The organism is Enterococcus sp. DIV0712, assembly GCF_050554855.1.
In the GTDB taxonomy this organism is placed as follows: domain Bacteria; phylum Bacillota; class Bacilli; order Lactobacillales; family Enterococcaceae; genus Enterococcus; species Enterococcus faecalis.
The window spans coordinates 1,634,901-1,749,809 of the sequence record NZ_CP187333.1; the positions used below are offsets into that span (position 1 = coordinate 1,634,901).

The window sequence follows — 114,909 nt, forward strand, 5'->3', positions numbered from 1 at the left end:
TAACCATAGCCAGGAACATCCACAAAGTGTAAGGCATCCTCAATTAAATAAAAGTTTAGCGTTTGCGTTTTACCAGGTTTACCTGAAGTTCTTGCTAAATTTTTACGATTAATCAAGGTATTAATAAAAGATGATTTCCCAACGTTCGAGCGTCCAGCTAAAGCAATCTCCGGTAACTGAGATTCAGGATATTGTTTAGGGGATACCGCACTAATCACGATTTCTGCATTATGTACGTTCATTGTTTTCCTCCGTTCTTCTGTTCAGTCTTTCATTCAAAAGCTTAACAAAAACAGCTCTTTCGGAGATCCGCCGAAAGAGCTGTTTTCAGCTTCAATCTTATACAGCTTCTTTATCTTTTTTGTTATAAATAATTGTTGGTTTACCGGTACCTTCAGCGGCCATTTTAGTAATGATAACTTTTTCAATGCTTTCATCTGAAGGAACATCAAACATTACGTCCATCATAATTTCTTCAATGATTGAACGAAGTCCCCGTGCGCCAGTATTACGTTCAATGGCTTTGGCTGCGATGGCTTTTAATGCTTCTGGTTCAAATTCTAATTTAGTGTCATCAAGAGACAATAATTTTTGATATTGTTTCACCAAGGCATTCTTCGGTTCTGTTAAAATTCGAACCAAATCATCATTCGTTAATTTATCAAGCGCAGCCATTACAGGTAAGCGTCCAATAAATTCTGGAATTAAACCAAATTTCAATAAATCTTCTGGAATAATATGTTGCATGATGCTTTCTTCTTCATTTAAAGCAGAATTAGTTTTACCAAAACCAATAGTTTTTTCGCCTAAGCGGTTTTTAACAATGGTTTCAATTCCATCAAATGCTCCACCAACGATGAAGAGAACATTCGTTGTGTCAATTTGGATAAATTCTTGATGTGGATGTTTACGGCCCCCTTGTGGTGGTACACTTGCAACTGTTCCTTCAAGAATTTTTAGTAAAGCTTGTTGAACACCCTCACCTGAAACATCTCGAGTAATCGAAACATTTTCACTCTTACGGGCAATTTTATCAATCTCATCAATATAGATAATGCCCTTTTCCGCGCGTTCAACATTATAGTCAGCAGATTGTAGTAATTTTAAAAGGATGTTTTCAACATCTTCCCCTACATAACCTGCTTCTGTTAAACTGGTCGCATCAGCGATTGCAAAAGGTACATTTAATGTTTTTGCTAACGTTTGAGCCAAGAAAGTTTTACCTGAACCTGTTGGTCCAATTAAACAAATGTTACTTTTTTGCAATTCAACGTCATCTTGAGTTGCAGCTGTTTCTGATTGATTTACACGCTTATAGTGATTGTAAACAGCAACAGAAAGTGTGCGTTTTGCACGTTCTTGTCCAATAACATATTCATTTAAAACATTTAAAATTTCTTGGGGTTTTGGCACATCCGTTAATTCTCGGACTGCTTCATCATAAAATTCTTCATCAATAATCTCTTTACATAGATCAATACATTCATTACAAATATAGACACCCGGACCAGCAACAATTTTTTTTACTTCTTCTTGTGTTTTCCCACAAAATGAACAACGAACGGTCCCGTTATTATCCGTATTGTCGTACATGTTCGTCACCCCTCTAAAAATCAAAAAATGACTGTCATCACAGTCTCTCATCATAATAGCACAAACCACTTTAAAATGCGAACATCTCAGATAGAAAGTTTTATTGTTCTTAGACTTCTTATGGTATACTACATTATATAAAAGCACTTTCATAAAAAGTGATTGTGTTGAAACAAATTGGAGGAATTGTGATGTTAGAACAAATTTTACTAGGTACCTATACTCGAAGAGCCAGCCAAGGCATTTATAAAATTGCATTAGATACGACACAAGGTCGTTTAACAGAAGCGACACTTTTGTTAGAAGAAACGAGTCCTACCTATCTTGCTCTGAGTCAAAAGGGCGAACTTTTTAGCGTCACTAGTGTTGACGGTGAAGGTGGCACTGCCGCTTATCAACCAGAAATGGACCATTTTAACTTATTGAATAAAGTAACTGAGGAAGGTGCGCCGCCATGTTATGTAGCTGTTGACGAAAACCGACAACTTGTCTATGCAGCAAATTATCACCAAGGTATCGTTCACGTGTATCGTATCTTAGAAGATGGTTCTTTGGAAGATGCTGACAAAGTGATTCATACAGAGCCAACTGGTCCTCATGAAAACCAAAACAATGCCCATGTTCATTACACAGATTTAACGCCTGATCAACGCTTAGTCGTCTGTGATCTAGGAACCGATCGTGTGTATACGTATAATGTTAGCTTAGATGGAAAGCTTTCTGAGATTGCTCAATTCGTGACTGAGCCAGGGACTGGTCCACGTCATTTAGTGTTCCACCCAACAAAATCATTGGCTTATTTATTTGGTGAATTAGATAGCACTGTTTCAGTTCTTTCATATGATGAAACAGATGGTTCTTTCACTGAATTACAAAAAGTTTCTACTTTACCTGCTGATTATGATGCGTTTAATGGTGGTGCTGCGATTCGTATTTCTTCTGATGGCCGTTTCCTTTATGCTTCAAACCGTGGCCATAACTCAATTGCTGTCTATGCTGTTTCAGAAAATGGCGAAGCGATTGAACGAATTCAATTAATTTCAACAGAAGGCGATATTCCGAGAGATTTTGATTTAGATCCTTCTGAAGATTTCATCGTTGTCGCTAATCAAGACTCTGATAACTTAACACTTTATCGTCGGAACCAAGAAACAGGCTTATTAGAAATGATTCAAAAAGATGTTGCTGTTCCCGAATGTGTTTGTGTTTTATTTGTATAATTAAGTTGACTATTTCCTTGAAAAATAACAGGAGTCAGATGCTAATTAATGTTTGCATCTGACTCCTGTTTTCTTATTTTAAACGATGGATTAGTTCTCCAATTCTTTAACGTATAAATAAAAAGAGCCAAAGTCTAAGCGATTCATTTGTAAAGATTCATGAATTTTTGTGAACCCTTTACTTTCGAAAAATCGAATCATTCTATGGTTTGTATGATTAGTTTGAGCATACATTTTACGTCTTCCTTCCCAGACTGCTCGTTTCTCCAATTCATGGAACAACAAACTGCCATAACCCTTGGCAATATAATTAGGCGAAGTTGCAAAGCGCTTTAACCAAACAAAGTCTTGTTCCTGCTCCATACATAACGTTGCCATTGAAAAAATCATTTCTTCGTGCACTAGCAAATATAATCGTTTTTTTGTAATGTCTTCTTGGATATCTCCTTGAGAAGGATAGTCCTTTGTCCACTGTGTAATGCCCACAACATCCATATATGCCTTTACTTCTGTTAAAAATTGAAGAATCATCGGTAACTCTTTCTCATCAGCCACTCTAATTTTCATTGTTTATTCTCTTAATAAGGTAACAATAGAATCGATAAGACAATCACACTAATAATGCCAATGATGGTCGGTACACTCGTCCGTTTTAAAATTCTGATGGGACTAACTCCTACTGTTGATGCGACAATCATGACAACTGCTGCTACAGGAGAAATCGTTCTAGTTAAATTCGCAATCATCTGCATTGGCAAGGAAATTAAAATACCATCAATCCCAGCTTTTTCAGCAATCCCAGGAATTAGTTCGATAACCGCATAAAACATTGCCAGTCCACCACCGCTTAAAATTCCAAAAAGGGTCGTTGCACCGCTGAAAATTAAGGTCGTGACAATTCCTGCTGAACTTGATGCTTCGACAGATGCCATAATACTATCAATAATTCCTAACGTTTGAATCGCAGACGTGAACAATGAACCGCCTACGACAAGCATCACAACTTGACTAAACCCTTGCCCCATTCCTTTAAACATCTCGACAGCCGTATCTTGAACCTTTTTAAAAGATTTCAAGCGAAGCGTCTCAACCAATACAGCAATGAAGAAAGAAATAAATGTAAGAACAAAAATATCCATCGTTATTCCTTTAATAAACATTCCTGCGATTCCCACTCCAACAATTAATAATAGCGGTAATATTGGCAATATTGCATAAAATTTAGGAACATCAAATTCTTTTTGTTTGCTTAAGCCCTCTTCATTTAATGAAACATAGGCAGCCTCACCTTCTTTTTTATCGCAGTATTTTTGCCAGAAGTACTGTGCAACCGCAATGATTAATAACGATGGCAGCGAAATTTTGGCATTCCATACAACATAATTTAACACATCATAACCAAGGGTATTTGCGGCGATTACGTTATCCGCGCCTAAAGGTGTTGGCATGATAGTTGCCGTCATTGCAATCACACCTGCAGCAGTTAATGATGAAATCCCCATGCTGGCTAGCATCGGATATAATATAGACATTAAAATAATCGCTAAACTTGATGCACTAGGAACTACTAGTGACATTAAATTTCCAATTAAAAAGACCACAGGGACAAATAACGATTTACGTTTAATCTTCATTAATGGTTTCACCAAAAAGTTGACAGCCATCTGATTGGCCCCGATTGCATTCATATAGCCTGAATAACCAAAAAGAATCATAATTACAATTCCTGCTGAACTCACTTGTGCAATAATTGTATCTTTAAACTTCAAGAAAATATCAAATAATCCAAAACCGGTTCCTTCTCCTGCAGGATAAATGGGATGTCCTAACATCCATGCACATGCAAGTAGAACAAGCGCACCAATAATTAAGCTGAGTGCGGGATGATAATTTTTTACAATCAAATAGGCTACAACAATTAAAACGACCAACACCAATAAACTTTCAATCATACTTATCCTCCTTCAGTTAATTAACCGCTTTCATTTTTTCGACAACCCATTTTTGAAAAGCTTCAACATTTACATCTATACAGGCAACGGCATTCGTGTTTTTATGATACTTCATTTTTAAATCCGCAACAGTAGCTCCCGCAGCTGGACCTTCCAAAGCAACTTCAATGAACGTTTCAGTTGTCTCAAATAATTCTGGTGAAGTTAAATAGGCAATCGCACAGACATCATGCATTTTCAAACCTGTAGTTAGACTGCCGCCTCTATAATGACGGAAAAGACCATAAAACATTTCCCCAACTCTACCAAGCGCTCTGATGGCTGTTACTTCATGATTCGTTAACACAGCTTGACTTGTAACATCTAATCCTACCATTGTTAGCGGGACACCTGATTGGAAAACAATTTGTGCAGCGTGTGGATCGACATACGTATTAAATTCGGCACTTGTATTTGTATTTCCCCTTGCTAATGAGCCACCCATCATGACGATTTCTGCAATATTTTCTTTGACTTCTGGATAGAGGGTCAGTAACAAAGCAATATTCGTTAATGCAGCAATTGGAACAATGGTCAAAGGAACATCACTAGACAGAATTTCTTTTCGCATAGCTTCCACTGCATGAATATCTAAACACGTAGAGATAGGTTGCGGAAACTCAAAGCCATCCATGCCAGTCTCCCCATGAATCTCAGCAGAATCTTCCAATTGAATAAGTAACGGACAATTACACCCCTTGGCTACAGGAACCTTTTTCCCAAAAAAATCGACAAGTTTCAAGGCATTATTTGTTGTTTTTTCTACATCTACATTCCCTGCAACCGTCGTTATTAAGCGAACTTCTAGGTTAGGATGATTCAGTGCAATCGCTAAAGCTACAGCATCATCAATTCCTGGGTCCGTATCAATAATGATCGGTCTTTTCTTTGTATCCATTTTTCTTCCTCCATTCACATTTAGGAAAAACATTTCCGGAAACGTTTTCTTAACTCGAGATTAACAGCGCTTTCATTAAAAGTCAAGCAGAATTTCTAAATAATAAATAATTAGGCTTTTTCTTGACTTTCTGCTTTTAGAATGCTTACTATAAAAAAGAGTTCAGTGAAAGGACGAAAATGATGAATATTAAAGATATTGCAAAATTAGCTGGCGTTTCCGCTTCAACTGTATCCAAAATTATAAATAATAAAGATCAAACTATTAGTAAAGAAACCCGTGAGCGTGTCTTAAAAATCGTTCGAGATTACAACTACACACCTTACTCAGCAAATCTCGTCACAAATAGTACTACAAAAACCTTCGTGTTATTATTAAATAGCCATGAAACTTTTGAGGCTTGGGTAACGAGCTTTATTGATAAAGCTCAAGAAAATGGCTATAGCTGCTTGATTTTAAATAGTCACGGTAGTTTAGAACAAGAACTGAAAAATATTACCTCGCCAACTTTAAAACAAGCCAGCGGCATTATTTGGGACCCAATCAATGAAAACAGTAAACAATACGCGAAATTTATAGAAGAATTAACGATTCCTTATTATTTTGTCAATCACTCAACTAACGAATTGCCTTCTCTAGCGAGGCTTTATGAAGAAGCTAGTTATGTTTTAACCCGAGAATTATTACAGAATAACCATAAAAAAATTAGTTATTTCGTCACTAACCAAAAATATAAAGAAGCAATTATTGCAGGCTATAAAAAAGCCTTATTTGATGTCAATTTACCCTTTAGTAAAGAAAATATTTTAACTACTATCCCTGCTGATTTCAGTAATCAGCTTATCACAGATGGGATTACGGGTATCCTTACCGATGACTATACCCAAGCTGTTTTTTTGGAACAGCTTTTAAAGCAGAGCGGTTTGCGAACCCCCGATAATTACTCTTTACTCGCAATTAAGCGAAAAATTGATCGTTCATTTTTACCTGATCATATTTCTTCCGTCTTATTAGATACAGAGACGTTTGGCAGCCAGTTAGCCTTATCATTGCTTAACAAACGCAAAGAAAAAACAGCCTTGATTAATGAGGCTGAAAAATTGGTGCTAGATCACAAAAATACATTAGGCATGTCTAGTGTTAATCCACATAGCAAAATGATTGTAGTGGGTAGTTTAAACGTTGATAATTATCTGTATTCAACAAATTTACCACATAACGGCAAAACAAATTTTTTGTCTAGCTATGCTAAATTCCCCGGCGGAAAAGGATTAAATCAAGCTGTTGGCTTAACCAAACTGGGCCATCAGGCCACCTTAATTGGTTGTTTAGGCTCAGACACAGATGCGAATTACTTATATAAAGAATTAGAAAAATACCACGTTACGACAGATGGTATCACACGTATTCAAGATACTGAGACTGGTCAAGCTTATATTTATGTTGAGACAAGCGGCGACTCCATGATTTCAATCTTACCTGGTGCAAACACAGCGCTTACGCCTAAAAAAATCGCACAGCAAAAACACCTATTTATGGATGCCAGTTTTTGTCTCATTCAAACAGAAATTCCTTTGTCTGCTGTAGAGAAAGCTTGTGAAATTGCCCAACATTCAGGCGTACCGATTATTTTAAAACCAGCTGCTATTCATCATATTCCAGTGAATATACTAGAAAAGGTTGATTTTTTCATTCCCAATGAAGATGAATTATTGGAACTTCAACCAGATACTGGTACATTAGAAGAGAAAGCGGCGTACTTCTTAGAAATGGGCGTAAAAAATGTCATTGTTACTTTAGGAAAAAAAGGCGTGTTATTAAAAACACCCCAAGTGTGCCGCTATTTCCCTGCAACAGAAAATATAGCTGTGGATAGTACTGGTGCCAGTGACAGCTTTATCAGCGCGCTCGCCTCCTATCTTTCGAAAGGTTATCCGACTGAAGCAGCCATTCAAATAGCAATTCAGGCTGCAGGATTTTCAGTTTCTAAAGAAGGGGTGATTGATTCTTTAGTTGATCACGTCACTTTGGAAAATTATTTGATAAAAAAAGAACCCGCTCTTTTTGCTCATCGTAACACCTGTGTCGACTGACACAGGTGTTTTCCTGCTGAATATCTTGTTATTTTCTCATAAACCAATGAGAATTGTTCTTTTTTATTACAATTTATTAGGCGAACTATTATAATAAAAGAGAAGTTATTACTAAGGAGTGAGTCTCATCAAAACACAAGATGCCATAAAAACATTTTTACTTTCAAAGAAAACACAAAAAAAATTGGCTGTCTTTTTATACTTAGCAAAACAAACAAACCTTGATTTATCTAGTGTTGCCCGAAAATTCGATCTTTCTACTAAAAATTTATCAATTTATCTTCGTGAAATTCAAGAAGACTTAGCAACCCTTCCTGAAAATACCTTAGAGATTCAGATCCATCACGGAAAAATTTCATTACATACGACTTCCAATGATTTTCTTTCCCACTATTTTTTATTATTTAATTATTACTGTGTCCATTCTACTGACTTCATTCTTTTTCAAGCAATTATCAAAAAAGAAAACAATTCTGTCTGGAAAGTGAGTCAAGAAACTAATTTTAGCTCATCTTACATTTACAAACGGTTAAATAACATTAATAAACTATTTGGTTTGTATGGAATTTCCGCCCATTTTTCCCCCTCGGCGAGTAAAGTGATTACAGGTTCTGAATTTCAAGTTCTATATGCTTTTCTTGATGTCTACTGGACCATCTTTTTAAATACCTTAGCCTTACCACGTTATACCTCTACTTATTTTGAAGATATACTGACGCAACATATTAAACCAGAAATTCTTGAACGCTTGGAACACGCTTCTCTACTAAAATTAAATTTACTTTTACACATCGCAAAATATCGCTTTCCATATACTTGTGAAGATGATCTCCAAAAAGAATTTGAAGAACATCCTTATTTAAGGCTTTTCTCAGACTCAAAACAAACTATTTTTTGTTCCCAATCAAATTTTTCAGAAGATCAACAGCGGGTTGTAGATATCATTGCACCCATTGCCATTGATAATTTTGATTCAGCAAAACGAGCCAAAGATTTACTGGCTGCTCTAAATGAAATTTCTTGCCCAGAATATTTCTACGTTGATTCTTTATTAACCAATTTTTGCGAAGTTTTTCAAATTCCAAAAATGCGTGAATTTGATCGTCATTACTTCTTACTTATTTTATTTAAAAATATTATCTATAACCAATTATTTATTTCACAGCAACCAAATACCGCAATTCTAGATTTTTTAGTCAATAAAAATAGTACTTATCAAAAAGATTTACAGAAAGAAATTTATGCTTTTTATCAAAATTTTTCAGCGCATTCCTCTTATCAGTTAAGATTTAAGGATCAGGAGAACCCAATTTGGACATGTGAATTGTTGTTACGAATTTATAAGCACTATAGTCCCCGCAAAAAAATTAAAATTGGTGTTGCCTATTCTCGCGATTTTTACATTGCTAGCTTTATTATGATGAAAATCAAGCAAGCATTTAGTGAGGATATTATTTTTGAACGAACCGATTTTTCTAGTTGTGATATTGTGATTACTGACTATCCCTTATTTGATTTACCAAAAGAAATAGACCGAATTTACATTTTAGAAGAAGAATTAACCCGAGAAGATTGGGAACTAATTTTCAGTAAAATAAGTATCGCCATTTTTGATTTGCAATATTAAAACAAACATCAAGCGCCAACCTGTCTCACCAGCCATAATGAAAACAAGCAACCTACAAACCACTTCTGCCAGTTTTAGTCTGACAGAAAATAGTTTGTAGGTCGCTTGTATATTGCTGTTCTTTTCTACGTTACCTTCAAAGACAATCTAGTAAGTGGGTACACGTCGTACTTCAGTCCTTAAAGTGCTACGCTTCCACCGCTGATCAGTTTTTAAGCCTGAGACGAAGATCCAAAGTGTTTTTTGTCTCAGGCTCTTACATTTTTTCAACAAAGGTATTGCTAGGCGCTACTTGAAGCTGAAAACTATTTTCTCTATCGAGATTCCTCATCAGTAGACTCAAATTTAAAACTTTTTTCTATAAAAGCGACTTCTTTTGCGTATGTTTTTACAAAAGAAGAATAGTCTTTGGGATCTTTGACCTTTTCCAATTGGTCAACAGAGACTTCTGATTCAAATCCTGTTCCATCTTTAAAGAGATAATATTTTGAGATGTCTGTATATCCTTGATTCCGTTTTAAAATATAGCCGGTTTGTACATCAGCAATTTTATCAATTGGGTATGCTTTGATAAACTCTTTACTTGTATCCAAATAATCAGAAAGACTGTTGACAAGATTGCCAGAAAGGTACATACCTGCCGATGTATAATAGTCTCTTTTTTCATAAAAACTGATATTGCCTAGATATTTTGTATCTGGATACTCCTCTGTAGAAGGTAAAATTAAAAAGTTCTTTCCGCCACTGGTTTCAATATCGGCATCGCCGATAATTTCTATTTGATAGCCTTGATTAAATAAAAGTTTATTTTCTTCTATTGTGACTTTTAGTGGTTTTTCTAAATCAACAGGTCCAGTTGTGGTAAGTCCAGCTTCTTTTAAAGGATAAACATCTTCTGATGAAGCGGAGTAATCCCAATAATCATCTTTCTCCGCAAGATCAATATATACTATAAAGCCAATTGCTACAGCAATGCCTATCCAAATAATTTTTTTGTTCTTTTTTTGTTTTTTCTTTTTTTTCGTCTGTGGTTTTACCACTTTTTTATTTGGGTTAGGAAGTTGCTTTACTGTGTCTGTTCTTGTGACAGGAAAAAACGACCATTTTGGCTTTTGAAAAAGCGCATCATATGTATCATAAAAATTCTTTTGTTTAGCCATTTTTTCTCTCCACTAATTTTTTTGATAAGGCAATTTCCTCAGATGCTTCGGAGACTAATTTTTCGTAATCATCTGTGATACTTTCCGACAACACTCGTATGGTACTTAAGATACCATTGGTTGCAAGTGTTATTTCTTCTGTTGACAATTTATCTTCTTTAATGCTTAAAAACCGTTCTGATGCTCGTAAAATCTCTGGTACCTTATGATATAAAAAATCACTAAAATGAGTAATTGCTTCTGGATACTTCACTAAGTGTTTAAAGATGCCCTTAGCGGAAGCAACACCCAGTTCTACTTGTTCAATTTTTTTTAAATTTCGTGACTTATTCGTTAGTTCGTTTAAATAAATAATTTGTTTTTTTAATTCGTCCATAATTCTTTGGTACATCTCTAGGTCACTGTCCGTTAGATGGTGCGTCGTTTGATATTTTTTTAGATTTTTTTTATAACGGAAATACGTACGACCATTTCTATAAATAACCCAACCAATGTACCCAGTCCCCACTAACAAAACCATTATCCCATTCAAATCATTTACTCCTTTTTAAATTAGTATATATTACTGAATAACACACTGTCCAGCTTAAAATTGACAAATAAGTATGAAATGTTACTCCCCCACTTACTTGTGCACTTTTATTGTATCATATAGGAAAATTGTTCTGTTCCGCATTTGGACAAATTGTCTAAATGTCTAAGGGAATCTTTTTTGGTTTAATATGTAGCAAAAAACACTTGCAAGAATTGATTACTTCTCACAAGCGCTTTTTATTGTCTAAAACAACTATTTACATTTCATTTTATTAAATAGTGAATAAATAAATTACTGCAGCTAATGAAGCACCTAAGATAGGTCCCACAATTGGCACCCAAGAATAAGCCCAATCGGAATCACCTTTTGTTTTCACAGGAATAATTTGGTGCGCTAAACGAGGTCCTAAATCACGTGCAGGGTTAATTGCATAACCTGTAGGTCCGCCTAATGATAGACCTAGTCCTAAGACCAAAATCCCAACAAGCATTGGGTTAATGCCAGCCGCTAAGTCGTTTTGAGAAAAGGCTAGTAAACCAAAAACCAAGACAAATGTGCCGATAATTTCTGTTAAAACATTGGCTGGATAGTTACGGACAGCTGGACCAGTGGCGAAGGTTCCTAAAATAGCACCTTTGTCTTCTGTAATGTTCCAATGGGGTAAATAAGCTAACCAGACAACTAAACCACCAATAAAACCGCCTAGGACTTGAGCTACGATATAAGGTAAAACCATGCCCCATTCAAAGTTTCCAGTAATTGCCATCGCAACTGTTACAGCAGGATTTAAATGCGCTGGACTCATATACCCAGACATGTAAACAGCTAATGTAACAGCAGCGCCCCAACCTAAAGCAATAACGACCCAACCAGAAGCAAAGGCTTTACTTTTCTTCAAGTTAACTGCGGCACAGACGCCATCCCCTAGTAAAACTAAAATCATCGTTCCGAAAAATTCACCGAATAATTGTGTCATCATCGAAGTTCCCATTTTTTCTTCACCCTACTTTCAAATTTTTTAAATCTGATTCTTCAATTACTTTTTCTAATGTTTCAATGTGTCGTGCTCTTTCTTCCGCTGTCCACTGATAATGCTGTGCCATTTCTTCAATGACTCCCGCTTTCACTTGGTCCAAACGATCACGCATAAATAATAAGTGGTTGGTCCGTCGCAATAAAAAGTCGACGGGTGTTAAAGCCATTTCTTCTTCCATCGCATAGTTTAAAGAGACAGTTTCTGTTAAGGTTAAACCAGGAATTACTTTGGCATCATCAATCATTTCAAAAACAGTTGGTACGTTGGAGCCATATAAATGAGCTAAGTATAATGCATCCTTTTCACTTAACCCTTTAGACACGCCATGTTTTGCCAACGCTTCTAATTCTTCGTCTACCGTTGCAGGGTTCAATTTCCCGCCTGAAACTGGATAGTTTTTAGAATCAATTAAGGTGAATTCTTTCTGGTATTCTTCTGCTAAGATGGTTTGAATCATTTTCATCGCACCTTCTGCCATTTTACGATAATCTGTTAATTTCCCACCAGCCAAAGTGAGCAAGCCATCCGCTGATCTTTCCAATGAGCTGCCTCGAGAGACAGCTGAAGGATTGACTTTATTTTCCACCAAACTGTCTTCCAGATGGTTTAGGACTTCTTCAATTTCTCGTTTATCTGTTTGATTTTTTTGGTATCTGTCAACGACATCAATGACTTCATCAATACTTTTATCTGAAAGTTTGCCATTGTTTCCCCCATTATAATCTGAGCCACCGTTAGCAGAAATTAAAGGTCGTAAGCCAGCCCAGCTGGCTTCGATATCATCAATTGTTAATTGCACCTCTGGATAACGATTATTGACTACTTCCAATAGGTAATCCACATCACTTTGTTCTACTGTTGGATGTTGAAAGTCTCCATGGTAATCTGTATCCGTCGTCCCAAAATATGTTTTTTCTTCTCTTGGAACAACGAAGACCATGCGGCCATCTTGTTTACCTGTATCAAAATACGTTGGTTGAGGAACATTTAAACGGCTTTTGTCGACAACTAAATGAACCCCTTTGGTTGGACGCATTTGTGGTGTAAATGAATCATTTTTGTCTAAGCCTCTTAATTTATCTGACCAAGGACCAGTAGTATTAATCACAACATCTGCGTGAATCTCAAACTTTTCGTCAGTTAGTAGGTCCTTTGCTTGAATGCCAGTAATTTTACCTTCATCATTGTATAAAAAGCCCACCGCTTGAACCCGACTCACAGCATGTGCCCCGTCAGCTACTGCTTGTTTAATATTTTCAATAACTAAACGAGCATCATTATTTCGGTAATCTAAATAAACACCGCCACCTTGTAGACCTTCACTTTTTAGTTGTGGCTCACGTGCCAAAACCTCGTCTTTTGTCAACAGATAGTTGGCGTACTTGGTACCTGTTACATCAGCTAACTGATCATATAAATCCATTGCTATTTTGACAGAAAATAGATTAAATGTTGCATTTGGCTCATCATAAATCGGCAATAACATGGGATCCGCTTTAGGGATGTGTGGCGCAATGGATTGAACGACGGCTCGTTCTTTCACTGTATCTGCCACCACCTCCACGTCAAACGTTTTCAAATAGCGGATACCACCATGAACTAATTTGGTTGATCGTGAAGAGGTGCCCTCTGCGAAATCCTGCATTTCAATTAACCCTGTCTTCATTTTAGCGGCACTGGCTTGCAGGGCAACGCCTGCGCCAGTAATGCCACCACCAATAATTAAGACATCTAAGTGTTGTGTTTTTAAAGCGTCGATTGATTGTCGGCGTGTTTCTATTGAGAAAGTCATAGAAAATTCCCCTTTTCCATTTACTTATTTTTACGTTTGAATTGTTGGGTAGCTGCTACTGCTTGTTGCCAACCTTCATATAAATCTTCTCGTTCTTCTTCCGCCATAATTGGTTCAAATTGTTGTCCTTCTTCTTGGAATGCTTTGATTTCTTCTAAGTCTTTCCAGAAGCCAACCGCTAAGCCCGCCAAGAAAGCTGCGCCTAAGGCCGTTGTTTCTAAGTTATGGGCTCTTTGAACAGCAGTGTTTAAAATATCTGCTTGGAATTGCATCAAGAAATCATTGTTTGCTGCTCCACCATCTACTTTTAAGACAGGAATGTCTATGCCTGTATCTTCTTTCATCGTGTCAATAATGTCACGAACTTGATACGCAACTGCTTGAAGTGTCGCTTTGACAAAATCTTCTCTCGTGGTACCACGTGTCAATCCAAAGACAGCCCCACGCGCTTGTGAATCCCAATATGGTGCGCCCAAACCAGTGAATGCCGGAACCACATAAACTTCATTGTGTCCTGTTGACGCTTTGGCTACTGCTTCAGATTCCGCAGCCGTTTGCAACATTTTTAAGCCATCTCGTAACCATTGAATCGCTGAACCAGCCACGAAGATACTTCCTTCCAAGGCATAATATACTTTGCCGTTAATGCCATAGCCAATAGTGGTAAGCAGATTATTTTTAGAAAGTTGAGGTTCTTCGCCAGTGTTCATGACAATAAATGAGCCTGTTCCATAGGTATTTTTAACCATCCCAGGTTCAAAGGCCATTTGACCAAATAAAGCGGCTTGTTGGTCACCAGCCATCCCAGCGATAGGAACTTCACTTCCGTAAAAATGGTAATTTTTTGTTAGTCCATACACTTCAGAGTTCGAAACGACTTTCGGTAACATCACTCGTGGGATATTTAAAAGATCCAAAATTTCTTGATCCCAATCTAAATCATGGATATTAAACAACATCGTCCGACTTGCATTTGAATAATCAGTGACATGAGTATCTCCCGTTAATTTCCAAACGAGCCAAGTGTCAATTGTTCCAAACATCAATTCTCCATTTTCTGCACGTTCTTGCGCACCTTCTACGTGATCTAAGATCCAACGAACCTTCGTTGCTGAGAAATAAGCATCAATGATTAGCCCAGTTTTTTCATGAATCATTTCGCTGTAGCCATCTTCTTTTAGTTGATCAGCAATAGGTGTCGTTTGGCGTGATTGCCAAACAATTGCGTTATAAATGGGTAACCCAGTTGCTTTGTCCCAAACAACGGTTGTTTCCCGTTGGTTTGTAATCCCAATTCCGGCAATATCTGTAGGTTTCACTCCTGACTCAATTAAAGAACCTGCAATAACGGATTGAACAGAATTCCAAATTTCATTGGCATTATGTTCCACCCAGCCTGCATTAGGAAAATATTGAGTAAATTCCTTTTGTGAACTACCAATTTTGTTTCCTTTTTTATCAAAAATAATTGCACGAGAACTAGTCGTTCCTTGATCAATCGCCATAATGTATTTTTCTTCTGCCATGATAATTCCTCCTAAACGTTTTTGAAATCGTTTTCTTTATGTCCCTATCTTACAAATAAAAGAATAACTAAACATGTCAAAAACTTTTTTTATTTAAAAAAAATTGAAAGGATTTCTACTAAAACCAACAAAGACAACGCTTTCAATAATACTTTTATTATCTCTAATTTTTCAATAAAAAGAAACATTTTTGTTTAAAAAAGCCTAATTTTCGACTTTTAATTGTAAAAAGGCTGGTGCGAGGATCAGACAATTTCCGTCACACCAACCTTTTGTTTATTTCTCCCGCAAGGTGCGTATTTTCTTTTTTAATTGTTGCACATCATAGGTCGAACTTAATTCTGACAAAACATAGACTTCCGGTGTTCCTTGATAGCTCGTTTGCTGATAATTGGTCACAATTAAATCATATGTTTGTTCAGGCTGATACCTCTCCACCAGCGTGCCATTCATATTTTTAAGACTAAGCATTAATACTTGTGTTAACGCCGCTTGATAAAGAGCATCCATTGCTAAATGAATTCCAATTTTTATTTCACCAATCATTTTAAATTCAATTAATGCCAACACGCTTAAATATTTGACCAGAGAAAGTTCATGCAAACTATCTCCTGGTTGATACGTTTCATCAAAACAAGCTAAAGCTTTTTCTAATAACGTTGTTGAAAAAGAAGCTAATTCCCGACTAGATAATTGCTGTTCTTTTTCCCAGATATGGGCCCGATCAAAAACTTCCAATTCTCCTTTAAAAAAATACAGTTTTCCATGAATTTGTGAAAAATAGTAAGCCATGGTTTTCTCAAGAGTAGGTTCAAATTTATGGGGCCGATAATACAAGACCACATTTTCCAAGATAAACGTATCAGCTAAAGAAACAGCGGAACGACGTCCCCGAATTAAGGAATATTCATCAAAAGCTGATTCTGGTAAGACCGACATTGTGATTAGAAAAACAAAATGAATCATGCTTTCTCCTTCGTCTAATTCTAATGAATAGCGACTAGAAAAACGGAAAAACAATTGTCGAACTTGCTTAAATAACGGATCTTCTTTAAAATCAATCATTTTCTTTCTCAATTGTTGATATTTTTTTGAAGTGACCGCTAGGCGCTTTTTCGTAATACTCAACCAAAGGCTAACTTTTAACGCATTATGTTCATTAAAAGTAAAACCTAAGCCAGTCTCAATCCCTTCAATTATCCGTTTATTTAACGGCGACATCGTTTTTTTCTGGTGTATTTCATAGGGAGTAATATACCAATACAACTGAAAGTAAAAGTAACGAATCTGCAATTCTTCTCCCTGTAGTTGTCCATTTTTTATTTGCAAATCAAAGGCGGCTAACAATTGATTGAGTTCCTTAATCTTTCGAAATAAAGAAGACTCACTAATCATAAATTTAGTCGTTAATTGAACAATAGAAAACTCTTTATTACGATATAAATAATCTAAAAGTTGAAATTTAAGAGACTCTTTTACAAATGCTTCAATTAAATGATTCAACGAAAAAAAATCCGATAAGGTGATTGATAGCTGCTGGCCATCATAAGTAAGCTGACAGTCCTGTCCAAAAGGTTTCAAAAAATAATGTAAATCCTCTAAGTCTTTTTCAAAGGAGGCTTTTGTGACCGCTAAAAATGCTGTTAAATCAGAGACTGAGCAGGTACCGCCTGCTAAGATGGTTTGTTGCACCGTTAATAATTGTCGCATCGCTTTCTTTTCCAATAACGTCTCAACTTTCATCGTTCTCTCTCCAATAAGCCGAAGCACCCATCAAATTTGTAATATCATAAATATTGGTTAAGGAAGGTTGATAAAAATAATCTTTTTGTAATAGGTCTGTCAGTGTCTGACCTGTTTGGATACTTAATGCTAACGTATTTATTTTTTCTAAACAATTGTTTTTTGAACAAAGCTGTGCCCCAAGGACCCGTTGCGTCACTTTATCATAGATTAATTTGCCTAAAATTTCTGTCCCGTGTTGTAGAGGCGGCGCTGGCTGTCTAACAATTACGGAAGCAAGTGTTTGCGGAAAAAATAAACCTTCCGTTTCGGTTAGACCTGTACTAGCAAGATAATAGTCCCCCACTTTTGTTCCCATTGTTCGCAAAGAGCCAATGAATCGGTGTGTTTTTTCTTCTAAATTGTTGGCGACTACTAAGCCAGTTCGTACCGCATTGTTCACTAACGGAGCATAAAAAGTTTCCGCGACTGGTTCATTCATAACTGAAATGCAATCTCCGATGGCAAAAACATTCGGCACTGAAGTTTGTAAATAAGAATCCACCGCGATTGTCTGATCCAGATTCCGTTGAATTTTTTTATCCAAATAGGCTAATTGAGGATGTAAGTTTAAAGCAAAAATCCCACTGTCACAAGAAATTTCCTGCTCGCTTGTTTCAAGAACAATACCATTTGCTGTTTCTTCAATTCCTAGGACCGTTTCTTCAAAATGGAAAATTACTGCTTGTTTTTCCAAAGATTTTTGAACTTCTGCGACCATTTCTTTATCAAAATATTTAGGCAATAGATTTTCCAAGCTTTCAAAGACATGGACCGTTTTCTTCATTTTCACAAGAAAATCAATAGCTTCCATTCCAATGGGTCCTGCACCAATGACAGCTACTGTCTGGCTTTTTTCCAGTAATGGAACAGCCGCTAAAGCACCTGATAAAAATTTATATTTGAGTAGTTTTTCTGTTTGACTACCACGAATTTGCGTGGAAAACTGGCTTGCGCCTGTCGCTAGAATCAATTTATCATAAGAATACCACTGTTGCTCTTCCTTTTGTGCCCAAGCAATCAATTGGTTCTCAACATCCATTGCCACGACTTCTCTATTTAAAAGCAACTGAATCTTTTGACGACGTAATTCCTCTTCCGTTATGTAACGTGCTTCGTGTAATTCATTGATGGTATGATTAAAATACGCACTTAAGCCACCAGATAAATACCCCACTGTTGCTTGCTTGTCAATTAAAGAAATTTCTGCTTGGGGATATTTTTTCCTTGAAGCAATTGCTGCGGAAATACCTGCGAATGATGCACCAATAATCACAATTTTCATTTGTTTCCTCCTCTGTCAGGACCTATTATACTTCTCTCAGTTTATCATGATTAAAAAGAATGCTAAAGCAACAACTATAGTTTTCCCTTAAAATAATTATTTTTGCTGAGCGCATTGCTTTTCAAGCACTTTCATTTTCATTTATAATAAATGTTACTACTGTTTGAGGAGGAGTTTTCATGTCTGCAACAAAAGAGCAATTGGAACTATTTTTATTTTATTTATCTGAAACCCATACAAAAAGTTTATCTTTACATGACTTAGTTACAAGTCGACCACGCCCAGAAGAAGCGCGTATTTTATTAAATATTAACGAGGTTTTCACTTACTATCATAGCGCTCGTGTTCTCTACACAAGTGTTCCTGCTCTTGAAAACAACAAGTCTGAGCCTTTTTTCCAAGCCTTCGAAAATTTTTATTTTGAATTAAAACAACATTTTTTCAATGAAGAAGATGAAACCAATCAATTGAATGAACGTCTAGAGGAAATGAAAATTGCCTTTGAACAATTGACGGATGACTACAATGTTCTATAATAGAAGAGAACAATTCGTTGAGAAGGGGTCCTTATGAAGCAAGAAGAAGTGATTGAACGTTTAAAAGAAGAACTAAATTTGCCATTTTTTAATGGCACGCTAGAAGAAAAGAACTATTCTGAAGCAGATTATCAACAAATCAAGAAAGAGTTAATTCAATACTTTGATGATTATGTGCGAAATGTTGAAAATTAACAAGCTAAAACAACCTTTGATTTTAATAAAATCAAAGGTTGTTTTATTATTAAATAAAAAAAATAACAAAAAAAACCACCGGCAGTTTTGCCGATGGAAAAGGAGTATTTACTCAATAAGAGTAAAATGAAAAATAAAAAGGTTGTTGTTGGTATGAATTAATAATACAATACACTTTCTCTTTTGTCCATAAAAAAGACATGAAAAAAATATTAAATTCGTTAGTTATTTTTATTAGTTTTTTATTTTTTCAAAAGAATGTTGCTCATCCGCGTAATGGCAAAGGTTAATTCATCCGTTGCTTGATCCTGCTTTTCCTCTGAAGCATTAAATAAATCTGCATCAATACCTGTTTCTGGATCTGTTGCTAAAATCATTTCATTGCATCCTGCTACATATTCTGTATAAGCATGTTGAAATTTTTTGTGAATGCCAAGTACTTGTGGCGTCGGTTTTAATGTTCCGACTTTTTTGAGCATTAATTCATATTTTTCAGTACCTTCTTTAAATTTTGCTTGAATTTCTGCAATTCGTTCGGCTGTTAAATCATTCACTTTATTCTTATCGATCGCTTGACGAACTTCTTCGTAATATGGATTCATGACTTCGCCAATGTCTTCTGTTGTTTTAACGATATCATTAATTGTTTGAACGTAAAATCCTAAATTTGGTCTCATAACCATCCCTCTTTTCCCTTTTCTCTTTCACTCCATTTTACACTTTTTCTATTCCATCTGACAAGTGGCACTTTTTCAGTCTTCATTCTTTTGATTCTTAACAGAGAAAACATAGTGAGGCATCGTTTTGCCATGGTATGTTTTAATGTATCGATCCCTAACAAGCATCTGGTTTCGAATAGCGACATTCATAGAGGCTAAGTTCGTATCACGAATCGTTGAAATAACTTCTGGAAAATTTAATACATCGAATGCGTATTGCTTTGTCGCTGCGGCAGCTTCAATCGCATACCCTTTGTGCCATTCTTTCACACATAAATGATAACCAATTTCTGGATAGCTCTTACCTTTTACTAATTGATTGGTGAGACCACACTCGCCGATGACTTCGCCTGTTCGTTTCTTCTCTAACGCCCATAAGCCGTAGCCGTATTCTTGATAGGACTGTAAGTTCCACTTTAGCCAGTTTGCAACCTCTTCATCAGAAAAAGCGTGTTCATAGGCATACATCACATTTTCATCTTGCAAAAATTTTTTCAATTCCGCTTCATCTTCCGACTGCCATTCTCTGACAATAAGTCGTTGTGTTTCGAAAATAATTTTCCGTTTCAAGCCCTTTCACTCCTTACATAAAGAAAAATTGACTGGTTTAAGTACCAGCCAATTTTCTTTTCTTATTTATTAAGCACCTTTACCTGCTTTACGTTGGAAGAACTTCACAATTTCCACAATTGGGATGATAGCAAAAGAAGTACCTGCTACAATTGCCCATTGATATGCATCTAAATGTGTGACGCTGAATAAATCATTAAATCCTGGAATAACAATCGTTGCAGCTAATAGCAAGAACGAAACAAGAATCCCATAGTTAAATGATTTGTTGCGGAATAAGCCAACTTTGAAAATTGATTGATAAATCGACTTCACATTAAAGGCATGGAACAATTGAATTAATCCCAAAGTAGCGAAGGCCATGGTTAAAGCATCGCCGTGTTGTAAATCATACAACGCTTGCGCCGATAAGTTTGTGTTAGCTGCGGTATGTGCTGGGAACATAATTGACATTTTGTACACAATCAAAGTCAATGCCCCTTGCGTAATCCCTTGGTAAACAACACTGCTTAAAACGCCGCCAGAGAAGAAGTTCGATTTTTTACCACGAGGTTCATGGCTCATCACATCACGTTCTGCTGGTTCCACACCTAACGCAATCGCTGGGAAAGTATCCGTTACTAAGTTAATCCACAATAAGTGAACAGGTAACAAGGTATCCCAATTGAGCATTGTTGCAATAAACAAGGTTAATACTTCCCCTAAGTTAGCTGAAAGTAAATATTGAATCGTTTTTTGGATATTTGAGAAAACTTTACGTCCTTCTTCTACTGCCACAATAATTGTTGAAAAGTTATCATCGGCAAGGACCATATCTGAAGCACCTTTTGATACTTCTGTTCCGGTAATTCCCATACCAATCCCGATGTCAGCAGCTTTTAAGGCTGGGGCATCATTTACGCCATCACCAGTCATAGCAACCACTTTTCCTTCTTGTTGCCACGCTTTAACAATCCGAACCTTGTGTTCTGGTGAAACACGAGCATAGACAGAGTAGTGTCCCACGACTTGTGCGAATTTTTCATCTGACAATTCATTTAATTCAGCGCCTGTAATGACTGCATCGTCGTCACCTTCTTTGATGATGCCTAAACGTGCCGCAATTGCTTCTGCTGTATCACGGTGGTCACCCGTAATCATAATTGGACGAATACCCGCTTCTTTCGCGACTTTTACAGCATCTGCAGCTTCTTTTCTTTCTGGGTCAATCATACCGACTAAACCAGCAAATGTTAAATCTTTTTCCACAAGTTCAGAACTCATTTCGGCTGGAATCGTCTCAACATATTTATAAGCCATTCCTAAAACACGTAGGGCTTGTTTCGCTAATGAGGTGTTTGTTTTCAAAATTTCTTGACGTTTTGTTTCATCTAATGGACTTGTTTCTCCATTTGATAAGATTTCCGTACAACGTTTCAATAATTCATCTGGTGCACCTTTGACAGAAACTAGGAAGCCACCTGTTTTTAATTCATGAACAGTAGTCATTAATTTACGATCAGAGTCAAAAGGAATCTCTGCCACACGAGGTTCAGCTGCTACTTTTTCGGTTACGTTAAACGCATGATCTAAACCAAATTGTACTAAGGCAGTTTCTGTTGGGTCACCAATTAATGAACCATCTTGAGCGATTTTTGTATCATTCGTAAAGTTCATGATTTTTAAAGCCATATTATCGGCAGGGATTTCTGTGGAAGCAGATAACACTTGACCATCTGTATACAACGCTTCAACGGTCATTTGATTTAAGGTTAACGTACCTGTTTTATCTGAACAGATAATGTCTGTACTTCCTAATGTTTCAACGGCTGGTAACTTACGGACAATCGCATTTTTCTTGGCCATTTTTTGGGTACCTAAAGCCAAAATAATCGTGACAATCGCTGGTAATCCTTCTGGAATTGCCGCTACAGCTAACGAAATTGACGTTAATAACATGTCAATCCATGAACGACCATTCATCATTCCTACCACAAACATCACCGCTGCAATGACTAAAATGGCAATTGTTAACATTTTACCCAATTGGTTTAAGTTTTGTTTTAAAGGCGTTTCCGTTTCTTGTTCGCTTGCTAGCATGCCAGCAATTTTACCGACTTCTGTATTCATTCCTGTGCCAACCACAACGCCAAGACCACGTCCATACGTCACATTACTATTGGAATAAGCCATATTGATTCGGTCACCGATACCAATATCGGTTCCCTCTAAGATGGTTACTTCTTTTTCAACTGGAACAGATTCACCGGTTAACGCTGCTTCTTCAATTTTTAAGCTATTCGCTTCCAATAAACGTAAATCAGCTGGAACGACATCCCCTGCTTCTAATAAAACAATGTCACCTGGCACTAATTCATCGCTTTTAACAGTAATGACGTGTCCATCACGGCGAACATTCGCATTTGGTGAAGACATTTCTTTTAATGCTTCAATGGCTTGTTCCGCTTTAGCTTCTTGGATGACCCCAAAGATGGCGTTCAAGATAACAACCACTAAGATGATAATCGAGTCTACCACATCATGGGAAAAGACGGCTGAAATGACCGCTGCCGCTAATAAAACAATAATCATAAAATCTTTGAATTGCTCAAAAAATTTCACGGCAAGTGATTTTTTCTTCCCTTCATCTAGCACATTTTCCCCGTACGTTTCTAAACGCTTTTGAGCCTCCTGTGCACTTAATCCATCAGTTGTTGTGTTCATTTTCTCCAAAACAACTGTGTCGTCTTGTGCGTAAAACGCTTCAGACAATTGTGTTTTCTTTTCTTCTGACATGTTCTTCCTCCTCTATTTTTTGCAGCATCCTCCAAGTACTATTTTACATTTCATCAAAAATAAATGAAAAAAAATAGACTTGTGTATGCTACTTCGTCGAACATACATAAGTCTCACCGTTTAAGACAACACCAGAAATTGCTTTCGGAGTTGGTGATGTTGTCACAGCATAAATACTGTCAGTTACTCCCTCATGAAAAAACTATTTAACATTGATTGGAGAACCAATGTTATGAATAATTACTTAATTAGTATACCGTTTTCCACTCTTTTTTTCAAATAAAAGTTCTGCTCATTTGAAAAAAACTGAAATCCTTTCATTCGGATTCCAGTTTCTTGATTTGTATTCGTAAAATACGCTGTTGCCCCCGCTTTCGCGACCAACTAATAACCCAAGAAAGTAAGAAAAGACTAATCACGGTTCCTTCACGAACAAAAATCGGCGAATGATAACCAATGGACAATCCTAGTGCTAAACTGACACAAAAAATATCAACTAAATAACGATAAAACTGAAAACCATAGCGCGTTCTTTCAGAAATAAGTGTACAAAATTTTTCAATGGGAAATTGCAAAACACCTAGCGCAACTACCTGTCCTGTCCCGATTCCTGCTATGATTGTCCCTAAAATAAATAGAACAATTTTAACCAAATAATTTTGAAAAACAAGCGAACCAAATAATTGATATAAGAAAAAATTAATGACAAAACCAAAGCCAATTAACGCCACCAAAATAATCAAATAGTCCTGAATTTTACGCTGCTGATCTAACAACCAACACGTGCCTAAAAAAGCGAAATTGATAGCTGTGGTAACCGTCCCGACTTTTAAATGAGTAAGTGTTGCAAAGGTCACATTAAACGCATTAAAACTGCTAACCCCAATGCCTGCTTGAATTGTCAAACTGATGCCCAATGCACTAATTAAATAAAAAAGAAACGATAGCACAATTTTTTTCTTCCACATTATAAAAACTCCTCTACTCTTGATACGTCTATTATGTGCTACAATGGAAGAAACAAATAGGAGATATCTCCTATTATAAGGAGAAAAAATGCTTAAAACAGCCTACCAACGATCACCGAAACAAGAATTAGCTAAAAATACGCCTTTTTTTAATGAAACTGATTTAAAACACAGTTTTATTATCGATTTTGAAAATCAAGAATTCATTCATCACCAAGCAGAGCCATTAAATTATCTTTTTTATTTAATCAAAGGAAAAGCAAAAATTTTAAAAACAGAACGCAATGGCCGCCAATCCATTGTTCAGTTTTTAACGACAGGTGATTTAATTGGCGATTTAACATTAGTCCAAGCGGAAACGATAACCAAGGACGTTATCGCCTTAGGTGAAACCTGTTGTTTGGCTGTACCTTTAGCTTACGCAGAAACTGTTTTAAAAAACAAGGTGCTTTTTATGCAGCAACTCAGCCATTATCTAGGGAAAAAAATGCTCCAACGGGTGGACCACTTTACAACGAATCAGACCTATGAACTAAGTTATCGGCTAGCGGAATTGCTATTGGTTGCCGCTAATCACGAAGATGTTTATAAAGAAAAACATACTGAGATTGCCGAATACTTAGGGGTTAGTTATCGCCATCTTATTTATACCTTCAAACAATTTCGAGAGCGCGGCTTTATTCAAAAACAAGGAACTGCTTATCACATCAACCGCTTAGCGTTACATTCTTTTGTGCAAAAAATGAAGAGTTAAAGTGGTGGATTGTTGACAAATAGTGCGCTTCCCGCTACCCTATTCTTATTAATAAGAAAGAAGGGACAGCAATGGAGCAAGCATCATTTACTGTATCTAGTTGGCAAGAACAACCGATTGACAATCTTAATGAAAATTTCCCAGTGAATCAAGCGAGCGCTATTTATCAATTGTCAGGCGCCTTATCTGGGACAGCTTCTGTGGAATACTTAATGACTTATCAAGGCTCTTCAATGGCAGATGGGCTTGAAGCTGTGGCTCAAGTGGTCGGTTTCCTACATTTCGAAGGAACTTATTTAGGAAAAAAAGGCACCTTTACTGCTTGCGAAAAAGGGACGTTTACACAGGGTCTTTTAGACTGCCCAGGTGAACTATTTCAAGCATCAGGTGAGCTTGCCGGTTTATCCGGTCGCTACACTTATGAATTTAGTCAAGAAGAAGCGCTTCTTCATTTAGACTTTGTATAATAAAAAATTTCAAGGAAAGTTGGTGACATTATTTTACTTATTTTAAATTTGGCGGTTGTAAAAGACAATGGGTGTTTTTGATTAGATTAAACTTTTAAGGAGAAAAATCATGAAAAACACCCGAAACACCGTCCCATCATTACTAATTATTATTTTGCTTGTGGGATTTCCACAAATCAGCGAGTCGATTTTCACACCCATTTTGCCAGCGCTTAGTTCTGCTTTTAACATTCACGATAGCGTAGCACAATTAACCATGAGTATTTATTTTGTTGCCTTTGCCGTTGGCGTTTTATTCTGGGGAATTTTATCCGATACGATTGGACGTCGCCCAGCTATGTTATTAGGAATTTTATGCTATTTAATTGGAAATATTGGCCTTTTTTTGAGTCCGACATTTCCTTGGCTGTTATTCTTCCGTTTAATTCAAGCATTTGGTGCAAGCGTTGGTTCTGTCATTACCCAATCAATGATGCGGGAAAGCTTTAACGATCTTCAAAGAGGGAAAATTTTTGCTCAAACAAGCGCTGCCCTATCGCTATCTCCTGCCATCGGACCCTTAGTCGGCGGACTTGTTCAAACCTATTTTGGCTATCAGCATGTCTTTAGCACCTTAATTGTCATGGCTGTTCTATTACTTTTCTATAGTTTTTATCGTTTACCAGAAACCTTTCACTTAGGAAATACTTTAACGAAAGCACCTTTTTGGTCCGTGGCGAAACGCCTTTCCTTCGACTCGAAAGTTTGGTGCTACGGCTTATTGATTGGGGGCATTAATGGTTTATTGTTTAGCTACTATGCAGAAGCTCCGTTTATTTTCATCAATCACTTTGGCTTTAGCAGTGTCCAATATGGCTTTCTTGGTTTAGTTTTAGCTGTGTCTAGTATTCTTGCTGCAGTTCTTATCAATTGGTTGCTAGGATATTGGTCAGCGGAAAAAATTGCCTTTGCTGGTTTGCTGCTAAGTATCTTTGCGGCTTGCTGTTTATTGATAATGACACAATTTGAATCAATCATTGGTCTTATTTTGTTTATTTTTCTCTTTTTCTTAGGGATTAATATTACTTTGCCCAATGCCTTAAGTATGGCCTTAAAAGGCTATGAATCTGTGATTGGTACTGCCAGTGGGATTTTTAGTTTTGTCTATTACTTGTTTGTTAGTTTCTTTACCTATTTGATTAGTTACTTTCACAATGGTACCATTTGGGTCTTGCCGCTTTACTTTTTAAGTTTTGCTTGCCTGTTAGCTTTCAGCTATTATGTCATTGTTTATCGTAAAACTTTAAAATAAAAATCAAAAAACACACGAATATTTCGTGTGTTTTTTTTAGCTAAAAAATTGATTTTCTAAACTATATTGCTTCCCTGAAACAATGTCATATTGAATCAGTCGGTATTCCTCATATAGTTGTTCTTGCTTTTTATTCATTTCTACTGTTTTTTTCCATTCCCCACCGAGATAGTAATTCCCCTTTTCAAAAGCAGGCAATTGTTCTTGTACCTCATTTAGCATAGCGTAAAATCCCGATTGCGGTAAGCCGCTTTGTTGGAACAGTGAGGGAGCAAAATAAAATGGACTAATAGTTGCTTGATGCTGATTTTTTTCTGTTAACTGATTCGCCGTATCATACATTAGAAATTCGGTCTGGTGAAGGGCTGCCCCTTCATTCAACGCTTGAATGTTTTCATCATAGATACTTGGTAAGTGATCTCCCCAAAAAACGACTAATGTGCGTTTGGGCATTTTTTCGATTTCTTGTAGGAAATTTTTCAAAGCTTCGCTACTGTAGGCAATATCTTGCAAGTAATTATTGAGCGCGACTTGATTGCCGTTTCCTTGAGAAAAATAATTGGACGTTGTGTATTTATTTTCATAGGGCATATGTGTTTGCATAGTAACTAAATGAATGAATTGCGGTTGCTCTTTTTCTTTAAGCAGTGTCGTCACTTCCTGATACGCTGCTTGATCTGAAATGTAAGGATTATTTTCTAGTTTATCCGTATAGTTCATTGTTTTTTCATTGATAAATTGATCAAAACCTAAAATTTTATACACATCTTTTCGTTTATACATAGATGTATTGTACGGATGAATAGCCGTTGTTTGGTACTTTTGTTCCTTAAGTAATGAAACAATGGAAGGCAATTCCGTCATCTTAGGAATCATCATTGTATAAGGTGTAGTCATTTGGGCATTCATTAATTCCATCGAAAAACTTGTTAGGGCTTCAAATTCAATATTCGCAGTTCCGCCCCCGTAGTTTTGTGAAAGCATCTGGCCACTGTAAGTTTTATCAGCGATTTGCTGATAATCAGCTAAAGGATTACCAATAATGGACAAACCTTTCAGATGATCTGGATTTGAAAAACTTTCACTCATGACAAACACAATATTTGGTTGCTCATTGCTCGGCACTGTTTTCGCCTCGGCCAACTTTTGATATTTCTGAGTAATTTCTGAAATAGCTTCTTTTGAATAACCCTTTGGTTGGTCCATAGCCTCTACTTTTAAATTATATAGAAAACCACCAATAAATCCTGTATTGTAGTAATTCATTTTTTGGCTGTAAGGAATCCATAACGCGGTTTTATTATAGGCTTTACGTAACAAATTTTGCGGATTGTTAAAATCACCAATATATGAAAATAGACCAATCGAAAGAACAAGACTTAACACACGAATCGTTTGTTTTTTCTTCGATAAAAAGAAACTTTTATAAAAGGCTTTTCCTAAGAAAAAAAGTGCTACACAACCTAACGCAACCACAAAAATAAACGGCCATAAACCAACCATTTCTTTTAATAAACTAACTTCTGTGATCATTTTTAAGTCGTCTGGATAAATAGGTTCGACACGATAAAACATCTTTTGATAGTCCGCAAATCCTAAAACACCTATTATGACACTATATAAAAGAGCGCCAACTCCTAATGAACCTGCCAAACTACATAAAAAAAGTAAAAAAACGCTTAGCACAAAACAACCTAAGAAAAACTTTTCCGTATGCCACGAAAAAGCAAACTTGAAGGCTAAATCAGCAGACAAGTTATTCTGACACCATTGCAAATATAAATTACTAAAAATAATTAATAAGATGAACCCGATTCCATACAGAAGATAGCGGTAGGGCCATCGTTTAAATTTCTCAACTCTCTTTTTCACATCGATCTCCTATTCAAAAACTAGTAATGTATTTATTTTATGCTTCTTGAAAAAGAATGTAAAGAAGTAGCTAGCAAAGAAGTCTAAGGAATGGTAAAGAAAAAATGTTATTTGTTGCAAAAATAATTTTCCAGTGTTATAGTAACAATGGAATTTCGTTATCAGTTATCGTCGCCTTTTTAGAGTACTTTATGAAAGGAGAATAACTATGACTTACAAAGTAAAAAACATTCAATACCGTATTCAATTAGACACAGACAAAAATATTTTCATTGTTTTTGATGCAAAAAATGAAAGTAAAACAGCAACTGGTCACACAATTGAAGAAGCAATTGCACACTTAAAACAATTAAACTAAGGAGTGACAAACATTTCCATGCAAGACCCTTTAGGTAGTTATTTAAGCTAAAAGCCGTTTAGTAAAGAAAAAATACTAGACGGTTTTTTTGTATCTTCTTCGCCTTTTATTTTTTACATAGTATACTGAAACAAACGGAGGTGTTTTTATATGACCATCATTGCAAACTATATTCGCCAGCAACCCCAACATCAAACACAGTTAACAGAAATCTACCAAGCAATTTTAGCGGTTGTTCCTCAGGAGACTACTGAAAAAATCGCTTATGGAATGCCGACCTTTTACTTAAATGGCAATTTAGTGCATTTTGCGGCGGCCAAGCAACATTTAGGTTTCTATCCTACGCCATCAGCCATCCAATGTTTCAGCAAAGAATTACGCCCTTTTAAAACCTCGAAAGGTGCCATTCAATTTCCCTACACGCAAGAGTTACCTCTTTCATTAATACAGGAAATAGTTAAATTCCGTGTACAAGAAAACATGAAGAGCGTGGGACAAAAATCACTTTGAATTTTTGTCCCACGCTCAAAAACTGATAAACGGCGGGAACAGAAGCAACTCCTTCGGAAATAAGCCGAAATTCTCCAAAAATTAAAGAACAATTTTCGGAAATTCCTTCTTATTTCTCGGAGTTAAACACTTCTGTCCCGACCTCTTCATGTTCTTAAAATTTTTTCCATCGCTTTTCCCTTGGCCAACTCGTCGATTAATTTATCTAGGTAACGGATTTTTTGCATTAAAGGATCTTCAATTTCTTCCACGCGATAGCCACAAATTACGCCTTTGATCAATTGGGCGTTTTCATTAAAATTGGGTGCTTCTTCAAAAAATGTTTCCATCGTTACTTTTTGAGCCAATTGTTGTTGCAAGCCTTTTTCATCATAACCAGTTAACCAGTAAATAATTTCGTCAACCTCCGCTTGCGTTCGATTTTTACGTTCTGCTTTTTGGATATATAGCGGGTAAACACTGGCAAAGGTCATTGTATAGATTTTCGGTTTTGTCATTGGTTTTCCTACTTTCTGAAGTATTCTCTCTTCAGTCTACCACAGGCTTGCTGGAAAAAGAGGCTATTTTGTCTTAGTAATCAAATTGACGATAATAACGACGAATCTCTAATGGGTGACAATTCAATTTTTCTACATGCGCATCAATGCGTTGCGTTACCGCATGCATTAGGAGAAATGAAATAACTCGGCCACGATATTTTTCACTAATTCCTGGAAGTTCATACGCTTTCGAATCAATAATTGTATAATTGGCACAGATTTTCGGCAATAATTTTGCTACTCGTTCTGCCAACGGTCGCTGCTCGTCTTCTCCAATAAACAACGTTACTGGCGTAGTTTCATCTACAATTTCTAGCGTTCCATGTAAGAACTCTGCTGCATGAATTGATTTTGAGCGAAGCCAACTTTGCTCTTCCCAATAGCACATTGCATAAGAATAGACCGCTCCCCATTGGTTCCCTGCGCCAATAAAATAGTGAATGCTATCATGACGATGTTTTTCCGCAAAAGCTAAGCCAAACGCATCGGCACTTTTTTCGGCTTCAGCTAAACCTGTAGGCAAATATTCTTCCAATTCTTGGTAATAATTTTCGTAATCTGTAAATTCGTTGTTTTTTTGCATTAAACGATCAGCTACCATAAAGAACTTGATTTGCTCAGTTCCTGGAGCTGGATAAGTCACCACATAATCACATAAATCTGCTAAAAGACTGTCTTTTGCATCGATAAAACCAAATAACGTTGCGCCGACCTTTTTGATTTCTTGAACGGCTTGCACCACTTCTTGTGTTGTCCCAGTAACGGAAGACAAGATGACGAATGATTTTTCTGTTAAACGTTTATTGCCTGTTGTGTAATACTCAGCAGCATGTTGAACATAGATTGGTAAATTACTTTTTCCATTCGCATAAGTAACTGCTTGCATGGCTGAAGCATAAGTACCGCCGATTCCTAAATAATAAACCGCATCAAATCCTTTCGTCCAAACTTGATCAACAACTTTTTCAACATCTGAACGCAAGGCTAAGGCACCTCGTATGTCTTTGATTTGTTGTTCTTCATTAAATTTTAACATGGCTGATTTCCCTCTTTCTTTGCTATTTTACTTTTTAGGACACAATCAAAATCATCAAAAATCCGTTGAGATAAATCAATTCCTTTACTTGTAGCTACTTGATACGCCAAATATTGAAATGGAATAACTAATAATAAAGGACTAATTTTTTCTTCGACATCACTTGCTAAACCTAACGTATTTGATGCTCTCGTTGAACACGTTGTAATTGTGTAACATTGGCCAACATAACTGGCTAGATAGTTTCTCAAGGCTTGACTACGTGCTTGAATAGGACTTTGATTTTCAATAAAAAACAAAAGATGTGTAGTATCCGCTTCAAGATAAGGCCCATGCATATAGGCTTCGACTTCAAATCCTTGGGAAGGTAAGCGAACTGTTTCTGTAAACTTCGTCTCAAACTCTTTTGCCGTACCAATATTGGGCCCATAACCAATTGCGATAAATCGTGTCCCCTCTGTTAATTCTTTTTTCGTTTTTTGCCAAAATTGTTCGGTTTTATAAATCACCGAATCGATTTCCTGAATTGCTTTGGCAAGTTTTGCTAATTCTTCTTCAACCTCTACTTTTGTTAATTGATGCTTTTGATAGCCCAGTTTCAAACCAAATAGAAATAAATTTAAAAGTGTTGCCGTATAGCCTTTTGTGACAAAACCAACTGTTTCAAGCCCCATTTTTAAATCCAAGACTTCATCCACAACCTCCGTAATCGGGCTGGTGACATCACTTGTCAAGGCCACTGTTTTTACAGACGTTTGGTTTTTAATTTTTGCAATGGCATCAATTGTTGAAGCACTTTTACCACTTTGTGAAACCGCTACGACCAGATCAAACCGATCATCCACTTTGCCATAATGAGCAAAATTGAACGGCTCTTGGATTTCCACATAAATAGGCGCCACTTCTTCAAGGTAAACTTTAGCCGCCTGACAAGCGTTATGTGACGAGCCAGTTGCTAAAATTAGACAGTGCGTGACCTTTGAAACGTCTGTATCAGTTAATTGAAATTGGTTAAGAATCTGAGTTAGAGCTGCTTGCTCCTCATTTATATAATCCAGCATCGTTTTCATATTTTGCCTCCTAAAATAGACCAATTAATGAGCCAAGAATTCCGACAATTGCCATGCCACCTAAAATCGCTAAAGGTTTTACTTCTTTTTTCAATAAATAAAAAACAAAACCAAAAGATGCAAGCGGTAATAATTTAGGCATGATATCGTCAAAGATACTTTGAACTGTGACTGCATTTTTGCCACTTCCGCTGATTGTAATCGGGATAGTTAAATCAATCATGGAGGCGGTCATAGCACCTACCACCATCAAGCCAATTATTGAAGCGCCTAATGTGAGACTTTCCATCATGCCATTTGCTTGAATCTTTTTGAGAAAACCAGTTCCTAATTTATAGCCCCAACGATTCAGTAAATAACGAACAATCACATGGGGGACGTTAAAAATGAGTAAAAATAGAATTGGCCCTAACACATTCCCTTGTAAAGCTAACGAAGTTCCAACACCTGTTGCAATCAAGCGTAAGGTTCCCCAGAAAAAGGAATCACCTAAACCAGCTAAAGGTCCCATTAACGAGGTTTTAATACTATCGATTGTTCCAACTTCAAAATTTTCGTCCAGAACATTTTCTTCTTCCATTGCAGCATTAATTCCTAAAATAAACGTCACGATATGCGGCGTAGTATTAAAGAAAGCAAGATGCCGTTTTAAAGCTGCCGCCATCTCTTCTTTTTGAGGATATAATTTCTTTAAAATAGGGATCATGGCATAGACATAAGCCATATTCATCTGACGTTCATAATTCCATGAAAATTCCATTTGAAATGAACGCCAAAAGACTTGATTAAGTTCTTTTTTTGTAATTAAGTTTTCTGTCTTAGTTTTAGAAGTCTTCGTCATCATCAATTACCTCCCCACTTGTTGTTTGTATTGTTTCATTCTTTCCTTTGGCATAATTCATGATATTCACAACAATTACTGCTGTAATGGCACCCAAAATTGCTACTCCTGTTACAGGTAACTTAAAGTAAGCCATTAAGACAAAGCCTAAAAAGAAATATGGCGCCACTTGTTTGTTAATCAGTAAGCGTGCAAGCATCGCAAATCCTAGCGCTGGAATAATTCCCGTTGCAACAGACAACCCATGTTGAATAAATTCAGGGATCAGATCAAGTAAGCCTTTAATGGTGTTGCTACCCACGGCAAATGAAATAGTTACAATGAGCGCTAGCATGAACGATAAGCCAAAGCCTGCAAGTAAATGCATGCGCTCCACCCCTTTATATGCTCCTTCTTCAGCATACTGATCAGCTTTTTGACTCATGATTGGGATGAGCAAACCCAAATAAATATTTTTAAGAATCAACGTTAACGTTGCGATTGGCAAGCCTAAGACTAAGGCTGTTTCTGTTCCTGCGCCAGCAGTAATAGCAAACGCTGTACCAAGAATCCCACCAGTCACTACATCAGGTGGGATTGATGCGCCCACTGAAAAAGAACCGATGAAAGCTAACTCTAAGGTCGCGCCCATGATTACGCCCGTTTTAACATCACCTAATACAATTCCGACAAATAAACCGGTTACAATTGGTCTTGAAAGCAACGAGGTTCCTAAAGCATATTCCGACTGCGCAATAAAAGCGATGCAACCTAAAAGAATCGCTTGTCCTATCATTTGTATTTCTCCTTTCTACAAGACATTTAATGCTGCTACTTTTTTGTCATTTGGGACTTGTCGAATTTCAACTTCACAACCATTTGCGACCAATTCTTTAACCATTTTTTCTTCATCCGGCGTAATATTAATTGCTTTAGAAATGTTTCGAGTATTTTCCCTTACTTTCATCCCTCCTAAGTTAATTTCTTTTATTTCTGGATAAGCAGTAGCCAATCGATAAGCATCTTCCACACTCTCAACTACAATAAAAAGTTTGTATTTTTCTGTAACACCACTTTTTAGTGCGGCAATCGCATCTTCAATCGTTTTAATGACCAGTTTTACTCCTGCTGGCTTAGCTAGCTTAATGGTTGTTTTTCGAATATCATTTTTAGGTACGTCATCATTTGCGATTAAAATACAATCGGCGCCTAAGCCTTGGGTCCATGAAAAAGCCACTTGACCATGTAACAAGCGATGATCGACTCTTAACAATTTAATCATTTCATTTCCTCCTAAAATTCTTCTTCTAAAATTTCTTTACTAGATAACTCGTTACAATAACAAAGACTTTCTTGTCCGTTTTCAACGGCGCGTTTTACTAAATCAACTAATGAATCAACAGTATTTATTTGGGTATATATTTCAATTAACGTTGCTAAATTTAATCCTGAAATTAAATGCATTGCTTGTTTCCCCACATAATTAAAGAATTCGTTATTCACGCTTCCGCCAAATAGGTCTGTAATCACAATTAATTCATTTTGTTGATTGTTCTTTAAAATGTCTTTGACCGTCTTGGCTAAATCATAAGGTTGTTCCATATAAGCGCAAAGACATTCCACATTCTTTGTTTCACCACAAATTAAAGCTAATGATGTCTGAATCCCTGCAGCGAAATTACCATGTGTTGCCAGAATAATTTTACGTTCCATTTTCTTCACCTCACTTACTTCTTTATATAGCAAAAAGAGTGCCAAAAAAGTGGCACTCCCTCCTTTTTATTTTAAAAATCGCTTTCTGCGTTGTTAAACTCCGTTTTTCCAAACAACACATCATAGACATAAAAAAGCTCCGATTCAGGTATATTGACACTATAAACTTTTTCAATGACACTAAACGCCTCTTTTAACTCTTGCAAGACCGTTCTTTGACACTGCTTTAATTGTTCGGCGCCATTATAATTTTCAATAGGTTCATTCCGGATTAATCGTTCAATTAAACAACTGACATGGACATATACCGCCAATTTACGATCATTTTGAATCGTTTGTTGCCACCGCTCTTCTAATTGAATTAAAAAGACTTCTACTTGTCGAATAATTTTTTCTGTATCTAAAATCGTCACTGATTGAATGACCCGATCTAATGAAAAGTTACGAATCAACTCATGATTTACATAGGACAGCATATCTTTAGTTAATTCTCTCTTTGTCCATTCTAAAAGGGTCGTAATTCCTTTTCCTGCAATCAACTCTTCTAAAGAGATATACGGGAGGTCATTTGAAGACGGGTTGTTTGTACCGATGATGCCGACAATCTCATATTCTGGGAAACTTTCTTTGATCGACTCTGCATTACGTAATTGATTATATTCACAAGGAATAATCTTTAATTGTGCTTCCGCAGGTAAACTTTTTTCAAGTAAATCTCTAATTTTAACGGCTGTACCAATTCCGGTACTACACGTTGTTAAAATGACACGTTCCGTTTTATTTTCAGGTAATATGATTTCCCATTCATTTGGATGAACCGTTAACGCTTTTTGGGGCAATTCTTCAAAAGAAACTTCGTCTTTAATGGCTTCTCCTATAGACAGAGCCAAGCTTGTTGTCACATTATTCATTAATAAAAAAGGACCTTCTTCTTCTGCCGGAAAATACTGATAAATTTCTTTCAATGAACCCATATCAAAAAGAATTACTAAACCATTCCTCGTTTCTTGACGTTCCATATAGTGAATTAAGTGTTCGGAAATTTTTTTGGGAGTAACATCTAACGGCATGTCAAACGATTGAAAAATTGGCACATTTAACAGCCGATTTGCAACATTCGCAATACTACTTGCTGTGGCATATCCGTGGGCAACAATCACCGCTTTCGGATAGTGACTTTCCTTTACTGAACCCGAATAGTGAAGATAAATGGTGACAATAATTCGATCCATCTGGGATAGTTCAATATCTAATGAACGTTTCACTAAAGTTAACAGTTGTTCAGCGTAGCCATAACTAGTTGCTAATTTAGTTTGAACTTCTGTTAAAAGTTCGTCAATGACTGTTGTAGGTTCTTTTTCTGGAAACCAATCAATACATCTTCGTTGAAACAGATAGGTGCTTAATGCATAGACTAAACTGCCATTAAACCGAATTTGATAAGACGATTCAATCGTTTCCAATAATTGACGGATATTTTGCGTAATAAACAATAGCATTTCGTGATTTTTCTCTCGCTTCTTTTCAAATAATAAATCATCGAATAAGCGTTCAATTTCTTTCGAGATGTCGTTATTGGCAGTGGAAAGATGATGATGGTGAGAGACATAAAGACGAAGGATTCGTTCATAACTCTGGATAATTCTTCTTTGCGCAAGCTCTGTTTCCTCTAACAAACTAACCAGATTTGTTTGCCCATCTAAACGAATAGGCAATTCATTTTCATCAGGAGCTAGTCTGATCGATTGATCCAGAAATTCTTTCGGTAGATCGTGCAAAGTGATTGGAATAACATGTTTGTCAAGATTGACGGCAAAGCTGCGTGCAGTAATAATTTTTATATTATTTCTTAATTCACCTACATTGCCTACATAATGGTGATTTTCTAAAAGTTGGATAACTTGTGGCGTGATAGTAACTGCTTTTTGAATAGCTTGCTGTTCCTCATAAAATGCTCGCATAATTAATTGTTTTCTTTCCGCTTGAGTGCGTTCAGCAAGACTTGGGATTTTAATTTGAATAGGAATTCGTCTTAAAAATGTCGTTAAAAAGGTGCTAGAAATTTCTTCAGTTGTGGCAAAGCACAACCGACACGTAACAGGAATGGGCCGATTGGTTTCACCCATCCGATAAATGATACCCTGATCTAAAAATGTAAACAACTTTTCCTGCCCTTCAGGACTCAAACGATGAACTTCATCTAAAAATAAAACGCCCCCTTCTGCACTTTGAAAGGCTCCAATTTTATCGGAATCTGCTCCCGTAAAAGCGCCTTTAAGATGCCCAAATAATTGACTAGTTAAAAGCTCTGGATTGTTGGCATATTGCGCACAATTAACTGTCACAAAAGGTGCTGAATCGTCAAGTAGTTCTTTTGAAAGACAAAACTGATAATATAAGGATGCTAAAAAACTTTTACCCGTACCACTTTCACCTGTAATTAAGACAGGCAATCCACCGTCAGGATAAAGCGCTGCCATTTTTAATTGTTCGATGGTCTGAGCTAAACTACCGCGATAACCAATGACCGACTGAAAAAAATCACTTTTGCGATCAAAAGCAGGCTGTTCATCGATCATTTCTTGGAAACTTTGATAAACAGTTCTTTTTAAAAGATAGTTTTGTTGTTGAAACGCTTCTTTATGAAAAAAGTAAACTGGTCGTGTATTGATCTTAACTAGAATCCCTTCTTCGTTTAACTGATTTAAATAGTGACTAGCTGTATTTCGTTTGATAGAAAATGTCGTTGCAATATTGCTTGCTGTGAAAATTTCACTGACTAAAGATGGTTCAAAAAAAGCTGTTTGATTGCGTAAATAATCAACAATTTGCATTTTTAACATAAAATCACCTCTCATTTATCATAACGTACCTAAAAAAAACGTCAATATTCAAAATTTCTTTTGTTATTTTTCTTTATATAAGGAGCCCATTTTTTATGTTATTTAATCACAGGAACCTGATTCTATCATTGCAGAATAGGCTTTCATTCAGTATACTGTAAATAGAGGAACAAGAAACGAATTGGATAATTAGGCACTGAAAGAACGCACCACCGTTCTGAATGTTTCGAAACACACAACAGGTTATCGAAATGGCCATTGGAGAAAAATTCCTTTTTCTCCGAGGTTAGCGATTGTGACATGTTGCAATCGTTTTTTGTCCTTAAAATGTTGAGAAAAAGAAAAAAGGCACTTTGCATGTCAGCACCACCTGACAAACAAAGCCCTTCATAGACAGCACAACCTATCTATTCCAGTTGCCTTTTTTGCTAGTTACACTAGCTAATTTTAGTGTACCCGATTTTCAGTGAAATTACTAGCATCTTTAAAATTTTTACTGAAACGATCAGCCTGTGCAATGAACTAGTTTTCTTCAGCGGCGGCAACCGCTGAGAAGCTTTTTCTCAAATTTTAAGTTGCTCTACTCTATCATATAGTTTATATAGATAACTGGCTTTTTAGAAGAATATAATACATGTTTTTTCCAATTGTCTAAATAATTTTTGAATAAAAACATTTTCAAATATGTTAAGTCTGGTATTCCTTTTTCTCGCTCAATCAACTTAGTCTTCTTGTCTAATACAAGCCACAAACCTATTTTTTCTACAGACGGTATATCTTTTACTAATCCTGAGCGAATAATGTCTAAAGAAGCAAGTGATTGAGTAACTACATAACTTAGCTTGGATGATGCATCACCGATTTTAACTGCAAATAATGTTTGCGTTTCTTTACAATATATATCTGCAATCTCAATGTCTTCATTATTAGATAGTTTGGTCAACTGACGATCATGATTCTCCAAATGTTCATTTTCTTCTGCTAGCAAGAGATTATAAACTCTTTCTTTATAGTATTTTCTTTTTATTGACTCTTTAATCTCTTTCTTTGTTTTGCCAGTAAAATCAGATCTATTTTTTTCTTCTTCATATTTCTTAGCACAAAAAGTTTCATGCATTTTTTTAGAAAAATCATACTCAGGATTATAGATTACTGGAATTTCACTAAGTGAATCATTTAAATAATCTATATAGTCATTATTATAAGAATACCACTCACCATTTAGTAGTGTATAACGCTCTTCTTCATCTGTGTAATCTAATATTTTCTTTATCTCATATTTTTTTCTCTTGCCTTCAATTTCTTTACCTATAAAGATTTTAAAAATATCTTCGCCTATTAATTTGTTTTTTTCAATGAACATGCGTAAATCATTGATGTCAAATCCATCTAAAAAAACCGGTTTTCTATTTAAATAATGTACTGTATATTCCGTACTATAATCATTAAAACTCTCTATGTTTCCTATAATATCAAAATCTGAAAAATAAATAGGTGTTTCTCCATCAATTATTTTTTTTATTAATTTCCCATCTAATTTCTTAATAAGATTATCATCATTCTTGTCCAATTTCTTCAATAATGGAATTTTTATTTCTTCTTTCTCAGATGTAATGATTCTTTTTGCATAAAATACAAGCGCTAACATGTGTGTTAGACAGTCATTTTTCAACTCAACAGATAAAGCATCCCCAATTTCGATATTTTCTTTATATATTCCAAAATCTCTTGGTAATTTTTGGGTAGCTTTAACTTTTAAATAAGCTTCACCACTATCAAAATCAAAATATTTATTATCTTTAAAAGCATCGATCATCTTTACCTTAGAACTATGCGGCGCTGCTTTAGCTGTACGCTTTATTTCTTTGTAGTCTAACTTTCTCGCAAAACGAAAGGCAAATTCTTTATCTGCAAACTTATGAACACAATGATGCGCATGACTAAAAGAAAACGCATATAACTCATCATCCAAAGAAACTGTTAAAATTCCTTTGGGTGCTCCATAAGTTTTTAGATGTATTCCTTCTGTTAATTCATCAATTATCCATTGCCATTTTGGAGTTCCCTCTAAGTTATTTCGATCAATATATAACTGAATATGTACACTTTTTTGTCTATATTGACGAACTTCATTACTTTCCATTTTATATTCTAAATTAATTTGCTCAAAAAATTCTTCCTTTTTTTCAGTTAAAATTTTATATAAATTTACTTTCATTTTTAGGACCTCCTTTAAAATTATTTCAGGATTCTAAACAAAATGCAAAAGTAGCTTTACATTTATTCATTTTTTTCAATAATTGGATAAACGCATCCACATATTCTTGATCCTTTGAACTATGACTAATAAAAATCTTTTTCCCGTTGCTCACTACTCAACATCCTCCAAGTTAAATTTGTGTTTTCATTTTTTTGTGAAATTCTATACTATTTCTTTAAGCGTACAGCGTTATCTGAAACCAGTCAATACTAAAATTATAAAATAACAATTATTTTGTTTTATTAATTTTTTATATAATGTTGTTTTGTTAATGTTTTGTTATTTTTAAACAAGTGATTATAGAGCGATGTACGGTTGAAGTTATTTCTAATCTATTTTTTTCAATATTTTTATAAATATAAAAAAACACGCCTTTCTTTGCAGAAAGGCGTGTTTTTACGTCCGAGTATAAGGAGAATTGGTTCATTAACCAATTGTCCCTTTAAGCGTTATTCATTAAATGAATTATTTGTTTTTTAAGTTGTAGAAAGATTTTAAGCCTTTGTATTCAGCTACATCGCCTAATTGATCTTCAATACGTAATAATTGGTTGTATTTAGCAATACGGTCAGTACGGCTTAATGAACCAGTTTTGATTTGGCCAGCGTTTGTTGCAACAGCGATATCAGAGATTGTTGAATCTTCTGTTTCACCAGAACGGTGAGATACAACTGCAGTGTAGCCAGCTTCTTTAGCCATTTCGATTGCTTCAAATGTTTCAGTTAAAGTACCGATTTGGTTAACTTTGATTAGGATTGAGTTAGCGATACCTTTTTCGATACCTTCAGCTAATTTAGTTGTGTTTGTTACGAATAAATCGTCACCAACTAATTGAACTTTATCGCCTAATACTTCAGTTAATTTTTTGAATCCGTCCCAGTCGTTTTCGTCTAAGCCGTCTTCGATTGAAATGATTGGGTATTTAGAAACTAATTCTTCGTAGAACGCGATCATTTCTTCAGTTGTTTTTTCGCCTTCGCCTGAGTCAGCTAAAACGTAAACGCCTTTTTCTTTATCGTAGAATTCTGAAGAAGCAGCATCCATAGCAAGAACAACGTCTTTACCAGGAACATAGCCAGCTTTTTCGATAGCTTCGATGATTACTTCGAAACCTTCTTCGTTTGAACCTAAGTTAGGAGCGAAACCACCTTCGTCACCTACTGAAGTAGCTAAGCCGCGACCTTTTAAGATTGAAGCTAATGCGTGGAATACTTCTGCACCCATACGTAAAGCTTCTTTGAATGTAGGCGCACCTACAGGCATGATCATGAATTCTTGGAAGTCAATACTGTTGTCAGCATGTGATCCACCATTGATGATGTTCATCATTGGAGTTGGTAATACTTTTGTATTGAATCCGCCTAAGTAATGATATAAAGGCACTTCTAGGTAATCAGCAGCAGCACGAGCTACGGCGATAGACACACCAAGAATAGCGTTAGCACCTAATTTACCTTTGTTAGGAGTTCCATCTAAATCGATCATTGCTTTATCGATAGCCATTTGATCGCGTACATCGTAACCGATGATTGCTTCAGCAATGATGTTGTTTACGTTATCTACAGCTTTAGTAACACCTTTACCTAAGTAACGAGCTTTGTCGCCATCACGTAATTCAACTGCTTCGTATTCACCAGTTGAAGCTCCTGAAGGAACCATTCCACGGCCGAAAGCTCCGCTTTCAGTGTAAACTTCTACTTCGATTGTTGGGTTACCGCGTGAGTCTAAGACTTCGCGTGCGTAAATATCAGTAATAATTGACATGTTTTGTCTCTCCTTTGAGTTTGTATTTATACTAAGGGGATTCCCTCATGTATGATTGTAGTTAATTCTCGCAAACTATGCAAACATTTTTTTGCAAAAGTCATTGAGAAAACGTTACCGTTAGTGATTTCTTATTTTACAGCATCTAATAAAGCTAGGAATGAGTCTGCTTCTAAGCTTGCGCCGCCGACTAAAGCACCGTCAACGTTTTCTTTTGCCATATATTCAGCGATGTTTTCTGGTTTAACAGAACCACCGTATTGAATACGAACAGCTTCAGAAACTTCTTTGCCGTATAATTTTTCAACTGTTGAACGAACAACACCACAGATTTCATCTGCAATATTAGCATCTGCAGATTTACCAGTTCCGATTGCCCAGATTGGTTCGTAAGCGATAACCATTGAAGCAACTTGTTCGTTTGATAAACCAACTAAGCCGTTAGTGATTTGACCTTCGATCCATTCCGCTGTTTTACCAGCTTCATACGTTTCTAAAGTTTCACCACAACAGAAGATTGGTGTCATACCATTTGCAAAGATTGCTTTGGCTTTTTTATTGATATCTTCATCTGTTTCGTGGAAATATTCGCGACGTTCAGAGTGTCCGATAATCACATAGTTTACACCTAAATCTGCAATTGCAGCTGGTGAGTTTTCACCAGTGAAGGCACCAGCGTTTTCCCAGTAGCAGTTTTGTGCAGCTAATTTCACTTCAGAATCTTTTAGGTTCCAAGCTAAAGGAGCTAAGAATAATGCTGGAGATCCAATCACAGCGTCAACAACGTCGTTTGATGGAACAGCATTTTTTACTGCTTCTGCAAAGCTTTGTGCTTCGCTTAAAGTTTTGTTCATTTTCCAGTTACCAGCGATAATTGGTTTGCGCATGAAAAGCACATCCTTTTCTTTTTTTAAAAATATTGTCTTTTAAACTGATTATTTATCGTTAATAGAAGCTAAACCTGGTAAAGTTTTGCCTTCTAATAATTCTAAACTTGCTCCGCCACCTGTTGAGATGTGAGAGAATTTGTTTTCGTAGCCTAATTGAATTGCTGCAGCAGCAGAGTCCCCGCCACCGATGATTGTTGTTGCGTCTTCTAAATTAGCAATCGCTTCACAAACACCAATTGTTCCTTTGGCAAAGTTACTCATTTCAAATACGCCCATTGGTCCATTCCAAACAACTGTTTTCGCACCTTGTAATTCGTTAGCGAATAATTCAATTGTTTTTTCACCAATATCCAAGCCTTCTTCATCATCTGGGATTTCAGTTGAAGGAACCGTGTGGAAAGGAGCGTCATTGCTGAACTCTTTAGAGACAACTGTATCAACCGGTAAAACTAATTTGTCGCCAGCTTTTTCCATTAAGCTTTTCGCTAAGTCCACTTTATCTTCTTCAAGTAAAGATAAACCAACACTATAGCCTTGTGCTTTCATGAATGTGTAAGCCATACCGCCACCGATTAAAATTTTATCGGCTTTTTCAATTAGGTTTTCAATGACAGCGATTTTGTCAGAAACTTTTGCGCCACCCAAGATTGCTACGAATGGACGTTTTGGATTTTCAACAGCTTCGCCGATGAATTTAATTTCTTTTTCCATTAAGAAACCAGCAACTGTTGGGATACCAGTTGAAGCAATTCCAACGTTTGAGGCATGTGCACGGTGTGCAGTACCAAAAGCATCATTGACAAATACATCGCCTAAAGAAGCCCAGTATTTACCCAATTCAGCGTCATTGCCGCTTTCTTTTTTGCCGTCAACATCTTCAAAACGAGTGTTTTCAAATACTAAAACGTCGCCGTCTTTCATATTGTTAACAGCGTCTTCTAATTCTTTACCACGTGTTTCTGGAACAAAAGTAACTGGTTGACCAAGTAATTCGCTTAAACGTTCAGCCACTGGTTTTAATGATTTGCCAGCTTTGTCTTCTTCTGTTTTTACACGACCTAAATGAGAGAAAAGAATTGCTTTTCCGCCATTTTCAATCACGTATTTGATTGTTGGTAAAGCCGCTACGATACGATTATCGTTTGTGATCACGCCATCTTTTAACGGAACGTTAAAGTCAACACGGACAAGGACTTTTTTGTCTTTTAAATCTACATCTTTAATTGTCTTTTTAGCCATGAGTAGACCTCCTGTATTGTCAATTTTAGGATTTTTCTTTTTTAAAAAAAGAAAGCGGAGAAGCGCGTTGCTTCCCCGCTTATTATTTCACAATTGTTCAAATTTCACTAATGATAAGAATGAATCTTATAAGTTAGCGAAGTATTCTAAAGTACGAACTAATTGAGCAGTGTATGACATTTCGTTGTCATACCAAGCAACAGTTTTAACTAATTGTTTGTCGCCAACTGTCATAACTTTTGTTTGAGTTGCATCGAATAATGAACCGTAAGTCATACCTACGATATCAGAAGAAACGATTTCGTCTGTGTTATAACCATAAGATTCGTTAGCAGCTTTTTCCATTACTGCATTCACTTCATCAACAGTAACTTCTTTGTCTAATACAGTAACTAATTCAGTTAATGAACCAGTAGCTACAGGAACACGTTGAGCAGCGCCATCTAATTTACCGTTCAATTCTGGGATTACTAAGCCGATTGCTTTAGCAGCACCAGTTGAGTTAGGTACGATGTTTGCAGCAGCAGCGCGCGCACGACGGAAGTCGCCTTTAGGATGTGGTCCGTCTAATGTCATTTGGTCACCTGTGTAAGCGTGGATAGTTGTCATTAAACCTTCAACAACACCAAAGTTGTCATGTAAAGCTTTAGCCATTGGAGCTAAGCAGTTTGTAGTACAAGAAGCGCCTGAAATTACAGTTTCTTCTCCAGTTAATGTTTCATGGTTTGTGTTGTAAACGATTGTTGGTACATCGTTACCACCAGGAGCTGAAATAACTACACGTTTTGCACCAGCAGTTAAATGTTTTTCAGCAGCTTCTTTAGAAGTAAAGAAACCAGTACATTCTAAAACGATGTCTACGCCTAATTCGCCCCATGGTAATTCTTCAGGGTTACGGTTAGCTAAAACTTTGATTTCTTTGCCGTTAACGTTGAATGAACCTTCGTGAACTTCAACTGTACCGTTGAAACGGCCTTGAGTTGTGTCATATTTTAACAAGTGTGCTAACATTTTAGCATCTGTTAAGTCGTTGATTGCAACTACTTCGATTCCTTCTACATCTTGGATACGACGGAAAGCTAAGCGTCCGATACGTCCAAATCCATTAATACCTACTTTAACTGTCATTAAAGATTTCCTCCTTATGAAAATCAAAAATTTTTTATTTTAAAGGGTTACCCCTTTTAAAATCTCGTTTGCAGCAGCTTCATCTGTGATGAGCCACGTTTGTTTTGGTGCATTTTTCATATATGCGCGAATGGCTTTGGCTTTCGTTTTGCCGCCCGCAATCGCGACGACATAGGGAATTTCTTGTAAGTTTTTTAATTGAAGGCCAATTCGTGGAATTTTATAGACCACTTTTCCTTCTTCATCAAAGAAATAACCAAACGATTCTGCCACGGCATTTTTTTGTTTGAGCATAACCATTTCGTCATCAGACATTTTTCGGCGTGCCGCCATGTGCAACGCTCGACCAATACTGTGCACCACACAGTTGGCATGACTAATTAACGTAAGAACTTCTTGAATCGAGGGTTCTTGTAATAAACTATTATACGTTTCACGACTCAATTGTTCTGGGACATATAACGCCCGGTAGTTACCACCCGTTTTGTTGGCCATTACAGCACTAATTGAATTGGCTTGGACAGAAACTGCTTCACCAATCCCTCCTCTGGCTGGAACAAACAAATTATGACGTTTTTCAGTTTCTAGTGATCCCATATTTTCGGCCACCATGGCCATTGTTGTCCCACCCATAACCGCAATTGTATTCTCACCATTTGGTAAGAGTAAATTCAGCGTATTGGTTAAGACATCTCCAAAGTCCGAAAGAACTTTCTTTTGGATATCACTATCTCCTGCAACAACGATACAACGTTGAATGCCAAAGTACTGTGTCATTTCTTTTTCGATTTGGTGCATGCCAAGCAATTGATTCATGACTAATTCTAAGCCTTGATAGACTTCCAAACCGCGTTCTGTTAATGTCATTCCGCTTTTTGAAGGTTCAATCAGGTTGAGCTGCTTCAAAACATCTGTTTCTGTACGCAAGACTCGCTCTGTAATTCCCATCGTTTCTGATAAACTTCTACGTCCAATAGGTTGCATCCAATAAATATTGCGAAGAATTTGGAATCTTTCTTGTAATACATCGAGCATATCTGGAGCAACTGCTTCAATCATTTTAAATTCTTTTAACATGATGCGCTCCTTTTGTGGGTCGAAATATGTCCAAGTAAGACTGAAAACGACCTATGAACTTTAAAAAAATAGAATTGATGTTCGTTTTTCCTACTATTTATTCATAACAGTATTAAAAGTACTTATCAATTACACACTTAGTGTACCAGTTTTTTTAGGTCTTTTCAATAAAAATGATTCTTTTTTCATCGTTTTCTTTCAAATCCAAACAAAGCATTCGTTTGTGGGAAACAATAGCGACTTATTTCCGAATAATCAGATCTAATTAAACCAAAAGCAAAGGAATTCACGAACGTCTTTCAATTAACTTCTTGTTTAAATGGGAATTTCAGGTCCTCACACAAAGCATTTTTTTACTTATTTTTCAAAAAAAGCAACGAAAGAATAGACACAGCCATTCTCTCGTTGCTTCATATCCTTTTATTTGTAATCTTCTTCGTAAAAACGTCCTAAAATTTTAACATTATCTGAGATGCTGACAAAGGCATTCGGATCACTTTCTTTCATGGCTGCTTCTAAACTTGGCAACTCAAAGCGTGTCACAATAGTTAGCAAAACAGTTTGGCGGTCGTGGCGATATGCCCCTTCCGCTTCATGAATAATTGTAATACCGCGGCGCATTTTCTTTTGAATCTCATCCACGACTCGATCTGGGTTTTTGGTGACAATCATAACTTGCATTTTCTTTTGCTTAGTATAAACGGCATCTGTGACCTTCCCACTTACAAAAATTGATAACGCACTGTAGAACATGTACTGCCAGCCAAATAAATAACCTGCAACGAAGACAATTAGTGCGTTAAAATAAATTGAAATCGAGCCAACGGAACGCCCCGTTTTTTTCCGAATGGTAATGCTTAGAATATCTAAGCCCCCAGAAGAAACCCCGTTTTTTAAGACAAAACCAATTCCTGATCCAGAAATCGCCCCACCAAAAATAGCACAGATAATTGGATCTTGGGTCATCACCGTTTGCGGAACAATATGCATAAATAATGAAGTTAAAGTCACGGTAATGAAAGTAAAAATTGTAAACTTCTTACCTATTTTTTTCCACGCAATAAAGAATAACGGCACATTTAACAGATACAATGTAATGGAGACAGGCACATTAAAACCCACAATTTTTGTTGAGAGGGTTGTTAAAATTTGTGCCAAGCCTGTTAAGCCACTGGAATAAATATTTCCTGGTTGATAGAAAAAGTTCATGGCAATTGATGCAAGAATAGCATAGACAATCGACACGGAAAATTTTGTTGTATAGTCATGAACTGGCAGTCCGTCATAAATTTTTTTCATAAATAATAGCCTCGTTTCAGGTTTTCAATAAATTACATTTCTTTTCATATTATACGTGGTTTACCGAGAGAAAAAAAGAGATTCCTATAATAATTACGGAAGATTCATCAAATGTTTATAGAAATGAAAAAAGAACGAAATCTTAACGATTTCGTTCTTGGGTTGTTTCATAATGGGCTCTTGGTCCACCAATATATTTAGGACGAGAATATAATGCTGTAACATGGGCCGCACCTAACGTTCGAATGCTCAAGCGAAGAGGAACTTGCACATGTTTTACATGCATACCGATAGATGTATCGCCAATGTCAATCCCTGCTTGAGCAACAATATGTTCAACTTCCACAGGTTCATCAAATTTTTCAAAGGCAGCCACTGAACAAGAACCGCCAGCATGTAATTGTGGTACTACCGAGACAATTTCAAAGCCTTTTTCTTCAGCCACACGACGTTCCATCGCTAAAGCACGATTAATATGTTCGCATCCTTGGACAGCCAAAGAGATGCCTTTTTTATCTAATTGTTCAATTAAGGTTGAGACAATCCATTGTCCTACTTCGGCACTGGAATTTTTACCAATGACGCCACCTACTACCTCGCTGGTGGTACAACCTAAAACAAATAGGTCCCCTTTTTGTAAATTTCCTGCTGTAATGACTTCTTCTGTAATTGTCACTAACTGTTCTTTTAACATTTTTTCATCGATAGTCATTTGTTCATCCTTCTTTCTTCTAAACGACCATTTTTTGGTAACACACGTTTTAATGTTTGACTAAGAGGCAATGCTACAATCACCCCAAATAAGGATTGAATAATATTCCCTGGTAATGAGGCAATCCCCGCACCCACGCCGTAAAGCCAGCTAGTCGCTAAAGCATACCCGCTAATCATGAGGAGACTGGCTAAAAGTAATCCTAGCGTTTGCATCTTTTTATTTTTATTAAAGAAGTGCCCTGCTAACCAACCTTGTCCGCCATGAATCAATAACGAAAAAACGAACCATTGTGGATAGCCTGACAATAAATCAATTAAACCACCGCTTAAAGCTCCGACTGTCAAGCCACCAATCGGACCAAAAAGTAAACTAGCAATGTAAATCCCTGCATCCGCCAATGTAACAAAGCCATTTGTTGCTGGGACGGGGATAATAAAGACCATTGACACAGCCACTGTTAAAGCGGTAATTACTGCATATAGACTAATTTTTCTTGTCATTATCCGCCACACCTCCTGCTAGTAATCCTTCATGCCACACACTTCCAAAAGCTGCATTTAGCTGGACCCCAGAAACAATGGCTTCATGAACGTATGTTTTTGCTAAATCAACTGCTTCAATTAACGGATATCCTTTAACTAAATTCGCACCAATTGCAGAGGCAAAGGAACAACCAGCGCCATCAATGGTGTGGGCCATTACTTTTTCTTTGACCAATTGAATATGTTGTTGTCCATCATAAAAAAAGTCACGTGCTTCTTGGCCAAGCCAACGATTACCACCTTTAATCACCACCGTTGCCGCTCCTAAAGAGTTTAACTCTTCCGCCGCTTGTTGGACTTCTTCGACGGTTGTTAATTTTCTGCCAATGAGTAATTCTGCTTCTTTTAAATTAGGCGTTATAATCGTTGCGAATGGAAAAATTTTTTCAATCAATAACTGCATGTATCTTTTTTCATAAACTGAAGTCGTTTCTTTAAAAGCCAAGACAGGATCCAACACCACCGGCAGACCTGCGTGCTTTTTCAAAAAGGTTGCAATTTGTAGCATACTTTCTTCACTGTGAATCAAGCCAATCTTGATGCCGTCTAAACTCCCGGCAGGTATGGAAGCGAGTTGCTCTTTCACCAAAGAAGTCTCAAGGTCATGAATCTGAAAATGATTCCTTGGGGCTGTAGCAAGGCAAGTTAAAGTTGATAAGCCAAAGACTTGATGATTTTCAAACGTTTTTAAATCTGTTTGAATCCCGCCACCTGAAAAAGGATCGGAACCGCCAATTGTTAAAATTATTTTTGTCATTTGTTTCGCTCCTTTATACACTCAGTTATCATACAAAGTTTTCTAAAAAGAAAAAACAGCCAATTGGCAGATTTTTAGCTCAGCCACTTTTTAAGTCTTTCGTTATCTTTTTCCTTCCCAAAGAAAGAGTGACCTCATCCGTCAATGAAGTCACTCTTTCTTTGGATTTAACACTTATTCGTCAATGGCTGTTACATCAATGTTTAATTCAAACAATTGTAATGGAGAAACTAAACTTGGTGCGTTGTTCATTGGGTCAATTGCTTTGCCGTTTTTAGGAAAGGCAATCACTTCACGAATATTTTCTTCCCCAGCCAATAGCATTGCTAAGCGGTCTAGCCCTAAAGCAATCCCTCCATGTGGCGGGAAGCCGTAATCTAATGCGTCTAGCAAGAAACCAAATTGGTCTTGTGCTTCTTCTTTTGTAAAACCTAACGTTTCAAACATTTTTTCTTGTAATTCTCGTGTATGGATCCGTAATGAGCCGCCACCTAATTCGTAGCCGTTTAAGACAACATCGTAAGCTTCAGCATACACAGAGGCTGGGTCTGTTGCTAAGCGGGCCACATCCTCTGCTTTTGGTTGTGTAAATGGATGATGAGCAGAAACATAGCGACCAGCTTCTTCATCATATTCAAACAACGGCCAATCCACAATCCACAAGAAATTGAATTTCGATTCATCAATTAAACCTAATTCTTTACCTAAACGTGTACGTACCGCACCTAAAGCAGCGGCTACGATTTCAGGTTTATCGGCACCAAACATTAAAATATCACCGACTTCTGCATTGGTAGCAGCAATTAATTCATCACTAACTTCTGTTAAGAATTTAGCAATTGGTCCTTTTAAGCCATCTTCTTCAACTTTTAACCAAGCTAAGCCTTTTGCGCCAAATTGACTCACATACTTACCTAAGTTATCCATATCTTTACGAGAATACTTATCTGCGGCGCCTTTTGCATTCAAAGCCTTCACATGTCCGCCATTTTCCAACGCTGCTTGGAAAACTTTGAAGTCTACGTCTTTCACTACATCTGCGACATCAATTAATTCCATAGCAAAACGAGTGTCGGGTTTATCGCTACCATAGCGTGCCATTGCTTCGTCATAGCTCATTCGTGGAAACGGAACAGAAATCTCAATTCCTTTTGTCTCTTTCATCACTTCAGCCAACATATTTTCTGTATATGTTTGAATTTCTTCTGGTGTTAAAAAGGTCGTTTCGATATCGATTTGTGTAAATTCTGGCTGACGGTCGCCTCGTAAATCTTCATCACGGAAACAACGAACGATTTGGTAATAGCGATCGAAGCCTGCCCCCATTAATAATTGTTTAAAGAGTTGTGGTGATTGTGGTAAAGCATAAAAATGACCGGCATGGACACGAGAAGGAACCAAATAATCGCGAGCGCCTTCTGGTGTTGATTTGCCTAAATAAGGAGTTTCAATGTCTAAAAAGTCATGATTATCTAAATAGTGACGGATTGTTTTCGTTACTTGGTGACGTAATTTAATGTTGTTTGTCATTGATGGACGACGTAAATCTAAATAACGATATTTCATGCGCAATTCGTCATTAACGTTATTGTCATCTTCAATGGTAAATGGCGTTGTTTTCGCAGTATTTAAAATCGTAATGTCAGTCGCCATCACTTCAAACTCGCCAGTTTTCATTTTGGGATTAATCGCTTCTTTATCACGATAAACGACTTGACCTTTAACTTCGATGACGTATTCACTACGACATTTATCAGCAATTTCCCATGCTTCTTTTGACTTTTCTGGGTTAAAGACCACTTGGACGATTCCTTCACGGTCACGTAAATCAATAAAGATAACGCCTCCTAAGTCACGACGTTTTTGAACCCATCCTTTTAATACAACTTCTTTTTCAATAAATTCGGCAGATACATTGCCGCAATAGGTTGTGCGTTTTGCCATTTCTCAATCTCTCCTTTTTATTCTTCAATCATTTTTGTCATCATTTCGTCATACACTTCATCAAATGAATCATGAATAGTACTTAACGGGAAGGCTTTTTCTTCGCGTGTTGCCATTGATTTTACGTTGACAATGCCTTCATTCAATTCATTTTCACCGATTGTTAAAACTAATTTTGCTTGTAATTTATCGGCCGTTTTAAATTGCGCTTTTGGTTTGCGATTCATGTAATCACGATCAGCTGAGAAACCAAAGTTACGAATGCTTTGAACAAGTTGCAAAGCTGCGACGTTGGTTTCTGAACCAATCCCAACCACATATGCGTCTAATTCAGATAACGCTGGAATCACAACTTCTTCAGCTTCCATTGTTAACAACACTCGCTCAATGCCCATACCAAAACCAAAACCTGGTGTGTCTGGGCCGCCTAATTCTTCAACTAAACCATTGTATCGGCCTCCTGCACAAATAGTTGATTGCGCACCCATTTTAGGCGCTTCACTCATAATTTCAAAAATTGTGTGTGTATAATAATCCAGGCCACGAACCATATTACTATCAATTTCATAAGGAATTTCTAGTAAATCTAACATATCAGTTACTGCTTCAAAATGTGCTTTAGATGGTTCATTTAAATACTCCAAAATGGAGGGCGCTTCTGCGACAATCACCTTGTCTTTTTTATCTTTGCTGTCTAACACCCGCAATGGGTTTTCGTGTAAGCGACGTTGTGAATCCTCGCTTAATTCTGCCATATGGGGCTCTAAATAATCGATTAATGCTTGACGGTACGTAGCACGTGTTTCTTTATCCCCCAAGGAATTAATAACTAATTTGATTTGTTGGATGCCTAATTGTTTGAAGAAGTCCAAAGCCATAGCCATGATTTCAACATCCAATGCTGGGTTTTCACTACCAAATGCTTCCACACCAATTTGATGGAATTGACGCAAACGACCAGCTTGTGGGCGTTCATAGCGGAACATCGGCCCCATGTAATAGGTTTTATATGGTTTCGTATATTCCGGACCATATAATTTATTTTCAACGAAGGCCCGAACAATTGGCGCTGTCCCCTCAGGACGTAGCGTCACGTGACGGTCTCCTTTATCATAAAAATCATACATTTCTTTTGAAACAATATCTGTGGTATCGCCAACACTGCGAGATATTACTTCATAATGTTCAAAAATCGGGGTTCTGATTTCTTGGTATTGATAATCTTTAAAAATCAAACGAGCTGTTTCTTCCACAAATTGCCATTTTTCAGAAGTTCCTGGCAAAATATCGTTTGTTCCTTTTGGTTTTTGATAACTCATTGTCTTTCTCTCCTTCTATCATTCCACAAAAATGTGTACGCCATTTTCTTTTTTCTAAAAATGAAAAAAGCCCTTGTATGTTGAACATACAAGGGCGTAAAAGTCTCTTTTACACGGTACCACCTAGTTTTGAAAGATTTTACTCTTTCCTCAACGATTAACGCTCGTAACGGGACGGCTTTTCTTCCGTCCATCTCCAGAATGTCTTTCACTTTCACTGTTGAAGTTGCTCTCAGCCACGGCAACTCTCTCTTCGCAGACAGATGAAACTTACTCGTTCCTTCGTAGATTTTTAATATTATCTATAAACTACTAAAGTTCTCTTAGAAAGTCAAGGGGTTCCGATAGGAAAATCAATTATTTTTCTCGTGTATCGATCACAATGGTCACTGGACCATCATTGGTCAACGACACTTGCATATCCGCGCCAAATTCTCCTGTGGCTACCGCTATTCCTTCTGCTTCTAATTGTTGATTAAATAATTCATACAAAGGAATCGCCACATCTGGACGAGCCGCTTCAATAAAACTGGGACGATTGCCTTTTTTAGTTTTTGCATAGAGGGTAAATTGAGAGATACTCAAAATTGATCCTTCAATCTCTTGAATACTGCGATTCATTTTTCCTTCGTCATCTTCAAAAACACGTAATTTACTGATTTTACCAACAACATAAGCCACATCTTCTGGCGTGTCTTCTTGATGAATGCCCACCAGCACCATGAAGCCTTGTTTGATTTGTCCCACTATCTGCTCTTCTATCGCAACTTGTGCTTGACTGACTCTTTGAATAACTACTTTCATCTTTTTTGCCTCACTTTTAACACTTACCCATTGGTTCGACGAACACTATAAACATCTGGTACACTTTTAATTTTGTCAACGATGGTTTTTAAATGAGAAAGGTTTTGAATTTTCACAGTGACATGAATCTGGGCCATCTTATCTTTGGATGGACGAGCTTCAACGCCAACTAAATTTTTTGTCATCGAACTAATGACTTGTAAAACATCACTCAGTAAGCCACTACGATCATAGCCGTAAATCTCCAAATCGGCAGCGTATTCTTTGCGACTGTGCTCGGTATCTTCCCACTCAACTTCAATTAGACGTTGTGCTAGTTCTTCTTGATGTTGTACGTTAGGACAGTCCGCACGATGAATTGAAACGCCACGTCCTTTGGTAATGTAACCAACGATTTCATCACCAGGCACTGGATTACAACAGCGGCTTAAACGAATCAATAGGTTGTCCACCCCTTGAATCACGATGCCGCCTTCATGACGAACTTTCATTTTTTCTGATTCTTTTTTAGCTGGCTGATTTAACAACTCTTCTGCTTCTTGACGTTGGCGTTCCAACTCTTGTTCGCGGCGTTCTTTTTCTGTTAAACGATTGCACACTACTTGCGCACTTACTTCGCCATAACCTACTGCCGCAAATAAATCATCTTCCGTTTGAAATTTGAATTTATCTAGCACTTCCGCCATTTTATTCTTCGTTAAAAATTCTTTTGGTGTAAAGCCGATTTCTGTCATGTATTTAATGACAGCATCATGCCCTTTAATAATATTATCTTCACGGTCTTGTTCTTTAAAGAAACGTTTGATTTTATTTTTAGCTTTACTTGTTTTAACCATTTTCAACCAGTCGCGACTAGGTCCGAAAGAATTCGGTGATGTTAGGACTTCAATAATATCCCCATTTTTTAGGACATAGTCTAACTGTACCATTTTGCCGTTGACCTTCGCACCGGTTGTTTTATTCCCAATTTCAGTATGGATACTGTAAGCAAAATCTAGTGGTCCGGAGCCTTTTGGCAGTTCGGTTACATCTCCACTTGGCGTAAAGACATAGACTTTGTCGCTAAAAATGTCTTCTTTCACACCTTGCATAAATTCAGAAGCATCATAGCTTTCATCTTGTAATTCAATAATTTCATGGAACCAATCGACTTGCTTCGTCAGTTCATCTGTTTCAATTTTTTCCGCTTTGCCTTCTTTATAGGCCCAGTGAGCCGCCACCCCAAATTCGGCGATTTGGTGCATCTCATGGGTCCGAATTTGGACCTCTACTGGATTCCCTTTTGGCCCAATAACTGTCGTATGGATAGATTGATACATATTCGCTTTTGGCATAGCAATATAATCTTTAAAGCGACCTGGCATTGGTGTCCAACGTGTATGAATCGCCCCTAACACGGCATAGCAATCTTTAATGGAATCGACAATAACACGAATGGCTAATAAGTCATAGATTTCATTAAATTGTTTCTTTTGGTCCTTCATTTTACGATAGATTGAATAAATATGTTTTGGTCGACCATATATTTCTGCGTAAATTTCTAAATCTTCCGTAGCTAAACGAATATCTTCGACTGCTTCTGCCACATAAGCTTCACGTTCATCGCGTTTGCTTTGCATCAAATTAACAATTCGATAGTATTGGTTGGGGTTAATATAACGTAAGGCAGTATCTTCTAATTCCCATTTAATTCGACTAATCCCTAAGCGATGTGCTAAAGGCGCATAAATTTCTAAAGTTTCTTGTGCAATCCGTCGTTGCTTATCTTCACGTAAATGTTTTAATGTGCGCATATTGTGCAAACGATCGGCTAGTTTCACCATAATGACCCGTAAATCTTGCGCCATTGCCAATAACATTTTCCGATGATTTTCAGCTAATTGTTCTTCATGAGATTTATATTTAATTTTTCCTAGTTTCGTTACGCCATCGACTAACATTGCGATGTCTTCGCCAAATTCTTCTTTTAAATCGTCCAGTGTTACGTCCGTATCTTCGACAACATCATGTAAAAATCCTGTTGCTACAGTATGGGGATCCATATGTAATTCAGCCAGAATGCCTGCCACTTGAATCGGATGGATGATGTAAGGTTCACCTGATTGTCGGACTTGACCTTCGTGTGCTTTTTCAGCATAAGTTAATGCTTTTTGAACCAACTCAACATGTTCTGGTCCCATATAGGTACTTACAATTTTGATGACCGCTGGGCCTGTCAGTATTTCTTCTTTTGGCATGGTATTCACTCCTCTATGAAGGTGACCTTTGGATAAAGAACACTTCGTTCACGTTTTATCTATTTTAATAAAAAAGAAAAGTACCACTTGAAACAGTAGCACTTTCAACAACTCTATTATACTAAATTTCCCTTAAATTTCAATCACTGTCGCTTTTTTACTCTCTGTTTATTCAAAGAGAATGCCTACAAGAATTTTACAGGCGGGCTTTCGTTTAATTTAAAAGTTCCATTTGGTAGCTAACCGCACTTAAAAGATACAACGGTGCTGTTTCTGCTCGTAAAATTCTCGGACCCAACCCGCAAAGTTTCGCCCCAGCCTGCAGAAATTGTTCAATTTCTTGCGGTGCAAAGCCACCTTCAGGTCCAAAGAGCACACACAAACGTGCGCCTGGCTGGCAAGTGGATAATACTTGTGCTAATTGACTTTTTTCTCCTTGTCTTGCTGATTCTTCATACGCAACCAAGACTGTGTCATATGAGTCAAATTGCGCAATGATTTCTTGTGTTTTTTCCACCAAAGAAACACTTGGTGTCTGCTGCCGATGCGATTGCTCCGCCGCTTCTGTGGCAATTTTTTGTAATCTTTTTTCTTTGGCTGCTCTTTTTTTGTGGTCCCATTTGACAACGGAAGTTTTCGCAGGAAAGCCGATAAACTGATTTCCACCTAGCTCCGTGCCTTTTTGAACAATCCATTCTAACTTGTCCCCTTTTGGTAACCCACACGCAATCGTCACTTCAATTGGCAATTCTTTGTCCATTTCTTCTTTACTAATTTCTTTAAAGTAAACAGATGTTGAATCAATTTCCACAATCTCAGCTAAAATGGCAGTTTTATTTTGAAATACTAAATAACAACGATCATTCGGCGTCATTCGCATAACTCGCACAATATGATGATAGTTTTCATCTGCGACTTTATACAAATCTTTTTCTTGATAATCTTCTTTCATGAAATACCGTTGCATTTTACTCTTCCTCTGGTTTCTTCAAGATAATCGCATACCAATCGCCTTGATTAAAGAGTTGGTCCACCACAAACCCGACTTTCGTTAGTGCTTCTAAAACCATTGCTTTTTTATCTTCAATAATTCCAGAAATAATGAAGGTACCGTCTTGTTTTAGCAAACGCCAAGCATCTTCAATCATTAACACAATAATATCTGCCAAAATATTTGCGACGATTACATCAGCAGAATGGTCAATCCCTTTTAGTAAATCATTGGCTGACACATGAACATCGACCGCAATGGGATTTAAATCCATATTTTCTTTTGCCGCTGCAACTGCTACTTCATCTAAATCATATGCGTAGACGTCTTTAGCCCCTAAATAGCGACTTGCAATACTCAAAACACCAGAACCCGTTCCTACATCTAGAACTGTTTCGCCACCACGTAAAACAGTTTCTAAAGCTTGCAAGGTTAAACGAGTCGTTGGATGCGTGCCTGTACCGAACGCCATCCCCGGATCCAATGTGATAATTTTTTCTGCTTCATCTTGTGCGTGATAGGCTTCCCAACTTGGCACAATCGTTAAGAATCGTGTGACACGGACAGGATGATAATATTTTTTCCAAGCAGTTGCCCAGTCGCTTTCTGCTACTTCACTAATTGTCATTTCGTTTTTACCAATGGATAAGCCGTACTCAGGCAAGCGTAAAATATTTTCTTTCATAAATGGTAAAATTTCTGGTAAGAAGGTTGTTTCAGGAAAATAAGCCATCACAATCGCTCCTTCTTTAATGTGGGTGAATTGCTCTTTATCTAAAATTTCCCCATACAGATCACTTTCAAAATTTTCAATGTCCAACGCATCTTCAATGGCCACGCCACTTGCGCCAGCTTCCATCATAATGTTTGAAATTGCTTCAACTGCTTCGCTAGCCGTTTCGACTTTTACTTCTGTCCACTTCATGTTCTCACCTCTAAATTAATAACTTGGATACGCAATCCATTGTTCTTTTTCTGTTTCTGCCACTTTTTTAATCATCGCTTCAAAATCTGCTGGCTCCCAATGCAATTCAAAAACTTCCGCTGTTTCATCTGATAAAAAGTCTAACAAATCACTTTGCCCTTCATCTAAAACCACTTTTAAATAGTGAATGAATCCGTCTAAAACTGCTTTGCGTAGCCCTTTTTTTCCTTCATAAGGAATTGTGACTAAATACTCTTCGTCATCAACGACAGACTTTTGCGGATTGTAAAATAACAAACCATCTTCAAATTCAATGAATTCTTCTTCTGAAAGCGTACCATCAACATCATCAATCGCCACTTGCTCATTGTTTTCTGCATATAAACGAACAATGACTTCGATGGTATGGTTTTTGCGATCCCAATCAAGGCCTACTTCGTAATCTCCTAAGTGTTTTTCAAGTTGTTCCTCTAAGTATGTGAGCATTGTTGCTTTTTTCATTTTCTTCATCCTTCCAGCCAAAATCTATTTGGTCTACTGCTGTTCTTTTTTGTTTAGAAATATATGGATTGCCAGCCACGACGTATCTTAAAGGCAACTCTGTCCAACGACCTTTATTGGGAATCCCAATTCGTGGTAGTGCCTCAATTTTTTTCGGAAATTTTCGTTTTTCTGGCACGAGCCGTAACGAACTAGAAAAAATCGACTGCCCATATAATTGCTTATCAATTCCTAAGGCTGCAACTAATTTACCTGGTCCATTGGTCAATTCCACGCCTTGACGTCCTTGGCGATTTTCAATCATTTTGTCGACACCTTCAACAGGTTCAATCGCGCGGATCATCACCCCTTGTGGTTTGCCTTGTTCTTGTGTCACCATATTTAAAATTAAATGCGTGTGCATAGTATATAAATAAATCGTGCCTGGTTTGTCATACATGGCTTGTAAGCGTGGCGTTTTTCTCAAGCCAAAGCTATGGGCCGCCTCATCATCAGGACCTAAATAAGCTTCTGCATCCACAATGTACCCACCTAAAACGCCTGTTGCTGTTTCGTGCTCTAAATACATCCCTAACAAGTATTGTGCCACTTCTTCAGTTGTTTTTGTGTTAAAGATATTTATCGTTTCTTTCATTTCTTTCACCACTCCCTATCATACACGAAACCTTCCGCTATATCCATCTAAAACCCAAAAAACCACCAAAAAGCGAATGTACGTTCTTTATGTTATAATAAGATGATTATGAAAAAGGAGGTCCTTTTATGCAACAACCTTTAGCCTATCGAATGCGACCTCGTCACTTAGACGAAGTAGTTGGTCAACAACATTTAGTCGGCCCTGGTAAAATTATTCGTCGGATGGTCGAAGCCAAAATGCTTTCATCGATGATTCTTTATGGGCCGCCTGGCACTGGAAAAACCAGTATTGCCAGCGCAATCGCTGGTTCAACAAATTATGCCTTTCGCATGTTGAACGCGGCCACAGATACCAAAAAAGATTTACAAATCGTTGCTGAAGAAGCCAAAATGAGTGGCACAGTGATTTTACTGCTTGATGAAATTCACCGATTAGATAAAACAAAACAAGATTTTTTGCTCCCTCATTTAGAAAACGGACGAATTATTATGATTGGAGCCACTACCGAAAATCCATATATCACAATTAATCCTGCGATTCGTAGTCGTACGCAAATCTTTGAAGTAAAGCCCTTAACGGAAACAGACATTCAGCAAGCGATTCAAGAAGCCTTAACCGATAGCACACGTGGCTTAGGCGATTATCCTGTCCACTTAGAAGAAAAAGCATTACAACATTTGACACGCGCAACGAACGGTGACTTACGTAGTGCGCTAAATGGACTAGAATTAGCTGTTAAATCAACACCCAAAAATGAACAAGGCGAAATTAAGATCACCTTACCGATTATTGAAGAGTGCGTGCAACGAAAAGCCTTAACGCATGATAAAGATGGCGATGCCCATTATGACGTGATTTCCGCTTTCCAAAAGTCGATTCGAGGAAGCGATGTAGATGCTGCACTTCATTATTTGGGTCGCTTAGTTGAAGCAGGTGATTTACCGATTATTTGTCGTCGTTTAATGGTCATTGCTTACGAGGATATCGGTCTTGGGAATCCTGCGGCCGCCGCTCGGACGGTCACCGCTGTTCAAGCCGCCGAAAAGCTAGGGTTTCCAGAAGCTAGGATTCCTCTAGCCAGTGTCGTCATTGATTTATGTTTATCGCCAAAATCAAATTCTGCAGTCACAGCGATTGATGCTGCTTTGGCAGATATTCGACAAGGCTCTGTGGGAGACGTTCCTGATCATTTACGTGATGCCCACTATGCTGGAGCCAAAGAATTAAACCGTGGTATTGGTTATCAATACCCACATAATTTTGAAAACGGTTGGGTCAATCAGCAATACTTACCTGACAAATTAAAAGAGGCACGTTATTACGAACCGATTGATATTGGTAAATATGAACAAGCCTTACATCAGCAACTCAAGCGTATCCAAGAATGGAAACAGAAAAAATAACAAAATAATACGCTTTCAAAAAAAGAAACAATCTCGTTGCCGATTTTGAGAGAGTATGCTATTATAAAGATGGTAAATCTGTGATGTACGCGTTGTCCTTTCACTGTGTTGACCGAACATTTTTATTGATATCTAGGGATCCTGCTTGTATCAAAGTTGGTAACATGCCTTTTCTTTTGGTAGTTCAATACTGCGATCGAGGAACCCACCTGCTTATCTTGCGGGTTCAATACTCTAGGACGATTACCGGCATCGACGGATTTTACCATTTTTATGAAGATTTCTAAACAATTTGCTCTGGCAAGTTGTTTTTTTTTGGAGGACAAGATGATTCGTATACTCGTACTATTACTCGCCGTTGTCACAGGCGTAGCCAGTTATTATTTGATGAAGAAAAGTGCAGCTTTTTTACCACTCTTAAAAAAAGAAACTGCAACAGAAAGTCAACAGTTTATCGAACGTTTTGGGCGTTATTACTTGATTATCGCCATTCTAGGTGTTCTAGCGGCTATTTTTAATCGCCCGTTATTGTCAATTGGTTTTATCTTTTTTGTTTTATTACTTTCAACGTTGTTTAGTTTAACTTTTGCAAAAAAAATGTCATAAAAGACGATGAATTTAAAGAGGTCGGGACAGAAGTGTTTAACTCCGAGAAATAAGAAGGAATTTCCGAAAATTGTTCTTTAATTTTTGGAGAATTTCGGCTTATTTCCGAAGGAGTTGCTTCTGTTTCCGCCGTTTATCAATTTTTAAGCCTGGGACAAAAATCCAAAGTGATTTTTGTCCCAGGTTCTTTTTTACAAAAAAATGCCAATATTCAGAAAAAAAGAAGCGGTTTCAGTTTCTTTTTTTCTTTGTTTGTTTTACAATTATTATAGAAACAATTAATGACTTTTTTTTACGCTGAAAGGAGCGGTTATTATGTTACAACAATATCAAAAAATTATGATAGCAATCGATGGTTCTGACGAAGCAGACTTAGCCTTTAAAAAAGCGGTCAATGTCGCTAAACGAAACGATGCTGAATTACTATTAGCACATGTTGTTGATACGCGCTCTTTCCAATCAGTGTCCTCTTTTGATGGTGCGCTAGCAGAAGAAGCAATGTCAATGGCAAAAGAAACCTTAGACACCTACCAACAACAAGCGGTGGATATGGGACAAACAAAAGTCTCTAGCGTTCTAGCCTATGGTTCTCCTAAGAATATCATTGCCAAAGAATTACCAAAAGAATACAACATTGATTTAATTATGTTAGGAGCAACTGGATTAAATGCCGTTGAGCGTTTATTTATTGGCTCTGTCTCTGAATCAGTTATCCGTAACGCTAGCTGCGATGTTCTCGTTGTACGGACGGATTTAGACAACAAATTACCAAAAAATGAAGAAAAATAAAAAATAAGAAAAAACTGAGCCAACTATCACTTTTGATAGTTGGCTCAGTTTTTTCTTATTTACCTATTAAGCACACCTTGTGAGAGCGTCTCACAAGGTGTGTTCGTTTAATTATTTTAGACGTTCTACGTCACGGGCAATCATTAACTCTTCGTCAGTTGGTACTAATAGAAGCTTGATTTTTGAATCATCAGTTGAGATAACTGCTTCTTCACCGTGTACATTATTTTTGTCATCATCGATTTCACAACCAAACCAAGTCATGCCATCAATAATATCTTTACGAACGCCCACTGCATTTTCACCGATTCCAGCAGTAAAGACAATCGCATCAACGCCATTCATAACAGTGACATAGCTACCAATGTATTTACGAATACGATCGATAAAAATGTTGTATGCTGTTTGAACTTCAGGTTTATCTAAGTTTGATTGAATATCGCGCATGTCGCTTGATAAACCATTTGTTAAACCTAATAAACCAGATTTTTTGTTTAAAATATCAACCATGTCTTGTACATCAGTCAAGCCAAGTTTTGTCATTAAATAAGGCAATAGTGACGCATCAACATCCCCTGAACGAGTCCCCATTGTAACGCCAGCAAGAGGAGTGAAGCCCATCGATGTATCGACTGATTTACCACCATCAACTGCAGTGATTGAAGCACCATTTCCTAAGTGACAAGTGATAATTTTCAAGTCTTCAATTGGACGACCTAACATTTCTGCAGCACGTTGAGAGACATAACGATGACTTGTTCCATGTGCCCCATATTTACGTGCAGCAAATTTTTCATAGTATTCACGCGGTACACTATATAAATAGTTGTGTTCTGGCATTGTTGTGTGGAACGACGTATCAAAGACTGCCACGCTAATGATTTCTGGTAAGATATGTTTAAATGCTTTAATTCCCATTGCATTCGCTGGGTTGTGTAAAGGTGCTAATTCAGATAAAGCTTCAATTTTTTCTAATACTTCGTCTGTAATAACAACAGAATCTTTAAATTCTTCTCCACCAGCAACTACACGGTGACCAACACCAGTAATTTCATCATAAGAACCTAAAATGTTTAAGTCGATTAATTGGTCTAGTAACATTTTTACTGCCACTTCATGGTTATCAATATCAACAATTACTTCATATTTTTGTCCTTCACCATATTTAATTGTGAAGATAGAATCTTTTAAGCCAATACGTTCAACGATTCCTTTAGCGATCACTTCTTCATTTGGCATTTGGTATAATTGCCATTTTAAACTTGAACTACCTGCATTAATTGCAATTGTTTTAGACATAATTTTCTCCTCTTCGTTACTATTTTATTTTAAATTTGAAGCTTTCCAAGCTTCAAATTGTTTAAAGAACTCCGTTACTTTATTGATATCTTTCAAAGAGGCAAGTTTTGCTAACAAAACTTCCTTCACTTGCTCAGCATCTGCACCCTTGTTTTGAACAAGCAAGATACTTTTACGTGATTGTTCTGACTTAAACAATTCATCAGGTAACTGTATCATTCCTTGTAAATAGACATTTTTTGTCAACCAATTTTTAAAGAATTCACTTTGCTCAGTCTCTAAAATATTGGTCGGGATTAAGAATAAGCCAAACCCTGCTGGCTTCACGTATTTCATAGCTTGCTCCATTAATAAATGATGCGCATAACTATGGCCTTCCTCCGCAGCAGCAGCAAATCCCTTTGCTCGCTCATCATTTGGATAATAGCCAATCGGCAAGTCACTTAATGCTAAATCAACTGGATCCAATAACAAATCTTGCAATCCGTCTTGATGGAACAACTGAATATTAGCTTGTGACCAAGCATTGTTCACAGAAGATACCGCCAAAAGTGTTTCATCGATATCCACACCATAACCAGAAACTTTGTAACCAGCTGTTTCAAGGTTTAGCAGAACCGTTAACAGTAAATTTCCCATTCCTGAAGCAGGATCTAAAATTTTTAATGGCTCTGATTTATTTGTTAATTGTTCTACTAAATAAACAAACAAAAAGCCAATACCGTCTGGCGTCAATTGATGATTTGCTTGAAGCTGCTCTTTTCTCGTTCCTTTTAACAAAAGTAATTGGGACAAGCGTCGCACATCTTCAGGAGCTAAATCAATTTTTTTAATCGTATGATACAGCGTTTCTAATTGTTTCACTGTCTCTGGATTAGGTACTCCGTCAAGTACTCGTACTTGAAAATCATCTAAAATATTTTCACCATTTTCAATATACGCATCTAAAAAAGAAGTATCCAATGACTGTTGCAATAACTGGATTGCTTGTTCCATTGGCTCGAAAGCCTCTTCAATTTTTTCTGGGAACAAATTAGCACCTCTATTCTATTCAAAATGTAACAACTTCCATACCTGTTTTATTTTAACGAAAAAAGAAAGAATAATCAATGCCTTTACTGTCTTTCTTCTAAAATCTAATAATTTGTAGAAAAACAACGCTATTCCAGCATTGTTTCCGCTTTTTTTTGATGAGAAACTCTCTCTTGATATTGGTATTTTCGACCAGATTTGTTTAATAAAACAGTTATTCTTAATTGTTCATTTTTATATGTATAATCGAAGGTTACTTGCTCGTACATGAGCTTTTCTTCTGTTTTTAACTTTCGTCTATTTTGTTTAACATCTGCAAGAAATAAATGAAGGATACTTTTCCCTGCATAGTATTCCTGGGTAGCTTGCGTAAATTTTTGTGTTAACTGACGTTCTTCTAGTAACTGAAGGGCGAGAAAACTCATCAAATAAACAAAGGCCATGGCCGTGAACAATAAGTTTCCTGAATATTTTTGCCTCATTAAAATTCTCCCTTTATCGGAAAAAAACTATCAAATGTTTTTCCAGAAGTAAAAGTAACTTCCAAAGTAAACGATTGTCCTTCATTTTTAAACTGTCCATTTTTGATACCAATTAACAGCGGTTGATAGCCTTTACCATTGACTCGCTTAATAATTTTATCTTCTTTGATTTGAATTGAAATAGTCTTGTTTGTTTCTGAGTCGAGGAAAGAAATCTCTTGAGCAGAGCCTGTTTGGAAAACGAGCTTTTGACATTCTTTTTCTAATTGAATTAAAAATATATGCCAGGATTTCGAATCATTGTTTTTCAAATATTGATTTCCGATAAAACTTTGTTGAATCATCAACTGAAACAATTGACACATACAACTTAAAACGACTAGTGCCACTAAACACTCTAACATTGTAAAACCCGCATATTTTTTATTGACCAATCAAAATCGCTCCTCTTGAATCTGTGACTTTTAGTATCCTTCTTCCCTCGTTCTCCATCAAAGAAAATCGGTAAGTTTCTCCTTGATATATCCGCTCTTTGAAACGTAAATCACCCGTCTGCTCTAAAAATAAAATTGCTTCGTATCCTAGACGAGTGCGCGTTAATTCTTGCTCCCGTTGATAATTTTGCTGAATTAATTGTGTAATAGTCAGGGAGAATATCCCTGCTATCACACATACAATACTAAAACTAACGAGACTCTCTAATAAAATAAAACCGCTATAAATAGTTAATTTTCTTCGTATATTTGCCACTCCCCATCTGAAATTCCATAACAATTTAAGGAACAAAAACATCATACAATACGCATTAAATAGCTGTTTTTTCATTTTTAATAATCTAAGATATGTAAATAATACCGCAAATCTGTGGTAAATTTTGTGGTAAAAATGGAATGCAAAAAAAGCTCTACTTCCCATGATTGAGAAGTAGAGCTTTTATATTTTTTATTAATATCCAGTACCCCAAGTATTGTCTGGGTTGCCATCATTTGAGCCAACAGGAATATAAATGCGTGTTCCGTTAACATCAGAACCACCTAAGAAAACATAACCATCTGCTACATGAACCGAATCATATTTAAATTGTGAACCTTTCGGCCACACACCATAAACTGGTGCTGATAAACTCGGCGCACCATTTCGAAGAACAATTCCTTCACTAACACCGATAGTAAAAGTTTTAGCTGGTGTTGGTTTGCTGTTTTCCCATAGCTCCGCAATATCTCCATCATTTGCATAACCTAAAAGTTTGCCGCTGTTTTCAATGCGGTATAGATTTTTACGACCGTCTAGCTTTTGTGTAATTGTTCCAACTTCCGTCCACAATGTGTCTGCATTGATATGCTGAGAAATTAGCGCATCTGGATTTTTGTATATTGTTGTGAAGCGAACATGCTGACCGACTTTGTATTTAGGTTTATTGGGCTTACCAGGGTTCACAATAACTTCACTACCGTCCTCTGGCAACCCTGTTTGTAAATCTTGTGCAAGTTGCGCTTTGCTAATTCCCCACTGTGCTAAATATCCGTATGGATCAGTATGATCGCCCCACCAATTTTTAGTAATCCAATCATGAGTGACTATTCCGTATCCTGTACCATCATCTAAGTCAAACGTTGCACCAATCTGTGTAGCTAAATCACGAATCAAATTTACATATGCGGCATAGTCCTTTTTGAATGTTTCTTTATTATTCGTTCGAGCTAGTTCGATTTGTGCATATGCTTTTGCATTCGCTGTCGCACCTGCACCCCACTGAATTTGACCAGATGGCGCTAACTGCTTCACTCGACCACCAGAACCGACAAAATAAGACACATAAGCACTCGTCCAGTTGCGTTTCATATATGCCGCTTCGTTGTCTAGACTGTTTGGACCAACGTTGTTCCCATTTCCTGATTCATGCAAGACAATTAATTCATTGGTCGCATAGCCTGGAAAATATCCGCCAAAATCAATCGGATCTTGTTCCACTTGATAGGCATTAGCACCTATTGGTACAAAACTTATCGATAACACTAAAGTCAATAACATTTTAATTGATTTTTTCATGTTTCCTCCTAAACAAAAAGGCATAGCAGCATGCTATACCTTAGTTGAGTTTCTCGTTGATTTTTTCAACGGTAGTTTTAATTGATTCAACATCTTTTAATGAATCGGCTAATTTATCAATTGTTTTTTGATAATTTTGCTCACGATCATTATTTTGTTTCATAACCCAAAAAAGCAAACTGACGAATAACACTGCAAACGAAATTTGCTCTGGATTTGTTAATAATCCTTTGACAAACTCTTCCAAAATTTCCCCTACTTTCATTTGATTTCTAAATTGAATAAACAACCGATCCAGCTGCCCAACTGGTTCGATCTTTCCAATTCAAACCAACGGCCAATGTCCCAGCAGTTGCACCAGTTGCCACGATGCGACCACGAATATCAAACGAACCAACTTTCACATCTCCGTTTGCTGCGCTAACCCGAATGGTACATGGATTATATTGACTTTTCATAGGTATCGCCCATTCTGGAAGCGTAGCAATCACATCATTTTGATTATTCGTTCCTTTTTCAACGTTAAAATTGATGTGGATTCCTCCACCGACTAATTCCTCAACGTATGTTGCGTTTGGGATCCCTTGATTACTTTGAAAACCATTTTGATAACTCAACACTGCGTATCTTTGGTTTCCAGAAAGTGAATTTGTCGTGATATATTCCACACCTAGCTTTTTCATTCCTTCAAAACTATTTTCTGGAACTGTCCAAGTACCAACTTTAAAACCAGCCATATGCAATGCTTTAACATTTGCTGTTGACAAGCTAGAATTACTATATGAGCAACTAACAGCCGCTGGAACACCTAGTTTTTTGATCTGAGTAATTACACTTTCGTTAATCGCATCAACAAAGTAATGTAGCTCTATATTAGGATAATAGGTTCTGATTGTGTTCAATATATTGGCATCAAATGAACCAATAACGCAATTTGCTTCGCCATATCCATAAAGATCCAACGTATCTTTTAATAAATCAAAATTAGCTTTGCTATAGGTTCCAGATTTAATTTCAATAACTGGAACTTTATTTAATTCTTTGCAAATTTTCAAATATTCTTCGAAAGTAGGCGGCGTTTTTTCTGCATCTGACAAACGAGATAAATTTTCTCCTGTGTCAATTCTTAAATTTCTAAATTGAGCTAGTGTCATAGATGATACTTTACCAGTTCCGTTTGTTGTGCGGTCCACTGTGTCATCATGCATAACTACCCACTGGCCATCACTTGTGACCTGAATATCTGTTTCAATGCCCCAGTGTCTGCGAACTGTTTTAAATGCTGGAATTGAGTTTTCTGGATATTCTGTGTTGTTTCCTCTGTGAGCAATCCAATTTAAACCCTCACCCCATTTTTGACGTTGTGCCTTCGTGTCATTTTGATAGAAATCTTTTGTTACTAATTTTTCTTCGATACCGTCAATTCCATCTACATGAGATTTCATGTAAACGGGTTTATCATTTTCAATTAATTGAAAAATATCTGCCATTACGCTTCACCAACTTTCTCAAATGTAAAAACTGGTAATGCATCCAGTTTTGCTTTATCTGTTTTCGACATCAAGCCGTCTTTTTCAGCAGAAGCATTGCCAGGAATAGTTGGAATAATAGTTGATTCAGGTAATGCTTTTACATCAGAAGCTGTTAATATAACCTCTCCTACATGGCCGTTCACGGATGAAACAGTACCTGCTCCAGCATCACCAAGTTTTCCATCTATAAATTCATTTAAACCAACAATACCTGCTGTGCTGGTTTGTACATCAATGGCTACGCCATCTTTTTTTATTACATATAATTCTGGCACTATTCACCATCTCCTTCTACTTTTTCAAATTCAACACCAGAACCGCCTAATTTTCCCGCTTCATAATCAGCAATGATTTGTTTTAACTTCTGATACTCGTCTTTTGAAATCAACACGAGATCGTTTGGCAAACCTAAATCGCCAGGCGTTAAAATCACATCGCCAACATAGCCATTAACAGAATTTACTTTCCCTTGTCCCTTTAATAACTTATCTAATCCAACAACACCATCCGCATGAACTAATGGATAATATTGGTATTGAACACCACTTTCTGCTGTTTCCATCATTCGTTTAATTTCAACCATTAAATAACACTTCCAATCTTAAATGTGTTTTGCTGGGCATCATCAATTGTTGCAATGATTAACGCTCCTTCATTTTTAGGATTTTCAGTATTTCCAACAATTTTAATTTCATGGTTAACGGAAAAGTTATCATCTTGTAATAAATAAAGTGTGCTTATTTCACTGTATTTTTTTGTAAATAAGCGTTTCTCTAGTTTCTGATATAAATAGTCCATATCTGCTAACAAGCGCTCTGTAAGTGAATTGTGGCGTACTCCTTGTACGTCCACACGTGCATCGATTAACTCAGCTAGCATTGTTCCGCCAGGATCGACCGTCTTTAAGATATCTTTGATTGATTCAAACCACAAAAGGTAATCTGATTCTTGGCCATTTCGCCAAGCTTCAAATGTATCTTGTTGATTTTTACGCCATTTTTCAAACTCTTCTTTTCTAGCGTTCATCCATGCTGTGAAATCACCTTTATTTTCATTGATAAAGGCGGTCATGTCCGCTATTAAATCTTCAATTGACTGCCAGTATGACCCCATTTCGCCTTCCGTTTTAGAAGCTGCTTTAATGACGAAATAAGAAAAATTCTGCGTTGAACCAATTAATTCTTCACCGTTATAGATGGTGAAATAGGCCTCTTGGCGATGTAGCGACTGCATAGAACATTCATCAAAAGTGTACTGAATGATCCCACTACGCGCATCTACAACCGTTGCTGGCCGCTGAATAGGGTATTTATTACTGATTACAGATTCAAAAAATACCTTGCAATTAGTTAGATCTAATGGCAAAGCATTTTCTACGATATTTACTTCTAGTGTTTCAGTGTTTTTATTTCCTTGTCTAACATTAATAATGCCGACATAATTATAAGGCTCAGTAGTGCTTAGTGTTGCTTGCCATTTAACCATTTGTTTGCTCCTTTCTAAAAATTAATAACATCACGCGGATTGATTCGTTGCCACTGTGCGCCTTTCCATACTTCAAAATGGAGATGAACGCCAGAAGCTAATCCAGTTGCTCCCATGATTCCCACACGTGAATTAGTTGTTACTTTGTCGCCTACTGACAAATCGACCGAATCCAAGTGACCGTAATAGGTCCAGTAGCCATCGTCGTGCTTAATTACTACGTAATTTCCGCCTGTCCCGTCATAAGTAACAGTTTCTACTGTACCCGAGCGGGCAACATAAACAGGTGGCATACTTCCAGCAGGCATCGATGCAATATCAATACCACCATGAATCACATTTGTCCCCCAGCCGATCTCATCCCATTCTTGAGTAATAGTGTAACTAGAACGTACAGGATTAACCCACTTATTAGTTCCTGGTTTTAAATTGTGTAGCAAATCATACCAGTATTGCGCCAATGGAATGCGTTCTGGATGTGTGACCGCTGGACGTTCAAAGTTCGCTTCAAATGCCATCGTGGCTGTGCCAATATCTGTTAATGCTTTGAACTCTGTAACGGAATATGGATAAGCTGCCGATGGAATGTATTGGCCATTATGCATATGCCAATCAAGCAACTTCAACTGCGTAGTAATGTTTCGATAGTCACCACTGATACCAGCTTGAGCCAATAATCGTTGCACATAAGCACGACCACTTTCACCAGCAATTGGCGATGTCCATTGAACTAGACCGTAACCAGGGCCGCCACCGCCTTCATCAATATCAGGCATAATTCCAGATTCTTGATCCATATTTCCTAAAATTCCAGCGGCCGCTTGTTCGCTGTAGCCTTTTGATTTTAAGAACTGCCAAACTGCCCAAGCGTTTTTCTCTTTTTCGGTTGTTAGTTCTGGTGGAACGTCACCATCGTTACCACCTGATCCATCGCCAGGAATAACTTCCTTACCGCCGACAATCAATCTATCAACTGTAATAGTTGCTTTACTTCCTTCTGGACCAAAGAAGTTAAAGTTATTACCAACAAATAACTGAGTAAGACCCGTGATTATATGGCCAGCTCCTTTTTGATTGGATAACCCAATAATTTTCTGAGGATTATCGGCAACTAATAGCAGTGAGTTTCCATCTGAAATTACAGGATTTCCGTTTTTATCTACTAGACCAGGAAACGGATTTCCCTTTGTACCGATTGTCCCAATATGACTAGAACCATTCCAAAATTCCATACCTTTTTTGGTCAATTCCATGATTTTTGTCTTTTCATTCCAAATTTGTAAAGCACCAGATACTAGTTTAAGTACATCTCCAGTTGCTTTATTGAAACTTGTTTGTAAAACATTAACATCAATAATCCCTACTTTAATAAAGTCAGCAACGATTTCTCCCTTAGAAGTCATAGCAAGCCCGAACGGACCATTAACGCCGTTATCGGAATATCCTAAACCGTTTAAGTTCCAACGCCAAACACGCTTCGCTGTTGCTATTTTATTTGTATCCATGATAAGAATTTCTGACGGCGCTTTTTCTGGACGGAAAACGACATGTCCACCACTATTACCAGTGATCCATGCCGTTGCATTTAAAACATTTTGTACTAATGTTTCCGTTCTATTGTCGATTTTCCGTTTCAATTCTTGGGTTTGATTATTTGCAGTTGAGGTGTAGAGTGATAAATCATTTCCCAAAACAATATCTTTGAACTTGCCTAAAGTTGGGAACCAAGTATATTCAACCATACGTTCTGTTACTTCAATATCAACTTCTTTTGCTCTGACGTGCGCTACATCGCCGAAATGCAAAGAAGAAAGCTCTTCGTAAATATCTTCATACTCTAATGTGTGTTCTAATGCTACCATGCTAACAGTATGCGTAACTTTCGGTTCATGAATACGATCCTTATCAAACAATGACTGACCCCATTCTTTAAGCTCCTCAACTGTTTTACATTCCGAATTTTCACGTTTTCCAATTCTTCGATTACTATCATTTACACCAGCAATTTCTAAAAAGCCATGCGTGATTGGTTCTTTGTCTTGGTCATAGTCGTTTTCTGGCACACCACCGATAAGAAAGAGACTGTTTATAATTGATTCATCGTCGTAGTCCTCATCTATGGCTTCCAAATTAACACCAAAATCAATTCTAAAGCCATTATCCGATCCAATTTGTTTAACAAGTTTCAAATTAAAGTTGTCCATCTCTAATTCTCCACCAGTAACACCTGTTAAATTTTGGTTACCATTGTTAGAACCAATGATTGCATCGATTGGGCCAACTTGTTTCGCCGTAAACTGATGTGTAGTACCGACATTCGACAAATAATTAAACCGTTGCTTAAACGTTAATGCAGCCTTTAAATTGTTCATGATTTGCGTGCCATTTCCGTTAGCGGTGAATGAATTAATAATGAAATTCTTATTTGCCATAAAACCAATGTGTCTTGCTGTCACTGAAACTGACTGCAGATTTTTCTTAATATTGTAAATCTCAAAATATTGATATGATCCATCTTCAACTTGTGCTTTTAAAAAGTTTCCTTTTTTTAAGTACGAGCGATATTGGCCATCTCTTGCATAGTTACCATAGAATCGATATGCACCATTTAACACACGGTTAATTTCTGGTAAATCTTGCCAATCTGGCAAAGCCATTCCGTTATCATTTAAATTTTCAGGAATAGCCGTATATGCATAAATAAAATTTTGTGTCATAAATACGCGCTCCTATTCCAAAACTTAGCTTCTTTGAAATTTCCTGATATATTTAATGTGTTTTGACCAGGATTCGTTTTTATCCAACTACCACGTGTAAACAATGGTAGCCCTTCTTGTATTACTTTTCCTTTTTCGTTATCAATAGTGACGATTCCTGTTTGTGTACGTAAAATCGTTAGTGAATTACTACCAATGTTTAACGTAATATCGCCGCCTTTTGAATCAATTTCGATATAAGGAAATGCTGATTCGTCACCGTGATCAGTGATTTCAACTGTTTTCGTTTTAATTAGTACAGGCTGTTCATTTACTTTTCTCTTGAAAGGTTGGCATCTAAATTCAATGTTAAAGGTATAAAAAACACCCCATTCATTTTTGAATGAGATTGGCTTGCTTATTGCACAAATAGCATCTAAATATTTGTCCTCGTTATTATGAGTGATAAGCTTGCTTTTACCAGTTAACCAACGCTTGACTTCTTTTAAGTTCTCATAAGGAATAGTTACGTCCTCAATTTCATAATCAAATGGTTCATAGTCGTTATACGTTTCATTAAATTCACCACTTCTGCCAACGATGGAATACGTATCATATCGCTTGTTTGGTAAAATGTCTGGCAGTTCATTTTCGATGATACATCCCATATCACGAACTGCATTCAAACCTTTCCAAATGAAATTAGGTTCATCACGATTCATAAAAATCATGTTGGTACACCCCCTAAGTCATAGAAAGCTTGAGCACTTGCTTTATATAGTTTGCGATTCATCCGATCTAATTCGCTTGGATTATTTGCATCCACTTGGCCAAAATAAACATGTTGTTCGATTGTCTTGCCTTGATCCAAAGCACCGCCAATCCCACGAGCTTTTTCGTCTTGTGAAAGTGGCGTGACTGTAGTCTTGCCATTTTTTGCTGTTAATAATTCAGGACCAGCTTCGCCAACGATTGCTTGTCCATTAATCATATGACCGCCTTCAGCAAGATATGGAATTTTCGCAATACTAAAGCCTTTGCCACCAACTCCAGGTATCCATTTTGGTATTTTGATATTGTTTAAACCACCTAAAAAACCATTAATTAGAGTAATCATAGCGTTAATTGGTGCTTTGGCTACTGCAGCGATACCTTCAAAAATTCCGCCAAAAATATCAACAACACCTTGCCACGCTCTTGACCAATCACCTGTAAACACTCCTGTAACGAAATCTATGATGCCGCCAAAAATTCTTGTAATCGCGTTGACGTAATCACTAATGATTTTTACAGCACCATCCATAGCGCCGCCAATAAAGCCTGTGATGAAATCAAAAGTAGACTTTGTCGTATCTGCTAAAACTTTGAATACACCAACCACTATATCTTTGATCACATTAAAGGATGTATTGATAAAATCTCTAAACCAGCCTACTTTGTTGTAAGCAATCACAATTCCAGCAACAAAAGCAGCTAGTGCAGCAATCACTATTCCAATAGGCGAAGCAATAAAGGCAATAACTGGAATCAAACTACTAATGGAACTAGCAAGTGTTCCTAAAACCACCAAAACTGGACCAATAGCAGCGACTACACCTGCAATGGTAATGATTGTTTGCTTTTGATTGTCGGTCAGTCCACTAAACCACGTTGAAACCTTTTGAATCGCATTACTTGCTGCTTCAAAAGCAGGAAGAAGCGCTATTTGTACTTGCTCACCAAGTTCCCCCATTGCAATTTTAAATTGATTCTGTGCAATTTTCGCTTGGTCGATTGGATCGAGAATATCGTTAAATGTTTGATCTACAGTGCCAGCCGCATTTTTAGCTGAATCTGCTAATCCATCCATTGACAATGCACCACTATCAATTGCTTCTACCATTTTTGATGCAGCTTTAGTTCCGAATACTTCGCTTGCAATAGTAAGTTTTTCTTGTTCAGTTGTTGCACCTTTAATAGATTCAATTGTTCCGCTTAATCCATCCTGCATAGTTTTGTTATCCTTTGCATAAACGACACTAGCTTTCGCTAAATACCCAAGCGTTCCTGCCGAATCTATACCAGCTTTTTCCATTTGACCTATTAATGTAGTTGATTCAGAAAAACCAAGTCCCATAGCTTTGAGTTGGGGCGCTCCTCTATTTACTGCATCAAATAACTGATCTACCCCTACTCCAGTATCCTGGCTAGTTTTAGATACTGAATCCAAAATCATTGGCAAGTCCTCGATAGATAATCTAAAAAGGTCCATTGATTTTTTCGCATTGATAGTTGATTGAGAAACATCTGATCCATTAATTTCTGAAAACTTAAGCATTCGGCCTGTGGTGTCTTCTAATTGCTTATCCATCAAGCCGAATTGTGTATTCACTTCACCAATCCCAGTTGATATATTTTCCATATCTGTTGGAATTTGGCCAGCTACTGTTTTAAAGCTGTCTTGCAATGATTCTAGTTGCTCCCCTGTAGCACCAGTGGCCGTTGTGATACTGTCCAAACTGTCATCTAATTCTTTAAACGCAGCAATAGAAGCGGCGCCAATTCCCATGATCGGTGCTGTTAAACCAACAGTCATCTTCTTACCGACAGATTTCATTTTGTCCCCAGCTTTTTCGATTTTAGCTAACTTCTCGGCAGTCTTAACAGACAAGTCACCTTGTTCTTTCAAGGCTTCGTTGGTACTTTCCAATGCAGATCGTAATTTATTTTCACCTGTTTCTGATTCCAACAAGCGTTTGTAAAGCTTTTGTGATTCTTCTGAATACTCCCCAGTTTCTTTAACTGATTTTTCGTATTCCTCACGCAATAATTTGGTTCTTTGTTCGGCTAAAGATAATTGCTTTTCAAGCTTTTTCTTAGTTGCCGTTAATTTTTCTGTTTGTGTTGCATCTTTATCCATAGCGGATACCTGGTTTTTGTACTCGGTAGCCGCTAAGTTCATTTCTTTGTTGATATCTTTGATTGTTCGAGAATAATTGACTTCTCCGTTTGTCTTAAAATTTAAGACAACATCAGATTCTTTCTTTGACACGTTAGCGCTCCTTTCCTACCACCAAGGACTTTTATCCATAGTCACACTTGCAGGTGGTTCAAACTCCGTATTACTCGTTAACCACTGTATGTATGACTTAAGCCACAAGTTCGGTGTTGATTTCAAAAAGAAACCCTCACTCCATCCCAAAAGAGTAAGGGCGACGTATAAGTAAAAAGCCCAGGGCGTTCCTACTTCCGTTTGTGTTTTTTCTTTTTGTTTTTCTTTTGTTGCGGAGTTTGATAATCTTGTGGCTTCTTGGATTTTTTTACATCATCAACTTGAAAATTCTGTTCTGTAAATACCTCCATGCAGGCACCGTATACTTCAACAACCGTAGAATTCATTCCTAAGAATTTAAAAATTGTTTCTGGTGTTTCGTCTAATCCGCCAGTTTTTAACATGCCGTAAATTAAAGCACGCATGATCTTTAAATCTGAAGCAGATAAATCTTTTGAAGAGATACGTCCACCGCTCTTGTTTAGCATTGCATTCATATCTTCTTCAAATTTTGAATAGTCGTCATCATAAATATCCGCAATATGCTCCATGGTTTCCATGGTTAACAAGATTGGGAACTGATGACCTTTAATTGTGACAGTTGGTGTGTCTGAAACGACAATCCCATAATCAGCTAACTTTGCCATTATTCACCGCCACCCCCTGGCGTTGATGGAGTTACTAATTTTTTCCATTGTTCTTCATCGTAAATAGGTTGTGCAATGAATTTTTCAAAGTCCCCTGGTTTTGCACTTAATCGGTTAGAATCGAAACTTGCATACATAACGTTGTTATACTTCAAACCGTTAGCAACAAAATTAGCAGTTACATCGTCAATTTTTGTGTCATCTTCTGCAGTTGCATATTCTTCATCAATGACATTGGATAATTGTGTTTTTGGATACCAAACTGCTTTTTTTCCGCCGCCTTCAATATTTCCAATGAATCCAAATGCAAAGTAAGGAAATTCACGTGCCGTATTTTTTCCAAACGTAACGCCTGCTTCTGCAAGCAAACCTTTTATCTCGTCCATTACTTCAATAGGAATGCCCACGTGATCTAATCCAATCTCATGTTCTGTCTCGCGACTTACACGGCGAAACATTTTACTTGATGCCCATTTAACTAGCGCTGAGCCATTTCCCTTAATGGCAAGTTTTGTTGCAATAGCCAGTCTAATTACTTCGCTATAAGTTGGTGCCACCCCAACTTCATCAGGCGTTGCCATCATGGCAATTAAGATGTCATCTAATCCTTCAAAATAATACACATCTTTTTTTCCCAAATTACTCATCCTTCCCATAAATCTAATATTTGTTGTGTCATGATTTTTTCAATCTGATCTTTATTTTGTTCAAACGTACCACTAGCAAAATGCTGGGCTTTTTGATTCTTTGTTCCATTTTCAGCGAATCGCCAATAAAAAGCAGTCCCTTCAAACGCAACTTGTACTTGGTCATCTTCAATAATGACTTTTACCTGATCAGCCATATGTTTTTTCTTTAATAGTGATTTAGGTATTTTTGGCAGCAACTGCTCTCTATAAAAATTGGCTGCATCCGTTAATGATTCCAACGATAATTTTGCAGGATCTACCTGTGTAAGAGTTCCCAAATAGTCTGCCATATCTGCAAATCCATTATTGTTAGCCATCTTCTATACACCTCACATACGTATAAAAATTCGTCACTGTATCATCGTTTTCATCACCCTGAATACCTACAAAATCAGCATAAGGAATACCAGCGTTTTCCAACGCATTTTCTAAATCCGTCAAATCTTTTTCTGTACCTGTTGTAAAGAAAGAAATTTGATAATATGGCAACCGCCTATGAACTTTAGAGGAAGCCATCTTTTTGCCTTTGCTAACGTTGGAATACACGATATATGGATAGTCTGTTCCTTTTTCCGCTTTGTCACGTGTCACAGGTACACCTACTGTTTTTAGTGTTGCCCTTAATTTTTCAAAACTAATCGACATAAGCCAAACTCAACTCCATTTCTCGTTTATCCATATCTGTATAAATACGAGTGATTTTATAGGTCACAGAATCGATTCTAAGCGTGTTTTTTGTTTCTGTGATAGATTTATCGAAACGAACTCTGATTCTTCTCACAACATCAATTTTGGCTTGTTTTGATAAATATTTTTCTTGTGAGGTAATACCTAACTCAACATAAAAAATATCTCGAATTTTCTCATGTATAATCGCTGGTCTGTCATTGTCATCTAAACCAGGAACTTGTTTACAAAGTTCAGCTTTCCATTTCATTCTGTTTAGCGTTACTTTTGGCATCATCTACCACCAGCCCTTCACTTAAAATCAATGGCGTTAAAGCATTAAAGGCATTCTCCATTTCAGCTTCTGGCACTTTATACAGCCAAAAAATGGATGCAATATAATAGGCAACTGACGAATTTTCATCATCAGTTGCCCTTTTTGCATATTTCTTACCCATATCCAAATAAAATTCAAGCATGGCATCATCCATGCCTTCCTCAAATTGTAAATGAGATTTAAAATCTTCTAGATTAATTTCCATAATTATTCACCTGGATTAGGTGCTGGGGTTGTACTTAAGTCTAAGCTATAAACAGGTGTTTCAAACGGCCCATAAATTAATTGACCATCGTTTAAATGATAAATTTTAAACCCGACTTTATTTTCACGCGCAAATAGTTCAGTTAATTTTTCAATTTCCAATGAGCCAATAACATCTTGAATGTGGAAATAAGAGAAATTACCGAAATAGATCACTGGTACTGTTGGATCGAATTTCTTCGTAGTTTCATTGTATTTATCTGCGTAGTCTGTAACTTCTACTGGATAAGTAAATAACTTGTAATCAAAATCATCATTCCCAGCATCTTTAAGAATTGGATTTCCAGTGCTATCTAGCATGGATTCCAACAATGTTTGTGCTGCACGATTGATCATAAAGCGAGCGCCTGAACGCATAGCAGTCGGTAAAGCATTTTTTAATTGAACAACTTTTAAATAATCATTGTCACCTTTACCAGTAAAGGCTACGGCTTTTTTAGCTAATGCTCCTTTGTTATCAGGACTTGAAAAATACCAGAATGTTTCTTTACGCAAGTACGCTTTCTTTAGTTCATCTAATACGATAGCTTCAATGTCAAAGTCTGACATATGCGTTAATTTCTTCGTGACTTTAATAATTGCATCAAATTCGATTGGGTTTAAGTAAACATCATCAAATTCAATGTCAGTAAATGGAATTAAATTATTTTCATCACGTTCACTAGTAACTGTATTTGCTTCGGCTTGTTTTACTTGTACTGGGAAACCTTGAGTTCCTTTAGTTTGATGAACACTTGCAAATTTACGCAAAGGATTTTCTTCTTGTAGGTAAGAAATAATCTCTTTACTTAATTCTTGTGGCACCAATACTTTACCGTTGTTAAAACCAACACCAAATGAACGAGCTTGATTAGGTGTAATTCGACCAGCCAAATAGCGTAAGAACGCGCTACGTTGAGTTAATTTTTTCACTTTTTCTTCTCCCCGACTTGAAATACCTTTCCCGATAATATCTAAAACACGGCTGCGTTCTTTATCGTCAGCTGGTTCTGGATCATCTTCTTCAGTGCCTTTTCCGTCTACTTCTTCAACAATTTCATCAGCAGCTGCGCCTAAGTCGTCTACAGCATCACCTAATTCTGTTACATCTTCTTCAGGCAATTCTGCGATCGCATCGTTGATTTCATCTAATTCTGCTGTGGCTTCTTCCACTTGTGATTCAATATCACTTAATTCATCACGTGTTAAAGTTTCGCTTTTTGCACGTTCTTCCATTGAAGCTAATTTTGCTTTTAATTTAGCAGCTCGTTTTTCTAAAATTTTACGCATTTTCATTATTTATATTCTCCAATCGTTTTTAAAATTTTATTTCTTAATTTAATTGTTTCAATATTTTTTTCTTGGAACTTACTTCTCAATGCAGCTTCTGTGTCATCATATGCTGGCAAAGGAACAATGGATACTTCCCACAAATCAACATTTGTGATTCTAATCAGTGGAACATCACCAGAATAGTCTTCCTCTTGTGCAGTCACCCAGAAACCAAAACTACATTGGTTAATGTCACCACGAGACATTGATTCTTTCAAATCGTTCGCAAATGTGGTGTTCGGCAATGTAACCTCAAAATGCAACCCTCTTGAATCTTCTTCAAGAATTAATGTATTAGCACTTTTACGGCCTAACACGTAATTCCAATCATGATTGAATAGACAACGAACATCTTTGTTTTTTGCGAGAGATTCGGAAAATGCACCAGGTGCAATCTCTTCATCATACCAACCATCTATGTTCGTACGTGAGTTAAAAACAGACGCGTACCCCTCAACTACAGTTGATTCACTGCCATCATCTAGGGAACGCGTCGTCATGTTTTTAATATCAAAACTTCTAATTTCCAACTTATCCAGTTGAATCACCTTCTTCCATTTTAGACTTGTTAAGCTCGGTTAGTTCATCTAGCCCAATCAAATCTTTCGATGCATAGAGCTTGGTTGATTCTTCTGTATTTAATCGTTCGGCACCTAAATCCACACGTGCATCATCAGGTGTATAAACCATAGTACGAACTAAACCTTGCGTATTTGTGATTTTTTGTGACATTGTTAAATACTTTTTAATATCAATTGTTAAAGAAACACGGTTTGTTGATTCTGATCCAAAATATAGTTCTGTTAAATGTTCGCAGACATTTTGAACAATCGGATCAACAACAAATGCTTTTAAATAAATTGCTGCTTTCTCTAAATCAACTTTTAATAACTGATTGTATGCATCAGGATCAAAACCTAAAAACTTTGCAAGTTCTGGTTTATAGACATTTAAATACGAAAGAATTTTATCGTCTTGAACAGGACTTTCGAATCCTTCGATGGCGTAACCTTTAGACAACGGAATAATGACAGTCTTTCCTTCGTCTGGAATTTCTTCTAGTTGTCCTTGAATGGCATCAAGCATTGCATTTTGCATTGCGTTTTTTGGTGACAAATGAGTATCTAATTTCAGTAAGTACGCCAACAAACCGCCTTTTTTATACTTTTCTGTCAAAGCTTTTTCAGCATTCATAACACCTTCTAAAGTATCTCTAGCTAAATCAATCAATCCATTGCCATAATTATTCGATAATCCAATATTTTTAATTTGGCGAACTTCATTTTGATAAAGCGTATGGCCGTCATATTTAAATTGTTTGATACCTTCTTCTGATATTTCTGGTGTAATTCCCTTCATGATGTGAAGCTGTTTCCCATCTTTCACCACAAATACTTCTCCTTGTAACAAATAGACATTTACAAGCAAACGTTTAAATTCAAAATCGGTTAAATAACCATTTGGATGTTTCAAACTCTGCAGTTCCTTGGCTCCCTTAATGTCTTTTCCATCTTCTTTTTCGATTGTCCACGATCCACAAGCAAACATATTGGAAATTGCTAATAGATAGTGATAAACATCGCTAGAAGATAAAATATTTTCGTCACCCAAAACAAATTGATTCGCAAGTATTGAACTACCTAATATTTTTTTCTTACTCGACATACGAAATCTTTGATTGAACCATGATCTAATTCCCAAATTCCCACCTCCTTTCAGTTATTTTCTGTTGTAAAGCTGTTTAATATAATCCTCATATTCTTCTTCGTTTCCAACTTCCACCATTAAATCCATTGAATCTTTATGACCAATTAAAAAAGCCACAAAACCATCAATATGTTCTGGTGACTTTCTTTTGCTGGGCGCTTTTTGACTTTGTATATTCGTTACAACTGTTGTATTGTTGGTACAAAAAATAAATAACGGATTGTCAGTTTGAACTCGTCCGTTATCTACTAGTATTTCAAAATCATCTAGCATTTCATTCATTACTGATGGATATTGACCTACTTCGGCCGTATTGAATCCTTCCATTTCAAAACGTTCCACTAACTTTTCAGACATAGCTGGATCATAATTGATTTGAATAATGTCTAATTCGTATTTGTTGTACATGTCAATGACATAGTTATAGACAAGATCATAATCAACAGTACGACCCTCACAAAGCGTTACAAAACCTTGTTCTGCATAATATTGATAAGGAACATTTCTTAATTTTTCTTTTTCTTCAATATTATGCGTTGGTACAAAATACATTTGTTTTATTTTTATAATGCTTTCACCTTCATCATTAAAGGTTGGAATATTAATTGATACACATGTCAAGTCAGTTGTTCTGGATAAATCAATACCGATAGCGACTTGTTCGCCTGTAATATCTCCTAAATCATCTACCAAGCAATTATCAATTTGTTCTTTATCAAAATAATTTTCGGCATAGTTGACAAACACATTTAAGTGCTTGGATAAAAATTCTGCTTTCCTGAATGGATTTCGTAAGGCATCTTTAAATTCCCCACGTAAAAAAGTGATATCAAATGAGACATATAAATTCGGATTGACCATTTCCCAAACTTTTTCATCTTCCCAGTTGTAACCTTTATTTGGTTCATAAATCATAATGAACCAGTCATCGTCATTATCTTCTTCAAGAATATGTTTACTATCTTGATAAATTTGAACACCTAAGGCCCCGCTGTTTTTACCAGCAGTAGAACAAACTAAAAATAGTGGTTCTGGTTGTGCTGCTTGTCCTGATTTCAAACCATCATATCTCGACGTGTCCTCCCACTCGTGAACTTCATCGGCAACAACAATATAAGTATTTTTACCATCGACTTTCTCACGCTTAGATAACACACGCAAATTGTTTTGATATTTGAAATCATCTTCAAAGAAAGCGTAACTGATAGTCGTTACTTTCTTTTCTTTCCGATAAACACGTGTACCATCAAGTAAATCATTATCGTTTTCAATAACGGTTGCTAAAGGATTGGCAACATTTTGCGCTTGGTCAAAATCAGCGGCTAGGCAGTAAAATTGGGCGCCCTTCACACCTTCTCCATACATTCCATATAAAATTGGCGCGCCTTCCATTAAAGACTTACCGTTTTTCTTTGGCACCTGCAGGTATGATTTACGAATAACACGAACATTTCGTTGCCACTTATCAGACCATTTTTGCCAACCATAAATATTTGAGAAATAAAACTTCTGCCAATCTTCTAATTCGAGCGGTTGCCCCGACCATTCACCAGTTGAATGTTTATAAAATGATTCGGTAAAACTTAGCATCAAATTTGCTTTTTCCAGATCAAAGAAAATATCTTTCCGTTTCTTCCACTTGTTATATCTTTTAACTGCTAAATAGATTGATTTTGGATACCGTTCTTTGTGTCTGCGAACCGATTTGGCAAATTTATCAGCATAATTGACAGTCATATCAATCATGATTGACCACCACGCATCTTTCTAAATTCAACCAAACGATTATTTGTTTGTGGTTTATCTTTTTTAGCTTCTTCTTTTTTCTTAGCATTTTCACTTGCTAAAGGATCAACATAATCAAGGCCACCGCTTTTCATATCAAGGCCTAGTTGGTTTAATAACTTAGTTTTTTTCTCACTCCAAACTTCAACTTGTTGGGCCAAAGGATGCTTAATTTCGTTTCTTGACCCATTTTTGTTTGTGTGAACTTTTGTGGATTTAAAACCACTGTCTTTCCACTCTAAATACTTGATATGATAGACTTCACACGCATCCAGATACATTTCAATCAAAGGGTTCAAAGCAGGCGTGAACTTTCCTAATGATTTTAATATTTCTATGATACGCATTCGCTCAAATTCCTTATGTTGCAAGGCTTCATCAAGGATTTTTTGTTTTTTACTTTTACGTCCAGCCATTTTTACCCCCCTTTCTTTTTTTGAAAATGCTCTGGAGGTGTCTAAAGAGGTCCCCCTACCCTATCCCCATGAAAAAAATTTTAATTTAATTTCAGAGGGGGGCTTAAAAATAATCTGCGGGATTATAATTTTTTTTCATTTCAATTTCTTTTTGCGTTTGCGGACGATATTCAACTTTTGGATGACAAGTTGCACAAACCAAACGTAAGTTGTTCATGTCTAATCTTAAATTTGGATTCAACCAAATTGGTTTGATATGATCCACTTGACTATCACGACCAAACACAGGTTTATGACAAATCGTACATTTATACCTATCACGAAAGCGGACAGCATCAGCAACACTTTTCCATTCATCAGATTTGTAGAATGATTTGTTCTTTGAATAGTAACGTTTGTGTACCTTCTTCTTTCGCTTGTGTTCCTCACAATAACTACCCTTATCCAACAGGGTACGGCAACCTTCTTGGCGGCAATACTTAGGCATCTTTCAACACGGTGCGCTTTTCGATAGGATCCCACACCTCAACCCCAAATGGTGTTTGGCGTTCAATTGCTTGTGGTGCTTCATCATTAGTAGATTCGTATTTAATACCTTCATTACTAATTGTTAGGTCACCAACTTTAATAGTCCCTGTTGTAATTTCATTGGCTTCAACAGGTTCTTCAGTTACTTCCACATCGTCAGGTTGCTCAACTTCTTTAACTGCTGGTTTCTTTTTAGCAGCCTTTGTTTCCTGCACTTCTTCTTTCTTTGCTTTTGCCATTTGACATTTCCCCTTTCAAAATGAAAACTCTACTACACTTAAAACAAAAAGGACTGCATAGAAATGCAGCCCTCGTGAAAGGTAGTAGCGCCAATTTGTTTGTCCGAACATTTATTGACGATTTTTTTATTTAAGTAGCATAGCTACTTACTGGAATAACGAGACTCGAACTCATGACCCTACGATTAACAGTCGTATGCTCTACCAACTGAGCTATATTCCATCAAAATGTCACTTCCTATTGTTAATTATATTCTAAGGGGTATACTTCAAATAAGGAGGTGATAACATGACTTATTCTACAGGTGAAAAGCCAGGCAAAGGCACCTATACTTGTACTAATTGCGGTCAGCAAGTTGTATTAGATGACAAAACAGATACACTGCCGCCATGTCCTAGATGTGATAATACAAAGTATAGAAAATAATTATTTATAAGCAGTCTTTTAACGGACTGCTTATTTTATATTAATTTACGAAGTGTTTTACCTTCATCATTTAAGAGCCATACTGCAACAATTTTAAAATCTTCGTAATATGGCAGGTTAATTGCAGTTGTTTGCTCCTTGCCAAATGTAATGACAATCGGGTTACTCTTGTTAAAAACTTTAACTGCGTCACTATCACAAGAAGTCCCTGAAACCCCTCCGATATAGTCCACTAAAAGTTTCGCTGCTTCTTTACCTTCTAATTCTTTTTTATTAAACTTATCAATTTGCAATAACATATAAATCTTCCTTTCTGTCTGTCTTTTTTTGCATATGCTAGCAATCGCCAAATATATCCCTTGCAAACTTTTAGAAAAAAGAGGAGGTTATTCACCTCACTTCTTTAGTTTTATAATTTGTGGTTTGCGAGAGAATCTAAATGAGATCACAAGTGACTAAACGAAGAAAGTAGATTTTTTTACTTCCTTGTGATCTCAAATCAAAAAAATAAGTAGGCAATCGTTCCGTTAATGTATTTGTGTAAGTGTGTCGCATTTCTTATTTTTTTGACACTATCATAATAATCCGTTTCAAAGGTATATGAAGTGTAGATAAAGTGTATAAAAGAGGTATAAAAAGTGTAATAAATGGCTACTTAAAAGCAACCAATTCCAGCGCTGAAGCAAATTGAACAATGATCATATTAGATTCTTGTTTCACTGATTCTTCGCTGATACAGTTTCGTTGTGCTGCTAGATAGATTGGATTACCGTTGATGTATCGATCATAGAAAATCCTTTTTCTTCGCTCGGTAACATCTGGTTTGTGCGGATGCTGAATCGCAGAATAACCTCTAACAAAAAGCTTATGAAGATAATCAAACTCTTCTTGTGCTTCTTCTTTCTGGATTAACATTTGCTCGGCTTCGAAAACGCTATTGGCCGTTGATGGTGGAACCAAAGAGAATGAAGCTGTTACTTTTGGTTCCCTCGGCTGGCCAACACGACATCTAGCAGCAAGATAGGCAGATAGGAACACACTGACGTTATGTTTAGTTTGTTCCATGTCTACATCCTTTGCATCTGGTGTTTCATATTTCTTTACGTCAAAAAGTACCATCCTTTGATTCCCCCGTTTGTGGTATAATATTCGTGTCGAGAATATTACCCATGGTCGGAGGAATCCGACTTTTTTTATTGGCAGCTTTCTTTACTCATGATAAAATATTTTTATTGTGACCAATGTTTGGGGCAAAGTAACCTCACATATCACAAGCTACCACTTTTCTGGTAAAATATTCTTCTTAGTCAACCAGTGGTCGGTTGGCTTTTTTGTACTTGATTTTTTATAATGGGTTTGGTATAAAAATACTATAAAAAATAAACTTAATATTATTTCTTACAGAACTACCTAGCGGAAACTAGGTAGTTTTTTATACTATCGATTGTAAAAATAGAATACATTAGTTTCAAAGCTAATTAATCTTTTTTAAACAAAGGAACAGATCTAAACTGATGTATTCCCCTATTAGTTTGACGGTAAACTAATATCACTAAGTTTCTATCAACGCATTTCAAGTCAACATATTCAAAAACATCATCTGGATTTTTCTTGTTTAAATCTTCAAAAAATCCAGTAATATGAACATCGTAAGGTTGAGTGTTGAACTCTTTAAATTTGATCATTTATTGATCCTCCTCACTTAATTCCTAGCACTACATAGCCATCTTGTTGGGCATAATCTGTAATGTACGTTATTTCTGCGACATGGACATCGCCTGTATATTGTCCGTCTTGATATTCGTTTAAGCGTAAGATATCACCTTTTTGATAGTTACGGTCATTTTTACGGATTTCAAAACGTTTATTACCTGAAACAACCGCTTCAAAGTATTCTGGTAAAATTTTAAGCTCGTGAATGGTTGGCTCTTTCTCGACTTCGTAGCCATACCTCATAGCGTCGCACAACGTAAACTGTATATCTGCACTATTACTCAACCAATCATAAAATTCTCCGCTGTAATCCCATTTTTCAGCAACAAACCCATCTGAATCAGTTGCGTACTCAACGCTTAAAAAGAGATCAATTATATCAGTGGAATACTTATGTTTATCAAGCCATTCCGCAACAAACTTCGGAACAACGACTTTTTTCGGTTCGTCTAGCTGTTTTGCTAAGCTAATTGCTCTTTCGTTGGCATAGTCAGCACCTCTCAAATAATCAAGGCTGTCTGTAGAAACTTCTATGCATTCTAACTCTTCAATCAATTCTTGTTTATTCATCGCTGTTCCTCCCATTTTAATACGACATCTCCTTCTCGCTCATCGGTGTATATCCAGCGCTGCTTCCCATCGCTCATTATGCAAAGTCGCAATGGATAACCCATTTCGTCAAATTGAATAACGTTAGAACGCTCAATCACATGTGTGATTTCTTTTTTTCGTTTAAAAAAATTCATTCCGCTTTCTCCTCAATACATTTAAGCAAGCCCTCTGACTTCTTTAATATTTCTCTTTCCCTTTTATATACATTTTCTTCAAAGAAAGCTTTTGCTTCTTCGTTATTGCTTATGTCAATTTCAACATATTCATCCTTGAAAGCTTCTTTAAAGCTCATTCTGCTCCCTCCAATTCCCACGGAAAAGGCGTTCTAATGGACCAAACAGGCACAGACCTATGACCACAATCTCGCCATTCTAACCACCAGCAACTACGGTTCTCATTGTCTTCGTCTACTCCGAAACGATATCTAACAAATGCATCTTCAACAATGTAAGGTGTGTTTTCCTCAAGCATTAGTTCTGACCGCCATTCCTCTATTGCTTGTTCCCTGGTATATTTTTGTTTATTGAAGCCCATCCAATTATTGAAATCTCCATTAAACACTTCAAAGTCAAACTTGCTTCTTCCTTTAATCGCCATTTATTTGACCTCCAATAGTTCTGGGTTCTCGTGGATATTTCCGATAATTTCTACATCACCATCAAATTGAATCAAAGGATAATACATATTGTTAGCTAAAAGCTGAAAAGCTCCTTCATAAAATACAACTACTCCTATTTGCGGATTATGATGCTTATCGAATAATATATCTCCTTCAAAAATCATTTTTCTTTTTTCATCTTTCAAGCCTGTTGATTGCATGAGGACTAAATTTCGTACATGATATGATTTCAATTCGGAAGGTGTCTTCCAATATTCGATACTGTTGACCTTACCACCTTTAGTAAAATGTAAGACAGCTACATCTCTCATTGTGTTTTCTCGCTTATCCCACGCTCTAAACTTTGGAATCATCTTCTTCACTCGCTTTCTAAAATAATGACAGCTGTTCTTCAGTTCATATAAATAGCCCCATTGGGATATTTGACAACATTTTTTCCTGTGCAACTTCGTACATCTCTTTCTTTATTTCAAATCCATAAGCATTTCTATTGAGTTCTGCCGCAGCTCTAAGCGTAGAGCCACTACCAGCGCATGGATCTATTACAACATCCCCATAATCTGTAAAAATTTCAATTAATCGTTTAATAACAGGTATTGGTTTCTGGGTCGGATGTATTTTTGGATAGCTGTTATCCGTTTCCCATTCAAACCAATTTAGAACCATACGGCCGTCGTTATTGAATTTCGGAAGTTTTTCTCTATAAAGAACGAGCGCATATTCTGTAGCTCCCACAACTTTCATATTCGCTTTTAATACTTGAGGACTGGACTTCTTAATAAAAACTAGTGGAATGTGATTGTTAAAGCCGTACTTTTTACCATAATCAATCACCATTTGAAGCTGTTGAAAGGCACAGAACACAATCATAGCTGGCGCTTTCCCTACTTCTTTCGGTTCTTTTTTTAACATTTTCGAACAAAAGTGCATAAATTCTGATATTCTGAAATTTTCATCGGTATCAAAAAAACTTTTATTCGCTTTATCCGATTCTCCATTTTCAATTTTCCCACCCTCATACCATGCCGAGCTTGATGCATATGCATTTTTGCCTAGGTTATAAGGAATGTCTGCTATGACCAGCTGTGCTTTTGGTATTCCATATCGCTTATAATTTTGAAAATGATCGTTAAATAATTGTATTTTCGTTTCTCTCTGCATAATTTCAAAGGAGTAAAGAATTCTTTACTGTGGCCACAAACTCCACTCCTTTCTACAAACTCACTGGCTCTTTTTTATAACCAGCATCAATCAAAATTCCCTCAATCACATAAAGGTCCGTTTTCTGCTTTAAACTAGCCTTAAATTTCTTGGCAATATTTCTAGCTGTTTCTAAAGAAACGACTTCATATGTTTTAGCCAGGGCATCCGCAATAATAGCGGATGTTGGCGTATAATAAATCTCAAGCAAAATGAACACTCGCTTTCGTTATGCTTCAACAACTTTATAGTGAATATCTTTAATAACAAAAGAGGCAACACTATAGTAATAGCCCCCATTGCCAGCATCAGCATAAAAATCAGCAATAGCAATTGGATTTTGGTTGTGGAAAATTGTTACTTTTGCTTGGTTAACAACCGTATCGTCATCAGGAATATTGGTAATTTCTGGCAAAGAAACATCCGTTATCATAGCATCCAATTTTACATTTTTAAATTTGCCATAAGCTCCCGCACAGCAGTCTTGTTCAGAACACTCTATAGTAATTTTTGTTCCATCTTCCAAAATTAGACTGTCTTCATTCCATTCCACAATACGTTTATTTATCAACAATTCTTTAAAGTGATCGTATTCACCATAGTTTATATCGTAATAGCACATATCCTTTAACCCCTTCCGTTTTCTTCTTCATCATCTTCAACTGTCTTTTCAGGGAAAATGATGTTCTCTTTATTTTTGCTCCAAGAATCTGCAAACGGTGCAAAATGTTGGCGTGCGATTTCTACTTGATTGGTTAGATTATCAACTGAAACATCATGATCAGCCGCAATTTCTTCTAGCGCTTCCCCTTCATCGATCCGATGCAACACGCCACGAACGTTGATCGTTACTGATTCTGGCCATTCGATTGTCGTTGCCTTCTTGATGAATTCGTCAATAGTTTCTTTCGATACTTGCACAGCAACTTCTTCGACTTCTTGCACATCATCGCCCATTTCTAAAGAAGTTTGTTCTTCTTTTAGAACTTCAACTGTTCCATCATTATTTACAACGTATTCGACATTCGGCTTATTGGTCTGCTTGTTAACTGGTACCTTGTATTCTACTGTTTCTGGTTCGATGGTCGTTGATACTGTTTTGCCTAAAAATTCGTTTAAACTCTCATATTTCCCTTTTAATGAAGCGTTGCTAACCACTAATAGCACTTCGATATTTCCGTTTGATTTAGATGTCACTTTTTTCACTTCTGGTCTAAAATTTACTTGTTTTGTCATTTTATTTTCCTACTTTCTTTTAATAATTAGTTGCGTCTTTCCATTCGTAATCGAAATTATCGGTTATGAATGGTCTTTTTTCGTTTAAAGGCTTAGTTACACCTTGTGTGATCACTTTAAAATCTCTAGCACGAACAACAATCGCTTCAACTGGATGACCATATCTAAGGGCAAATAGACGAAAACGAAGCTTAACGGATTGGTCAATGCCATACACGCCAAAAGAATTTTTAATATCAATGACATGTCTCCAACTTCCATCTAAGTTTTTTATGATGAAGTCAGGTGAATAAGCTATCGCTGAAATTTTGCCTACGCCATCCGCAGTCGGTGTAAGTTCGGTTAGTTTAAAACGTGGATGAACTTCAAAAGGTAACCCACAATTTTTGACAAATCGCTGATAAAACTTTGCTTCTTTTTCCGAGTCAAATATAAATCCATCAATCGTGACTTTATTTCCTCGCTTATTTAGGGCTGTGGGGGATTGCATTGTTTTAACTCCCTTTCCTTGGTCGCAGTTTCCGCTCGAACTGCTTTTCCATCTTTGTTGCATTCTGGGCATGGAATAGGTGTTGCATAATTAAATCTGTCTTTTCCCCAAATCACACGCTGATCTTGACATCTAACACACTTCATTCTCATTTAGCCCCTTTCATCCAAGCTTGGTTATCTTTTGTTGCTTTTTCAATTGGTTCCTTTTTAAAATCTACTTTGGTAGATTTTGCTGTATACCTATTCGGTTTTTCTGGCATTATAATGGCTTCCTTTACTTCTGAAACGGTTCCGCCAGATACGATTGTTGCGATAGCTGCTGTCTCTTTATGCTCAAATAGCACAGCATCTTTTAAATTGGCTACTGGTCGACTATCTTTGCCAAGATAGGCTGAAATTTTCACTACATATGGCATTGAATGATTCCCCTTTCTATCAATTTGTTTTTAAGGCTTTAAAATGCGTTTTAAGCCGTTTTTCTTCCTTTATGTCTATTTATATTCACTTGATTGTAAAACTGCTCTACGCTGAATATATTCGCTAAAAATAATATTTTAGATGCCTGCTACTCGTTTGTCTGATGTCCCCTCAATTTTCATCACGAATCCATGTGAATTACTCATGATGCGAGAAAGGATTCTCTCACCATAGGCTTGACTCATTTCTTTACCAGTTAAATTGGTAGTAAACACTGTTGCTTTATTCTGCCGAGCCTCTACAATGCGGTTTAAGGTGTCATTATTGAAGTTGGTACTGTCATTCCCTTTAACACCTAACTCGGCCCCTAAGTCGTCCAGAACTACTAAATCTGCGCTTTTGATTTCTGCCATCAAACTACCTGTTATTTCTTTTCTGGCTTGCTCATCATTCATCGCAAATTTTAGCTGTTCTAAGAGTTCCGCATAGCTAATGAACAGGCAGCGTTTATCATAGTTTGATTTCTCCAACACTTCCCAAGCCGTTGACATAGCTAAATGACTTTTACCAACACCGCTTTTTCCTGAAAGAATCATATGAATTGGTTTATTCAAAAGAATTTCAGTTGTGGCTCGATTGGCAATTTCAAAAGCAAGCTTGGTTTCTGTGTCTACTGTTTTGTATGTTTTAAAACGACAATTAATTAAATTTTTGTCGGTATAAAGCGAGCTATATTTCAGGTAATTAATCGCTCTAGCTTTCAAACTATCGTTAAACATTTTCTCTGTTTCGAGATCTTCGGCTTTTTTGCGTGCTTTATATCCACATTCCATGCAAGTTGGCGGACATCTATCGGACCCATCCTTGTTTTTTGCACGCCAAGCATAAAGATTTCCATTGCACTCTGGACATGGATCAGGCGTGATATAAAGCAACGTTTTAATCATTTTTGAAAATCCATCTGATGCTGACTGCATTCTTTCACTTCCTAAAATCCAAGATCATCGTAATCCGAATGACCTGTATTTGATTTCTGTTGCTTTGTTGTATTACGTTCTCTTTTTACGGATAATGCTTTTACATCATCTAAAGTTTTAACGCCTTCTTGTTCCCAATTTCTCAAAATGCTTTCTGTATATTTGAAATTTCTAGCATTTGATTTTGCGGAAATTTTTAAAGCTTCACTTACTAATTCAGTTGATAAATCATTACACCAGTACTCTAAATTTTGAGTAGTGACCGAATTTAGCATTCCGAAAATTGATTGATAAAGTTGAAAAACTGACTGCTGCTCTTCTACTACTACAACATTCTTTTCATTCTTATCATTCTTTTCATTCTTGTATGTGGACGGTTGTTGGACACTTGTTGGACGGTTGTTGGACACTTGTTGGTCATTAACTTGATAGTCATCCCAATTATTTATTGTTATAACGCTGTATTTCGGGGTTGATGAGATGGACAACATTTGCTCGTTTTCAAATTTTTTTAACCATCTCCATAACGTACGCCCGACAATCTGTTGGTCACGTGGAACACCTTCATTGAACTCTTTCTCAATAACGGCGCGCCCTGTGACGAATTGACCGCTGGACACGGCTATCTCTTGACCATTAAAAATAAATCTACTTTCTTTATGGCTCGCCTTCATTAAACATAAAGACCAAAGTTTAAACATATTAGCGTTGGTCCAAACGAATGAATTGGTCACTTTTCGATACAATTTTATATATCCAGTATTCATTCGTTATGCACCCCCTATAAATCGTCCATACTGGTAAAATTGGTAATTTTGTTGTGTCCTCTACAATATTCACAAGTTCCACAACTAACTGGCTCCTCTTCGCCATTTTTCACTCGCACAACATGCTCGATATTTTCTTTTAATTCTTCTAATTCGTATATCATTTTTTCTTCGCTAAGAGTGATTAGTTTTGCTTCACTAGGTGTTTGTTTCGAAACGGCTGCAATGAGAGGAAGAAAATTTTTGTCATATTGTTGACGAAGCAATTCGCAATAAACAGCCATTTGTAACACGTAACCGAAGCGTTCAATGAAGTTTGCTTTTCTGTTTAAACGATCGTCCCATTTTTTCTCGTGCATATCTTTAGTTGTTTTGATGTCTACAAAATACTTTTCTTCTAAATTCAAACAATCAATTTTCCCTTTCCACATTGCACCGCCAATTTCACCTGTGACGATCACTTCTTTTTCGCCTTGATAAATATTTAAAAAGGCTTCTTCTTGTTTTAATCTTTCAATCATCTGCTCCGCAATTTGGAAATCTTTCAGTAGACCAAACGGTTTTCTTGAAGAAAACATCTTGCTTTTATTTTCTTCTTTAAATGCTTCATGAATTTCTGGTGATTCAAAGTAAGAATGAACATAATTACCAACTAGCAAGGCTTTTGGATCACTCTCTGGTGTCCATTCACCTTTTAACTTGGCAAGAGCTGCAACTTCACATTCAAGAAATTTTTTATATTGAGAGACAGACATATAAGCTAGGTCCGCTTCTTGTGAATAATAATTTTCATCAGAAAGGATAATCGTCTTCTTCAATCGTTGAGACATCAGCTTCACTCTCTTTCTGATTGGTTTCATAACCAGCCATCACATCTAAAGTTTCCTGAACTGGTTCTTCTAAAATTTGGTCCGCCACTTTCGTTAAATCTTCTTTTTCAATTTGTTTGGCTTGTTCAATATCGGGTTGCTCTGGTACGTCAGCTACACGTGTAATTCGTTCAATATCGTTTTCTTGCTCAATAACTTTTTTATTGTTGGTAAATATTTTTTCTTCGAGTACCGCTGTTTGTTCTTCTCGCTCTGGTGTCACATCTTTTCGTTCGAATTCATTTTCGAGTGTGTCTTTAGCGGCTTGCACAAATAAATCATTATCGTTGCTAGTATTGATTAAATATTTAGCAGCTCGATTGATGACAGTTCTTTTTGCCATTTCTTCTGGAAAATCATTCTGAACATTTTTTGTTTTTGCTTTGCTCCATGATTTATCAATTTGTTTCTTTGTCATGACCGTTGTTACTTCTTTACCATTTGCTAATTTAATAACCACATAGGCAGCCTTGATGTCGTTGTCTAGATTTTCGAAGGATGTTTCATGTTTAGCCACGACTAAGTCTGGTCCGTCCATAGCAATTTCAAATACATCGCCTTCTCTGACTACAACAGGCGTGATATCTGCCCCTCCTGTTACTCGATCTAACACAGCCATGGTTCCAAAATATGAGCGCATAAGCTGGACTTTATTTCCATATTTGATGAAATAACATTGTTTTTTTGCTGGTGATAATCCTTGAATGACCATGTCAAGCAAGGCGTTAGAAATAGATGTTTTAGTTTCTGGATTGTTAGCTGCCAACTGAAGAAGGTTTCCTCCTGAATTGTTGGTTAGTTCAAAGAAAGCACTTTTCAATGCATTCTGTGGACTATAACCTGGTGGCATTTCTAATCCCTGCTCTTGCAATCTATTCAAATTTCCGATGACTTGTTCATCTAAAGAGCGTTGTGTTATTTGTGTTAAATCGTTACTCATTGTCATTCTCCTCTTCTTCGTCATATTCCCATGTTGGCTCTAATGCTTCTTTTTCTTCTGGTGGCTCTTGTCTAGCTCCTAATGAATCAAATTCATTCGTGACAATCTACCTCCAATTTACTAATCGATTTTCTTAGTTCGCCTTTCAACTCTGCTATTCTGTCATTTACAGCCTTTTCAACTAATTTCTTGATGTCTGCTTGTATCCCGACTATCCCTAAATCTCCTTCTAACCGAACTTCGTGCCAACGACTATGCTCTTCTTCTTCAAAAAATTCAGACGCCATAAAGTGTGTAGGGAAACCAATTTCTATATCCGACATCACTTCTTTTTTATTATTTAAAGCAGGGTTATTTATACTTATTAGATACTCCTCCGCTTCTTTTATCTGACAAATCAATTTTTCTAAATACAGAATCTTTTTATTCGCAACATCAATTACTCCCATTTTCACCACTCCCAAAATAATTTTATTTTTCCGTCTTCATCGTCTAAGTGAAAAACTCCTTCTTCTTCTAACTGCATCAAAAACGGTGCTGTAGCTCCTTTTTCTTTAACTACTACGCTTGTTTTCCCTGCGCTGGCAGCGTTCATGATATCTTGAACAATTTTGTTTTGAGCATTGATCATCATCGCTTCAAAAATTGAATCGCTTAGTCCGTTTACTTCAATCATCGCAACTCACCTCGCAAGAAAGCTTTTAATAATACATCGAGTTCAGTCTCGTGATTTTGTTTAGTTGAAGAAAATTTTATACCTGCAAAAGCTTCTTTAATTTCCTTACATTGCGGACAATCACAATCATGAGAAAGTGCTTCTTCTTTAAAATTTTCAAGTAATTGATTAATTGCTATGGCTTGGCCAGGTAGAGAACCCGCAAGTATAACTCCTGCCCCTTCAACTTCTGAATCAACAGCTACGCAAGCAAGGTTGATCTTCTCTTTTTGACATTCATTTGCTAATTCCATTAATAAACTTTGAATTTTTCTGTTCATTTTGATATACTCTCCTTGAATTTGATATTTGTAATTGACCTACTTTGATGGCCGTCGAAGTGGGTCTTTATTTGTTGTTCCATCTTTTCATTCCTCATCATCAGACATCTTTTTGTAAATTCTTTCATACAAATTCAATTGTCTTTCAAGCTGATTTAATGTATAAACGCTATTGTGTTTACGTTGATTAGATTGCATAAATTGCAAATTATTCTTCAATACATCGATTTTTTCTAGCACTACTTCTTTAACCATTTCAGTTTCATGCTCATTCAAAACCGATTTAGTCTTAGCTTTCATACGTGGTGGTATAGCTTGTTGTCGAGTTGGTAAAACAGCTCCTGTCCTACTATCTTGTAATGTTGGTCGTGAGTTCATTTGTTGAATGGTTAAACTATTTATTCGGTTTTCAGCTTCACTTAATCGCTCACTAATTACCCAATTATGAAAACATAAGATAGCTACTGGAATTGCGACTATTCCTATTACGTCGAAGACATTCATTTACTTCACCTCGCGATCTTCCAGCGCTAAATCATAAATTAAAAGCCAAATGATAAAAACCGCTATATAAATGTTTTGGATTAATGGTCCAATATTTCCACCTACCAATAGACCTAGTCCGAACACAATCAACAATGCCGCTATACGTCTTAAGTGATAGATTTTTTTCAATGTGATCATCCTTTCTTAGTCCCAATGATTCATAATGTCGTTACAAATTTTTATAGCTTCTTTAGCAGGCCAATATCTTTTTCCCTTGCTAGTACCAGGTTTTCTTTTCTCGATCATTTGCATACGTTTGTCTTTTACAAAATTTTGTTCAACTTCAGGAACAGACATTGAATATCTTGACGATAATTGTTTGATGTCTAAATACTCGGCACGTTCATTTAATCCTTGGCTAGCTTCATCTATTGCTTGCTCAAACATTTTTCTTAAGATCTTTTCTATAATGTTGTATAGAAAGTTTTTTGAAGATGCATCTAGAAGATTTTCCATTCTAATCACTCCTATCTGATTTTGTGATCTCTAATTACTTCTAAAATAAAAGCATTTACCGCTGGCCCCTTATCTTTACCACTCAAAACACGCTGGATCCATGTTCTTGACTTCCCATAAGCAGTTGCGAGATCTCTTTCTGATATATTGTTTTTTTCCATAAATGATCTAATCGCTTCACGACCACTGTTAATATTGCTCATGTTTTATCTCCTTTCTGTCTTTTTGAAAGAAAATTGGATAGAATTTTATAAAACTATTGACAAATTTTACCCATTTGGATACTATAAGTACATAGTTAAATAAGCCTATAACAAAGCCTTTATTTGCACTCGGTCGCCAAACTTAATGCTATAAGGTGTGTTTTTAGTTTGCTTTTTTTCTATCCAATTAACTTTACAAGAAGATAATAACCCTATCGGAAACTTTTGTCAACATAAAGTTACCTTTTTTTATAATATTTTCTTCTTGAGAACAGGAGAGTATTGATATGACAGTATTTGAGATAATACAAATGCTTGCAAAAAAACAAGGAAAAAGTGTTAAAGATGTGTCAAGAGAACTCGGTTTTGGAGAAAGCACTATTTACAAATGGAAAAAACAATCTCCAAAAGCTGAATACATCGAAAAGGTAGCCCAGTATTTTAATGTTTCAACCGACTATTTATTAGGTAGAACGGATAATCCAAACCAAGCTGGTGCTAAACCATCTGATGATTTAGATGAAGTATTAGACAATGTGATGAGTTTCGATGGTGAGCCTTTGGATGATCATGATCGGGAAGTTATTCGTGCTTACTTAAAAGGGAGATTCGGAAAATAATTTAAAGGTTGTGCTATATGAAAAGTATCAAAGAGTTGGTGGAAGAATATGAAGTAGAGTTAGTTTTCGCTCCAATAAATAAGCGCGCATGTTACGAGCCAGTCAAAAGAATAATTTTCGTAAATCAAAATTTATCTATTGAAGAACAAGAAGAGTCTATATTCCATGAGTTCAAACATGTTGTTTCCCATTCGGATTACATGGAGTTATATAAAATTCCTTCTTTTAGAAATAAGATGGAAGCTGAGGCAGATCATCATATGTTTAAATGCCTTATTGAAAAACATGATGGGCAATTTAATTATTCTAATGTGATTACCCATTACAATTTAAAGATGGGACAAGAAACTTATTTAAATTAAAAAAGTCTGTACAACAACGCAGACTTAAAACCTATTTTAGGATTTGTTGATAAAAATAATAACAGAAATTAGGAGTGATTAAAAAAATGAAAAAGATTGTTTTATTAAGTCTATCTTTAGTCGTGTTAGCAGCTTGTTCTAACGGAACTAAAAAAGAAGTAAAAACAAAAGAAACGTCCACAACGGTTACATCTACTACAAAAGATTCATCTAGCAGAACAAAAGAAAAAGAATCAAGTTCAACAACTGAAACATCTAACATTTCCGCTTCATCCGTTGAGAATGAAACTCAAACAGAAGTAAGTTTAGGTGATTTTGTTGGTGGTTGGGGCATCCCTCAAAGTGATAATTTATTCTTTATAAATGCTGACGGAACATTCTCTAGTACTACTCAATCAAATGTTCCACTTCAAAATTTAAGTTTTAGCGTTGATGAAAACGGCAATCAAATAATGTCATATGTTTTAAATAATACTCCAGGAACATTGGTCAAAAATATAGATGGTAGTTTGTCAGCTGGTGGACAAGTTTATAGTTATCTCGGCAATATAACGATGGAGCAATTAATTGAAAGAAACAATCAAGGGCAACAAGCAGATGTGCAACCTTCTGAACCACAACAACAAGCTGAACCTACGCAAGCACCTAGTGAAGAACCTCGAAATTCCGAACAATCTGAAGAACAGGCAGTCTATGACCAATTAGGTCAAAATGAACTCGGACGTGACTTTGCAGCACGACACGGATTAACTGTTGAGCAATTAGAAGAGCTAAATGGTGGAAACTGGGTTTATTATCCTGGAATGACTTTAAGAGTTAAATAAAAAAGCTTGCTATTTAGAGAGTGAGAGAATTTCATTGAAGATAAATCAAAAAATCTATAATTACTCTATTGTTGTCTTAGCATTAATTTCAATTGCTTTAGTTATTTTTGATTTTTCAAATGTCATTAATATTAGTAATCCACCGTTTAACATTATTGATAATTTTATCTTAATCACATTTACAATTGACTACATTGTTAGATTCATTATCTCAAAAAATAAAATCGATTTTTTTAAAGAAAATATTTTTGATCTGATTGCGATAATTCCTTTTGATGCTATTTTTTCTTTCTTTAGAATCGCTAGGTTATTTCGAATAGCTAAAATAGCTAGACTTGCAAAACTAACAAGAGCGATAGGTGTGGTTGGCAAATTAACAAGAAACACTAAATCATTTTTAAATACGAATGGATTTTTAAACGTGATTTATTTAAGCTCAGTTCTTATTGTTATTTCAGCAATGATTTACTCATATGCAGAAAATGTCCCGTATATTGATGCATTTTGGTGGGCTTTAGTGACAACAACTACTGTTGGTTATGGCGATATTTCACCAGCTACGCCATTAGGTAGAGTTGCAGCAATCATTTTAATGATTTTAGGAATTGGATTTATTGGTATGCTTACTTCAACTATTACAGAATATTTTAATAAAAGTAATAATGAAGATGAAGAATCAAATGATAAAATTGAAATACTAATTAATAAAATTGATCAATTAGAAACTACGATCGAACAACTAAAAGAGGAAATAAAAAAATAACGCACCCTCCGACCAAGAAGTTGTGCGTTAAAAATAGAACCAAAATAGGCTTATTTTGTTACGCCTATTTTACCACAAAGAAAAGGACGTGAAAATATGGCGAAACTAAATTGGTCCAAAAAATACAAATATGTTTTTTCTTACTCAAACAAAAAAGGGACTTTTTGGGGATATCGCTATCCTTATTACAACTCTCTAAAACATCGAAAAGAAGCTAGCAAACGTGGATTCGAAAGCGAAAGAGCAGCGAATAAAGCATTGCTAAAAATTCAATATGATTTAGAAACACAAAACACTTCCTTCATCGAAAATAAACAACTCACCATAGATGAATGGATCGATGTATGGATACCTTACGCCCAAGACAATTGGAGTGTTTCAACTAAACAAAACATTGAATCTGCTATCAAATTTCACATATCACCATTAATTGGAAATCAAAAACTATCTTCTTTAAATAAGATTACCTATAAGCGAGAATTTATTGACAAATTAAGACAAGAAAACAAATATACAGAATCCACGATTCAAACGTGGCATAAAATTGTAATGAGGATGATTAACGCTGCGGTACACAATCAAATCATCCCTAGCAACACGCTAACAGGCTTTAAATTTGATTTAAGTAATAATGTTCGTTCATTCTCTAAAAATGAATTACAGCGATTTGTGGCGGCTTTAGAAAACGAAGATATTCAAACTCAAGTTATATTTTTGACTCTGCTAAAATCTGGAATGAGAAAAGGTGAATTGATGGGGCTGCGTTGGAATGATATTGATTTAAACGAAAAATATTTCGATATCAATTCTACACGTGGCGATTATGGTGAAAATAAGCCGAAAACAAAAACTAGTATTCGTAAAGTTTATTTTGACAACTCATTACTCACTTTAATAAAAAAATACAAAAATCACGAGAAAGAACGCCTTTTCAAAGAAGGAATAATTTTAAAAGATAAGGACTACTTTATTTTAAGTTCTAGAAATTTACCTATCAAACAATCTAGAATTACGTATATGTTTCGCCTGTTATGTGAAAAGGCAGAAGTTCAAAACATAACCGTACACGGTCTAAGACATACCCATGCAACGTTTTTAATTGAAGCAGGAGCAAACATTAAGTACGTTTCAACTCGGTTAGGACACAAGAATATTAATATAACTTTGGATGTTTATAGCGATGTATTAAAAGAAGAAGAAAAAGAAACAGCTGATATGATGGATAAACTCATTGAAAATTTGTGATTTGTGGTAAATCTGTGGTAAAAACATCTCGAACTATTGATATATAAACACTCTACCACTCCCCATCTGAAATTGTAAAATAAGTTGCTGTTTCTTTTCAGTCCAAGTAAAAATATATTTCACTAAACGGCCATTGTTCCCTGACGAATGAAGAAAACTGAGTTTGCTTGGGCCACTCACTGTCATTTTTTCAGGTACAGCTAGCGAAGTCCTTCGAGCTGATTGGTTCAATTTATCAGGAAATGAAAAGCTTTGTTGTTCTTCAAAAAACCAAACTTCTTGTGTTTCCTCTAAAACAATTGCTTGCTGTTGCGCAAAACGAAGTTGTTTTTCTACCGTAGCAAGAAACTGTTCAATTTTTAATGTTTCTTGCCAGCGGTGAATAGCAAGTGTTGGGAGCATAGTCATAAAGCAAACAATCGTTAAACTAGCAAGTGTTTCCATTAATGTGAATCCTGCTGACTTGTTCATTGCTTTTCTGCTGTATATTTATCTAACTGCTCTTTAGTAATGTAGCCTTCGTTGACTAATTCATTTAAGGAAGGCGTCTTATTTTTTTCTAGTGTGTAGAGCTCGATTTGTGATTCTACAATTTTTACGATTGCTTCATTGCCTTTTTTATCAACTGTTTCTTTATGTTTCGCTAAGTTAGGAACAAAAAGTAAAATCAATACGGAAATAATCAATAAGACAATCAACATTTCTAATAATGTAAACCCTGCGTATTTTTGTTTCTTTTTCATTATAAAACTCCTTCCATATTGCCATAAATAGGCAGCAACATTGCCCCATAGACACCGATAATTAAACAAGCAATTATGATAAAAATAAATGGTTGAACAAGGGTAATGACTCGTTCGATTTTTTTGAAAAAACCTTGGAAACAGACATTACTATAAACCATCAACTCCTTGCCTAATTTTCCTTTTACTTCCCCTTGTTGAATCATTAAACCCAATGCTTTCGTAAAAAAAGGATAAGCAGCTAATTGTCTATGTAAGGTTTCACCAACTAGCAGTCCTTCACTAATTGCTCCAGCTAATTCTTTCATTAAGGGGTAATTGGTTGTATGGCGCATCAAATCGATGACCTCTTTCATTTCTAATCCTTGCGCAAGCAACTTCCCCCATTCTAGTGCAAAAAAAGCACTGACGTATTCCCGATAAAGGCCACGGATAATTGGCAGTTTCAGATATACGAAGGCCCGCTGAATAGCAGACTGATGCTTCAAATAACGGTTTAAAATGAAGAAACTAAATGAGAGGACAAAAACTAAGGTAACCAGAATGTATGGACTGTAAACAATCAGAAGAATCCCAATATTTTTAGAATAACTATTGGCATCATTTTCCATTAATTGGGGCAATAAAAATTGCCGGATACCAACAATGACGAGAATCAAAAAAACAATCAGGAGCAGCGGGTAACTAATTATTTTATAGAACTGTTGCCGATATTTTTCCGTTTGAAAAAAATGTTCGGAAATCGCTTGTAGTGTCCCTACCAAATCCCCGTGTGCAGTAGCAAACGACAATTGTGCCGAGACCATTGTTGAAAACCCTAATTCTTCGACTAAAGCTTGTAAGGCAATGCCTGAGGAAAAGCCTTCAACTAAAAAAGTTATACTGTGCTGAGGTAAGGCGTTTGATTTTTTCATGAAGGAAAAACTTTCTTGTATATTAAAACCATTTGCAAGCAAATCCGCTAATAGTTTCAGAAAAAGCTGCTGTTGTTTTTTCGTTAATTTATTCGATGGCTTGAAAATACGTTTTTTCTGTAATAAACCCATACGCCCACGCCTTTCTTAGATTCTTTTGCCAACTACTCTTTATAACAGCTTCCTTAAAGAAGAAATAATCATAAAGAATTCCCGCTACTTGTTCCTTATTAATCGTGGTTGTCAAAATCTGTTGATAAATGATACCTTGCAAGCATTCAGCCAATTCATGCTCTGGGCCACCTAATTCTATCAAACGCCGTTGCACCCCCAATAAGTTACGGGCGTGAATTGTCGCAAAAATAGTATGACCCGTTAAGGCGGCTCGAATAACTGCTTGAGCCGTCTCGCCATCACGAATTTCACCAATAATCAAAATATCAGGATGATGGCGTAAGCAAACTTTTATCAAGGCTTCGTACGTTAACTGAATTTTTTCATTTGTTTGCAACTGTAAAAACTGCTTTTCCTCAATTTCAACAGGATCCTCAATCGCTATCACTTGTTGTTCGCCACTTCTTTGTTTAGCCACACGATACATGGTTGTTGTTTTCCCAGAACCAACTGGTCCACTGAATAAATAAAGTCCTCGTTTCTGACAAGATGCTTCAATTTCATTCAGCTGGTGGGGAAAGAAAAAATGTTCAGCTTGTTCACCAAATCGGTGCAAAAAACGAATTACCAAGCTCTCTCGATTCTGAAAATCTCCCACAGATGATAAACGCAAGCGTTGCTTCGTCTCGCCAATTAGATAAGTTGTCGCGCCTAATTGTGCTTTTCGTCTTTCTCCGACATCCATGCCGCCTATAAATTTAAAGTGGAAAATTAACTTTTCGCCTATTTCTGCGGAAACTTGTGTGTAAAGTGTCCGTTGCATCCCTGTCCGAAAAGAGATGGCTATTTCGGTATCATTGGGTAAAAAATAAACGTCTTGCGCCCCATGAAGGACGCCCCATTCAATTAATTGATGAGCTAATTTTTTTACATTTTCAGTCATTCATTTCCTCCTCTCACTAATAAACTACGCATTTATTTTATGATTTCAGCAAAAAAAAGAACCTTCACCAATAAGATGAAGGTTCTTTTTTTGAAGTTTGCGCTGTCCATCTATCTTCCCCAAAATAGTGGAACTCCTAGACACTTAATATTATACTAAAAAAATCTTGCGTTTAGTTTTCAAAAATTTCTCTGAATCACAAAATTTTTGAGAAAAACTATCAGAATCAGATCGGATCGTTTACGTTTTTGGCTTCGTTTTTTGTTTATTAACTAAATAAACTGGAATTCCTAGAAGCGTAATCCCTATACCAATCAATGCAAGAATAGGCTGTGTAATACTTGTTGTAACCAAGATGAAGATACCACCTAGACTTGCGATAATTGGAATAATTGGATAGCCAGGAACTTTATACGGTCGTTTTAATTCAGGTTCTCGTTTTCTTAAAATAAAAACGGCTAAGAAAATTAATAGATTAAACAGCCACATAACAAAAACTAACATATCCGTCAATAAATCGAAGGTCCCGAAAAACATCATGATAATGGCTACAGCTAACTGGAAAATTCCAGCAACATAAGGAACAACAAAGCGTTTAGACAACTTTTGAAACTGACGACTAAAAGGCATCAGATTATCTAAGGCTAAGGCATAAGGAATCCGAATCCCTGTCATTGTGTAGCCGTTTAACGCACCATATACAGAGATTAAAATCCCAATAGTTACGATTTTGCCACCAATTGGTCCAAAAATAGCCACAGAAGCATCCGAAGCTGCATTCAAATTCCCAGCGATTTGCTCAATTGGTAATGTTTTTAGAAACACAAAATTAATTAAGGCATAAATTAAAGTAATCAATAACAAACCAAAAATAATGGCTTTAGGCAAATCTCTTTCTGGTCGCTTCATTTCACCAGCCACGTTACCCACACCTAGCCAGCCATCATAAGCAAACATGGTGGCGACTAAGGCGCCACTAAAAGCAACTAAAAAGCCAGTATTCGCTGTTGTTTCAACAGGAAAAAGTGAAACAGCTACCTGTCCGGGAGTAAATAATCCTACTAAAGAAATCAAGGCAATTGGAATCAGTTTTACTACCAATGTCGTGGATTGGACCAAAGAAGCAATTTTTGTTCCTAATAAATTAATTACGGTGATACTAGTTCCCGCAAGAATGGCAATTGGAATCAATAAATTTGCCGATAAATGAAACAAATTGATTAGTTGTGTACTAAAAATAATGGATAACGCCGAAATGTTGGCAGGATAATAAATGATACTTTGTGCCCACCCTAAAAGAAAACCAGCTAATTTACCATATGTATATTCAATATACTTCACTGCGCCACCTGTTTCAGGGATTGCTGTAGCAAGTTCGGCGCTGGTTAATCCTGCACAAATGGTTAAGGCACCACCTAACACCCAAGCAAAAATAGCTAAACTAGCTGACTGTGCGTGTCCAACGACACTCGCAGCTTTAAAGAAAACACCAGCGCCAATCACCGTACCCATTACCGTGGATAACGCACCAAACGTTGTTATCTCTCTTTTTAATTGCTTTTTCTCCATAGACTCCCTCATTTCATTTAAACTAAAAAAGCGTAACAAAATTTCACTTTCTTGAAAAGATAACGAAAATAATAGCTGTTTTCATGAAAAATTCTGTGACGATCTCTTTTCAGTATAGCTATTTCTTTTAGAATTTCAAGTTTGAAAACCACAAAAAGAAAATTTGTCATAAAAGTTTTAGAGCATTCATCTTTTGTTTATAAACAAGAATTGAAAAACCGACGATTTTTTATTAAATAAACGAAAAATCGGATCAAAAAGAAACCTTTCTGATCCGATTTTAACTACGTTATTGGTTTTTGACTTTTTCTTTTTTCATTTGTTTGCTGCGTAATTGTCCGCAAGCCGCATCAATATCTGTTCCGTGTTCTTTACGAATAACACAATTGATGCCATTCTTTTTGAGTACATCATAAAATTTTAAAACCGCTTCTTTAGAGCTTCTGCTATATTGATCGTGTTCACTCACTGGGTTATACGGAATCAGATTAACATAAGAAAGTTTTTTCTTATTCCGTAGTAAATCTGCTAATTGTTGAGCATGTTCTGGTCGGTCGTTCACTTGACTCAACATAATATATTCAAATGTAACACGTCGGTTGGTTTTTTGAATGTATTCATCAATTGCTGCCATTAATTTTTCAATTGGAAAACTACGATTAATCCGCATAATTGATGTACGAACTTCGTTGTTAGGAGCATGTAATGAGATTGCTAAGTTTACTTGTAGTCCACTGTCTGCAAATTCACGAATTTTTGGCACTAAACCACTTGTTGAAACTGTAATATGGCGGGCACCAATAGCCAAGCCTTTATCATCATTAATCGTTCGTAAAAAGTTCATGACATTGGCATAATTATCAAATGGTTCACCAATTCCCATCACAACGACATGGCTAACACGTTCATCCAACCCACGTTCATCGAAATAATGTTGCACCCACATAATTTGGGCAACAATCTCGCCAGCAGTTAAATCTCTTTGTTTTTTTAATAGCCCACTAGCACAAAATGTACACCCAATATTGCAGCCAACTTGAGTGGTCACACAAACAGATAATCCATATTCTTGACGCATCAAGACTGTTTCAATCATATTTTTATCTGGTAATTCAAATAAATACTTCACGGTACCATCTTGCGCTTCTTGCACAATGACTTGTTTTAATGGATTTAATGAAAAATTTTCTTCTAATAAAGTCATCAACGATTTAGAAATGTTCGACATTTCACTAAATGAAGCAACACGTTTTGTATACAACCATTCCCACACTTGTGTTGCGCGAAATTTCTTCTCGCCATGGGCTAAAAACCAGTCCACAAGCTGTTCTCTCGTCAGTCCATAAATGGATTCTTTCTGCATTTCTTTTCCTCATTTCTGCTATTACATTCGCTTCATAACTATAACGTATTCTCACTTTGAATGCAATATCACGAAGAGCCTCAAAAAAAAATCGTTAAGCGTGCATACTTAACGATTTTTTATAATTAATCTTTCACTAAGTGATAAACTTTTTTGAAGTAGAACGTTCTGGCAATTAAATAGTAAACGACCTGAATCAATAAGAAAACGCCTAAAACTTGCCAGCCAGCTAATTGCATTGGCTGATCTAACACGGCATACATTGCTTTCAAAGCAACAGCTCCATGAATAAATGAAACAACAATCGGTGTAAAGAATAAAATACCTACTTGTTGGTAAATCATTTTCTTCAATTCTTTTTTCGTCAAGCCAAGTTTGTAAATCATCTTGAATTTTTCAACGTCTGTATTCATATCACTATATAAACGGAAGTATAAGAAACTACCCGCCGAAACAAAGAACACGATACCGATAAATAGTCCGACAAAAAGAACTGGCGTATAAAATTGCGTAATACCTGCAACTGTAGCCGCGGTTCCTAGTAACATTGGGTATTTTTCACCAATAATATTTTCAGCATCAATTAAGGTTTCTTTATCTGTGCCTTCTTTTGGTTGCCAAATTGTTTCTGTTTCCGCTTTGATTCCATCTGTTGAGGTACTATCTGGGATAACAACCACACCGCCAAAAGTCGGTAATACATTGGTTTCTTCTGTTTTATCAATGTTTAAAACTTGATCATTTGCCAATTGAACAGATTTGACATCTACTGATGCAGCAGAAGGAGCATCTTTTTGTGATAAATTAACTACTTTCTCACCTGTTAAAGTTGGTTCATCTATAAATTTTGCGAGTTTATTATATTCAGATGTTTTGATTAATTGGATACCGGCACTTGTTTTGTACATTGTGTAATCAATCTGATCAAACTGAATATTTTTTTCTTGGAATGTTTTTGTCGCAAATTGTTTCATTTCTTGATTTTCTGGGTTGGTCGAATCAGACAATGTCAGTTCGTACGGTACAGAACTTATTCCTTTAAAAATCATCTCATTCACGCCGTATAACGTTCCAATGGCAGCAAAAGCAACCGTTGATATCACCGAAACCAAGAAGAACGAACGTGCATTATCTTTCATGCGGAATGCTAAATCTGATAAAACGACCATATTGGTTTTTTTCCAAAAGATTTTTGGTTTCCGTTTTAAACGTTCAATGACAGAAACACTCAATTGGTCAAATAAGAATTTTGTCCCTAAAATAACTAAGAAAATCACTGGGAACATCACCATTAAAACTAACTGTCCCTTAGCAACTAAAGCAATTCCATAACCGACAACTAAAAGCAACACGGCTAAGAAAGATTTAACTTTAGAGCTTTTGATTTCACCTTTACCCATTTCCCCTGCTTTTAATAGCTCTTGAAGTGTCGCTTTTGGCAAGCGGAATTGAATAAAGAAAGAAATTACTAAGAACAAGACCGCAAATGAAATGACAGTAATGATAAACGGCATCACTGGCAAATAAAAACCTAAACCTAGATGCATCAATAAATTGCTAATCCATAAAATAAACTGTGAAAATCCAACACCTAAAATGCTACCAAAAATTGTAGCAAAGAAACCAATCACTAAGTTTTCAATAAAAATCATTTTCTTTAACTGTTTTGGACTCATCCCTTGAATCATCAAGGTTCCAAACTCTTTTTTCCGAGATTGGATAAAGACATCCATCGAGTATAAAACGAATAAGAAAGAGAAACCATAGATTATAATAGCCGCAGCCGTCATTCCCATTTGTGCTTTAGGATTTAAACCATTAGCTAAGGCTGGGTGAAAGACAAAACCAGTGAACGTAAAAAAGATCATCACAGAAAACATTGTACTTAGGAAATAAGCCAAGTATAAATGCTTATTTCGAATCGTGTTTCTTATAACAAACTGATTAAAATTCATTATCGACACCTTCAATCTCAGCCAGTTTCACCATGATTAAATCGTAGAACTCTTTTTGATTGCCATTTTGGACAATTTCATCAATTAATTCACCATCTTTAATAAAGACGATGCGCTTGCAATAACTTGCGGCTAGCGGATCATGGGTCACCATTAAAATAGTCGCCGCTTCTTCTTCGTTTAATTGTTGTAACAAGCCCATCACATCCTTAGATGATTTCGTATCTAAGTTTCCTGTTGGTTCATCAGCCAATAATAATTGCGGATGATGAATCATTGCCCGCGCAACGGCGACACGCTGTGCTTGTCCACCAGAAATTTCTGCAATTCGTTTTTTCAACAGATGATTGATACCTAAACGCTCACTTAATTCTGCTAATTGTCGTTTCATTACAGAGACTTTTTCTCCATCAAGCGTCAATGGCAAAATAATATTTTCTTCAACAGTTAATGTTGGCATTAAATTAAAGCTTTGAAAAACAAATCCTAATTCTGTGCGACGGAATTTAGCAATTTGTTCTTGATTCAAATTGTTTGGATTTTTTCCATTTAAAAGTATTTCACCGTCTGTTGGACTATCGATTGTTGCCAATAAATTTAAAAGTGTACTTTTCCCACTTCCAGAAGGTCCCATAATACCAATAAATTCACCATCTTGGACAGTTAAATTAATCCCTTTTAAAGCTTCATATTTAATTTCGTTTCCGTAAACTTTTTTCAAATTTTGTACTTCTAACATATTTTCCACTCCTATTCTTCTCACTCATTTAGTGTATCGAAAACGAAAAAAAACGACAATAGAAAAGAATAACAATGAACTTACATTACTGTAAGTGCACTGTTATTCTTTTAAAAGTTATGCTTCATATTCAATCACATAAGGATGAATCTTCGTATTATAAATAGCTTCTGAATATTCTACGCAACGACCTGTTGGGCTTAACGAACGCCGAATTCTTTTTAAGCCCGTTGTTTCAGTTGTTTGCAACATCTTTTGCTCTGCTTCTGTCAAAGTTGCAACTTCAAAACGGTCTTCAAATTTATAAATTTCAATGGCATGTCGATCCATCAAACGATACAAGGATTCTTCTTTGTATTCAGTCAATGATACGTCTTTCATGGCAGCTGGCAAATAGTAATTAAAATAAATATAGGGTTGTTCATCGATTAGATATAACCGTGAAAGGTGAACCACTTCTTCTCCTAAAAATTGATAAGCAGGCATCTCTTTTGACAACGTCAAGTTTTCAACTTGTAAAACTTTTTTAGTTACTTTCTGACCTGATTCATTCAAAAATTCAGTGAATGTCCCTGCTTTTGATAGTTTATTATAGGGACGATTGCTTAACACAGTTGTGCCTCGGCCACTTTTTTTCTCAACAAATTCTTCCGTTGCTAACATTTCGATTGCCCGCCGAATCGTAATTTTACTAACGTTAAACAGCTCTTCCAATTCTGTTTCTGTTGGTAAAAACGTTCCTACTGGATACTTGCCACTCAAAATATCTTCTTTAATCTGATCTGCTACTTCTAAATAAAGCACGCTCTTTCTTCTCATGATACGCTCCCTCCCAACCGCACTATTCCTTTCTATTTTACCAGAAAATGATGATTATAACATGATGCTTTGCTGAAATTATAAAAAAAGAACAAAAATAGATAAATTTATCTATTTTTGTTCTTTTTGTTTATTGTTCTGGCGTCTCAGGTGCTGCCTCTTCTGATTCCGCTTGTAGAAAGACTTTTCTTGGTTTGCTACCTTCTGATGGTCCAATAACTCCGTGTGCTTCCAATTCATCTACTAAGCGAGCCGCACGATTATAGCCAATTCTAAAACGTCTTTGTAGCAATGAAATACTAGCTGTTTGCATTTCAACCACCAAGTTTTTCGCTTCTTCAAACAACTCATCTTGAGGAGCTTCGCCACCGCCTGAAGTGGTCGGTTCATCTGTTGGCATCATGCTTTCTTGATATTCAGCTTCTTGTTGGTCCGTTACAAACGCAACCACTCGTTCGACTTCTTGATCAGAGATAAAGGCCCCTTGGATACGAATTGGTTTATTTTCTCCCATTGGTAAGAAGAGCATATCGCCTCGACCTAATAGTTTCTCCGCCCCGTTGGTATCAATAATGGTACGCGAGTCTGTCCCACTTGAGACCGCAAAAGCCATTCGAGAAGGGACATTTGCTTTGATGATTCCTGTAATGACATCCACACTTGGCCGTTGTGTCGCTAAAATCATATGAATACCTGCTGCCCGTGCCATTTGGGCTAAACGGATAATCGCATCTTCTACTTCGTTACTTGCCACCATCATTAAATCAGCTAACTCATCAACAATGACAACAATAAATGGTAGAATTGGACGATTTTCGCCATCTTCCGCATTTTTCTGTTGAATTAGTTGATTGTAACCAGTGATATTTCGGACGCCTGTTGCTGCAAATTTTTCATAACGAAATTCCATTTCTTGAACTACTTTTTGCAGGGCTTGTGCTGCTTTTCTCGGATTAGTAACCACTGGCGTTAATAAATGAGGAATCCCGTTATACACATTCAATTCCACCATTTTCGGGTCAATCATCATTAATTTTACTTCATGAGGTTTCGCTTGCATCAAAATACCTGTGATGATGCCATTGATAGCAACCGATTTCCCACTCCCTGTCGATCCCGCAATTAATAAATGCGGCATTTTTGATAGATCCGCAGTTTGAACCATCCCTGAAATATCTCGACCTAAAGGTACTTCTAATAGTTTATCTGGATGACTTGGTTGTGCCTCAACAATATCTCTAAAGGATACTGTACTAATTGCACTATTAGGAACTTCAATCCCGATTAGTGATTTCCCAGGAATCGGAGCCTCCATACGAACGTCTTTGGCCGCAAGCGCTAAAGCAATGTCATCCGTCAAGTTAACAATTTTGCTAACTTTTACCCCAACAGCGGGTTGAACTTCAAATTTTGTGACAGATGGTCCTAAACTAGCTTTGACTACTTTAGCATCAACACCAAAACTCTTGAAGGTTTGTTCTAAGACGCCAATATTTTTTTCGATTTTTTCATATTCACCACTTTGATCCGTTGCTTGAATTGTATCTAACAAATCAGTTGGTGGTAGTTGATAATCACGATCTTCCGCTTCTTCAGAAATTTCAAATTCGAGAACACCAGCTTCATCTGCCGCCTCTTCTTCCTGCTCTCGTTGCGGTTTTGTTGCTGCAATTGGTGGTACAGGCATCGCCTGATTTTGCTGTTGAAACGAATCAATTTGAACAGGCGTTGGTGCGGCCGGTTCTTCCACCATTGGTTGGTGGGTTTCAACAGGTGTTTTTGTTAAGCGCTCGGCTGCCGCTTGTTCCATGCGTTCCCGCTCTTGTAATTTTTGTTGGGCAGCGGCTTCAATTTTTGCTTGGCGTTCTGCAGCTTTGGCTTCTTTCTTCGCTGCTCGCTTCGTCTCTTTTTCTTCTTGTCGCGCCTGTGATTTTGCCGAAACATGACTTAGGCGATCTTGAATACTTTGGAAATGATCAACAATTTGCTGAAAATCCCACATACTCATCAAGAAAATACCCGCTAACAGTAGCAATGTAGCAATTAAATAGCTGCCAAATTGTGCCACCAAAAAGTACGTTCCTTGATAAAGCAGCGCGCCAATCATACCGCCCCCTACGTTTTGCGTCACTTGGTTGGCTTTTAGATCGCTTTGCAAAAACTCCCAAGTGTTACCTAAAATATCTGGTTGACTGCCACTAACATTTCGAAACATAAAGGCATGGAAAAATAACAAAACACTAATATAAATCAGAACAGCCCCAAAAATAGGGCGCCCTCTTTTTAACGGAAAATCTTTCCCATAAATCATGACTAATAAGCCATACAGGATTAGTAAAATCGCTGCAAATGGAAAGGTATTACCTACAACTAAGCGTAAACAATTCGCTAATAACGTGCCTAAAAACCCTAAGCGAAAGAGTCCAAAGACACCGAATAAAATAAAAATCAGGCCAAGAAACATATAATTTAAACGTTCTTGTTGTTGCTGTTGTTTTTTGGTCTTTTTCTTTGTCGTACTTTTTTTCTTATTTGTTGCTCTTTTTTGTGCCATTTAACTTCCCTCTTTCCATCACTTCTCATTATACATAAAAATGGAATCGAACAAAAGTGCCCACCTCATTTTACTTGAAAAATCATGGAAATTTTTTAAAAACTTTCATTTAAGAAAAATGAGCGTGGGACAAAAATCACTTTGGATTTTTGCTCCACGCTCAAAAACTGATAAACGGCGGGAACAGAACCAACTCCTTCGGAAATAAGCCGAAATTCTCCAAAAATTAAAGAGCAATTTTCGGAAATTTCTTCTTATTTCTCGGAGCTAAACGGTTCTGTCCCGACCTCATTATTTCTTATTTTGCTGATTCTTAATGGTATAAGTCGAAACGACCTTTAGCCATCATTTCTTTGGTACCACCTGTTTCAAAGAGCGCTTTGTTCATGATAATTTTTTTCATGAATGAAGCTGGGTATCCTTTAATGTCTGTTTTACCAACGATTCCTAAAGCACGTGTATTTCCGACAGAACAAACAGAACCTTGTGATTTAAAGCTGAAAGGTTTAGTTGCTTCCCCTTTCAATTGTGCTTGAATATTTTTAGCAGCATGAGCGCCCATCTTCAAGGCGATTTGTGCTGTTGTTGGGTAAGGTCGATTGGTTTCTGTATCCATCACTGCTGAGCAGTCACCAATAATATAGACGTTGCTATGGTTCGCATCTGTTAAATCTGGTTGAACCATGACACGACCACGACGAGCTTCAAATCCAGAATCGCCTACAACGTGGCTTCCACTAACACCCGTTGTCCAAATAATTGTTTTAGCAGAAAGTTCTGCCAAGTCGCCTGCTTCGTTATCTTGATAAACAACTGCGCCTGGTTTGATTTCTTTAATCGGTTTACCTAATAATAAATGAATAGCTGAATCTTTTAATAATTGCACACCATAGTTCGCAAGTTTTTCGTTAAACATCGGCAATAGGCGAGTAACTGCTTCGACACAATAAATTTGGATTTGATCTGCTGAGACACCTGCGATTTCAGCAAATTTTGGTTTATTTTCAACAAGAGAACCTAATAATTCAATCCCTGTAAAGCCTGCTCCGCAGACAACAATTTTTAAGAATTCTTCGTTTTGAGTTGCTTTGTATTGACGCATTTGTTCTTGGATATGTTCATACACGTTTAAAGCCGTTTTCACATCTACCATTTGTAGAGCATGTTCTTGCACACCAGGGATACCAAATGATTCTGATTCAAACCCAAGAGAAACAACTAAGTAATCATAATTGATTGTTTGGCCATCTTCTAAAGCAACTGTTTGTGTTGCAGCATCAATTGTTTGAACTGTTCCTTGGATAAAGGTTGTCATTTTTTCATCGACAACATCCATAATATTGTATGTGATTTTTTCAGCTGGTTGTGTTCCAGCAGCAACTTCATGCAAGTCCGTTGCTTCGTAGTGATAGTTATTACGATCCACTAAAGTAATTTCGACGTCTTTGGCGCCTTTTTGTAATTCGCGTAATGTTTTTAAGCCTGCGTAACCAGCACCTAAAATAACAACATGTTTCTTATTCATTTTGATTCCCTTCCACTCTATAAAAAATTTACAGCCACCACAAACCTATGGCAAAAAATAGCACTTGTGCAGTTGCTCCCACAGCTAAGATCTTCACAGCACAAACAAATGTTTTACTCTTCACTTGTTCCTTCAGTAAGGCTTGGGTTTGTTTCCGTACAAAAGGTAAAGTTAAAAGCATGAGTAACATTGTTGGCGGGGTTAATCCTAACCCGACAGCTAACAAAATGGCTAACATTGCTATTGTATTTAATCCGACGAATAATTTCAAAGAACTTGCTTTGCCAAGGTAATGAACTAATGTATATCTCTTGTTATTTTCATCTTCCTCTAAGTCACAGATATTATTTGCTAACATTAAGTTAGCAATGTAACAAGTATTAGGTAAAGCGACTAAGAAAATCCCCCATAAATTAGCTGCTGACCAATTGAAAACTTCAAACGTATTAATGTAGACACAAATAAGGGTAATCATGAACCCCATTGTAAATCCTGAGAAAACTTCCCCTAATGGTAGACTGGACAAAGGTTTCGGTCCTGATGAATAAAAAATACCAATTAAGTAACAATAAAGACCCATAATTAATAACGGCCAGCCAACAATAAATGACAACCCAATCCCCATTAAAGCAGAAACGAGAATCATCCAAAAAATCATTTTGCGTATTAATGGCAAAGATAAATTTTCTCGACCGATAATATTCGTTTTTTCCTTATAATCATGAACTTCTGTAGCATGATGGTAATCATTATAATTATCTAAAATATCGACCGCCATATTAAAAATAAACATCGCAATGAAAAAAATTAAAACATAACCAACATGGAGCCGCCCATATTGGTACCAACTAAAACAAATTCCTAACAAAAATGGCAAAACACTCGCTGTTTTTGCTTTTAATTCTACTAATTCAAAAAATATTTCTCGATTCAAACTATCCCTCCGCTACTTTTTTACAAACTTTGTTACTTTTAAAACTTAATTACTGTATTTCTGTCGCCAATTCGTATACAATCAAATAGTATTGAACCACTGAAAGGATCGTAGTATATTTATGAACACATTTTGGAAGTCGTTTCCTGACGTTGAACGTTCTTTAACGGAAACATGTGAATTAATTGAACAAACGTTGCATACACGCAACGAAGACATTGAAGAAGCCTTAGTAACTTTGGCTCGTTCTGGCGGCAAATTATTACGCCCCGCTTTTTTCTTTCTTTTTGCTCAACTGGGTGATGAAGAAAAACAAGAGAAACAACAACTATTAAAAATAGCTGCATCTTTGGAAATCCTACATATGGCTACGTTGATTCACGATGACATTATTGACGATTCTCCATTGCGCCGAGGCGCTGTGACTATTCAATCACAATATGGTAAAGACGTGGCTGTTTACACAGGTGATTTACTATTCACTGAATTCTTTACTTTGATTGCAGATGCCATGAATGGCTCTGAATTTATGAAAATCAATGCACAAGGAATGAAACGGTTATTACTTGGTGAACTCGATCAAATGAGTCATCGATTTGACCGCCGCATGTCGATTCCTGCTTATTTAAGAAGTGTCAACGGCAAAACAGCCGAACTTTTTTCACTAAGCTGTCTTGAAGGGGCCTATTTCGGTCATAGTTCAAAAGAAGTCCAACGTTTAGCTAAACGAATTGGCCGTCATATTGGCATTGCTTTTCAAGTCTATGACGATATTTTAGATTACACTGCCGACACGGAAACTTTGAAAAAGCCCGCTTTAGAAGACTTGTCACAAGGTGTTTATACGTTACCCCTTC

General features: G+C 36.6%; 129 protein-coding genes, 1 tRNA gene, 1 other RNA gene and 1 pseudogene (2 of these 132 running past the window's edge). 21 read left to right on the plus strand and 111 right to left on the minus strand.

The features are described from left to right. Positions 1–242, minus strand: the 5' portion of a protein-coding gene (gene yihA, locus IGL42_RS07865; protein WP_002357155.1) for a ribosome biogenesis GTP-binding protein YihA/YsxC. The gene continues 340 nt to the left of window position 1, outside the view; the window shows 242 of its 582 coding nt (coding positions 1–242); the start codon lies at positions 240–242; its stop codon lies beyond the left edge, outside the window. Between the two features lie 97 nt (positions 243–339). Next, complete coding sequence (clpX, locus tag IGL42_RS07870) at positions 340–1,593, minus strand: ATP-dependent Clp protease ATP-binding subunit ClpX (RefSeq protein WP_002357154.1); 1,254 nt, start codon at positions 1,591–1,593, stop codon at positions 340–342. A 191-nt stretch (positions 1,594–1,784) separates the two neighbouring features. Here clpX and IGL42_RS07875 point away from each other — a divergent pair, with 191 nt between their 5' ends. After that, complete coding sequence (locus IGL42_RS07875) at positions 1,785–2,813, plus strand: lactonase family protein (RefSeq protein WP_002357153.1); 1,029 nt, start codon at positions 1,785–1,787, stop codon at positions 2,811–2,813. Between the two features lie 90 nt (positions 2,814–2,903). On the opposite strand, the gene IGL42_RS07880 is transcribed toward IGL42_RS07875, so the two are convergent. Genes IGL42_RS07880 through rihC form a run of 3 tightly spaced genes read right to left on the minus strand, consistent with a single transcriptional unit; the run spans position 2,904 to position 5,735 of the window. Further along, entirely contained in the window at positions 2,904–3,380 is a 477-nt protein-coding gene (locus IGL42_RS07880) for a GNAT family N-acetyltransferase (RefSeq protein ID WP_002360059.1), read from the minus strand. 11 nt (positions 3,381–3,391) lie between these two features. Continuing rightward, complete coding sequence (dcuC, locus tag IGL42_RS07885) at positions 3,392–4,765, minus strand: C4-dicarboxylate transporter DcuC (protein ID WP_002380409.1); 1,374 nt, start codon at positions 4,763–4,765, stop codon at positions 3,392–3,394. Between the two features lie 16 nt (positions 4,766–4,781). Continuing rightward, entirely contained in the window at positions 4,782–5,735 is a 954-nt protein-coding gene (gene rihC / locus IGL42_RS07890) for a ribonucleoside hydrolase RihC (protein WP_002383111.1), read from the minus strand. 146 nt (positions 5,736–5,881) lie between these two features. Here rihC and IGL42_RS07895 point away from each other — a divergent pair, with 146 nt between their 5' ends. Both IGL42_RS07895 and IGL42_RS07900 read left to right on the plus strand, forming a co-directional pair. Beyond that, on the plus strand, positions 5,882–7,795 hold the full coding sequence (locus IGL42_RS07895; protein ID WP_010710566.1) for a PfkB family carbohydrate kinase: 1,914 nt from the start codon (positions 5,882–5,884) through the stop codon (positions 7,793–7,795). A 118-nt stretch (positions 7,796–7,913) separates the two neighbouring features. Beyond that, on the plus strand, positions 7,914–9,422 hold the full coding sequence (locus tag IGL42_RS07900) for a helix-turn-helix domain-containing protein (protein ID WP_185776369.1): 1,509 nt from the start codon (positions 7,914–7,916) through the stop codon (positions 9,420–9,422). Positions 9,423–9,736: 314 nt separating this feature from the next. Here IGL42_RS07900 and IGL42_RS07905 read toward each other — a convergent pair whose 3' ends face one another. The 7 genes from IGL42_RS07905 to IGL42_RS07935 all read right to left on the minus strand — a co-directional run bounded on the left by IGL42_RS07905 (position 9,737) and on the right by IGL42_RS07935 (position 18,538). After that, positions 9,737–10,582: a hypothetical protein gene (locus IGL42_RS07905; RefSeq protein ID WP_010710567.1), complete on the minus strand. Its 846-nt coding sequence runs from the start codon at positions 10,580–10,582 to the stop codon at positions 9,737–9,739. Further along, positions 10,575–11,102: a 5-bromo-4-chloroindolyl phosphate hydrolysis family protein gene (locus IGL42_RS07910; protein ID WP_002393600.1), complete on the minus strand. Its 528-nt coding sequence runs from the start codon at positions 11,100–11,102 to the stop codon at positions 10,575–10,577. Before IGL42_RS07910 ends, IGL42_RS07905 begins: the two co-directional genes overlap by 8 nt. Before the next feature lie 286 nt (positions 11,103–11,388). After that, on the minus strand, positions 11,389–12,108 hold the full coding sequence (locus IGL42_RS07915) for an MIP/aquaporin family protein (RefSeq protein WP_002357140.1): 720 nt from the start codon (positions 12,106–12,108) through the stop codon (positions 11,389–11,391). A 7-nt stretch (positions 12,109–12,115) separates the two neighbouring features. Further along, a complete protein-coding gene (gene glpO / locus IGL42_RS07920; RefSeq protein WP_002370986.1) occupies positions 12,116–13,945 on the minus strand; it encodes a type 1 glycerol-3-phosphate oxidase in 1,830 nt (609 codons plus the stop codon). Positions 13,946–13,965: 20 nt separating this feature from the next. Beyond that, the gene (gene glpK, locus IGL42_RS07925; protein ID WP_002357138.1) at positions 13,966–15,471 is read right to left on the minus strand and encodes a glycerol kinase GlpK; all 1,506 of its coding nucleotides are present in this window, start codon (positions 15,469–15,471) and stop codon (positions 13,966–13,968) included. 276 nt (positions 15,472–15,747) lie between these two features. Next, positions 15,748–17,214, minus strand: coding sequence for a helix-turn-helix domain-containing protein (locus IGL42_RS07930; RefSeq protein WP_002397428.1), 1,467 nt, complete (start codon positions 17,212–17,214; stop codon positions 15,748–15,750). Continuing rightward, a complete protein-coding gene (locus tag IGL42_RS07935) occupies positions 17,204–18,538 on the minus strand; it encodes an FAD-dependent oxidoreductase (protein WP_002360051.1) in 1,335 nt (444 codons plus the stop codon). Before IGL42_RS07935 ends, IGL42_RS07930 begins: the two co-directional genes overlap by 11 nt. 179 nt (positions 18,539–18,717) lie before the next feature. Here IGL42_RS07935 and IGL42_RS07940 point away from each other — a divergent pair, with 179 nt between their 5' ends. Continuing rightward, positions 18,718–19,074, plus strand: coding sequence for a hypothetical protein (locus tag IGL42_RS07940; protein WP_002357135.1), 357 nt, complete (start codon positions 18,718–18,720; stop codon positions 19,072–19,074). A gap of 33 nt (positions 19,075–19,107) precedes the next feature. Further along, positions 19,108–19,269 carry a hypothetical protein gene (locus tag IGL42_RS07945; protein WP_002357133.1) on the plus strand — a complete coding sequence of 54 codons (162 nt, stop codon included), beginning with the start codon at positions 19,108–19,110 and terminating at the stop codon, positions 19,267–19,269. 242 nt (positions 19,270–19,511) lie between these two features. Here IGL42_RS07945 and IGL42_RS07950 read toward each other — a convergent pair whose 3' ends face one another. The 4 genes from IGL42_RS07950 to IGL42_RS07965 all read right to left on the minus strand — a co-directional run bounded on the left by IGL42_RS07950 (position 19,512) and on the right by IGL42_RS07965 (position 24,301). After that, complete coding sequence (locus IGL42_RS07950) at positions 19,512–19,952, minus strand: hypothetical protein (RefSeq protein WP_002385841.1); 441 nt, start codon at positions 19,950–19,952, stop codon at positions 19,512–19,514. Between the two features lie 69 nt (positions 19,953–20,021). Next, entirely contained in the window at positions 20,022–20,558 is a 537-nt protein-coding gene (locus IGL42_RS07955) for a GNAT family N-acetyltransferase (protein WP_002398454.1), read from the minus strand. Between the two features lie 69 nt (positions 20,559–20,627). Next, positions 20,628–23,333 (minus strand): cation-translocating P-type ATPase, encoded by a 2,706-nt coding sequence (locus IGL42_RS07960; RefSeq protein ID WP_002377094.1) that lies wholly within the window; start codon positions 23,331–23,333, stop codon positions 20,628–20,630. 317 nt (positions 23,334–23,650) lie between these two features. Next, a complete protein-coding gene (locus IGL42_RS07965) occupies positions 23,651–24,301 on the minus strand; it encodes a YczE/YyaS/YitT family protein (protein ID WP_010710568.1) in 651 nt (216 codons plus the stop codon). 88 nt (positions 24,302–24,389) lie between these two features. Here IGL42_RS07965 and yeiL point away from each other — a divergent pair, with 88 nt between their 5' ends. The 3 genes from yeiL to IGL42_RS07980 all read left to right on the plus strand — a co-directional run bounded on the left by yeiL (position 24,390) and on the right by IGL42_RS07980 (position 26,813). Continuing rightward, on the plus strand, positions 24,390–25,055 hold the full coding sequence (yeiL, locus tag IGL42_RS07970; protein WP_002362037.1) for a transcriptional regulator YeiL: 666 nt from the start codon (positions 24,390–24,392) through the stop codon (positions 25,053–25,055). Between the two features lie 71 nt (positions 25,056–25,126). Then, positions 25,127–25,522 (plus strand): DUF3224 domain-containing protein, encoded by a 396-nt coding sequence (locus IGL42_RS07975; protein WP_002371990.1) that lies wholly within the window; start codon positions 25,127–25,129, stop codon positions 25,520–25,522. A gap of 109 nt (positions 25,523–25,631) precedes the next feature. After that, the gene (locus IGL42_RS07980; protein ID WP_002362039.1) at positions 25,632–26,813 is read left to right on the plus strand and encodes a multidrug effflux MFS transporter; all 1,182 of its coding nucleotides are present in this window, start codon (positions 25,632–25,634) and stop codon (positions 26,811–26,813) included. A 36-nt stretch (positions 26,814–26,849) separates the two neighbouring features. Here the strand turns inward: IGL42_RS07980 and IGL42_RS07985 are convergent, their stop codons facing one another. Then, on the minus strand, positions 26,850–28,685 hold the full coding sequence (locus tag IGL42_RS07985; protein ID WP_002371992.1) for an LTA synthase family protein: 1,836 nt from the start codon (positions 28,683–28,685) through the stop codon (positions 26,850–26,852). A gap of 208 nt (positions 28,686–28,893) precedes the next feature. Between IGL42_RS07985 and IGL42_RS07990 the strand changes: the two genes are divergently transcribed. Together IGL42_RS07990 and IGL42_RS07995 are read left to right on the plus strand one after the other, a co-directional pair. Beyond that, positions 28,894–29,043, plus strand: coding sequence for a hypothetical protein (locus IGL42_RS07990; protein WP_002357118.1), 150 nt, complete (start codon positions 28,894–28,896; stop codon positions 29,041–29,043). 150 nt (positions 29,044–29,193) lie between these two features. After that, positions 29,194–29,553 carry an iron chaperone gene (locus IGL42_RS07995; RefSeq protein WP_185776368.1) on the plus strand — a complete coding sequence of 120 codons (360 nt, stop codon included), beginning with the start codon at positions 29,194–29,196 and terminating at the stop codon, positions 29,551–29,553. A 146-nt stretch (positions 29,554–29,699) separates the two neighbouring features. Here the strand turns inward: IGL42_RS07995 and IGL42_RS08000 are convergent, their stop codons facing one another. The 29 genes and pseudogenes from IGL42_RS08000 to IGL42_RS08140 form a co-directional block, all read right to left on the minus strand. Then, positions 29,700–30,050, minus strand: coding sequence for a DUF2200 domain-containing protein (locus IGL42_RS08000; RefSeq protein ID WP_002360043.1), 351 nt, complete (start codon positions 30,048–30,050; stop codon positions 29,700–29,702). A 73-nt stretch (positions 30,051–30,123) separates the two neighbouring features. After that, positions 30,124–31,128: an SIS domain-containing protein gene (locus tag IGL42_RS08005; RefSeq protein ID WP_002357110.1), complete on the minus strand. Its 1,005-nt coding sequence runs from the start codon at positions 31,126–31,128 to the stop codon at positions 30,124–30,126. Then, entirely contained in the window at positions 31,122–32,198 is a 1,077-nt protein-coding gene (locus IGL42_RS08010) for an SIS domain-containing protein (protein WP_002380418.1), read from the minus strand. The genes IGL42_RS08005 and IGL42_RS08010 overlap by 7 nt, the downstream gene beginning before the upstream one ends. A 10-nt stretch (positions 32,199–32,208) precedes the next feature. Then, entirely contained in the window at positions 32,209–33,042 is an 834-nt protein-coding gene (locus IGL42_RS08015; RefSeq protein ID WP_002384383.1) for a PTS system mannose/fructose/sorbose family transporter subunit IID, read from the minus strand. Then, positions 33,023–33,814 (minus strand): PTS mannose/fructose/sorbose/N-acetylgalactosamine transporter subunit IIC, encoded by a 792-nt coding sequence (locus tag IGL42_RS08020; RefSeq protein ID WP_002357107.1) that lies wholly within the window; start codon positions 33,812–33,814, stop codon positions 33,023–33,025. The genes IGL42_RS08015 and IGL42_RS08020 overlap by 20 nt, the downstream gene beginning before the upstream one ends. A 15-nt stretch (positions 33,815–33,829) precedes the next feature. Continuing rightward, positions 33,830–34,300: a PTS sugar transporter subunit IIB gene (locus IGL42_RS08025; protein ID WP_002357106.1), complete on the minus strand. Its 471-nt coding sequence runs from the start codon at positions 34,298–34,300 to the stop codon at positions 33,830–33,832. Positions 34,301–34,311: 11 nt separating this feature from the next. Continuing rightward, the gene (locus tag IGL42_RS08030; RefSeq protein ID WP_002389037.1) at positions 34,312–34,731 is read right to left on the minus strand and encodes a PTS sugar transporter subunit IIA; all 420 of its coding nucleotides are present in this window, start codon (positions 34,729–34,731) and stop codon (positions 34,312–34,314) included. Between the two features lie 71 nt (positions 34,732–34,802). Beyond that, positions 34,803–37,574, minus strand: coding sequence for a sigma 54-interacting transcriptional regulator (locus tag IGL42_RS08035; RefSeq protein WP_002381753.1), 2,772 nt, complete (start codon positions 37,572–37,574; stop codon positions 34,803–34,805). 143 nt (positions 37,575–37,717) lie between these two features. Further along, the gene (locus IGL42_RS08040; RefSeq protein ID WP_002357102.1) at positions 37,718–37,933 is read right to left on the minus strand and encodes a hypothetical protein; all 216 of its coding nucleotides are present in this window, start codon (positions 37,931–37,933) and stop codon (positions 37,718–37,720) included. 221 nt (positions 37,934–38,154) lie between these two features. Next, positions 38,155–39,792: a DUF6119 family protein gene (locus IGL42_RS08045; RefSeq protein WP_010710569.1), complete on the minus strand. Its 1,638-nt coding sequence runs from the start codon at positions 39,790–39,792 to the stop codon at positions 38,155–38,157. Between the two features lie 70 nt (positions 39,793–39,862). Next, a pseudogene (locus tag IGL42_RS08050) lies at positions 39,863–39,946 on the minus strand (toll/interleukin-1 receptor domain-containing protein); the annotation flags it as partial. 353 nt (positions 39,947–40,299) lie between these two features. Then, positions 40,300–41,598, minus strand: a complete 1,299-nt coding sequence (gene eno, locus IGL42_RS08055) for a phosphopyruvate hydratase (protein WP_002357098.1) — start codon at positions 41,596–41,598, stop codon at positions 40,300–40,302. Positions 41,599–41,729: 131 nt separating this feature from the next. Then, entirely contained in the window at positions 41,730–42,485 is a 756-nt protein-coding gene (gene tpiA, locus IGL42_RS08060; RefSeq protein ID WP_002362045.1) for a triose-phosphate isomerase, read from the minus strand. Between the two features lie 48 nt (positions 42,486–42,533). Beyond that, a complete protein-coding gene (locus IGL42_RS08065) occupies positions 42,534–43,727 on the minus strand; it encodes a phosphoglycerate kinase (RefSeq protein WP_002357094.1) in 1,194 nt (397 codons plus the stop codon). 126 nt (positions 43,728–43,853) lie between these two features. Next, on the minus strand, positions 43,854–44,855 hold the full coding sequence (gene gap, locus IGL42_RS08070) for a type I glyceraldehyde-3-phosphate dehydrogenase (RefSeq protein ID WP_002357093.1): 1,002 nt from the start codon (positions 44,853–44,855) through the stop codon (positions 43,854–43,856). Between the two features lie 39 nt (positions 44,856–44,894). After that, positions 44,895–45,932 carry a sugar-binding transcriptional regulator gene (locus IGL42_RS08075; RefSeq protein ID WP_002357092.1) on the minus strand — a complete coding sequence of 346 codons (1,038 nt, stop codon included), beginning with the start codon at positions 45,930–45,932 and terminating at the stop codon, positions 44,895–44,897. Between the two features lie 420 nt (positions 45,933–46,352). After that, positions 46,353–47,231 carry a YitT family protein gene (locus tag IGL42_RS08080; RefSeq protein WP_002357090.1) on the minus strand — a complete coding sequence of 293 codons (879 nt, stop codon included), beginning with the start codon at positions 47,229–47,231 and terminating at the stop codon, positions 46,353–46,355. A gap of 142 nt (positions 47,232–47,373) precedes the next feature. Continuing rightward, positions 47,374–47,943, minus strand: coding sequence for a TIGR01440 family protein (locus IGL42_RS08085; RefSeq protein WP_002365825.1), 570 nt, complete (start codon positions 47,941–47,943; stop codon positions 47,374–47,376). Next, positions 47,940–48,446 carry an ECF transporter S component gene (locus tag IGL42_RS08090; RefSeq protein ID WP_002357086.1) on the minus strand — a complete coding sequence of 169 codons (507 nt, stop codon included), beginning with the start codon at positions 48,444–48,446 and terminating at the stop codon, positions 47,940–47,942. The genes IGL42_RS08085 and IGL42_RS08090 overlap by 4 nt, the downstream gene beginning before the upstream one ends. After that, positions 48,430–49,266, minus strand: coding sequence for a bifunctional hydroxymethylpyrimidine kinase/phosphomethylpyrimidine kinase (locus tag IGL42_RS08095; RefSeq protein WP_025191855.1), 837 nt, complete (start codon positions 49,264–49,266; stop codon positions 48,430–48,432). Before IGL42_RS08095 ends, IGL42_RS08090 begins: the two co-directional genes overlap by 17 nt. A 153-nt stretch (positions 49,267–49,419) precedes the next feature. Next, positions 49,420–51,189 (minus strand): aspartate--tRNA ligase, encoded by a 1,770-nt coding sequence (aspS, locus tag IGL42_RS08100; RefSeq protein ID WP_002360034.1) that lies wholly within the window; start codon positions 51,187–51,189, stop codon positions 49,420–49,422. Between the two features lie 17 nt (positions 51,190–51,206). Continuing rightward, positions 51,207–52,508, minus strand: a complete 1,302-nt coding sequence (gene hisS / locus IGL42_RS08105) for a histidine--tRNA ligase (RefSeq protein WP_002357082.1) — start codon at positions 52,506–52,508, stop codon at positions 51,207–51,209. Further along, positions 52,505–52,726: a hypothetical protein gene (locus tag IGL42_RS08110; RefSeq protein WP_002401802.1), complete on the minus strand. Its 222-nt coding sequence runs from the start codon at positions 52,724–52,726 to the stop codon at positions 52,505–52,507. The genes hisS and IGL42_RS08110 overlap by 4 nt, the downstream gene beginning before the upstream one ends. Before the next feature lie 139 nt (positions 52,727–52,865). After that, complete coding sequence (gene dtd, locus IGL42_RS08115; protein WP_002357080.1) at positions 52,866–53,312, minus strand: D-aminoacyl-tRNA deacylase; 447 nt, start codon at positions 53,310–53,312, stop codon at positions 52,866–52,868. 23 nt (positions 53,313–53,335) lie between these two features. After that, positions 53,336–55,549, minus strand: coding sequence for a RelA/SpoT family protein (locus tag IGL42_RS08120; RefSeq protein WP_002357079.1), 2,214 nt, complete (start codon positions 55,547–55,549; stop codon positions 53,336–53,338). A 214-nt stretch (positions 55,550–55,763) separates the two neighbouring features. Next, positions 55,764–56,516: a 16S rRNA (uracil(1498)-N(3))-methyltransferase gene (locus tag IGL42_RS08125; RefSeq protein WP_002378439.1), complete on the minus strand. Its 753-nt coding sequence runs from the start codon at positions 56,514–56,516 to the stop codon at positions 55,764–55,766. Position 56,517: 1 nt separating this feature from the next. Continuing rightward, positions 56,518–57,465: a 50S ribosomal protein L11 methyltransferase gene (gene prmA, locus IGL42_RS08130; protein ID WP_002371999.1), complete on the minus strand. Its 948-nt coding sequence runs from the start codon at positions 57,463–57,465 to the stop codon at positions 56,518–56,520. Positions 57,466–57,480: 15 nt separating this feature from the next. After that, on the minus strand, positions 57,481–57,966 hold the full coding sequence (locus IGL42_RS08135) for a DUF3013 family protein (RefSeq protein ID WP_002388170.1): 486 nt from the start codon (positions 57,964–57,966) through the stop codon (positions 57,481–57,483). Then, on the minus strand, positions 57,923–58,600 hold the full coding sequence (locus IGL42_RS08140) for a DNA-3-methyladenine glycosylase (protein WP_002364174.1): 678 nt from the start codon (positions 58,598–58,600) through the stop codon (positions 57,923–57,925). The genes IGL42_RS08135 and IGL42_RS08140 overlap by 44 nt, the downstream gene beginning before the upstream one ends. 128 nt (positions 58,601–58,728) lie before the next feature. Here IGL42_RS08140 and IGL42_RS08145 point away from each other — a divergent pair, with 128 nt between their 5' ends. The 4 genes from IGL42_RS08145 (at position 58,729) to IGL42_RS08160 (ending at position 61,401) form a co-directional block, all read left to right on the plus strand. Continuing rightward, entirely contained in the window at positions 58,729–60,006 is a 1,278-nt protein-coding gene (locus IGL42_RS08145) for a replication-associated recombination protein A (RefSeq protein WP_002360030.1), read from the plus strand. A 72-nt stretch (positions 60,007–60,078) separates the two neighbouring features. Beyond that, a non-coding RNA gene (gene ssrS, locus IGL42_RS08150) (6S RNA) lies at positions 60,079–60,272 on the plus strand. Positions 60,273–60,279: 7 nt separating this feature from the next. Further along, on the plus strand, positions 60,280–60,612 hold the full coding sequence (locus IGL42_RS08155; protein ID WP_002357068.1) for a hypothetical protein: 333 nt from the start codon (positions 60,280–60,282) through the stop codon (positions 60,610–60,612). 315 nt (positions 60,613–60,927) lie between these two features. Then, a complete protein-coding gene (locus IGL42_RS08160; RefSeq protein WP_002357065.1) occupies positions 60,928–61,401 on the plus strand; it encodes a universal stress protein in 474 nt (157 codons plus the stop codon). Between the two features lie 111 nt (positions 61,402–61,512). Here the strand turns inward: IGL42_RS08160 and IGL42_RS08165 are convergent, their stop codons facing one another. The 28 genes from IGL42_RS08165 to IGL42_RS08300 form a co-directional block, all read right to left on the minus strand. Continuing rightward, complete coding sequence (locus IGL42_RS08165; RefSeq protein WP_002357064.1) at positions 61,513–62,700, minus strand: acetate/propionate family kinase; 1,188 nt, start codon at positions 62,698–62,700, stop codon at positions 61,513–61,515. A gap of 24 nt (positions 62,701–62,724) precedes the next feature. Beyond that, entirely contained in the window at positions 62,725–63,732 is a 1,008-nt protein-coding gene (locus IGL42_RS08170) for a class I SAM-dependent methyltransferase (protein ID WP_002357063.1), read from the minus strand. Positions 63,733–63,860: 128 nt separating this feature from the next. Continuing rightward, the gene (comGG, locus tag IGL42_RS08175) at positions 63,861–64,214 is read right to left on the minus strand and encodes a competence type IV pilus minor pilin ComGG (protein WP_010710571.1); all 354 of its coding nucleotides are present in this window, start codon (positions 64,212–64,214) and stop codon (positions 63,861–63,863) included. Beyond that, a complete protein-coding gene (gene comGF / locus IGL42_RS08180) occupies positions 64,214–64,648 on the minus strand; it encodes a competence type IV pilus minor pilin ComGF (protein ID WP_002357060.1) in 435 nt (144 codons plus the stop codon). Before comGF ends, comGG begins: the two co-directional genes overlap by 1 nt. Next, on the minus strand, positions 64,638–65,039 hold the full coding sequence (locus tag IGL42_RS08185) for a type II secretion system protein (protein WP_002397440.1): 402 nt from the start codon (positions 65,037–65,039) through the stop codon (positions 64,638–64,640). Before IGL42_RS08185 ends, comGF begins: the two co-directional genes overlap by 11 nt. 120 nt (positions 65,040–65,159) lie before the next feature. After that, positions 65,160–66,263 (minus strand): SH3 domain-containing protein, encoded by a 1,104-nt coding sequence (locus tag IGL42_RS08190; RefSeq protein WP_185776387.1) that lies wholly within the window; start codon positions 66,261–66,263, stop codon positions 65,160–65,162. Positions 66,264–66,303: 40 nt separating this feature from the next. Next, positions 66,304–66,528, minus strand: coding sequence for a BhlA/UviB family holin-like peptide (locus tag IGL42_RS08195; protein WP_370689693.1), 225 nt, complete (start codon positions 66,526–66,528; stop codon positions 66,304–66,306). Between the two features lie 7 nt (positions 66,529–66,535). Continuing rightward, complete coding sequence (locus IGL42_RS08200; RefSeq protein WP_104681301.1) at positions 66,536–67,753, minus strand: glycerophosphodiester phosphodiesterase; 1,218 nt, start codon at positions 67,751–67,753, stop codon at positions 66,536–66,538. Continuing rightward, positions 67,753–68,070, minus strand: coding sequence for a hypothetical protein (locus tag IGL42_RS08205; RefSeq protein ID WP_002372011.1), 318 nt, complete (start codon positions 68,068–68,070; stop codon positions 67,753–67,755). The genes IGL42_RS08200 and IGL42_RS08205 overlap by 1 nt, the downstream gene beginning before the upstream one ends. Next, complete coding sequence (locus IGL42_RS08210) at positions 68,070–68,378, minus strand: hypothetical protein (RefSeq protein WP_002372012.1); 309 nt, start codon at positions 68,376–68,378, stop codon at positions 68,070–68,072. Before IGL42_RS08210 ends, IGL42_RS08205 begins: the two co-directional genes overlap by 1 nt. Next, positions 68,378–69,280, minus strand: a complete 903-nt coding sequence (locus IGL42_RS08215; RefSeq protein ID WP_185776388.1) for a phage baseplate upper protein — start codon at positions 69,278–69,280, stop codon at positions 68,378–68,380. The genes IGL42_RS08210 and IGL42_RS08215 overlap by 1 nt, the downstream gene beginning before the upstream one ends. A gap of 14 nt (positions 69,281–69,294) precedes the next feature. Then, the gene (locus IGL42_RS08220) at positions 69,295–71,997 is read right to left on the minus strand and encodes a phage tail tip lysozyme (protein WP_185776389.1); all 2,703 of its coding nucleotides are present in this window, start codon (positions 71,995–71,997) and stop codon (positions 69,295–69,297) included. Beyond that, positions 71,994–72,707: a phage tail protein gene (locus IGL42_RS08225; protein ID WP_162301522.1), complete on the minus strand. Its 714-nt coding sequence runs from the start codon at positions 72,705–72,707 to the stop codon at positions 71,994–71,996. Before IGL42_RS08225 ends, IGL42_RS08220 begins: the two co-directional genes overlap by 4 nt. Then, positions 72,704–75,007, minus strand: a complete 2,304-nt coding sequence (locus IGL42_RS08230) for a phage tail tape measure protein (RefSeq protein ID WP_104874255.1) — start codon at positions 75,005–75,007, stop codon at positions 72,704–72,706. Before IGL42_RS08230 ends, IGL42_RS08225 begins: the two co-directional genes overlap by 4 nt. Positions 75,008–75,198: 191 nt before the next feature. Further along, on the minus strand, positions 75,199–75,654 hold the full coding sequence (locus IGL42_RS08235) for a hypothetical protein (protein WP_002398471.1): 456 nt from the start codon (positions 75,652–75,654) through the stop codon (positions 75,199–75,201). Further along, positions 75,654–76,301 carry a phage tail protein gene (locus tag IGL42_RS08240; protein WP_185776390.1) on the minus strand — a complete coding sequence of 216 codons (648 nt, stop codon included), beginning with the start codon at positions 76,299–76,301 and terminating at the stop codon, positions 75,654–75,656. The genes IGL42_RS08235 and IGL42_RS08240 overlap by 1 nt, the downstream gene beginning before the upstream one ends. Next, positions 76,298–76,660 (minus strand): HK97-gp10 family putative phage morphogenesis protein, encoded by a 363-nt coding sequence (locus IGL42_RS08245; RefSeq protein ID WP_185776391.1) that lies wholly within the window; start codon positions 76,658–76,660, stop codon positions 76,298–76,300. The genes IGL42_RS08240 and IGL42_RS08245 overlap by 4 nt, the downstream gene beginning before the upstream one ends. Then, on the minus strand, positions 76,653–76,988 hold the full coding sequence (locus IGL42_RS08250) for a hypothetical protein (RefSeq protein WP_142430869.1): 336 nt from the start codon (positions 76,986–76,988) through the stop codon (positions 76,653–76,655). Before IGL42_RS08250 ends, IGL42_RS08245 begins: the two co-directional genes overlap by 8 nt. Further along, positions 76,978–77,304: a phage head closure protein gene (locus IGL42_RS08255; RefSeq protein ID WP_010817427.1), complete on the minus strand. Its 327-nt coding sequence runs from the start codon at positions 77,302–77,304 to the stop codon at positions 76,978–76,980. The genes IGL42_RS08250 and IGL42_RS08255 overlap by 11 nt, the downstream gene beginning before the upstream one ends. After that, positions 77,264–77,551, minus strand: coding sequence for a phage head-tail connector protein (locus IGL42_RS08260; protein WP_021732917.1), 288 nt, complete (start codon positions 77,549–77,551; stop codon positions 77,264–77,266). The genes IGL42_RS08255 and IGL42_RS08260 overlap by 41 nt, the downstream gene beginning before the upstream one ends. Before the next feature lie 2 nt (positions 77,552–77,553). Next, the gene (locus IGL42_RS08265; RefSeq protein WP_185776392.1) at positions 77,554–78,885 is read right to left on the minus strand and encodes a phage major capsid protein; all 1,332 of its coding nucleotides are present in this window, start codon (positions 78,883–78,885) and stop codon (positions 77,554–77,556) included. Next, positions 78,885–79,469, minus strand: a complete 585-nt coding sequence (locus tag IGL42_RS08270; protein ID WP_002380813.1) for an HK97 family phage prohead protease — start codon at positions 79,467–79,469, stop codon at positions 78,885–78,887. Before IGL42_RS08270 ends, IGL42_RS08265 begins: the two co-directional genes overlap by 1 nt. Further along, on the minus strand, positions 79,453–80,622 hold the full coding sequence (locus IGL42_RS08275) for a phage portal protein (RefSeq protein WP_231414790.1): 1,170 nt from the start codon (positions 80,620–80,622) through the stop codon (positions 79,453–79,455). The genes IGL42_RS08270 and IGL42_RS08275 overlap by 17 nt, the downstream gene beginning before the upstream one ends. An 18-nt stretch (positions 80,623–80,640) precedes the next feature. Beyond that, positions 80,641–82,374: a terminase large subunit gene (locus IGL42_RS08280; protein ID WP_185776393.1), complete on the minus strand. Its 1,734-nt coding sequence runs from the start codon at positions 82,372–82,374 to the stop codon at positions 80,641–80,643. Then, the gene (locus IGL42_RS08285; RefSeq protein WP_185776394.1) at positions 82,371–82,829 is read right to left on the minus strand and encodes a P27 family phage terminase small subunit; all 459 of its coding nucleotides are present in this window, start codon (positions 82,827–82,829) and stop codon (positions 82,371–82,373) included. Before IGL42_RS08285 ends, IGL42_RS08280 begins: the two co-directional genes overlap by 4 nt. Positions 82,830–82,932: 103 nt before the next feature. Beyond that, the gene (locus IGL42_RS08290; protein ID WP_048941862.1) at positions 82,933–83,316 is read right to left on the minus strand and encodes an HNH endonuclease; all 384 of its coding nucleotides are present in this window, start codon (positions 83,314–83,316) and stop codon (positions 82,933–82,935) included. Beyond that, positions 83,309–83,596 (minus strand): hypothetical protein, encoded by a 288-nt coding sequence (locus IGL42_RS08295; RefSeq protein ID WP_159154281.1) that lies wholly within the window; start codon positions 83,594–83,596, stop codon positions 83,309–83,311. The genes IGL42_RS08290 and IGL42_RS08295 overlap by 8 nt, the downstream gene beginning before the upstream one ends. Positions 83,597–83,746: 150 nt before the next feature. Beyond that, a tRNA-Asn gene (locus tag IGL42_RS08300) sits at positions 83,747–83,819 on the minus strand. Between the two features lie 66 nt (positions 83,820–83,885). Here IGL42_RS08300 and IGL42_RS08305 point away from each other — a divergent pair. Further along, positions 83,886–84,023, plus strand: coding sequence for a zinc ribbon-containing protein (locus tag IGL42_RS08305; protein ID WP_010773976.1), 138 nt, complete (start codon positions 83,886–83,888; stop codon positions 84,021–84,023). A gap of 35 nt (positions 84,024–84,058) precedes the next feature. On the opposite strand, the gene IGL42_RS08310 is transcribed toward IGL42_RS08305, so the two are convergent. From IGL42_RS08310 to IGL42_RS08430, 25 genes are all read right to left on the minus strand, one after another. Beyond that, complete coding sequence (locus tag IGL42_RS08310) at positions 84,059–84,322, minus strand: hypothetical protein (RefSeq protein WP_174084463.1); 264 nt, start codon at positions 84,320–84,322, stop codon at positions 84,059–84,061. Between the two features lie 352 nt (positions 84,323–84,674). After that, positions 84,675–85,142, minus strand: coding sequence for an ArpU family phage packaging/lysis transcriptional regulator (locus tag IGL42_RS08315; RefSeq protein WP_104860095.1), 468 nt, complete (start codon positions 85,140–85,142; stop codon positions 84,675–84,677). 359 nt (positions 85,143–85,501) lie between these two features. Beyond that, a complete protein-coding gene (locus IGL42_RS08320) occupies positions 85,502–85,708 on the minus strand; it encodes a hypothetical protein (protein ID WP_116491842.1) in 207 nt (68 codons plus the stop codon). 13 nt (positions 85,709–85,721) lie between these two features. Next, a complete protein-coding gene (locus tag IGL42_RS08325; protein WP_185776395.1) occupies positions 85,722–86,306 on the minus strand; it encodes a DUF3850 domain-containing protein in 585 nt (194 codons plus the stop codon). Then, positions 86,303–86,482, minus strand: a complete 180-nt coding sequence (locus tag IGL42_RS08330) for a hypothetical protein (protein ID WP_185776396.1) — start codon at positions 86,480–86,482, stop codon at positions 86,303–86,305. The genes IGL42_RS08325 and IGL42_RS08330 overlap by 4 nt, the downstream gene beginning before the upstream one ends. Next, positions 86,479–86,640 carry a hypothetical protein gene (locus IGL42_RS08335; RefSeq protein WP_010774952.1) on the minus strand — a complete coding sequence of 54 codons (162 nt, stop codon included), beginning with the start codon at positions 86,638–86,640 and terminating at the stop codon, positions 86,479–86,481. Before IGL42_RS08335 ends, IGL42_RS08330 begins: the two co-directional genes overlap by 4 nt. Continuing rightward, a complete protein-coding gene (locus IGL42_RS08340) occupies positions 86,637–86,945 on the minus strand; it encodes a hypothetical protein (protein ID WP_002380822.1) in 309 nt (102 codons plus the stop codon). Before IGL42_RS08340 ends, IGL42_RS08335 begins: the two co-directional genes overlap by 4 nt. Continuing rightward, entirely contained in the window at positions 86,946–87,320 is a 375-nt protein-coding gene (locus IGL42_RS08345; RefSeq protein ID WP_010774953.1) for a YopX family protein, read from the minus strand. A gap of 43 nt (positions 87,321–87,363) precedes the next feature. Continuing rightward, entirely contained in the window at positions 87,364–88,128 is a 765-nt protein-coding gene (locus IGL42_RS08350; RefSeq protein ID WP_010785682.1) for a DNA-methyltransferase, read from the minus strand. A 52-nt stretch (positions 88,129–88,180) separates the two neighbouring features. After that, entirely contained in the window at positions 88,181–88,387 is a 207-nt protein-coding gene (locus IGL42_RS08355) for a hypothetical protein (RefSeq protein ID WP_002417547.1), read from the minus strand. A 9-nt stretch (positions 88,388–88,396) separates the two neighbouring features. Continuing rightward, positions 88,397–88,789 (minus strand): DUF7448 domain-containing protein, encoded by a 393-nt coding sequence (locus IGL42_RS08360; RefSeq protein WP_185776397.1) that lies wholly within the window; start codon positions 88,787–88,789, stop codon positions 88,397–88,399. Between the two features lie 5 nt (positions 88,790–88,794). Then, positions 88,795–89,403 (minus strand): hypothetical protein, encoded by a 609-nt coding sequence (locus tag IGL42_RS08365; protein WP_185776398.1) that lies wholly within the window; start codon positions 89,401–89,403, stop codon positions 88,795–88,797. Between the two features lie 19 nt (positions 89,404–89,422). Further along, positions 89,423–89,893, minus strand: a complete 471-nt coding sequence (locus IGL42_RS08370; protein WP_002380828.1) for a DUF1064 domain-containing protein — start codon at positions 89,891–89,893, stop codon at positions 89,423–89,425. 148 nt (positions 89,894–90,041) lie between these two features. After that, positions 90,042–90,311: a hypothetical protein gene (locus IGL42_RS08375; protein ID WP_185776399.1), complete on the minus strand. Its 270-nt coding sequence runs from the start codon at positions 90,309–90,311 to the stop codon at positions 90,042–90,044. A 138-nt stretch (positions 90,312–90,449) separates the two neighbouring features. After that, positions 90,450–91,289: an ATP-binding protein gene (locus IGL42_RS08380; protein ID WP_185776400.1), complete on the minus strand. Its 840-nt coding sequence runs from the start codon at positions 91,287–91,289 to the stop codon at positions 90,450–90,452. A gap of 11 nt (positions 91,290–91,300) precedes the next feature. Then, positions 91,301–92,056 (minus strand): DnaD domain protein, encoded by a 756-nt coding sequence (locus tag IGL42_RS08385; protein ID WP_185776401.1) that lies wholly within the window; start codon positions 92,054–92,056, stop codon positions 91,301–91,303. A gap of 14 nt (positions 92,057–92,070) precedes the next feature. Further along, positions 92,071–92,886 (minus strand): PD-(D/E)XK nuclease-like domain-containing protein, encoded by an 816-nt coding sequence (locus IGL42_RS08390; RefSeq protein WP_185776402.1) that lies wholly within the window; start codon positions 92,884–92,886, stop codon positions 92,071–92,073. Next, on the minus strand, positions 92,849–93,865 hold the full coding sequence (locus IGL42_RS08395; RefSeq protein WP_185776403.1) for a recombinase RecT: 1,017 nt from the start codon (positions 93,863–93,865) through the stop codon (positions 92,849–92,851). Before IGL42_RS08395 ends, IGL42_RS08390 begins: the two co-directional genes overlap by 38 nt. 92 nt (positions 93,866–93,957) lie before the next feature. Further along, positions 93,958–94,314 (minus strand): hypothetical protein, encoded by a 357-nt coding sequence (locus tag IGL42_RS08400; protein WP_185776404.1) that lies wholly within the window; start codon positions 94,312–94,314, stop codon positions 93,958–93,960. A gap of 2 nt (positions 94,315–94,316) precedes the next feature. Next, on the minus strand, positions 94,317–94,541 hold the full coding sequence (locus tag IGL42_RS08405) for a hypothetical protein (protein WP_002395803.1): 225 nt from the start codon (positions 94,539–94,541) through the stop codon (positions 94,317–94,319). Continuing rightward, complete coding sequence (locus tag IGL42_RS08410; RefSeq protein WP_185776405.1) at positions 94,538–94,861, minus strand: hypothetical protein; 324 nt, start codon at positions 94,859–94,861, stop codon at positions 94,538–94,540. Before IGL42_RS08410 ends, IGL42_RS08405 begins: the two co-directional genes overlap by 4 nt. 87 nt (positions 94,862–94,948) lie before the next feature. Then, complete coding sequence (locus IGL42_RS08415) at positions 94,949–95,365, minus strand: hypothetical protein (protein ID WP_185776406.1); 417 nt, start codon at positions 95,363–95,365, stop codon at positions 94,949–94,951. Next, on the minus strand, positions 95,366–95,545 hold the full coding sequence (locus IGL42_RS08420) for a hypothetical protein (RefSeq protein WP_185776407.1): 180 nt from the start codon (positions 95,543–95,545) through the stop codon (positions 95,366–95,368). It lies immediately after the preceding gene. A 6-nt stretch (positions 95,546–95,551) separates the two neighbouring features. After that, on the minus strand, positions 95,552–95,863 hold the full coding sequence (locus IGL42_RS08425) for a hypothetical protein (RefSeq protein WP_185776408.1): 312 nt from the start codon (positions 95,861–95,863) through the stop codon (positions 95,552–95,554). An 11-nt stretch (positions 95,864–95,874) separates the two neighbouring features. Then, positions 95,875–96,066 (minus strand): hypothetical protein, encoded by a 192-nt coding sequence (locus tag IGL42_RS08430; protein ID WP_010712202.1) that lies wholly within the window; start codon positions 96,064–96,066, stop codon positions 95,875–95,877. A gap of 287 nt (positions 96,067–96,353) precedes the next feature. On the opposite strand from IGL42_RS08430, the gene IGL42_RS08435 reads away from it, so the two are divergent. The 5 genes from IGL42_RS08435 to IGL42_RS08455 all read left to right on the plus strand — a co-directional run bounded on the left by IGL42_RS08435 (position 96,354) and on the right by IGL42_RS08455 (position 99,880). Further along, on the plus strand, positions 96,354–96,686 hold the full coding sequence (locus tag IGL42_RS08435; protein WP_016627611.1) for a helix-turn-helix domain-containing protein: 333 nt from the start codon (positions 96,354–96,356) through the stop codon (positions 96,684–96,686). 17 nt (positions 96,687–96,703) lie between these two features. Continuing rightward, positions 96,704–97,048: an ImmA/IrrE family metallo-endopeptidase gene (locus tag IGL42_RS08440; protein WP_002364356.1), complete on the plus strand. Its 345-nt coding sequence runs from the start codon at positions 96,704–96,706 to the stop codon at positions 97,046–97,048. 86 nt (positions 97,049–97,134) lie between these two features. Beyond that, positions 97,135–97,872: a DUF4950 domain-containing protein gene (locus IGL42_RS08445; RefSeq protein ID WP_185776409.1), complete on the plus strand. Its 738-nt coding sequence runs from the start codon at positions 97,135–97,137 to the stop codon at positions 97,870–97,872. Between the two features lie 34 nt (positions 97,873–97,906). Further along, a complete protein-coding gene (locus IGL42_RS08450; protein ID WP_185776410.1) occupies positions 97,907–98,635 on the plus strand; it encodes an ion transporter in 729 nt (242 codons plus the stop codon). A gap of 96 nt (positions 98,636–98,731) precedes the next feature. Continuing rightward, positions 98,732–99,880 carry a tyrosine-type recombinase/integrase gene (locus IGL42_RS08455; RefSeq protein WP_185776411.1) on the plus strand — a complete coding sequence of 383 codons (1,149 nt, stop codon included), beginning with the start codon at positions 98,732–98,734 and terminating at the stop codon, positions 99,878–99,880. Positions 99,881–99,913: 33 nt separating this feature from the next. On the opposite strand, the gene comGD is transcribed toward IGL42_RS08455, so the two are convergent. The 12 genes from comGD to IGL42_RS08515 form a co-directional block, all read right to left on the minus strand. Beyond that, positions 99,914–100,351, minus strand: coding sequence for a competence type IV pilus minor pilin ComGD (comGD, locus tag IGL42_RS08460; RefSeq protein WP_185776412.1), 438 nt, complete (start codon positions 100,349–100,351; stop codon positions 99,914–99,916). Continuing rightward, positions 100,348–100,623, minus strand: a complete 276-nt coding sequence (gene comGC, locus IGL42_RS08465; RefSeq protein ID WP_002356991.1) for a competence type IV pilus major pilin ComGC — start codon at positions 100,621–100,623, stop codon at positions 100,348–100,350. Before comGC ends, comGD begins: the two co-directional genes overlap by 4 nt. Next, on the minus strand, positions 100,623–101,669 hold the full coding sequence (gene comGB / locus IGL42_RS08470) for a competence type IV pilus assembly protein ComGB (RefSeq protein ID WP_002369171.1): 1,047 nt from the start codon (positions 101,667–101,669) through the stop codon (positions 100,623–100,625). The genes comGC and comGB overlap by 1 nt, the downstream gene beginning before the upstream one ends. After that, positions 101,626–102,594: a competence type IV pilus ATPase ComGA gene (gene comGA / locus IGL42_RS08475; RefSeq protein ID WP_002364362.1), complete on the minus strand. Its 969-nt coding sequence runs from the start codon at positions 102,592–102,594 to the stop codon at positions 101,626–101,628. Before comGA ends, comGB begins: the two co-directional genes overlap by 44 nt. Positions 102,595–102,834: 240 nt before the next feature. Further along, positions 102,835–104,163 carry an APC family permease gene (locus IGL42_RS08480; RefSeq protein WP_002360022.1) on the minus strand — a complete coding sequence of 443 codons (1,329 nt, stop codon included), beginning with the start codon at positions 104,161–104,163 and terminating at the stop codon, positions 102,835–102,837. Between the two features lie 289 nt (positions 104,164–104,452). Continuing rightward, positions 104,453–105,526: a 23S rRNA (adenine(2503)-C(2))-methyltransferase RlmN gene (gene rlmN, locus IGL42_RS08485; RefSeq protein ID WP_002378471.1), complete on the minus strand. Its 1,074-nt coding sequence runs from the start codon at positions 105,524–105,526 to the stop codon at positions 104,453–104,455. 125 nt (positions 105,527–105,651) lie between these two features. Further along, positions 105,652–107,481, minus strand: coding sequence for an ABC transporter permease (locus IGL42_RS08490; protein ID WP_002401809.1), 1,830 nt, complete (start codon positions 107,479–107,481; stop codon positions 105,652–105,654). After that, entirely contained in the window at positions 107,471–108,220 is a 750-nt protein-coding gene (locus IGL42_RS08495; RefSeq protein ID WP_002381711.1) for an ABC transporter ATP-binding protein, read from the minus strand. The genes IGL42_RS08490 and IGL42_RS08495 overlap by 11 nt, the downstream gene beginning before the upstream one ends. Positions 108,221–108,337: 117 nt before the next feature. After that, on the minus strand, positions 108,338–109,039 hold the full coding sequence (locus IGL42_RS08500) for a GntR family transcriptional regulator (RefSeq protein WP_002364244.1): 702 nt from the start codon (positions 109,037–109,039) through the stop codon (positions 108,338–108,340). Positions 109,040–109,169: 130 nt separating this feature from the next. Then, complete coding sequence (locus IGL42_RS08505) at positions 109,170–111,593, minus strand: DNA translocase FtsK (protein WP_002378474.1); 2,424 nt, start codon at positions 111,591–111,593, stop codon at positions 109,170–109,172. A gap of 313 nt (positions 111,594–111,906) precedes the next feature. Next, positions 111,907–113,118: an NAD(P)/FAD-dependent oxidoreductase gene (locus tag IGL42_RS08510; protein ID WP_002378475.1), complete on the minus strand. Its 1,212-nt coding sequence runs from the start codon at positions 113,116–113,118 to the stop codon at positions 111,907–111,909. Between the two features lie 28 nt (positions 113,119–113,146). Then, on the minus strand, positions 113,147–114,052 hold the full coding sequence (locus IGL42_RS08515; protein ID WP_002360016.1) for a prenyltransferase: 906 nt from the start codon (positions 114,050–114,052) through the stop codon (positions 113,147–113,149). 121 nt (positions 114,053–114,173) lie between these two features. Here IGL42_RS08515 and IGL42_RS08520 point away from each other — a divergent pair, with 121 nt between their 5' ends. After that, a protein-coding gene (locus IGL42_RS08520) for a polyprenyl synthetase family protein (RefSeq protein WP_002378476.1) crosses the window boundary here: on the plus strand, positions 114,174–114,909 show its 5' portion. The gene runs 245 nt beyond the window's last position; only the first 736 of its 981 coding nucleotides appear in the window; it begins with the start codon at positions 114,174–114,176; its stop codon lies beyond the right edge, outside the window.

Excerpts from the sequence above, each read along its gene's own strand:
- IGL42_RS08075 (WP_002357092.1), bottom strand. The coding sequence starts at position 45,932 with ATGTTAAAAGAATTTAAAATGATTGAAGCAGTTGCTCCAGATATGCTC.
- IGL42_RS08120 (WP_002357079.1), bottom strand. The coding sequence starts at position 55,549 with ATGCCAAAAGAAGAAATACTGACAGGCCCAGCGGTCATCAAAATTGTA.
- IGL42_RS08040 (WP_002357102.1), bottom strand. The coding sequence starts at position 37,933 with ATGCAAAGTGCCTTTTTTCTTTTTCTCAACATTTTAAGGACAAAAAAC.
- IGL42_RS08090 (WP_002357086.1), bottom strand. The coding sequence starts at position 48,446 with ATGACAAGAAAAATTAGTCTATATGCAGTAATTACCGCTTTAACAGTG.
- IGL42_RS08080 (WP_002357090.1), bottom strand. The coding sequence starts at position 47,231 with ATGAAAAAAATTTATGACGGACTGCCAGTTCATGACTATACAACAAAA.
- IGL42_RS07945 (WP_002357133.1), top strand. The coding sequence starts at position 19,108 with ATGAAGCAAGAAGAAGTGATTGAACGTTTAAAAGAAGAACTAAATTTG.
- glpK (WP_002357138.1), bottom strand. The coding sequence starts at position 15,471 with ATGGCAGAAGAAAAATACATTATGGCGATTGATCAAGGAACGACTAGT.
- IGL42_RS08345 (WP_010774953.1), bottom strand. The coding sequence starts at position 87,320 with ATGATTCCAAAGTTTAGAGCGTGGGATAAGCGAGAAAACACAATGAGA.
- IGL42_RS08290 (WP_048941862.1), bottom strand. The coding sequence starts at position 83,316 with ATGCCTAAGTATTGCCGCCAAGAAGGTTGCCGTACCCTGTTGGATAAG.
- IGL42_RS08510 (WP_002378475.1), bottom strand. The coding sequence starts at position 113,118 with ATGAATAAGAAACATGTTGTTATTTTAGGTGCTGGTTACGCAGGCTTA.
- IGL42_RS08220 (WP_185776389.1), bottom strand. The coding sequence starts at position 71,997 with ATGACACAAAATTTTATTTATGCATATACGGCTATTCCTGAAAATTTA.
- IGL42_RS08395 (WP_185776403.1), bottom strand. The coding sequence starts at position 93,865 with ATGAGTAACGATTTAACACAAATAACACAACGCTCTTTAGATGAACAA.
- comGD (WP_185776412.1), bottom strand. The coding sequence starts at position 100,351 with ATGAACAAGTCAGCAGGATTCACATTAATGGAAACACTTGCTAGTTTA.
- IGL42_RS08195 (WP_370689693.1), bottom strand. The coding sequence starts at position 66,528 with ATGAAAGTAGGGGAAATTTTGGAAGAGTTTGTCAAAGGATTATTAACA.
- IGL42_RS08435 (WP_016627611.1), top strand. The coding sequence starts at position 96,354 with ATGACAGTATTTGAGATAATACAAATGCTTGCAAAAAAACAAGGAAAA.
- IGL42_RS08065 (WP_002357094.1), bottom strand. The coding sequence starts at position 43,727 with ATGGCTAAAAAGACAATTAAAGATGTAGATTTAAAAGACAAAAAAGTC.
- comGB (WP_002369171.1), bottom strand. The coding sequence starts at position 101,669 with ATGGGTTTATTACAGAAAAAACGTATTTTCAAGCCATCGAATAAATTA.
- IGL42_RS08255 (WP_010817427.1), bottom strand. The coding sequence starts at position 77,304 with ATGCCAAAAGTAACGCTAAACAGAATGAAATGGAAAGCTGAACTTTGT.
- IGL42_RS08505 (WP_002378474.1), bottom strand. The coding sequence starts at position 111,593 with ATGGCACAAAAAAGAGCAACAAATAAGAAAAAAAGTACGACAAAGAAA.
- yeiL (WP_002362037.1), top strand. The coding sequence starts at position 24,390 with ATGCTTAAAACAGCCTACCAACGATCACCGAAACAAGAATTAGCTAAA.
- gap (WP_002357093.1), bottom strand. The coding sequence starts at position 44,855 with ATGACAGTTAAAGTAGGTATTAATGGATTTGGACGTATCGGACGCTTA.
- IGL42_RS07995 (WP_185776368.1), top strand. The coding sequence starts at position 29,194 with ATGACCATCATTGCAAACTATATTCGCCAGCAACCCCAACATCAAACA.
- rihC (WP_002383111.1), bottom strand. The coding sequence starts at position 5,735 with ATGTTTTTCCTAAATGTGAATGGAGGAAGAAAAATGGATACAAAGAAA.
- glpO (WP_002370986.1), bottom strand. The coding sequence starts at position 13,945 with ATGACTTTCTCAATAGAAACACGCCGACAATCAATCGACGCTTTAAAA.
- IGL42_RS08005 (WP_002357110.1), bottom strand. The coding sequence starts at position 31,128 with ATGTTAAAATTTAATGAAGAACAACAAATCAAAGACATACGAGGTGCC.
- IGL42_RS08315 (WP_104860095.1), bottom strand. The coding sequence starts at position 85,142 with ATGGTACTTTTTGACGTAAAGAAATATGAAACACCAGATGCAAAGGAT.
- IGL42_RS08370 (WP_002380828.1), bottom strand. The coding sequence starts at position 89,893 with ATGCAATCCCCCACAGCCCTAAATAAGCGAGGAAATAAAGTCACGATT.
- IGL42_RS08260 (WP_021732917.1), bottom strand. The coding sequence starts at position 77,551 with ATGGAAATTAATCTAGAAGATTTTAAATCTCATTTACAATTTGAGGAA.
- IGL42_RS08400 (WP_185776404.1), bottom strand. The coding sequence starts at position 94,314 with ATGGGAGTAATTGATGTTGCGAATAAAAAGATTCTGTATTTAGAAAAA.
- IGL42_RS08160 (WP_002357065.1), top strand. The coding sequence starts at position 60,928 with ATGTTACAACAATATCAAAAAATTATGATAGCAATCGATGGTTCTGAC.
- IGL42_RS08445 (WP_185776409.1), top strand. The coding sequence starts at position 97,135 with ATGAAAAAGATTGTTTTATTAAGTCTATCTTTAGTCGTGTTAGCAGCT.
- IGL42_RS08240 (WP_185776390.1), bottom strand. The coding sequence starts at position 76,301 with ATGAGTAATTTGGGAAAAAAAGATGTGTATTATTTTGAAGGATTAGAT.
- IGL42_RS08305 (WP_010773976.1), top strand. The coding sequence starts at position 83,886 with ATGACTTATTCTACAGGTGAAAAGCCAGGCAAAGGCACCTATACTTGT.
- IGL42_RS08025 (WP_002357106.1), bottom strand. The coding sequence starts at position 34,300 with ATGATTAAATTGTTAAGAGTCGATCATCGCTTGTTACATGGTCAAGTG.
- IGL42_RS08280 (WP_185776393.1), bottom strand. The coding sequence starts at position 82,374 with ATGATTGATATGACTGTCAATTATGCTGATAAATTTGCCAAATCGGTT.
- eno (WP_002357098.1), bottom strand. The coding sequence starts at position 41,598 with ATGTCAATTATTACTGATATTTACGCACGCGAAGTCTTAGACTCACGC.
- IGL42_RS08145 (WP_002360030.1), top strand. The coding sequence starts at position 58,729 with ATGCAACAACCTTTAGCCTATCGAATGCGACCTCGTCACTTAGACGAA.
- IGL42_RS07940 (WP_002357135.1), top strand. The coding sequence starts at position 18,718 with ATGTCTGCAACAAAAGAGCAATTGGAACTATTTTTATTTTATTTATCT.
- IGL42_RS08495 (WP_002381711.1), bottom strand. The coding sequence starts at position 108,220 with ATGTTAGAAGTACAAAATTTGAAAAAAGTTTACGGAAACGAAATTAAA.
- IGL42_RS08415 (WP_185776406.1), bottom strand. The coding sequence starts at position 95,365 with ATGAATGTCTTCGACGTAATAGGAATAGTCGCAATTCCAGTAGCTATC.
- IGL42_RS08135 (WP_002388170.1), bottom strand. The coding sequence starts at position 57,966 with ATGAAAAAAGCAACAATGCTCACATACTTAGAGGAACAACTTGAAAAA.
- IGL42_RS07935 (WP_002360051.1), bottom strand. The coding sequence starts at position 18,538 with ATGAAAATTGTGATTATTGGTGCATCATTCGCAGGTATTTCCGCAGCA.
- IGL42_RS08125 (WP_002378439.1), bottom strand. The coding sequence starts at position 56,516 with ATGCAACGGTATTTCATGAAAGAAGATTATCAAGAAAAAGATTTGTAT.
- IGL42_RS08085 (WP_002365825.1), bottom strand. The coding sequence starts at position 47,943 with ATGACTATCGATGAAAAAATGTTAAAAGAACAGTTAGTGACAATTACA.
- IGL42_RS08340 (WP_002380822.1), bottom strand. The coding sequence starts at position 86,945 with ATGGCGATTAAAGGAAGAAGCAAGTTTGACTTTGAAGTGTTTAATGGA.
- dcuC (WP_002380409.1), bottom strand. The coding sequence starts at position 4,765 with ATGATTGAAAGTTTATTGGTGTTGGTCGTTTTAATTGTTGTAGCCTAT.
- IGL42_RS08480 (WP_002360022.1), bottom strand. The coding sequence starts at position 104,163 with ATGGAGAAAAAGCAATTAAAAAGAGAGATAACAACGTTTGGTGCGTTA.
- IGL42_RS08420 (WP_185776407.1), bottom strand. The coding sequence starts at position 95,545 with ATGATCACATTGAAAAAAATCTATCACTTAAGACGTATAGCGGCATTG.
- IGL42_RS08000 (WP_002360043.1), bottom strand. The coding sequence starts at position 30,050 with ATGACAAAACCGAAAATCTATACAATGACCTTTGCCAGTGTTTACCCG.
- comGG (WP_010710571.1), bottom strand. The coding sequence starts at position 64,214 with ATGAGGCAAAAATATTCAGGAAACTTATTGTTCACGGCCATGGCCTTT.
- comGA (WP_002364362.1), bottom strand. The coding sequence starts at position 102,594 with ATGACTGAAAATGTAAAAAAATTAGCTCATCAATTAATTGAATGGGGC.
- IGL42_RS08320 (WP_116491842.1), bottom strand. The coding sequence starts at position 85,708 with ATGATCAAATTTAAAGAGTTCAACACTCAACCTTACGATGTTCATATT.
- rlmN (WP_002378471.1), bottom strand. The coding sequence starts at position 105,526 with ATGCAGAAAGAATCCATTTATGGACTGACGAGAGAACAGCTTGTGGAC.
- IGL42_RS08490 (WP_002401809.1), bottom strand. The coding sequence starts at position 107,481 with ATGAATTTTAATCAGTTTGTTATAAGAAACACGATTCGAAATAAGCAT.
- aspS (WP_002360034.1), bottom strand. The coding sequence starts at position 51,189 with ATGGCAAAACGCACAACCTATTGCGGCAATGTATCTGCCGAATTTATT.
- IGL42_RS08200 (WP_104681301.1), bottom strand. The coding sequence starts at position 67,753 with ATGGCAGATATTTTTCAATTAATTGAAAATGATAAACCCGTTTACATG.
- IGL42_RS08155 (WP_002357068.1), top strand. The coding sequence starts at position 60,280 with ATGAAGATTTCTAAACAATTTGCTCTGGCAAGTTGTTTTTTTTTGGAG.
- IGL42_RS07960 (WP_002377094.1), bottom strand. The coding sequence starts at position 23,333 with ATGTCAGAAGAAAAGAAAACACAATTGTCTGAAGCGTTTTACGCACAA.
- IGL42_RS07895 (WP_010710566.1), top strand. The coding sequence starts at position 5,882 with ATGATGAATATTAAAGATATTGCAAAATTAGCTGGCGTTTCCGCTTCA.
- clpX (WP_002357154.1), bottom strand. The coding sequence starts at position 1,593 with ATGTACGACAATACGGATAATAACGGGACCGTTCGTTGTTCATTTTGT.
- IGL42_RS08310 (WP_174084463.1), bottom strand. The coding sequence starts at position 84,322 with ATGTTATTGCAAATTGATAAGTTTAATAAAAAAGAATTAGAAGGTAAA.
- IGL42_RS08045 (WP_010710569.1), bottom strand. The coding sequence starts at position 39,792 with ATGAAAGTAAATTTATATAAAATTTTAACTGAAAAAAAGGAAGAATTT.
- IGL42_RS07990 (WP_002357118.1), top strand. The coding sequence starts at position 28,894 with ATGACTTACAAAGTAAAAAACATTCAATACCGTATTCAATTAGACACA.
- IGL42_RS08390 (WP_185776402.1), bottom strand. The coding sequence starts at position 92,886 with ATGTCTCAACGATTGAAGAAGACGATTATCCTTTCTGATGAAAATTAT.
- IGL42_RS08325 (WP_185776395.1), bottom strand. The coding sequence starts at position 86,306 with ATGAATAAACAAGAATTGATTGAAGAGTTAGAATGCATAGAAGTTTCT.
- IGL42_RS08335 (WP_010774952.1), bottom strand. The coding sequence starts at position 86,640 with ATGAGCTTTAAAGAAGCTTTCAAGGATGAATATGTTGAAATTGACATA.
- IGL42_RS08140 (WP_002364174.1), bottom strand. The coding sequence starts at position 58,600 with ATGAAAGAAACGATAAATATCTTTAACACAAAAACAACTGAAGAAGTG.
- IGL42_RS08010 (WP_002380418.1), bottom strand. The coding sequence starts at position 32,198 with ATGAAAACGATGCTGGATTATATAAATGAGGAGCAAGCAGCTCTAACT.
- IGL42_RS08350 (WP_010785682.1), bottom strand. The coding sequence starts at position 88,128 with ATGCAGAGAGAAACGAAAATACAATTATTTAACGATCATTTTCAAAAT.
- IGL42_RS07965 (WP_010710568.1), bottom strand. The coding sequence starts at position 24,301 with ATGTGGAAGAAAAAAATTGTGCTATCGTTTCTTTTTTATTTAATTAGT.
- IGL42_RS08375 (WP_185776399.1), bottom strand. The coding sequence starts at position 90,311 with ATGCCATATGTAGTGAAAATTTCAGCCTATCTTGGCAAAGATAGTCGA.
- IGL42_RS07950 (WP_002385841.1), bottom strand. The coding sequence starts at position 19,952 with ATGGTTATGAGACCAAATTTAGGATTTTACGTTCAAACAATTAATGAT.
- IGL42_RS08165 (WP_002357064.1), bottom strand. The coding sequence starts at position 62,700 with ATGTCTAAAACAATTGCAATTAATGCAGGTAGTTCAAGTTTAAAATGG.
- IGL42_RS07975 (WP_002371990.1), top strand. The coding sequence starts at position 25,127 with ATGGAGCAAGCATCATTTACTGTATCTAGTTGGCAAGAACAACCGATT.
- IGL42_RS08015 (WP_002384383.1), bottom strand. The coding sequence starts at position 33,042 with ATGATGACGAAGACTTCTAAAACTAAGACAGAAAACTTAATTACAAAA.
- IGL42_RS07875 (WP_002357153.1), top strand. The coding sequence starts at position 1,785 with ATGTTAGAACAAATTTTACTAGGTACCTATACTCGAAGAGCCAGCCAA.
- hisS (WP_002357082.1), bottom strand. The coding sequence starts at position 52,508 with ATGAGTTATCAAAAACCAAAAGGAACAAACGATATTTTGCCAGGAACT.
- prmA (WP_002371999.1), bottom strand. The coding sequence starts at position 57,465 with ATGAAGTGGACAGAAGTAAAAGTCGAAACGGCTAGCGAAGCAGTTGAA.
- IGL42_RS08455 (WP_185776411.1), top strand. The coding sequence starts at position 98,732 with ATGGCGAAACTAAATTGGTCCAAAAAATACAAATATGTTTTTTCTTAC.
- IGL42_RS08215 (WP_185776388.1), bottom strand. The coding sequence starts at position 69,280 with ATGGTTAAATGGCAAGCAACACTAAGCACTACTGAGCCTTATAATTAT.
- IGL42_RS08020 (WP_002357107.1), bottom strand. The coding sequence starts at position 33,814 with ATGATAGGACAAGCGATTCTTTTAGGTTGCATCGCTTTTATTGCGCAG.
- IGL42_RS08385 (WP_185776401.1), bottom strand. The coding sequence starts at position 92,056 with ATGAATACTGGATATATAAAATTGTATCGAAAAGTGACCAATTCATTC.
- IGL42_RS08030 (WP_002389037.1), bottom strand. The coding sequence starts at position 34,731 with ATGGAACGTAAAATTATTCTGGCAACACATGGTAATTTCGCTGCAGGG.
- IGL42_RS08425 (WP_185776408.1), bottom strand. The coding sequence starts at position 95,863 with ATGGAAAATCTTCTAGATGCATCTTCAAAAAACTTTCTATACAACATT.
- IGL42_RS08235 (WP_002398471.1), bottom strand. The coding sequence starts at position 75,654 with ATGGCAAAGTTAGCTGATTATGGGATTGTCGTTTCAGACACACCAACT.
- dtd (WP_002357080.1), bottom strand. The coding sequence starts at position 53,312 with ATGAAAGTAGTTATTCAAAGAGTCAGTCAAGCACAAGTTGCGATAGAA.
- IGL42_RS08295 (WP_159154281.1), bottom strand. The coding sequence starts at position 83,596 with ATGGCAAAAGCAAAGAAAGAAGAAGTGCAGGAAACAAAGGCTGCTAAA.
- IGL42_RS08430 (WP_010712202.1), bottom strand. The coding sequence starts at position 96,066 with ATGAGCAATATTAACAGTGGTCGTGAAGCGATTAGATCATTTATGGAA.
- tpiA (WP_002362045.1), bottom strand. The coding sequence starts at position 42,485 with ATGCGCAAACCAATTATCGCTGGTAACTGGAAAATGAACAAAACTTTA.
- IGL42_RS08250 (WP_142430869.1), bottom strand. The coding sequence starts at position 76,988 with ATGTCGATTAGTTTTGAAAAATTAAGGGCAACACTAAAAACAGTAGGT.
- IGL42_RS08285 (WP_185776394.1), bottom strand. The coding sequence starts at position 82,829 with ATGGCTGGACGTAAAAGTAAAAAACAAAAAATCCTTGATGAAGCCTTG.
- IGL42_RS08410 (WP_185776405.1), bottom strand. The coding sequence starts at position 94,861 with ATGAACAGAAAAATTCAAAGTTTATTAATGGAATTAGCAAATGAATGT.
- IGL42_RS08360 (WP_185776397.1), bottom strand. The coding sequence starts at position 88,789 with ATGTGCTATTACGATATAAACTATGGTGAATACGATCACTTTAAAGAA.
- IGL42_RS07880 (WP_002360059.1), bottom strand. The coding sequence starts at position 3,380 with ATGAAAATTAGAGTGGCTGATGAGAAAGAGTTACCGATGATTCTTCAA.
- IGL42_RS08225 (WP_162301522.1), bottom strand. The coding sequence starts at position 72,707 with ATGATTTTTATGAATCGTGATGAACCTAATTTCATTTGGAAAGGTTTG.
- IGL42_RS08380 (WP_185776400.1), bottom strand. The coding sequence starts at position 91,289 with ATGCAGTCAGCATCAGATGGATTTTCAAAAATGATTAAAACGTTGCTT.
- IGL42_RS08265 (WP_185776392.1), bottom strand. The coding sequence starts at position 78,885 with ATGAAAATGCGTAAAATTTTAGAAAAACGAGCTGCTAAATTAAAAGCA.
- IGL42_RS07930 (WP_002397428.1), bottom strand. The coding sequence starts at position 17,214 with ATGAAAGTTGAGACGTTATTGGAAAAGAAAGCGATGCGACAATTATTA.
- IGL42_RS08185 (WP_002397440.1), bottom strand. The coding sequence starts at position 65,039 with ATGAAAAAACAGCTATTTAATGCGTATTGTATGATGTTTTTGTTCCTT.
- IGL42_RS08365 (WP_185776398.1), bottom strand. The coding sequence starts at position 89,403 with ATGACAAAACAAGTAAATTTTAGACCAGAAGTGAAAAAAGTGACATCT.
- IGL42_RS08440 (WP_002364356.1), top strand. The coding sequence starts at position 96,704 with ATGAAAAGTATCAAAGAGTTGGTGGAAGAATATGAAGTAGAGTTAGTT.
- IGL42_RS07910 (WP_002393600.1), bottom strand. The coding sequence starts at position 11,102 with ATGGTTTTGTTAGTGGGGACTGGGTACATTGGTTGGGTTATTTATAGA.
- IGL42_RS08210 (WP_002372012.1), bottom strand. The coding sequence starts at position 68,378 with ATGGTTGAAATTAAACGAATGATGGAAACAGCAGAAAGTGGTGTTCAA.
- IGL42_RS07980 (WP_002362039.1), top strand. The coding sequence starts at position 25,632 with ATGAAAAACACCCGAAACACCGTCCCATCATTACTAATTATTATTTTG.
- IGL42_RS08500 (WP_002364244.1), bottom strand. The coding sequence starts at position 109,039 with ATGAGAAGAAAGAGCGTGCTTTATTTAGAAGTAGCAGATCAGATTAAA.
- IGL42_RS08035 (WP_002381753.1), bottom strand. The coding sequence starts at position 37,574 with ATGTTAAAAATGCAAATTGTTGATTATTTACGCAATCAAACAGCTTTT.
- comGC (WP_002356991.1), bottom strand. The coding sequence starts at position 100,623 with ATGAAAAAGAAACAAAAATACGCAGGGTTTACATTATTAGAAATGTTG.
- IGL42_RS08330 (WP_185776396.1), bottom strand. The coding sequence starts at position 86,482 with ATGAATTTTTTTAAACGAAAAAAAGAAATCACACATGTGATTGAGCGT.
- IGL42_RS07915 (WP_002357140.1), bottom strand. The coding sequence starts at position 12,108 with ATGGGAACTTCGATGATGACACAATTATTCGGTGAATTTTTCGGAACG.
- IGL42_RS08190 (WP_185776387.1), bottom strand. The coding sequence starts at position 66,263 with ATGAAAAAATCAATTAAAATGTTATTGACTTTAGTGTTATCGATAAGT.
- IGL42_RS08245 (WP_185776391.1), bottom strand. The coding sequence starts at position 76,660 with ATGGCTAACAATAATGGATTTGCAGATATGGCAGACTATTTGGGAACT.
- IGL42_RS08405 (WP_002395803.1), bottom strand. The coding sequence starts at position 94,541 with ATGATTGAAGTAAACGGACTAAGCGATTCAATTTTTGAAGCGATGATG.
- IGL42_RS07905 (WP_010710567.1), bottom strand. The coding sequence starts at position 10,582 with ATGGCTAAACAAAAGAATTTTTATGATACATATGATGCGCTTTTTCAA.